At 69.0% G+C, this 114395-nt stretch carries 96 protein-coding genes and 6 pseudogenes (1 of these 102 running past the window's edge); 48 read left to right on the top strand and 54 right to left on the bottom strand.

Annotation, left to right across the window (positions count from 1 at the left end; genetic code table 11):
- Together ACIQPR_RS19305 and ACIQPR_RS19300 are read right to left on the bottom strand one after the other, a co-directional pair.
- Positions 1 to 279 carry the 5' portion of an MFS transporter gene (locus ACIQPR_RS19305; RefSeq protein ID WP_403649646.1) on the bottom strand. The gene continues 1353 nt to the left of window position 1, outside the view, so only the first 279 of its 1632 coding nucleotides appear in the window; its start codon is at positions 277 to 279; the stop codon falls past the left edge of the window.
- A 299-nt stretch (positions 280 to 578) separates the two neighbouring features.
- Entirely contained in the window at positions 579 to 1034 is a 456-nt protein-coding gene (locus ACIQPR_RS19300; RefSeq protein ID WP_403649643.1) for a MarR family winged helix-turn-helix transcriptional regulator, read from the bottom strand.
- A gap of 186 nt (positions 1035 to 1220) precedes the next feature.
- On the opposite strand from ACIQPR_RS19300, the gene ACIQPR_RS19295 reads away from it, so the two are divergent.
- Together ACIQPR_RS19295 and ACIQPR_RS19290 are read left to right on the top strand one after the other, a co-directional pair.
- Entirely contained in the window at positions 1221 to 2189 is a 969-nt protein-coding gene (locus tag ACIQPR_RS19295; protein ID WP_403649640.1) for an alpha/beta hydrolase, read from the top strand.
- Positions 2190 to 2246: 57 nt separating this feature from the next.
- A complete protein-coding gene (locus ACIQPR_RS19290) occupies positions 2247 to 2984 on the top strand; it encodes a maleylpyruvate isomerase family mycothiol-dependent enzyme (RefSeq protein ID WP_403649637.1) in 738 nt (245 codons plus the stop codon).
- A 7-nt stretch (positions 2985 to 2991) separates the two neighbouring features.
- On the opposite strand, the gene ACIQPR_RS19285 is transcribed toward ACIQPR_RS19290, so the two are convergent.
- Entirely contained in the window at positions 2992 to 3369 is a 378-nt protein-coding gene (locus ACIQPR_RS19285; RefSeq protein ID WP_403649634.1) for a MarR family winged helix-turn-helix transcriptional regulator, read from the bottom strand.
- An 87-nt stretch (positions 3370 to 3456) separates the two neighbouring features.
- Here ACIQPR_RS19285 and ACIQPR_RS19280 point away from each other — a divergent pair, with 87 nt between their 5' ends.
- Positions 3457 to 4947, top strand: coding sequence for an MFS transporter (locus ACIQPR_RS19280; RefSeq protein WP_403649631.1), 1491 nt, complete (start codon positions 3457 to 3459; stop codon positions 4945 to 4947).
- A gap of 71 nt (positions 4948 to 5018) precedes the next feature.
- Complete coding sequence (locus ACIQPR_RS19275; RefSeq protein WP_403649628.1) at positions 5019 to 5309, top strand: DUF6332 family protein; 291 nt, start codon at positions 5019 to 5021, stop codon at positions 5307 to 5309.
- On the opposite strand, the gene ACIQPR_RS19270 is transcribed toward ACIQPR_RS19275, so the two are convergent.
- From ACIQPR_RS19270 to ACIQPR_RS19260, 3 genes are all read right to left on the bottom strand, one after another.
- Positions 5270 to 5935, bottom strand: coding sequence for a response regulator (locus tag ACIQPR_RS19270; RefSeq protein ID WP_403649625.1), 666 nt, complete (start codon positions 5933 to 5935; stop codon positions 5270 to 5272). The two genes, ACIQPR_RS19275 and ACIQPR_RS19270, sit on opposite strands and share 40 nt — an antisense overlap.
- Positions 5932 to 7152, bottom strand: a complete 1221-nt coding sequence (locus ACIQPR_RS19265; protein ID WP_403649622.1) for a sensor histidine kinase — start codon at positions 7150 to 7152, stop codon at positions 5932 to 5934. The genes ACIQPR_RS19270 and ACIQPR_RS19265 overlap by 4 nt, the downstream gene beginning before the upstream one ends.
- An 86-nt stretch (positions 7153 to 7238) precedes the next feature.
- Positions 7239 to 7931 carry a TetR/AcrR family transcriptional regulator gene (locus ACIQPR_RS19260; protein ID WP_403649619.1) on the bottom strand — a complete coding sequence of 231 codons (693 nt, stop codon included), beginning with the start codon at positions 7929 to 7931 and terminating at the stop codon, positions 7239 to 7241.
- Positions 7932 to 8098: 167 nt separating this feature from the next.
- Here ACIQPR_RS19260 and ACIQPR_RS19255 point away from each other — a divergent pair, with 167 nt between their 5' ends.
- The gene (locus ACIQPR_RS19255; protein ID WP_403649616.1) at positions 8099 to 8548 is read left to right on the top strand and encodes a nitroreductase family deazaflavin-dependent oxidoreductase; all 450 of its coding nucleotides are present in this window, start codon (positions 8099 to 8101) and stop codon (positions 8546 to 8548) included.
- On the opposite strand, the gene ACIQPR_RS19250 is transcribed toward ACIQPR_RS19255, so the two are convergent.
- Positions 8538 to 9815 carry a geranylgeranyl reductase family protein gene (locus tag ACIQPR_RS19250; protein ID WP_403649613.1) on the bottom strand — a complete coding sequence of 426 codons (1278 nt, stop codon included), beginning with the start codon at positions 9813 to 9815 and terminating at the stop codon, positions 8538 to 8540. The genes ACIQPR_RS19255 and ACIQPR_RS19250 overlap by 11 nt on opposite strands.
- A 132-nt stretch (positions 9816 to 9947) precedes the next feature.
- Between ACIQPR_RS19250 and ACIQPR_RS19245 the strand changes: the two genes are divergently transcribed.
- Positions 9948 to 11303 (top strand): dipeptidase, encoded by a 1356-nt coding sequence (locus ACIQPR_RS19245; protein ID WP_403649610.1) that lies wholly within the window; start codon positions 9948 to 9950, stop codon positions 11301 to 11303.
- Positions 11304 to 11344: 41 nt separating this feature from the next.
- On the top strand, positions 11345 to 12397 hold the full coding sequence (locus ACIQPR_RS19240) for a protein kinase family protein (protein WP_403649607.1): 1053 nt from the start codon (positions 11345 to 11347) through the stop codon (positions 12395 to 12397).
- On the opposite strand, the gene ACIQPR_RS19235 is transcribed toward ACIQPR_RS19240, so the two are convergent.
- The 8 genes from ACIQPR_RS19235 to ACIQPR_RS19200 form a co-directional block, all read right to left on the bottom strand.
- Complete coding sequence (locus tag ACIQPR_RS19235; protein WP_403649604.1) at positions 12370 to 13440, bottom strand: ABC transporter ATP-binding protein; 1071 nt, start codon at positions 13438 to 13440, stop codon at positions 12370 to 12372. The two genes, ACIQPR_RS19240 and ACIQPR_RS19235, sit on opposite strands and share 28 nt — an antisense overlap.
- Entirely contained in the window at positions 13437 to 14534 is a 1098-nt protein-coding gene (locus ACIQPR_RS19230; RefSeq protein WP_403650605.1) for an ABC transporter ATP-binding protein, read from the bottom strand. Before ACIQPR_RS19230 ends, ACIQPR_RS19235 begins: the two co-directional genes overlap by 4 nt.
- Before the next feature lie 17 nt (positions 14535 to 14551).
- Positions 14552 to 15472: an ABC transporter permease gene (locus tag ACIQPR_RS19225; protein WP_403649601.1), complete on the bottom strand. Its 921-nt coding sequence runs from the start codon at positions 15470 to 15472 to the stop codon at positions 14552 to 14554.
- On the bottom strand, positions 15465 to 16451 hold the full coding sequence (locus ACIQPR_RS19220) for an ABC transporter permease (protein ID WP_403649598.1): 987 nt from the start codon (positions 16449 to 16451) through the stop codon (positions 15465 to 15467). Before ACIQPR_RS19220 ends, ACIQPR_RS19225 begins: the two co-directional genes overlap by 8 nt.
- Before the next feature lie 121 nt (positions 16452 to 16572).
- Positions 16573 to 18393 (bottom strand): ABC transporter family substrate-binding protein, encoded by a 1821-nt coding sequence (locus ACIQPR_RS19215; protein WP_403649595.1) that lies wholly within the window; start codon positions 18391 to 18393, stop codon positions 16573 to 16575.
- A 250-nt stretch (positions 18394 to 18643) separates the two neighbouring features.
- Positions 18644 to 19687: an NUDIX domain-containing protein gene (locus tag ACIQPR_RS19210; protein ID WP_403649592.1), complete on the bottom strand. Its 1044-nt coding sequence runs from the start codon at positions 19685 to 19687 to the stop codon at positions 18644 to 18646.
- 139 nt (positions 19688 to 19826) lie between these two features.
- Positions 19827 to 20021 (bottom strand): hypothetical protein, encoded by a 195-nt coding sequence (locus tag ACIQPR_RS19205; protein ID WP_403649589.1) that lies wholly within the window; start codon positions 20019 to 20021, stop codon positions 19827 to 19829.
- Positions 20022 to 20051: 30 nt separating this feature from the next.
- Positions 20052 to 21023: a TIGR01777 family oxidoreductase gene (locus ACIQPR_RS19200; RefSeq protein ID WP_403649586.1), complete on the bottom strand. Its 972-nt coding sequence runs from the start codon at positions 21021 to 21023 to the stop codon at positions 20052 to 20054.
- A gap of 188 nt (positions 21024 to 21211) precedes the next feature.
- On the opposite strand from ACIQPR_RS19200, the gene ACIQPR_RS19195 reads away from it, so the two are divergent.
- Entirely contained in the window at positions 21212 to 23233 is a 2022-nt protein-coding gene (locus ACIQPR_RS19195; RefSeq protein ID WP_403649583.1) for an NPCBM/NEW2 domain-containing protein, read from the top strand.
- Positions 23234 to 23301: 68 nt separating this feature from the next.
- Here the strand turns inward: ACIQPR_RS19195 and ACIQPR_RS19190 are convergent, their stop codons facing one another.
- Positions 23302 to 24258: an ROK family protein gene (locus tag ACIQPR_RS19190; RefSeq protein WP_403649580.1), complete on the bottom strand. Its 957-nt coding sequence runs from the start codon at positions 24256 to 24258 to the stop codon at positions 23302 to 23304.
- A gap of 205 nt (positions 24259 to 24463) precedes the next feature.
- On the opposite strand from ACIQPR_RS19190, the gene ACIQPR_RS19185 reads away from it, so the two are divergent.
- Entirely contained in the window at positions 24464 to 25501 is a 1038-nt protein-coding gene (locus ACIQPR_RS19185) for a LacI family DNA-binding transcriptional regulator (protein ID WP_403650603.1), read from the top strand.
- Between the two features lie 8 nt (positions 25502 to 25509).
- Positions 25510 to 26289, top strand: coding sequence for a hypothetical protein (locus ACIQPR_RS19180; protein ID WP_403649578.1), 780 nt, complete (start codon positions 25510 to 25512; stop codon positions 26287 to 26289).
- Here ACIQPR_RS19180 and ACIQPR_RS19175 read toward each other — a convergent pair.
- Together ACIQPR_RS19175 and ACIQPR_RS19170 are read right to left on the bottom strand one after the other, a co-directional pair.
- Positions 26235 to 28037, bottom strand: a complete 1803-nt coding sequence (locus tag ACIQPR_RS19175; RefSeq protein ID WP_403649575.1) for a protein kinase — start codon at positions 28035 to 28037, stop codon at positions 26235 to 26237. The genes ACIQPR_RS19180 and ACIQPR_RS19175 overlap by 55 nt on opposite strands.
- A gap of 95 nt (positions 28038 to 28132) precedes the next feature.
- Entirely contained in the window at positions 28133 to 29437 is a 1305-nt protein-coding gene (locus ACIQPR_RS19170; RefSeq protein WP_403649572.1) for a DUF6986 family protein, read from the bottom strand.
- A gap of 183 nt (positions 29438 to 29620) precedes the next feature.
- Between ACIQPR_RS19170 and ACIQPR_RS19165 the strand changes: the two genes are divergently transcribed.
- On the top strand, positions 29621 to 30514 hold the full coding sequence (locus tag ACIQPR_RS19165; protein ID WP_403649569.1) for an endonuclease/exonuclease/phosphatase family protein: 894 nt from the start codon (positions 29621 to 29623) through the stop codon (positions 30512 to 30514).
- Positions 30515 to 30568: 54 nt separating this feature from the next.
- Here ACIQPR_RS19165 and ACIQPR_RS19160 read toward each other — a convergent pair whose 3' ends face one another.
- The 4 genes from ACIQPR_RS19160 to ACIQPR_RS19145 all read right to left on the bottom strand — a co-directional run bounded on the left by ACIQPR_RS19160 (position 30569) and on the right by ACIQPR_RS19145 (position 33771).
- Entirely contained in the window at positions 30569 to 31531 is a 963-nt protein-coding gene (locus tag ACIQPR_RS19160; RefSeq protein WP_403649566.1) for an electron transfer flavoprotein subunit alpha/FixB family protein, read from the bottom strand.
- A 69-nt stretch (positions 31532 to 31600) separates the two neighbouring features.
- Positions 31601 to 32389 (bottom strand): electron transfer flavoprotein subunit beta/FixA family protein, encoded by a 789-nt coding sequence (locus tag ACIQPR_RS19155; RefSeq protein WP_403649562.1) that lies wholly within the window; start codon positions 32387 to 32389, stop codon positions 31601 to 31603.
- A 244-nt stretch (positions 32390 to 32633) separates the two neighbouring features.
- Positions 32634 to 33149 (bottom strand): flavin reductase family protein, encoded by a 516-nt coding sequence (locus tag ACIQPR_RS19150; RefSeq protein ID WP_403649560.1) that lies wholly within the window; start codon positions 33147 to 33149, stop codon positions 32634 to 32636.
- A gap of 208 nt (positions 33150 to 33357) precedes the next feature.
- Positions 33358 to 33771 (bottom strand): TlpA family protein disulfide reductase, encoded by a 414-nt coding sequence (locus tag ACIQPR_RS19145; RefSeq protein ID WP_403649557.1) that lies wholly within the window; start codon positions 33769 to 33771, stop codon positions 33358 to 33360.
- 75 nt (positions 33772 to 33846) lie between these two features.
- Between ACIQPR_RS19145 and ACIQPR_RS19140 the strand changes: the two genes are divergently transcribed.
- Together ACIQPR_RS19140 and ACIQPR_RS19135 are read left to right on the top strand one after the other, a co-directional pair.
- Positions 33847 to 34263: a DUF4395 domain-containing protein gene (locus ACIQPR_RS19140; protein ID WP_403649554.1), complete on the top strand. Its 417-nt coding sequence runs from the start codon at positions 33847 to 33849 to the stop codon at positions 34261 to 34263.
- 186 nt (positions 34264 to 34449) lie between these two features.
- Positions 34450 to 35178 carry a lysophospholipid acyltransferase family protein gene (locus tag ACIQPR_RS19135; RefSeq protein WP_403649551.1) on the top strand — a complete coding sequence of 243 codons (729 nt, stop codon included), beginning with the start codon at positions 34450 to 34452 and terminating at the stop codon, positions 35176 to 35178.
- 4 nt (positions 35179 to 35182) lie between these two features.
- On the opposite strand, the gene ACIQPR_RS19130 is transcribed toward ACIQPR_RS19135, so the two are convergent.
- The 5 genes from ACIQPR_RS19130 to ACIQPR_RS19110 all read right to left on the bottom strand — a co-directional run bounded on the left by ACIQPR_RS19130 (position 35183) and on the right by ACIQPR_RS19110 (position 39792).
- Positions 35183 to 35875, bottom strand: coding sequence for a B3/4 domain-containing protein (locus ACIQPR_RS19130; protein ID WP_403649548.1), 693 nt, complete (start codon positions 35873 to 35875; stop codon positions 35183 to 35185).
- A gap of 8 nt (positions 35876 to 35883) precedes the next feature.
- A complete protein-coding gene (locus ACIQPR_RS19125) occupies positions 35884 to 36456 on the bottom strand; it encodes a transglutaminase domain-containing protein (protein WP_403649545.1) in 573 nt (190 codons plus the stop codon).
- A gap of 86 nt (positions 36457 to 36542) precedes the next feature.
- Positions 36543 to 37613 (bottom strand): threonine aldolase family protein, encoded by a 1071-nt coding sequence (locus ACIQPR_RS19120; RefSeq protein ID WP_403649542.1) that lies wholly within the window; start codon positions 37611 to 37613, stop codon positions 36543 to 36545.
- Positions 37610 to 38356, bottom strand: coding sequence for an SDR family NAD(P)-dependent oxidoreductase (locus ACIQPR_RS19115; protein WP_403649539.1), 747 nt, complete (start codon positions 38354 to 38356; stop codon positions 37610 to 37612). Before ACIQPR_RS19115 ends, ACIQPR_RS19120 begins: the two co-directional genes overlap by 4 nt.
- A gap of 38 nt (positions 38357 to 38394) precedes the next feature.
- Positions 38395 to 39792: a DUF6421 family protein gene (locus ACIQPR_RS19110; RefSeq protein WP_403649536.1), complete on the bottom strand. Its 1398-nt coding sequence runs from the start codon at positions 39790 to 39792 to the stop codon at positions 38395 to 38397.
- Positions 39793 to 40144: 352 nt separating this feature from the next.
- On the opposite strand from ACIQPR_RS19110, the gene ACIQPR_RS19105 reads away from it, so the two are divergent.
- A complete protein-coding gene (locus tag ACIQPR_RS19105) occupies positions 40145 to 40828 on the top strand; it encodes a glycerophosphodiester phosphodiesterase (RefSeq protein WP_403649533.1) in 684 nt (227 codons plus the stop codon).
- A 3-nt stretch (positions 40829 to 40831) separates the two neighbouring features.
- Here the strand turns inward: ACIQPR_RS19105 and ACIQPR_RS19100 are convergent, their stop codons facing one another.
- Entirely contained in the window at positions 40832 to 41371 is a 540-nt protein-coding gene (locus ACIQPR_RS19100) for a GNAT family N-acetyltransferase (protein WP_403649530.1), read from the bottom strand.
- Between the two features lie 76 nt (positions 41372 to 41447).
- Here ACIQPR_RS19100 and ACIQPR_RS19095 point away from each other — a divergent pair, with 76 nt between their 5' ends.
- Both ACIQPR_RS19095 and ACIQPR_RS19090 read left to right on the top strand, forming a co-directional pair.
- Complete coding sequence (locus tag ACIQPR_RS19095; protein WP_403649527.1) at positions 41448 to 41840, top strand: VOC family protein; 393 nt, start codon at positions 41448 to 41450, stop codon at positions 41838 to 41840.
- 97 nt (positions 41841 to 41937) lie between these two features.
- Positions 41938 to 42702, top strand: a complete 765-nt coding sequence (locus ACIQPR_RS19090; protein ID WP_403649524.1) for a VOC family protein — start codon at positions 41938 to 41940, stop codon at positions 42700 to 42702.
- A gap of 26 nt (positions 42703 to 42728) precedes the next feature.
- Here ACIQPR_RS19090 and ACIQPR_RS19085 read toward each other — a convergent pair whose 3' ends face one another.
- The 3 genes from ACIQPR_RS19085 to ACIQPR_RS19075 all read right to left on the bottom strand — a co-directional run bounded on the left by ACIQPR_RS19085 (position 42729) and on the right by ACIQPR_RS19075 (position 47852).
- Positions 42729 to 45377, bottom strand: a complete 2649-nt coding sequence (locus tag ACIQPR_RS19085; RefSeq protein ID WP_403649521.1) for a cellulosome protein — start codon at positions 45375 to 45377, stop codon at positions 42729 to 42731.
- A 118-nt stretch (positions 45378 to 45495) separates the two neighbouring features.
- Positions 45496 to 46131, bottom strand: coding sequence for a MarR family winged helix-turn-helix transcriptional regulator (locus ACIQPR_RS19080; protein ID WP_403649518.1), 636 nt, complete (start codon positions 46129 to 46131; stop codon positions 45496 to 45498).
- Entirely contained in the window at positions 46128 to 47852 is a 1725-nt protein-coding gene (locus tag ACIQPR_RS19075; protein ID WP_403649516.1) for an FUSC family protein, read from the bottom strand. Before ACIQPR_RS19075 ends, ACIQPR_RS19080 begins: the two co-directional genes overlap by 4 nt.
- 159 nt (positions 47853 to 48011) lie before the next feature.
- On the opposite strand from ACIQPR_RS19075, the gene ACIQPR_RS19070 reads away from it, so the two are divergent.
- The 4 genes from ACIQPR_RS19070 to ACIQPR_RS19055 all read left to right on the top strand — a co-directional run bounded on the left by ACIQPR_RS19070 (position 48012) and on the right by ACIQPR_RS19055 (position 51112).
- Positions 48012 to 48563, top strand: coding sequence for a DUF5134 domain-containing protein (locus ACIQPR_RS19070; RefSeq protein WP_403649513.1), 552 nt, complete (start codon positions 48012 to 48014; stop codon positions 48561 to 48563).
- Between the two features lie 116 nt (positions 48564 to 48679).
- Positions 48680 to 49615, top strand: coding sequence for a M56 family metallopeptidase (locus tag ACIQPR_RS19065; RefSeq protein ID WP_403649511.1), 936 nt, complete (start codon positions 48680 to 48682; stop codon positions 49613 to 49615).
- A gap of 119 nt (positions 49616 to 49734) precedes the next feature.
- On the top strand, positions 49735 to 50403 hold the full coding sequence (locus ACIQPR_RS19060) for a phosphatase PAP2 family protein (protein WP_403649507.1): 669 nt from the start codon (positions 49735 to 49737) through the stop codon (positions 50401 to 50403).
- A gap of 13 nt (positions 50404 to 50416) precedes the next feature.
- The gene (locus tag ACIQPR_RS19055) at positions 50417 to 51112 is read left to right on the top strand and encodes an HAD family hydrolase (RefSeq protein WP_403649504.1); all 696 of its coding nucleotides are present in this window, start codon (positions 50417 to 50419) and stop codon (positions 51110 to 51112) included.
- A 46-nt stretch (positions 51113 to 51158) separates the two neighbouring features.
- Here ACIQPR_RS19055 and ACIQPR_RS19050 read toward each other — a convergent pair whose 3' ends face one another.
- Positions 51159 to 51407 (bottom strand): DUF2630 family protein, encoded by a 249-nt coding sequence (locus ACIQPR_RS19050; RefSeq protein WP_403649502.1) that lies wholly within the window; start codon positions 51405 to 51407, stop codon positions 51159 to 51161.
- A 262-nt stretch (positions 51408 to 51669) separates the two neighbouring features.
- On the opposite strand from ACIQPR_RS19050, the gene ACIQPR_RS19045 reads away from it, so the two are divergent.
- On the top strand, positions 51670 to 52365 hold the full coding sequence (locus tag ACIQPR_RS19045) for a TetR/AcrR family transcriptional regulator (protein WP_403649499.1): 696 nt from the start codon (positions 51670 to 51672) through the stop codon (positions 52363 to 52365).
- Positions 52366 to 52402: 37 nt separating this feature from the next.
- Here ACIQPR_RS19045 and ACIQPR_RS19040 read toward each other — a convergent pair whose 3' ends face one another.
- A complete protein-coding gene (locus ACIQPR_RS19040; protein WP_403649496.1) occupies positions 52403 to 52879 on the bottom strand; it encodes a DUF6214 family protein in 477 nt (158 codons plus the stop codon).
- A 227-nt stretch (positions 52880 to 53106) separates the two neighbouring features.
- On the opposite strand from ACIQPR_RS19040, the gene ACIQPR_RS19035 reads away from it, so the two are divergent.
- The 6 genes and pseudogenes from ACIQPR_RS19035 to ACIQPR_RS19010 all read left to right on the top strand — a co-directional run bounded on the left by ACIQPR_RS19035 (position 53107) and on the right by ACIQPR_RS19010 (position 59663).
- Positions 53107 to 54453, top strand: a complete 1347-nt coding sequence (locus ACIQPR_RS19035) for an FAD-dependent oxidoreductase (RefSeq protein WP_403649493.1) — start codon at positions 53107 to 53109, stop codon at positions 54451 to 54453.
- Positions 54454 to 54565: 112 nt separating this feature from the next.
- Positions 54566 to 55330 (top strand): annotated as a pseudogene (locus tag ACIQPR_RS19030) (solute carrier family 23 protein); the annotation flags it as partial.
- 106 nt (positions 55331 to 55436) lie between these two features.
- Positions 55437 to 55640: a hypothetical protein gene (locus ACIQPR_RS19025; protein WP_403649490.1), complete on the top strand. Its 204-nt coding sequence runs from the start codon at positions 55437 to 55439 to the stop codon at positions 55638 to 55640.
- Between the two features lie 1744 nt (positions 55641 to 57384).
- Complete coding sequence (locus ACIQPR_RS19020; RefSeq protein WP_403649487.1) at positions 57385 to 57939, top strand: hypothetical protein; 555 nt, start codon at positions 57385 to 57387, stop codon at positions 57937 to 57939.
- A 168-nt stretch (positions 57940 to 58107) separates the two neighbouring features.
- Positions 58108 to 58827 carry a hypothetical protein gene (locus ACIQPR_RS19015; protein WP_403649484.1) on the top strand — a complete coding sequence of 240 codons (720 nt, stop codon included), beginning with the start codon at positions 58108 to 58110 and terminating at the stop codon, positions 58825 to 58827.
- A 65-nt stretch (positions 58828 to 58892) separates the two neighbouring features.
- On the top strand, positions 58893 to 59663 hold the full coding sequence (locus tag ACIQPR_RS19010) for a transposase (protein ID WP_403649481.1): 771 nt from the start codon (positions 58893 to 58895) through the stop codon (positions 59661 to 59663).
- A 15-nt stretch (positions 59664 to 59678) separates the two neighbouring features.
- Here the strand turns inward: ACIQPR_RS19010 and ACIQPR_RS19005 are convergent, their stop codons facing one another.
- Entirely contained in the window at positions 59679 to 60335 is a 657-nt protein-coding gene (locus ACIQPR_RS19005; protein ID WP_403649478.1) for a hypothetical protein, read from the bottom strand.
- 114 nt (positions 60336 to 60449) lie between these two features.
- On the opposite strand from ACIQPR_RS19005, the gene ACIQPR_RS19000 reads away from it, so the two are divergent.
- Positions 60450 to 60791, top strand: a complete 342-nt coding sequence (locus ACIQPR_RS19000) for a hypothetical protein (protein WP_403649475.1) — start codon at positions 60450 to 60452, stop codon at positions 60789 to 60791.
- Positions 60792 to 60917: 126 nt separating this feature from the next.
- On the opposite strand, the gene ACIQPR_RS18995 is transcribed toward ACIQPR_RS19000, so the two are convergent.
- From ACIQPR_RS18995 to ACIQPR_RS18980, 4 genes are all read right to left on the bottom strand, one after another.
- Positions 60918 to 61751, bottom strand: coding sequence for a DUF4240 domain-containing protein (locus ACIQPR_RS18995; RefSeq protein WP_403649472.1), 834 nt, complete (start codon positions 61749 to 61751; stop codon positions 60918 to 60920).
- A 19-nt stretch (positions 61752 to 61770) separates the two neighbouring features.
- The gene (locus ACIQPR_RS18990; RefSeq protein ID WP_403649469.1) at positions 61771 to 67359 is read right to left on the bottom strand and encodes a DNRLRE domain-containing protein; all 5589 of its coding nucleotides are present in this window, start codon (positions 67357 to 67359) and stop codon (positions 61771 to 61773) included.
- A 108-nt stretch (positions 67360 to 67467) separates the two neighbouring features.
- The gene (locus ACIQPR_RS18985; protein WP_403649466.1) at positions 67468 to 68040 is read right to left on the bottom strand and encodes a hypothetical protein; all 573 of its coding nucleotides are present in this window, start codon (positions 68038 to 68040) and stop codon (positions 67468 to 67470) included.
- 943 nt (positions 68041 to 68983) lie between these two features.
- Positions 68984 to 72655 carry a CHAT domain-containing protein gene (locus tag ACIQPR_RS18980; protein ID WP_403649463.1) on the bottom strand — a complete coding sequence of 1224 codons (3672 nt, stop codon included), beginning with the start codon at positions 72653 to 72655 and terminating at the stop codon, positions 68984 to 68986.
- Between the two features lie 120 nt (positions 72656 to 72775).
- On the opposite strand from ACIQPR_RS18980, the gene ACIQPR_RS18975 reads away from it, so the two are divergent.
- Complete coding sequence (locus ACIQPR_RS18975) at positions 72776 to 73270, top strand: hypothetical protein (RefSeq protein ID WP_403649460.1); 495 nt, start codon at positions 72776 to 72778, stop codon at positions 73268 to 73270.
- A gap of 8 nt (positions 73271 to 73278) precedes the next feature.
- Here ACIQPR_RS18975 and ACIQPR_RS18970 read toward each other — a convergent pair whose 3' ends face one another.
- Positions 73279 to 75507 carry a PDZ domain-containing protein gene (locus tag ACIQPR_RS18970; protein ID WP_403649457.1) on the bottom strand — a complete coding sequence of 743 codons (2229 nt, stop codon included), beginning with the start codon at positions 75505 to 75507 and terminating at the stop codon, positions 73279 to 73281.
- 910 nt (positions 75508 to 76417) lie between these two features.
- Positions 76418 to 78520, bottom strand: coding sequence for a hypothetical protein (locus ACIQPR_RS18965; protein ID WP_403649454.1), 2103 nt, complete (start codon positions 78518 to 78520; stop codon positions 76418 to 76420).
- 1903 nt (positions 78521 to 80423) lie between these two features.
- On the opposite strand from ACIQPR_RS18965, the gene ACIQPR_RS18960 reads away from it, so the two are divergent.
- The 3 genes from ACIQPR_RS18960 to ACIQPR_RS18950 all read left to right on the top strand — a co-directional run bounded on the left by ACIQPR_RS18960 (position 80424) and on the right by ACIQPR_RS18950 (position 84847).
- Positions 80424 to 80636 (top strand): hypothetical protein, encoded by a 213-nt coding sequence (locus ACIQPR_RS18960; RefSeq protein ID WP_403649451.1) that lies wholly within the window; start codon positions 80424 to 80426, stop codon positions 80634 to 80636.
- A complete protein-coding gene (locus tag ACIQPR_RS18955) occupies positions 80611 to 81855 on the top strand; it encodes a helix-turn-helix domain-containing protein (protein ID WP_403649448.1) in 1245 nt (414 codons plus the stop codon). The genes ACIQPR_RS18960 and ACIQPR_RS18955 overlap by 26 nt, the downstream gene beginning before the upstream one ends.
- A gap of 1237 nt (positions 81856 to 83092) precedes the next feature.
- A complete protein-coding gene (locus ACIQPR_RS18950) occupies positions 83093 to 84847 on the top strand; it encodes an HAD hydrolase-like protein (protein ID WP_403649445.1) in 1755 nt (584 codons plus the stop codon).
- A gap of 253 nt (positions 84848 to 85100) precedes the next feature.
- On the opposite strand, the gene ACIQPR_RS18945 is transcribed toward ACIQPR_RS18950, so the two are convergent.
- Positions 85101 to 87263 (bottom strand): tetratricopeptide repeat protein, encoded by a 2163-nt coding sequence (locus ACIQPR_RS18945; RefSeq protein ID WP_403649443.1) that lies wholly within the window; start codon positions 87261 to 87263, stop codon positions 85101 to 85103.
- A 1143-nt stretch (positions 87264 to 88406) separates the two neighbouring features.
- Here ACIQPR_RS18945 and ACIQPR_RS18940 point away from each other — a divergent pair.
- From ACIQPR_RS18940 to ACIQPR_RS18920, 5 genes and pseudogenes are all read left to right on the top strand, one after another.
- Positions 88407 to 89111, top strand: coding sequence for a GNAT family N-acetyltransferase (locus ACIQPR_RS18940; RefSeq protein WP_403649441.1), 705 nt, complete (start codon positions 88407 to 88409; stop codon positions 89109 to 89111).
- A gap of 384 nt (positions 89112 to 89495) precedes the next feature.
- The gene (locus ACIQPR_RS18935; RefSeq protein WP_403649438.1) at positions 89496 to 90518 is read left to right on the top strand and encodes an NADPH:quinone oxidoreductase family protein; all 1023 of its coding nucleotides are present in this window, start codon (positions 89496 to 89498) and stop codon (positions 90516 to 90518) included.
- Positions 90519 to 90583: 65 nt separating this feature from the next.
- The gene (locus ACIQPR_RS18930) at positions 90584 to 90925 is read left to right on the top strand and encodes an EthD family reductase (protein WP_403649435.1); all 342 of its coding nucleotides are present in this window, start codon (positions 90584 to 90586) and stop codon (positions 90923 to 90925) included.
- Between the two features lie 137 nt (positions 90926 to 91062).
- On the top strand, positions 91063 to 92058 hold the full coding sequence (locus tag ACIQPR_RS18925; protein ID WP_403649432.1) for an RNA polymerase subunit sigma-70: 996 nt from the start codon (positions 91063 to 91065) through the stop codon (positions 92056 to 92058).
- A gap of 238 nt (positions 92059 to 92296) precedes the next feature.
- A pseudogene (locus ACIQPR_RS18920) lies at positions 92297 to 92698 on the top strand (DUF6283 family protein); the annotation flags it as partial.
- 10 nt (positions 92699 to 92708) lie between these two features.
- Here the strand turns inward: ACIQPR_RS18920 and ACIQPR_RS18915 are convergent.
- A pseudogene (locus tag ACIQPR_RS18915) lies at positions 92709 to 93644 on the bottom strand (IS5 family transposase).
- Positions 93634 to 93990, bottom strand: coding sequence for a hypothetical protein (locus ACIQPR_RS18910; protein WP_403649429.1), 357 nt, complete (start codon positions 93988 to 93990; stop codon positions 93634 to 93636). The pseudogene ACIQPR_RS18915 and the gene ACIQPR_RS18910 overlap by 11 nt, the downstream one beginning before the upstream one ends.
- Before the next feature lie 3 nt (positions 93991 to 93993).
- On the opposite strand from ACIQPR_RS18910, the gene ACIQPR_RS18905 reads away from it, so the two are divergent.
- Together ACIQPR_RS18905 and ACIQPR_RS18900 are read left to right on the top strand one after the other, a co-directional pair.
- Complete coding sequence (locus ACIQPR_RS18905) at positions 93994 to 94863, top strand: IS5 family transposase (protein ID WP_403649427.1); 870 nt, start codon at positions 93994 to 93996, stop codon at positions 94861 to 94863.
- Between the two features lie 72 nt (positions 94864 to 94935).
- Positions 94936 to 95232: a hypothetical protein gene (locus tag ACIQPR_RS18900; protein ID WP_403649424.1), complete on the top strand. Its 297-nt coding sequence runs from the start codon at positions 94936 to 94938 to the stop codon at positions 95230 to 95232.
- On the opposite strand, the gene ACIQPR_RS18895 is transcribed toward ACIQPR_RS18900, so the two are convergent.
- From ACIQPR_RS18895 to ACIQPR_RS18885, 3 genes are read right to left on the bottom strand one after another with little or no spacing between them, the layout of a single operon-like run.
- Positions 95212 to 95490, bottom strand: coding sequence for a hypothetical protein (locus ACIQPR_RS18895; RefSeq protein WP_403649421.1), 279 nt, complete (start codon positions 95488 to 95490; stop codon positions 95212 to 95214). The two genes, ACIQPR_RS18900 and ACIQPR_RS18895, sit on opposite strands and share 21 nt — an antisense overlap.
- A gap of 25 nt (positions 95491 to 95515) precedes the next feature.
- A complete protein-coding gene (locus ACIQPR_RS18890; protein ID WP_403649418.1) occupies positions 95516 to 96025 on the bottom strand; it encodes a hypothetical protein in 510 nt (169 codons plus the stop codon).
- Between the two features lie 49 nt (positions 96026 to 96074).
- Entirely contained in the window at positions 96075 to 96470 is a 396-nt protein-coding gene (locus ACIQPR_RS18885) for a hypothetical protein (protein ID WP_403649415.1), read from the bottom strand.
- Positions 96471 to 96693: 223 nt separating this feature from the next.
- Between ACIQPR_RS18885 and ACIQPR_RS18880 the strand changes: the two genes are divergently transcribed.
- On the top strand, positions 96694 to 99015 hold the full coding sequence (locus ACIQPR_RS18880; protein ID WP_403649412.1) for an ATP-binding protein: 2322 nt from the start codon (positions 96694 to 96696) through the stop codon (positions 99013 to 99015).
- A 15-nt stretch (positions 99016 to 99030) separates the two neighbouring features.
- Here ACIQPR_RS18880 and ACIQPR_RS18875 read toward each other — a convergent pair.
- Positions 99031 to 99675 (bottom strand): annotated as a pseudogene (locus ACIQPR_RS18875) (FAD-dependent oxidoreductase); the annotation flags it as partial.
- 270 nt (positions 99676 to 99945) lie between these two features.
- On the opposite strand from ACIQPR_RS18875, the gene ACIQPR_RS18870 reads away from it, so the two are divergent.
- The 3 genes from ACIQPR_RS18870 (at position 99946) to ACIQPR_RS18860 (ending at position 101386) form a co-directional block, all read left to right on the top strand.
- Positions 99946 to 100428: a hypothetical protein gene (locus ACIQPR_RS18870; RefSeq protein WP_403649409.1), complete on the top strand. Its 483-nt coding sequence runs from the start codon at positions 99946 to 99948 to the stop codon at positions 100426 to 100428.
- A gap of 146 nt (positions 100429 to 100574) precedes the next feature.
- Complete coding sequence (locus ACIQPR_RS18865) at positions 100575 to 100754, top strand: GNAT family N-acetyltransferase (RefSeq protein WP_403649406.1); 180 nt, start codon at positions 100575 to 100577, stop codon at positions 100752 to 100754.
- Between the two features lie 278 nt (positions 100755 to 101032).
- Entirely contained in the window at positions 101033 to 101386 is a 354-nt protein-coding gene (locus ACIQPR_RS18860; RefSeq protein WP_403649403.1) for a hypothetical protein, read from the top strand.
- A 469-nt stretch (positions 101387 to 101855) separates the two neighbouring features.
- Here ACIQPR_RS18860 and ACIQPR_RS18855 read toward each other — a convergent pair whose 3' ends face one another.
- Genes ACIQPR_RS18855 through ACIQPR_RS18840 form a run of 4 tightly spaced genes read right to left on the bottom strand, consistent with a single transcriptional unit; the run spans position 101856 to position 107243 of the window.
- A complete protein-coding gene (locus tag ACIQPR_RS18855) occupies positions 101856 to 103499 on the bottom strand; it encodes an ABC transporter substrate-binding protein (RefSeq protein WP_403649400.1) in 1644 nt (547 codons plus the stop codon).
- 44 nt (positions 103500 to 103543) lie between these two features.
- Positions 103544 to 105400, bottom strand: a complete 1857-nt coding sequence (locus ACIQPR_RS18850; protein WP_403649397.1) for a dipeptide ABC transporter ATP-binding protein — start codon at positions 105398 to 105400, stop codon at positions 103544 to 103546.
- Positions 105397 to 106221 carry an ABC transporter permease gene (locus ACIQPR_RS18845; protein WP_403649394.1) on the bottom strand — a complete coding sequence of 275 codons (825 nt, stop codon included), beginning with the start codon at positions 106219 to 106221 and terminating at the stop codon, positions 105397 to 105399. Before ACIQPR_RS18845 ends, ACIQPR_RS18850 begins: the two co-directional genes overlap by 4 nt.
- Positions 106222 to 106274: 53 nt before the next feature.
- Complete coding sequence (locus ACIQPR_RS18840; RefSeq protein WP_403649391.1) at positions 106275 to 107243, bottom strand: ABC transporter permease; 969 nt, start codon at positions 107241 to 107243, stop codon at positions 106275 to 106277.
- Between the two features lie 262 nt (positions 107244 to 107505).
- On the opposite strand from ACIQPR_RS18840, the gene ACIQPR_RS18835 reads away from it, so the two are divergent.
- The 3 genes from ACIQPR_RS18835 to ACIQPR_RS18825 all read left to right on the top strand — a co-directional run bounded on the left by ACIQPR_RS18835 (position 107506) and on the right by ACIQPR_RS18825 (position 109551).
- Positions 107506 to 108066 carry a GNAT family N-acetyltransferase gene (locus ACIQPR_RS18835; protein ID WP_403649388.1) on the top strand — a complete coding sequence of 187 codons (561 nt, stop codon included), beginning with the start codon at positions 107506 to 107508 and terminating at the stop codon, positions 108064 to 108066.
- 594 nt (positions 108067 to 108660) lie between these two features.
- Positions 108661 to 108882 carry a hypothetical protein gene (locus tag ACIQPR_RS18830; protein ID WP_403649385.1) on the top strand — a complete coding sequence of 74 codons (222 nt, stop codon included), beginning with the start codon at positions 108661 to 108663 and terminating at the stop codon, positions 108880 to 108882.
- Positions 108883 to 109128: 246 nt separating this feature from the next.
- Complete coding sequence (locus ACIQPR_RS18825; protein WP_403649382.1) at positions 109129 to 109551, top strand: pyridoxamine 5'-phosphate oxidase family protein; 423 nt, start codon at positions 109129 to 109131, stop codon at positions 109549 to 109551.
- A 675-nt stretch (positions 109552 to 110226) separates the two neighbouring features.
- Here ACIQPR_RS18825 and ACIQPR_RS18820 read toward each other — a convergent pair.
- The 3 genes and pseudogenes from ACIQPR_RS18820 to ACIQPR_RS18810 form a co-directional block, all read right to left on the bottom strand.
- A pseudogene (locus ACIQPR_RS18820) lies at positions 110227 to 111158 on the bottom strand (IS5 family transposase).
- A gap of 99 nt (positions 111159 to 111257) precedes the next feature.
- On the bottom strand, positions 111258 to 111671 hold the full coding sequence (locus ACIQPR_RS18815; RefSeq protein WP_403649379.1) for a RacP protein: 414 nt from the start codon (positions 111669 to 111671) through the stop codon (positions 111258 to 111260).
- 2 nt (positions 111672 to 111673) lie between these two features.
- Complete coding sequence (locus ACIQPR_RS18810; protein WP_403649376.1) at positions 111674 to 112729, bottom strand: DUF6192 family protein; 1056 nt, start codon at positions 112727 to 112729, stop codon at positions 111674 to 111676.
- A 781-nt stretch (positions 112730 to 113510) separates the two neighbouring features.
- Between ACIQPR_RS18810 and ACIQPR_RS18805 the strand changes: the two genes are divergently transcribed.
- Together ACIQPR_RS18805 and ACIQPR_RS18800 are read left to right on the top strand one after the other, a co-directional pair.
- Positions 113511 to 113657 carry a transposase gene (locus tag ACIQPR_RS18805; protein ID WP_403649373.1) on the top strand — a complete coding sequence of 49 codons (147 nt, stop codon included), beginning with the start codon at positions 113511 to 113513 and terminating at the stop codon, positions 113655 to 113657.
- A gap of 60 nt (positions 113658 to 113717) precedes the next feature.
- Positions 113718 to 114395, top strand: a pseudogene (locus ACIQPR_RS18800) (IS5 family transposase); the annotation flags it as partial.

Here is a 114395-nt window from a genome sequence, read left to right as displayed (position 1 = left end):
CAGGTACATCTTCTTGCGACCGAAGAGGTCGCCGATGACACCGCAGGTCAGGAGCAGGGCTGCGGTCGGGAGGATGAACGCGTCGGTGATCCACTGGAGTCCGGTGGTGGAGGCGTCCAGCGCCTGCTGGATCACCGGGAGCGCCACCGACACACCGACGACCGGCAGATAGGAGACGAAGACTCCCAGGCAGGCCAGCAGGACGGTGGCGGTGGCGGGGCCGGACGGGGAGTCCGGCCGGGGGGACGGAGGCGTGACTTCGGAGACCGGGGTCGGCATGGCACCTCTTCGACGTCGTCGGGGGCTGATTGACCGGGTGTGGGATTGCGCGTGGCGTGCTGTGCGCGGCTACGGCGGGGGTGACGGTGCCGACTCCGTCAGTCGTGTCCCGGGTTCCGGAAGCTGACGTGGTTGTTCGGCTTGAATCTCCATTGACGTAAGCCATTTCGTTGCGGGAAATCGCTTCGGACCGTATCCCGGGGACCCGGTCCTGGAGATGCCGTTGAACCTGCAAGCTAAGCTGAACAGCGGCGACGACACAGCGTGCCGTGGCGGGCGAAAGCGCAGGTGGGAGCCGGTCAGCCGGCGGAGACGTTGGCCGTGATCAGACGCAGGAGCTGCTTGGCGAGGGCGTCCTGAGCGGGGGTCAGGCCCATGGCGTCGCCGATCGCGAGGGGCACGGCGGCGGCCCGCTCGCGCAGCCCGGCGCCGGTGTCGGTGAGCCGGATGGCGACCGAGCGCTCGTCGTCGCGCCGGCGTTCACGGCGCAGCAGGCCGTTCGCCTCCAGCCGCTTCAGCAGCGGGGAGAGGGTGCTCGACTCCAGCTGGAGCGCGGTGCCGAGATCGCGTACGGAGATCGAGTCCTGCTCCCAGAGGACGAGCAGGACGAGGTACTGCGGGTAGGTCAGGCCCAGTTCGTCGAGCAGCGGCCGGTAGCGGGCGGTCACCGCGCGGGAGGCCGCGTACAGCGCGAAGCACAGCTGGTCGTCGAGGAGCAGTGATCCCTCGGCCGGTTCCGCGGCGGCTGAGCTCATGGTCGGACTCCTGGCTCCGGTGCTCTTCAGGGCGATCACCACCTTATCGTTCGAGTCCGGTCGATCATATCGAGCACGCTTAAGTTGTGCACGACTTAGTCGCGCGCTACTGTCGTTCCCGTGCCGCACCACCGGCCCGGACCCCACCGGGGCCCGTCCGCGGCACCCGTTCGTGAGGAGACCGTCATGACCGACAGCAGCGCACCCCGCCCCGTCCTCGAACCCGCCGCGCAGGCCTTCGTGGAGGCGACCGCGAACCCGCCCTACCTCTTCGACCTCGCCCCGGCGGAGGGCCGCAAGGCGGTCGACGAGGTCCAGTCCGGGGAGATCGCCAAGCCCGCCGTCGACGAGGAGTGGATCACCGTCACCGGCGGCCCGACCGGCAGCGTCCGGGCCCGGATCGTGAAGCCGGCGGGCGCCTCCGGCCCGCTGCCCGTGATCATCTACATCCACGGCGCGGGCTGGGTCTTCGGCAACACCCACACCCACGACCGCCTCGTGCGCGAACTCGCCGTCGGCGCGCGGGCCGCCGTGGTCTTCCCGGAGTACGACCTCTCCCCCGAGGCCCGCTACCCCGTCGCCATCGAGCAGAACTACACCGTCGCCAAGTGGGTCGTGGAGCAGGGCGCGAGCAAGGACCTGGACGCCACCCGCGTCGCCGCGGTCGGCGACTCCGTGGGCGGCAACATGACCGCCGCGCTCACCCTGATGGCGAAGGAACGCGGCGATGTGCCCCTGGTCCAGCAGGTGCTGTTCTACCCGGTGACCGACGCGAGCTTCGACACCGCCTCCTACCACCAGTTCGCCACCGGCTACTTCCTGCGCCGCGACGGCATGCAGTGGTTCTGGGACCAGTACACGACCGACGAGACCGAGCGCGCCCAGATCACCGCCTCCCCGCTGCGGGCGACGACCGAGCAGCTCACCGGGCTGCCCCCGGCCCTCGTCATCACCGGCGAGGCCGACGTCCTGCGCGACGAGGGCGAGGCCTACGCCAACAAGCTCCGCGAGGCCGAGGTCCCCGTCACCGCCGTCCGCTTCCAGGGCACCATCCACGACTTCGTGATGCTCAACGCCCTGCGCGAGACCCACGCGGCCGAGGCCGCCATCACCCTCGCCGTCACCGTGCTGCGCAAGGCGCTCGCCACCGGCTGACCCGACCCGCCGCCCTCCCCCGCCTTCGACCGCGCTTCATACGGCACACTCGACCGCATGGACACCGACGCGCTCGTGGGGACACTCGACCGGGAGGGCGGCCTGCTGGCCGAGGCCGCCGAGGCGGCCGGGATCGACGCCGAGGTCCCGACCTGTCCGCGGTGGCGGGTGCGGGACCTGCTGCGGCACACGGGGATGGTGCACCGCTGGGCGACCGCGTTCGTCGCCGAGGGGCACACCCGGTACCACCCCGACGCCGGGCTGCCGGACCTGGACGACGCCGAGCTGCCGGCCTGGTTCCGGGCGGGGCACCGCCGCCTCGTGGACACGCTCGCCGCCGCCCCGCCCGACGTGGCGTGCTGGCACTTCCTGCCGGCCCCCTCGCCGCTCGCGTTCTGGGCCCGCCGACAGGCGCACGAGACGACCGTGCACCGACTGGACGCCGAGGCGGCACGCGGCGGCTCCCCCACCGCCGTCGACCCGGACTTCGCGGCCGACGGCATCGACGAGTTGCTGCGCGGCTTCCACGCCCGCGACAGCAGCCGGGTGCGCACCCCCGAGCCCCGGGTACTGCGGGTACGGGCCACGGACACGGACGCCGTGTGGACCGTACGGCTCTCCCAGGAACCGCCCGCCGCCGAGCGGGGCGGCACCGAGGCCGCCGACTGTGAACTGGCCGGTTCCGTCGGGGAGTTGTACCCGGCGCTGTGGAACCGGGCGCCGTTCCCGAGTGTGCGCGGGGACGCCTCGCTCGCCGCGCTGTGGCGGGAGAAGTCGGCGATCACCTGGAGCTGACGGTCCGTCAGTCCGACAGCATCCTCGTCAACACCGCGCGCTGCAACGGGAGTACCTCGCCGTGCAGGTCGCGCCCCTTGTCCGTGAGGGTCACCCGCACGCCCCGGCGGTCCTCCGCGCACATGCCGCGCTCGACGAGACCGTCCTTCTCCAGCCGGGCGATCAGCCGGGACAGGGCACTCTGACTGAGGTGGACGCGCTCGGAGATCTCCTGGACGCGGTAGGCGCACGCGTCACCGGCCAGCACGTCCAGCACCTCGAAGTCACTGCCGCACAGGCCGTGTCGATGCAGGGTGCGGTCGAGTTCACACTGGGTGCGGGCGTGCAGCGCCAGCATCTCCCGCCACTGGTCCACGAGCGCCTGCTCGGCCTTCTTCGCCGCCATGACAGCGCACCGTAGCAGAGAGACAGGTTCATTGCACCGTAATTAAATGCGGTTGCATTCGATGCATGCGCATGTAGTCTCTGCGGCATGACCTCTCCGCTCTCCCCTCCCGCGTCCCCCTCCTCGGCGGTGCGCTGGACCCCGCGACTGTGGGGCACCCTGCTGGTGCTCTGCGCCGCGATGTTCCTGGACGCGCTGGACGTGTCGATGGTCGGCGTCGCCCTGCCCTCCATCGGCTCCGAACTGGACCTCTCCACCTCGACGCTCCAATGGATCGTCAGCGGCTACATCCTGGGATACGGCGGCCTGCTCCTCCTCGGCGGCCGGACCGCCGACCTGCTCGGCCGCCGCCAGGTCTTCCTGGTCGCCCTCGGAGTCTTCGCGGTGGCCTCGCTGCTCGGCGGGCTCGTCGACTCGGGTCCGCTGCTCATCGCCAGCCGCTTCGTCAAGGGCCTCAGCGCCGCCTTCACCGCACCGGCCGGGCTGTCGATCATCACGACGACCTTCGCCGAGGGCCCGCTGCGCAACCGCGCCCTGTCCATCTACACCACCTGCGCCGCCACCGGCTTCTCGATGGGCCTGGTGCTCTCCGGCCTGCTCACGGAGGCCAGTTGGCGGCTCACCATGCTGCTGCCCGCGCCCATCGCCCTGCTCGCCCTCCTCGCCGGCCTGAAGCTGCTCCCCCGCAGCGAACGCGAGAAGGACCACAACGGCTACGACGTCCCCGGCGCCGTCCTCGGCACCGCGTCGATGCTGCTGCTCGTCTTCACGGTCGTACAGGCCCCCGAGGCCGGCTGGGCATCGGCGCGAACTCTCCTTTCCTTCCTGGCCGTTGCCGTCCTGCTGACCGTCTTCGTGTACGTGGAGCGGCGCTCCGCCGGGCCGCTGATCCGGCTCGGGGTGCTGCGCTCCGGCAGCCAACTCCGCGCGCAGCTCGGCGCGATGGCGTTCTTCGGGTCGTACGTCGGGTTCCAGTTCCTCGTCACGCTGTACATGCAGTCGCTGCTCGGCTGGTCCGCGCTGCACACGGCGCTCGCGTTCCTGCCCGCGGGCGCGGTGGTGGCGGTGTCCTCGACGAAGGTGGGCTCGATCGTCGACCGGTTCGGCACCCAGAGACTGATCGCGACCGGCTTCGCGCTCATGGTCGTCGGGTACGCGCTGTTCCTGCGGGTCAGTCTCGACCCGGGGTACGCGGCGGTGATCCTGCCGTCGATGCTGCTGATCGGCGCGGCCTGCGCGCTGGTCTTCCCCTCGCTGAACATCCAGGCCACCAACGGGGTCGAGGACCACGAACAGGGCATGGTCTCGGGGCTGTTGAACACCTCGGTGCAGGTGGGCGGCGCGATCTTCCTGGCCGTCGTCACGGCCGTGGTGACCGCGCACACGCCCCCGCACGCCACCCCGCAGGCGGTGCTGGACAGTTACCGGCCCGGTCTCGTGGTGGTGACGTTCGTCGCCGCCGCCGGTCTGCTGATCACGCTGCCGGGGCTGCGCGCACGGCGGCCCCGACCGTCCCTCGTGGTCGCCAAGTCCACCGTGAAGGATGCGGAGGCGGAGCGCGTGGCGCTGCGCGACTAGGGGAACGCCTCCCAAGTGCGCGCCCGGCGGGGCCGATTGCCCGCCGGGCGCGTGCGTGTGAGACTTCCGGGATGAGCGTGACTGGGGGACGGCGTACACAGGCCGAGCGGGACGCGATGACCGTCGAGATCGGGTACGCGCTGGTCAGCGCGGTGTTCGCGGCGGTCGTCGTGTTCGGGGCGGTGGCCGGTCCGGTGTGGCTGTTCGAACTGCCGGGCACCGTCGAGACGGTGTTGACGCGCACGGGGCTCGTGCTGCTGCCCGTGGTGTTCCTCGTGCGGGTGGCGACCGTGCTGTACCAGTACCGGCGGAGTGCGGGTGGTCAGCCCAGCCAGCCGGGGCGGACCAACCCCGACTCGTAGGCCAGCACGACGAGTTGGGCCCGGTCCCGGGCGCCCAGCTTCACCATCGTGCGGCTGACATGGGTCTTCGCGGTGAGCGGGCTGACCACCAGGCGGCGGGCGATCTCGTCGTTGGACAGGCCGATGCCGACCAGGGCCATCACCTCCCGTTCCCGCTCGGTGAGCCGGCCGAGCACGTCGGCTGTCGCCGGTTCCTTGGAGCGGGCCGCGAACTCGGCGATCAGCCGGCGGGTCACCCCGGGCGACAGCAGCGCGTCGCCGTCGACCACCGCCCTTACGGCGCGCAGGAGTTCGTCCGGTTCGGTGTCCTTGACCAGGAAGCCGGAGGCGCCGGAGCGGATCGCCTCGAAGACGTACTCGTCGAGTTCGAACGTCGTCAGCATGACCACCTTGACCTCCTCCAGGCCGCCGTCTCCCGTGATGCGGCGGGTCGCGGCGAGCCCGTCGAGCAGCGGCATGCGGATGTCCATCAGGACGACGTCGGGGCGCAGTTCGGCCACCTTGCGTACCGCCTCCTCGCCGTCGGACGCCTCGCCCGCCACCTCGATGTCCGACTGCGCGCCCAGCAGCGCCTTGAACCCGGCACGGACCAGCGACTGGTCGTCGGCGAGCAGTACCCGGATCACCGGTCGTCCTCCTTCGGTGTGGCCTTCAACGGCAGTACGGCGAGCACCCGGAAGCCGCCGTCCGGGCGCGGGCCCGCCTCGATGCCGCCACCGAGCGCGGCGGCCCGCTCCCGCATCCCCGCCAGTCCGTTGCCGCTGCCTCCGGCGTCGGTGCCGGTCGCGGGCCCGTCGTCGTCGATCCGCAACCGCAACTCCCGGGGGCCATGGTCGACATGCACGCGCGCGTGCCGTGAACCCGAGTGCCGTACGACATTGGTCAGGGCCTCCTGGACGACTCGGAAGGCGGTGAGGTCGGCGCCCGGCGGGAGGCGGGGCCAGGTTCCCGCGACCTCGACGGTGAGGCCCGCGTCCGCCGCCTGCCGCACCAGTTCCGGCAGCCGGTCCAGACCGGGGGCCGGGGCGCGGGGCGCGTCGCCGGGGGCGCGCAGGGTGTCGAGGACCTGGCGGACCTCGCCGAGCGCCTCCTTGCTGGCGGCCTTGATCGTGGTGAGGGCGGTACGGGCCTGCTCGGGGTCGGAGTCGAGGAGGGCGAGGCCGACGCCCGCCTGGACGTTGATGACGGAGATGCTGTGCGCGAGGACGTCGTGCAGTTCGCGGGCCATCCGCAGCCGTTCCTCGTCGGCGCGGCGGCGGGCCGCCTGGGCGCGTTCGGCGCGGTCGCGGACCCACTGGTCGCGGCGGGCGCGGGCCAGTTCGGAGAGCGCGGCGACGGCCACCACCCAGGTGGCGACGGCCAGTTCACGGCTCCAGGGCGTCGCGTGGTCGTGCTGCGGGGGCAGCCACCGGTAGAGCCAGTGCGCGATCAGGAGGTGCGCCGCCCACAGCGTGCCGAGCGCGGCCCAGGCCGCCCGGCGGCGCCCGGCGACGACCGCGCCGAAGCAGCCGAGCGCGACGGGCAGGAACACGGGCCCGTAGGGGTATCCGGCGCCGAGGTAGAGCACGGCGGCGAGCACGGTCCCGAAGGCGACCCCTACGGGGTGGCGGTGGCGCCACAGGAGCACTGCCGAACCGAGGACGAGCAGCACGCGCGCGGAGAGGTCGATCGGGACGCGGCCGGGCTGGCTGTGCCCGGCGAAGCCGCTGCCCACCAGCACGACCGCGGTGACCAACAACGTGGAGCGCCACGGCCACCGGTCCGGTGCCGCCGCCCCGCCCCACGGCGGCCCGTGGCGCGACCACCGGGGTGGCCCGCCGCCGGATACGCGCTGCTCGTCCATGCACGTCACGCTAGCCGCCGGGCGGGGCCGGGGGCGTCGGCCGGGCGGGGTGCTCACGCGTACTCCCCGGGGAGTACGTCCCCCGGTCAGCCTTCCGCGAGGCCCACCCCGAGTGCGAGGCGTCGTACCGAGTGGTGGAAGAACGGCTCACGGTCCTCGACGACTCGGCGGAACTGGCCGAACAGTTCGAAGCTGACCAGTCCGTACGTCTCGGCCAGCGCGGCGACGACGGCGAGGGCCGACCCGGGCGGGAGGCCGGTCGCGAAGTCCGCGATCATGCGGTCCGCCTCTGGGCGCAGGCCGACCGGGAACGGGGGCTCGGTGAGGGTGCCGGCCCGTTGGGCGTCCTGGACGACGCCGATGAGGAGGAGGGCGACGCGGGCGGCGGACGGGACGGTCGTCTCGGGGGCGACGTACCCGGGGACCGGTGAGCCGTAGATGAGGGCGTACTCGTGCGGATGGCCGAGCGCCCAGACGCGGACCGCCTCGCACACGGTGGTCCAGCGCAGCAACGGGACCGCGTCCGCGACACCGGCGTGTGCCGTCTCCGCGGCCTCGCCGAGGGAGTCGTAGGCGTCGATGATGAGAGCGGTCAACAGGTCGTCGCGGCTGGGGAAGTACCGGTACAGGGCGGAGGAGACCATGCCCAGTTCACGGGCCACGGCGCGCAGCGAGAGTTTCGCGGCGCCCTCGGCGGCGAGCTGTCTGCGCGCCTCGTCCTTGATGGCCGCGGTGACCTCGATCCTGGCTCGGGCGCGGGCTCCTTGTGTGGTGCTCATACGAGCCAGTGTGGCACGGATTCAGAGCAGCGCACACAAACGAGAGCACCGCATAAAAAAGAGAGCACCGCTCTTGCATTGGCCCGCCGGGCCGGTGCAGACTGGTGCCCGAGAGCGAGAGCAGTGCTCACAAAAGGGAGCCGCGCTCTCCACACCAGGGAGTAGCCATGAGCACGCACGTCCAGAAGCCCGGCTGGTTCACCGTCAACGTCATGAACCGCGCCGTCGCCTGGTTCACCCGCCGCGGCCTCAGCGTCTGGGGTTCACGGGTGCTGGCGGTCCGCGGCCGCAAGAGCGGCGAGTGGCGGACCACCCCGGTGAACCTGCTGACGGTGGACGGACAGCAGTACCTCGTCGCGCCGCGCGGTCACGTCCAGTGGACGCACAACATGCGGGCGGCGGGCGGCGGTGAGCTGCGGCTCGGCAAGAAGGTGGACGCCTTCACCGCGACCGAGGTCACCGGCGACGACAAGGTGCCGCTGCTGCGCGCCTACCTCAAGCGCTGGAAGGCCGAGGTCGGCGTGTTCTTCGGAGGAGTCGGCCCGGACTCCTCCGACGACGAACTGCGGGGGATCGCGGACGACCACCCCGTCTTCCACGTCACGGTCAGGAACTGACCTCGTCCTGCGCGGACTCCGCAGGCGGCACGGGCGGTACCGGCGTCACGGGCTCCGCGGTCCTGCGGTCGAAGGCGGTCAGCGCGCGCTGCGCCATGGGGTGGCTGCGCACCAGCTCGCCCAGCGTGGTCGAACCCCGGGTGATGTCCATGAAGGCCTTCCAGGCCGGCCGGAAGCCGGTCAGGGCCGCGTGGAACAGTCCGGGGCGCCGCTCGAAGACCGCCAGCATGGTCTTGCCGACGCTCATCTCCACGCCGAGCCCCGCCTTGATCGCGAACGCGTAGTTCAGCGCCTGGCGGCGGGTGTCCACGGCGTCGTGCGCCTCGGCGATCCGGACCGCCCACTCCCCCGCGAGCCGCCCCGAGCGCAGCGCGAACGAGATGCCCTCCCGGGTCCACGGCTCCAGCAGGCCCGCCGCGTCCCCGCACACCAGCACCCGGCCCCGCGACAGCGGCGAGTCGTCGGCCCGGCAGCGGGTCAAGTGCCCTGAGGAGATGCTCGGTTCGAAGCCGGCGAGGCCGAGCCGGGCGATGAAGTCCTCCAAGTACCGCTTGGTGGCGGCACCTTCCCCGCGCGCGGAGATCACGCCGACCGTGAGCGTGTCCCCCTTCGGGAAGACCCAGCCGTAACTCCCGGGCATCGGGCCCCAGTCGATGAGCACCCGGCCCTTCCAGTCCTCGGCGACCGTGTCCGGCACCGGGATCTCCGCCTCCAGGCCCAGGTCCACCTGGTCGGTCTTGACCCCGACGTGCGCTCCTATGCGGCTGGCACTGCCGTCGGCGCCCACGACGCACCGCGCGAGGACCGTCTCGCCGCCCTGGAGGACGACGGCGACCGTACGCCGGTCCGGGACCGCGGAGCCGTGCTGCTCGACGCGGGTCACGGTGACGCCGGTGCGCAGCTCGGCGCCCGCCTTCTGCGCGTGCTCGACCAGCTGCTGGTCGAACTCGGGCCGGTTGATCAGCCCGAAGAGCATCTGCCGGGAGCGGCGGGTGCGCGTGAAACGTCCGTTGTTGGAGAACGTCATGGCGTGCACCCGGTCCTTCAACGGCAGGTCGAAGCCGGGCGGCAGCGAGTCGCGCGAGGGTCCGATGATGCCGCCGCCGCACGTCTTGTACCGGGGCAATTCGGCTTTCTCCAGCAACAGCACACGCCGTCCCGCGACGGCCGCCGCATAGGCGGCCGAGGCCCCCGCGGGTCCCGCGCCCACCACGACGACGTCCCACACCCGCTGTTCGTCGTCCGCCGAAGAGTTCTCGCTGCTCACGATGGTCTACTGCTCCCGATCAAGCCGCTGCCGCACCTGTCCCCCGCATCCTACGGCGGACATCGCCACAGGCCGTTGTGGGAGGATCGACGGCATCATTCGTACAACGTCGCACCCACAAGGAGCGTGCCCATGTCGTCGAATCCGGTCGCCGAGACCGTCGCCTCGCTGATGCCCAGGGCAAGAACTGAGCTCGGCGAGCTGGTGGCCTTCAAGTCGGTGGCGGACTTCGACCAGTTCCCGAAGAGCGAGAGCGAGGGCGCCGCGAACTGGGTCGCCGACGCGCTGCGCGCCGACGGTTTCCAGGACGTGGCCGTGCTCGACACCCCGGACGGCACCCAGTCGGTCTACGGCTGCCTGCCGGGCCCCGAGGGCGCGAAGACCGTGCTCCTGTACGCCCACTACGACGTGCAGCCGCCGCTCGACGAGACCGCCTGGACGACCCCGCCGTTCGAACTGACCGAGCGCGACGGCCGCTGGTACGGGCGCGGTGCCGCCGACTGCAAGGGCGGCCTGATCATGCACCTGCTCGCGCTGCGCGCCCTCAAGGCCGACGGCGGCATCCCGGTGCACATCAAGGTGATCGTCGAGGGCTCGGAGGAGCAGGGCACCGGCGGCCTGGAGCGGTACGCCGAGGCACACCCCGAACTCCTCGCGGCCGACACCATCGTGATCGGCGACACCGGGAACTTCCGCCTCGGCCTGCCCACCGTGACCTCGACGCTGCGCGGTATGACTCTGGTGCGCGTCCAGATCGACACCCTCGAAGGCAACCTGCACTCCGGCCAGTTCGGCGGCGCCGCGCCCGACGCGCTGGCCGCGCTGATCCGCGTACTGGACTCGCTGCGCGCCGACGACGGCTCGACGACCGTCGACGGGCTCGCCGCCGACGCGACCTGGGACGGGCTGGCGTATGACGAGGGGCAGTTCCGGCAGGACGCCAAGGTGCTGGACGGCGTCGGGCTGATCGGTTCCGACACGGTCGCCGACCGCATCTGGGCGCGCCCGGCCGTCACGGTCCTCGGCATCGACTGCCCGCCGGTGGTCGGCGCCACCCCGTCCGTGCAGGCCGGCGCCCGCGCGCTGGTCAGCCTGCGCGTCCCGCCGGGCACCGACGCGGCCGAGGCGACCAAGCTGCTCGCGGCCCACCTGGAGGCCCACACCCCGTGGGGCGCCCGGGTGCGCACCGAACAGATCGGCCAGGGCCAGCCGTTCAGCGCCGACACCACCAGCCCCGCGTACACGGCGATGGCCGAAGCGATGGCGGTCGCCTACCCGGGCGAGGAGATGCAGTACGCCGGCCAGGGCGGCTCCATCCCGCTCTGCAACACCCTCGCGGCCCTCTACCCGCGGGCGGAGATCCTCCTCATCGGCCTCAGCGAGCCGGAGGCGCAGATCCACGCGGTCAACGAGAGCGTGTCTCCTGCGGAGTTGGAGCGGCTGTCGGTGGCGGAGGCGCTGTTCCTGCGGAACTACGCGGCCAACTGAGCACGTCCCGGGCCGCCTTGACGAAGCGCGAGGATGGGGACATGTCCCGTGCCTCGCGCGTCACCGCCCACACCGACACCGCCACCGCCCTCGCCCTGCTCTCCGACCACGAACTCGCCGAACTCCTCGACGCGGCCACACCGTTGGGGTCCGGCGTCGGCGGGCGCTCGATGCTGGTCGAGGTGGACGGCAGAAAGCTGTTCGTGAAGCGGATGCCGCTGACGGACCTGGAGCGGCGGCCGGAGAACGTGCGGTCCACGGCCAACGTGTTCGGGGCTCCCGCCTACTGCCACTTCGGCATCGGCGCGCTGCCCAGCCCCGGCTTCGGCGTCTGGCGCGAGCTGGCCGTCCACGAGATGACCACCAACTGGGCGCTGTCCGGCCGGTTCTCGGGCTTCCCGCTGCTGCACCACTGGCGGGTGCTGCCCGGCCCGGAGCAGCCGCTCCCCGACGAACTCGCCGACGTGGAGCGGACCGTGGCCTACTGGGGCGCCGGACGCGAGCACATCGAGGCCCTGCGCACGGCCACCGCGAGCCTGACCCTGTTCATGGAGCACCTGCCGCTCACCCTCCACGACTGGCTCCCCGGACAGTTGCGCGGCGACGACCCCGCCACCGCCTGCGCCCTCGTGGAGCAGGGCCTCGAAGCCGTCACCGGTTTCCTCCGCGAGCAGCGGCTCGTGCACTTCGACGTCCACTTCAGGAACATCCTCACGGACGGGCACCGGCTCCACCTCGCCGACTACGGCCTCGCCCTCTCCCCGCGCTTCCGGCTCACCGCGGACGAACGCGCCTTCCACGACCGCCACCTCCACTACGACCGCGCCTACGCGTTCTCGTACCTGGTGCACTGGCTCGTCGTGGACCTGTACGGCTACGGCCCGGACGAACGAAGGGAGTTCATCCGCGCGTGCGCCGACGACGGCAGGCGGCCCGAGGGCATCCCGGAGGCCGCCGCCGAACTCATCTCCCGCCACGCCCGACTCGCCCTGACGGTGGGCGACTTCAACCGGCGCTTCACGCACGGGAGCAGGCTGACCCCGTACCCGTCCGCCGGGGAACTCGGCTACAGCAGCTCCACGCTCTCCGCGTAGTGGCAGGCGACCGGGTTGCCGCCGCCCCGGTCGACGAGTTCCGGTACCTCCTCGACGCAGGACCCGCGTTCGCTCTCGGTGAGCTGGTTCGCGAACTTCGGGCACCGCGTGCGGAAGCGGCACCCGCTGGGCGGGCGCACCGGGCTCGGGACGTCGCCCTGGATGGTGATCCGTTTCCGGGCGCGTTCCTTGCGCGGGTCGGGCAGCGGAATCGCCGAGACCAGTGCCTGGGTGTACGGGTGCGCGGGGCGGGCGAAGAGCTGCCGGGCGGGGGCGATCTCGACCAGGCGGCCCAGGTACATGACGGCCACCCGGCCGGCGACGTGCCGCATGACCGACAGGTCGTGGGCGACGAACAGGAAGGACAGCCCGAGTTCGTTCTGCAGATCCATGAGCAGGTTGAGGACGCCGGCCTGGATCGACACGTCGAGCGCCGACACCGGTTCGTCGAGGATGACGACCTTCGGGCGCAGCGCCAACGCCCGCGCGATGCCGATGCGTTGGCGCTGCCCGCCGGAGAACTCGTGGGCGAAGCGGTTGCCGTGCTCGGGGTTGAGCCCGACCAGGCGCAGGAGTTCGCTCACCTCGGCGCCCGCCCCGGACCCGTACCGGCCGTGGATGCGCAGTGGTTCGGCGACGATCTCGTGGACGGTCATCCGCGGGTCGAGCGAGGCGTACGGGTCCTGGAAGACGATCTGCAACTCCCTTCGCAGGGGCCGCATCTGACGTCTGCTCAGTTCGGTCAGCTCGTGCGCGCCGTAGCGGACCTGTCCGGCGGTGGCCCGTTCCAGGCCGAGGACGGTGCGGGAGATCGTCGTCTTGCCGGAGCCCGACTCCCCCACCAGGCCCAGGGTCTCGTTCTCGTGGAGGTCGAAGGAGACTCCGCACACGGCGTGCACATCGCCCACGCGGCGGCGGACGACGCCCTTGGACATGACCGGGAAGTGCTTGACGAGGTCGCGGACCTGGAGGACCGGGGCGCCGGTGCCGCCGTGGCCGGGCAGCGGCGGCAGCGGAGCGGCGGCCCGCGCGGGCGCGGTCATACGGGGTCCTCCTCGGGGTTCGTGGCGGGGGCCGCGTCGGCGAAGCGGGCCAGGGCCTCGGTGTCCGCGCCGACCGCGTCGAAGACCTGGCCGGCGCCGGTGTCGACGAGTTCGTCGGCGAAGTGGCAGGCGCTGAGGTGGAGGTCGCCGCCGGCCCTGCGCAGGACGGGTTCGTCGGTGTCGCACACGTCCCGGCGCATCGGGCAGCGGGGCGCGAAGGGGCAGCCGGGAGGCAGGTTGAGCAGGCTCGGCGGTGAGCCGGTGATGGGGGTGAGCCGTGCCTCCTCCCGGTCGAGGCGGGGCAGGGAGCCGAGCAGGCCGAGCGTGTAGGGCATGCGCGGGGTGTAGAAGATGTCCTCGACCGACCCCGTCTCCACGATCCGGCCCGCGTACATGACCGCGACCCGGTCGGTGTGTCCGGCCACCACGCCGAGGTCGTGGGTGATGAGGACCAGGGCCGCGCCGGTCTCGGCACGGGCGGTCTCCAGGGCTTCGAGGATCTGCGCCTGCACGGTGACGTCGAGGGCGGTGGTCGGCTCGTCGGCGATGATCACGTCCGGGTCGTTGGCCATGGCGATGGCGATGACGACGCGCTGGCGCATCCCGCCGGACATCTCGTGCGGGTAGCTGTCGACGCGCCGCTCGGGGCTCGGGATGCCGACCGTGCCGAGCAGTTCGACGGCGCGTGCGCGCGCGTCCTTGTGGGTCATGCCGGGGTTGTGGCGGAGCAGGGTCTCGGCGATCTGGTAGCCCACGTTGTAAACGGGGTTGAGGGAGGTCATCGGGTCCTGGAAGATCATCGCGATGCCGCTGCCGCGCAGGTCGGAGAGGCGGGCGTCGGACAGGCCGAGGAGTTCGGTGCCTTCGAAGCGGACCGAGCCGCGCACCTTGGCACCGGCCGGCAGCAGCCCCATCACGGCGAGGGCGGTGACCGACTTCCCGGACCCGGACTCGCCGACGATACCGAGCGATTCGCCGCGGTCGAGCCGGTAGCCGACCCCGCGCACGGCCCGTACGGTGCCGTCCTCGGTGCCGAACTCCACACTGAGGTCCTCGACTTCGAGCACGGCGGACGTCACGGGGACCTCGTGCACTCCATGACTCGTGGTCGTCACTGTCGCACCCTTTGCTGCCGGGGGTCGAAGGCGTCGCGCAGGCCGTCGCCGATGAAGTTGATGGTCAGCGCGATGGCGATGATGAACGCGCCGGGGATGTAGAAGAGCCAGGGCCGGGTGTCGACCGCCGTCTGCGCCTGGGAGACCAGCAACCCCAGGGAGGTGTCGGGCGGTTGGACGCCGAACCCGAGGAAGGAGAGCGCGGTCTCGGTGAGGATGCCGGTCGCCACCAGGATCGTCGCGTTGACGATGATCGGACCCAGCGCGTTGGGCAGCAGATGCCGGAAGATGATCCGCACGTCGGAGGCGCCGAGCGCCCTGGCCGCCTCGATGAACTCCTTCTCGCGCAGCGACAGCACCGAGGAGCGCACCACGCGGGCCACGTACGCCCAGGTGAGTCCGGCGATGACGATGGCGATCCAGTACCAGGAGCCGCCGGTGCGGGAGGAGATGACCAGGGCGATGGCGAACAGGGGCAGCGTCAGCACGAGATCGGCGACGCGCATCATGACCGAGTCGACGAAGCCCCGGTAGAAGCCCGCGATGGCGCCCCAGACCGCGCCGAGCAGGGTGGAGCCGAGCGCGATCATGATGGCGATCTTGAGCGAGGTCTGGGTGCCGCGCATGACCTGCGCGTAGCCGTCGTAGCCCGAGGAGTCGGTGCCGAACGGGTGCTTCCAGGAAGGGGGTTGGGAATTGTCCTCGGTGTACTTCGCGTACGAGTAGTGCCACAGGTGCGGGCCGATGAACGCCCACAGCAGGATCAGCACGAACACGACCAGGCTGGCCATCGCGGCCCGGTGCCGGACGAAGCGGCGCAGCACCAGTTGGGTCTGGGTGCGCTGCCGTACGGTGAACTCGTGGTCCCCTCGCGGCAGTTGGGCGCCCGCGGACCCTGGTGCCTCGATGTCAGTCATAGCGGATCCTCGGGTCGAGTACGGCGTAGAGGAGATCGGCGACGAGGTTGAACCCGATGACGACGACGGCGGAGAGCAGCAGCCAGGCCATGGTGCGGTAGACGTCGAGCGTGGTCGCCGCCTGGACCAGCATCTCGCCCATGCCGTGCCACTGGAAGATCGTCTCCGTGATCACCGCGCCGCCCAGGATGATCGCGATGTCGAGCGCGGTGACGGTGGCCAGCGGGATGAGGGCGGTGCGCAGCGCGTGCCGGGTCATCACCTTGCCGCGCCGCAGGCCCTTGGCGCGGGCGAGCCGTACGTAGTCGCTGTTGAGGACCTCCAGCATGGAGGCGCGGGTGTAGCGGGTCCAGGAGGCGAAGGAGACCAGGGCGAGGGTGATGGTGGGCAGGATGAGATGGCCGACGTGATCGGTGAACTGGTTCCAGGTGGTGTCGACTTCGAGGTACGGGGACTTCTCGCCGATGGTGCCGAGGAACTGGCTGCCGGTCTTCTGGTTGAACCAGATCCCGGCCTGCTTGAGGAGGACCGCGAACCAGAACACCGGCATGGCGAGGAAGAGGAAGCCGAAGAAGGTGATGGTGTAGTCGGCGGCGGAGTACTGGCGGACGGCGCTGAACACACCGAAGACGACGGCCATGATCAGCGCGAGGACCATCGCGGCGGCAACCAGGGTGATGGTCACCTTGAAGCGGGTGAACAGGTCGTGCCCGATGTTCAGGTTGGCCTGCACGGAGGGGCCGAAGTCGCCGTGCAGGACGCCGGTGATCCAGTTCCAATAGCGTTCCATCACCGGCTGGTTGGCGTGGATGTGCCGGGCGAAGGCGAGCACCGCCGCCTTGCTGGGCGCGGGTTGGCGTGAGGTGGCGAAATTCGCCACCGGGTCACCGGAGTTGATGACCACCAGGAACACGATGAACGTCGAGACGATCAGGACGGGGATGGAGACGAGGATGCGACGCACGGTGTAGGCGAGCATGCGGTCTTCTCTCGGAGGCCGGCGGGTCGGTGGTGCCGTCCGGGCCGGGCCCGGCCCCGGTGTCGCGGGGCCGGGCCCGGCAGGCGAGCCGGTGGAGCTGGTGCCTGCCCGGGAAGGCGGGCTATTTCTTCAGGCCCCACGTACCGGTGTTGTAGGCCGGTCCCACGTTCGTGGAGTTGTTCCGCATGTTCACGAACCGCGTCTGCGAGGCGAAGAACGTCGGCTTCTGGTAGAGCGGCAGCACATAGGCGTCGTTCACCATGAGCTGGTCGGCCTGGTTGAGGAGCGCGGCGGCCTTGGTCGCGTCCGTCTCGCCCACGGCCTGGGCGATCAGGGAGTCGACCGTCTTGTTGCTGTAGCCGCCGTAGTTGCCGCCGCCGCCGGTGAACCAGTTCTGCTGGGCGCCGCTGCTCGGGAACGGTGCCGCGACCCAGGCGAAGACGATGATGTCGTACTGGTGCCCGGCGAGGACCGTGCCGAGGTCGGCGGCGCCGATCGGCTTGATGGTGATCTTGATGCCGAGGCTCGCCAGGTTGCTCTGGAGGATCTGGCACTCGCTCTGCCGGATCTGGTTGCCGGTGGTGTAGCGGCAGTTGAAGGGTCCGACCGCCTTGCCGTCCGGTGTCTTGAGCGCGGTGCCCACCCCGGTGAACTTGGCGTCGGTGAGGTACTTCTTCGCCTTCGTCAGATCACCCGAGCCCTGGCCCGTCGCGCTGACCACGTCCTTGTAACCGGCCTGCCCGGGAACGAAGTTGTGGTTGCCCAGCGGCTTCACGGCCGGGTCGAACTGGCCGACCGTCTTGGCGATGATGTCCTTGGTGTTGATCGCCGTGAACATCGCCTGCCGCAGTGCCAGGTACTTGCCGATCACCGGGTCGTGCAGGTTGAGGTCGAAGTGCTCCCAGGTCAGCCCGTTGCCGATGCTGTAGGTGATGCCGGGGATGTCCTTGACCTGGTTGACCAGGTCCACCTCGGGCTGCGGGTAGATGCCCTGGACCTCGTTGTTCTTCAGGGCGGTGGGCTCCTGGGTGGCGTCGGAGATCACCTTGAAGATCAGCCGTTGCAGGGTCGCCTTCTTCGCGCCGTACCACTTGGGGTCGGGCACGAAGGTGGCGTGGTCGTTGTCGACCCACTGCTGCATCTTGTAGGCACCCGCGGTGGGGTACTTGGTGGGCGGTGTCTTCAGGAAGTACTGCCAGGCCTGCGCCATCTGAGTGGCCGTCATGGCGGCGGCGTCACCGACCTTGGCGCCGGATATCTTCTCCGCGGTGTGCGCCGGATAGAGCGGATAGCCCGCGCCGAACAGCGACTTCCAGTCCGAGTACGGCTTCGACATCACCATGGTGAAGGTCTTGCCGTTGTCGGACGGGGTGAGGGACTTGATCCGGTCGTAGCCCGCGGTGCTCTGCGGCAGACAGCCGTGCGTCTGGCTGGAGTCGCTGGCGGGCGGCGGCGGACAGTCCTTGCCGTTGTTGGTGCGCCAGTAATAGGTGAAGTCGTCGGCGGTGATGGGCGTCCCGTCGTTCCACGCCGCCTTGGGGTTGATCTTGTAGACGATGGTCTGCGGGCTGACGCTGGTCTGCGTCGCCGAGGTCACCAGGTCGGTGTTGAGGGCGACGGTGAAGTCCGGCTGGGGTATGAACACCTGCGGCAGGACGACCTCCAGGGCCTCCCCGTTCTCGAAGGTGTTGCCGTTGATGTCCTGGACGTTCCACTGCTGGATGTTCTTCTCCAGCACATAGGTGTACGTTCCGCCGGACTTGGTGGCGGCCGAGTTGCAGGTGTTGGCCTGGCCCACGGTGTTGCAGGACGTGAGTCCGGCCGACGTGCCCTTGCTGGAGCTGCCGCCGCCCCCACCGCCGCTGCTGCAAGCGGTGAGCACCAGGGTGAGCCCGGCGGCGAGGGTGAGGGCCCGGGTGAGGGCCGAGGATGGCGCGCGCATGTTCCTCTCCTTCGACCGGCCAGAGGTCCGGTCCCGTAGAGGCGGCCGGCGGCCGCGAGAGAACTGAGCTGCGCAAAGACGTTAGAGCTCCGATGTACCTTCTTCACGTTCCTGTTCATACCGGGAAGGCGACAATTCACCCTCGCTTTGTTATCGGAATGACCCATGCCCCGCAAAATCGCCAGGCGGTGTCCCCGAAAGGGCAAAGTCCCGTTCAACATCGTTGATCGGACCGCAAATTCACGGGCCGTCAGCCGACCGGCACGCCCGCCTCCAGATAGAGCGCGGCCCCGCGCTCCCGGGCTCTGAGCGCCCACCGCAGCCGCTCGTAGCGGACCGGCGGCAACAGGTCCGCGGCCTCCTGCTCGCTGGCGAAGCGCCAGCCGCGCAACTCCGGTCCCGGCAGCAGCAGTCGGTCCGCCTCGGCGGCGCCCAGCAGGCCGCCGTCGAAGAGCAGGCGCAGCCCGCCGTAGCCGGGCGGGGCGGGCGGTTCCCAGTCGACGACGAGCAGCCGGGGTACGTCGTCGAGGACGATGCCGGTCTCCTCGGTGACCTCGCGCATACCGCCCCGCGCGGGTGCCTCGCCGGGCTCGACGACACCGCCGGGGAACTCCCAGCCGGCTTTGTAGGTGGGGTCGACGAGCAGCACCCGGTCCTGTTCGTCGAAGAGGAGCACACCGGCCGCGACGGTCTCGGCGGTGGGCTCGGGGGTCTGCACGATGTCGCAGACGGGGACGGTGCCGCTGCCGACCGCGTCGGCGATCCGGCAGGCCGTCTCGTACGGGGTGAGGACACTGGTGTCGACGAGATGCGCGTCGGCGGTGAGCCAGGAGGCGAGTGCGGCGCGGTACGGCTCGATGTGGTCGTACGCCCACTGCTGTGTCCGCAGCTCCCCGTCGGGGAGGTCCGGGGGGATCTCCCGGCCGGCTATTCGCTCGCGCAGGATCGTTTCCGCCGGTGCCAGGAGAACATGCCGGACCGCGACCCGGCGGGCCGCGAGGCCGCCGAAGATCTCGTCGCGGTACTCCTGGCGCAGCAGGGTCATCGGGACGACGAGGGTCCCGCCGAGCTCGGCGAGCATGGCGGCGGCCGTGTCGATCACGAGCCGTCGCCAGATCTGCAGGTCCTGGAAGTCGCCGACCTCCGCGAGGTGCTTGGGCGGGAGCAGGTTCGGAAGTGCTCCGCCGATGATCTCGGGGTCGAAGAACGTGCTGTTCGGGATCAGGTCGATCAGTTCCCGTGCGGTGCTGGTCTTGCCCGCACCGAACGCGCCGTTGATCCAGACGACGGTCACAGGTCCCCCTCTTCTGTTGGCCCCCTGAGGCTTGCCCGTTCCACCCTGCCACGGAAACCAGCCCCAGTTGAGAGCGCGCATACGACGGCGCCGGTGCTCCCTCCGACGGGGCACCGGCGCCGCACACTCGTGACGGGTATCAGCTGTTCTGTCCCAGGGTGTTCTCGTCGACGGCGAGGCTGCCGTCGCTGACCAGGTGGTCCATGGAGCCCACGGTGTCCTTGACGTTGAGATCGCCGAGCACGTCGTGGTCGTGCGAGTGCGACGGAGTGATCGCGGCGACGACGAAACCGGTGGCGAGGGAGGCGATGGCCAGCATGCTGCGCTTCTTCATGCCCCGTTCAACTGACGAAGCGCGCCCGGGTCACGCCCGGACCGGCCGCCGGGTGGAAACGGCTCCGCCGCGCGAGCGCCGTACGAGATCCACGGCCGCCTCGGGCCACTGCGGGTGGTCGAAGGTGAAACCCTCCGCCAGCAGGCGCCCCGGCACCACCCGCCGGCTCTTCAGGAGGAGTTCGGTGTCCGAGCGCAGCGCGAAGGCGCCCAGCTCGGCCATCAGCCTGGTGGCGGGCAGGCCCACGGGGATGCCCCGGGCGGCGCGCAGGACACGCATGAAGGCACGTTGCGGGAGCGGCCCCGGGGCGGCGAGGTTGACCGGCCCGGTGATGTCGTCGCGGGCGAGGAGGAACTCGACGGCACGGACGAAGTCCTGGTCGTGGATCCAGGACACGTACTGGGCGCCGCCCGCGACCGGACCGCCGAGCCCGAGCCGGGCCAGCGCGAGCAGCACGTCGAAGACACCTCCCCGGTCGGGGCTCATCACCATGGCGGCCCGCAGGGCCACCTTGCGGGTGTGCGGGGTGTCGGCGCGCTCCTGCTCGCGCTCCCAGTTCCTGGCGATCTCGACGCTGTAGGACCAGTAGCCGGGGACGCCCGGTTCGGCGCCGCCGATCAGGCCGGTGGCCTCGTCGTTGGGGGCGTCGTGGCGATGGGTGTAGATGGTGGCGGTGCTCATCTGGAGCCAGACGCGCGGCGGGTGCGCGGCGGCGGAAATCGCCTCGCCGACGACCCGGGTGGAGTTCACCCGCGAGTCCATCATGGCCTTCAGGTTGGCGGATGTGTAGCGGCAACTGACGCTGCGGCCCGCCAGGTTCACCACGACGTCGCTGCCGTCGATCTCCCGGACCCAGGAGCCCGGGTGCTCGCCGTCCCACCACACCTCGCGGTCGCGCCCGGGCCGCCTGGTCAGGACGACGACCTCATGACCGGCCCCGGTCAGAGCGCGGTCGAGGATCGCGCCCACCTGTCCCGTACCACCGGGAATGACGATCTTCACAAGGCTCCCCCTTCTGTTCGGGAGTGAGCCTAGCGCAGAAAGTTGAACGTGTTCAAAACTTACGCGACGGAATTTCGGTCCCCCAATACGCAACTCTTCCAACAGAGTTCGACACGTCCTACCGTAATCGCGCACATGACACGCACAGGAAGTGATCCCATCTCTCGCGAGTCCGGAGGAACGTCACCATGCGTCACCCCCACACCCGCACGACCCGCCGAAGAGTGATCGGAGCGCTGGCAGCAGGCCTGTTGTGCGCGGCGGGCCTCGCCGCACCCGCGGTCGCCGCCCCCGCGCAGGACCCCGTCTCCCCCACCCTGGCCGACGGCCAGGCACTCACACCTCCGATGGGTTTCAACAACTGGAACTCCACCCACTGCCGTGCCGAGTTCAACGAGTCCATGGTCGAGGGCATCGCCGACCTGTTCGTCGCCAAGGGCCTCAAGGCCGCCGGCTACCAGTACGTCAACCTCGACGACTGCTGGGCCCTGCCGTCCCGCGACGCCGACGGCAAGCTCGTCCCCGACCCGGTCCGCTTCCCGCACGGCATCAAGGCCGTCGCCGACTATGTACACGCCAAGGGCCTCAAACTCGGCATCTACACCAGCGCGGGCACCAAGACGTGCAACACCGCCGGGTTCCCGGGCGGACTGGGCCACGAGTACAGCGACGCGCAGCAGTTCGCCGACTGGGGCGTGGACTATCTCAAGTACGACAACTGCAACAACCAGGGCGTGGACGCCAAGCTGCGCTACACCACCATGCGCGACGCCCTGAAGGCGACCGGCCGCCCGATCGTCTTCAGCATCTGCGAATGGGGCCAGTACAAACCCTGGGAGTGGGCCTCGGACGTCGGCCACCTGTGGCGCACCACCGGTGACATCAGCGACAACTGGGGCTCGATGCTGTCGATCCTCAAGCAGAACCTCCCGCTCGCGCCGTACGCCGGACCCGGGCACTGGAACGACCCCGACATGCTGGAGGTCGGCAACGGCGGGATGACGGACACCGAGTACCGCTCGCACTTCTCGATGTGGTCGATCATGGCCGCCCCGCTCCTCATCGGCTCGGACCTGCGCAAGGCGACCGACGCGACCTTCGACATCCTCGACAACAAGGAGGTCATCGCGGTCGACCAGGACCCGCTGGGCAGGCAGGGCACGGTCGTCTCGTCCGAGGGCGGACGCTGGGTCGTCGCCAAGGAGATGGAGGACGGCAGCCGTACGGTGGCCCTGTTCAACGAGTCCGGCAGCGCCCAGCGCATCGCCACGACCGCGACCGCCGTAGGCCTGCCCGCGGCCCGCGCCTACGCCCTGCGCGACCTGTGGCGGCACCGGAGTTACAACACGGCGGGCACGATCTCCGCGACGGTCCCGGCACATGGCACGGTCCTCGTCCGGGTCGCCGCCGACCGGCGCGCGCTCAAGAACCCGCCCGCCGTCGAACTCGGCCTGGACGGCGCCCTGTTGGTCGAGGCGGCCAAGCGGACCCCGCTCACCACGACGGTCACCGACCTCGGCCGGACGAGCGCGGACCACGTCTCCGTGACCCTGACCGGGCCCGCCGGCTGGACGGTGCGGGCCGTGTCGCCGACGACCGCGCGGGCGGTACCGACCGGCAGATCGCTCCGCACCAAGTGGGCGGTCACCGCGCCCGCGGGGACGCCGACGGGGTCGTACGACCTGACGCTCAGGGCGAGTTACCGCTCGCCGACGGGCGCGCGTGCCGACAGCACCCTGCCGTTCACCGCGTCCGTGGTGGTGGCCCCCGCCTCGGGGACCTCGTACCTCGGCGACCTGCCGTGGCTCTCAACTACCAATGGCTACGGTCCCGTTGAACGCAACACCAGCAACGGGGAGAGCGCGGCCGGGGACGGTCATCCGATCACCCTGGGCGGAGTGGTGTACGCGAAGGGGCTCGGTGTGCACGCGGCGAGCGATGTGGAGTACTACACCGGGAAGGCGTGCGAGAAGGTCACCGCGGACGTCGGTGTGGACGACGAGAAGGGCGCCAAGGGGACCGTCGCCTTCGAGATCTGGGCGGACGGCACGAAGGTCGCCTCGACCGGCGTCCTCACCAACGCGATGCCCGCCCAGCCGGTCACGGCAGACGTGACCGGCGCCCAGGTGGTCCGACTCGTCGTCACCGACGGCGGCGACGGAATCGACTCGGACCACGCGGACTGGGCGGACGCACAGCTCACTTGCTGAGCGCCGGGCACCTCAGGGACCCGACAGGGACGTAGGGCACTGAACGAACGTTTCGTCCGGTCCGGGCCTCACACCCCGGCCGCGGTCGTGCTGCTCGTCTGGCCGGCGAGCGCGGCCGCGGCCGCTCCCACGAGCCCCGCGTCCGTGCCCATCTGGGCCGGGGTCACCGTGAGGCGTCGCACGAAGGACAGCGTCGCGTAGTCGCTCAGCGCCTTGCGCAGCGGGGTGAAGAGCACGTCGCCCGCCTTGCCGACGCCCCCGCCGATCACGGCGATGTCGATCTCGACGAGGGTCGCGGTGGCCGCGATGCCGGCCGCCAGGGCCTGCGCGGCCCGCTCGAAGGAGGCGACCGCCACCGGGTCCCCGGCACGGGCGGCGGCGGCCACCGCGGCGGCCGAGGTGTCGCCGTCCGGGCCCGGCCGCCAGCCGCCCTCGACCGCCCGCCGGGCGATGTTGGGACCGCTGGCGATCCGCTCGACGCAGCCGCGCGAACCGCACGGACAGGGGTCGCCGTCCAGGTCCACGCTGATGTGGCCGATGTGGCCCGCGTTGCCGGTCGGCCCGGGATGCAGCTGCCCGTTGAGGACGAGACCGCCGCCGACTCCGGTGGAGACCACCATGCACAGCGCGTTGGCGTGCCCGCGCGCCGCGCCCTGCCAGTGCTCGGCGGCCGTGATCGCCACGCCGTCGCCGATCAGTTCCACGGGCAGGTCCCCGGTCGCCGCGCGGACCCGCTCCACGAGCGGATAGTCGCGCCAGCCGGGCACGTTGACCGGGCTCACGGTGCCCGCGGAGGCGTCCACGGGACCCGCGCTGCCGATGCCGAGGGCGCTCGCGCGGGACCACGAGGGCGATGCGGTGAGTTCGGCGAGCACCTCCTCCACGGCCCGCATCACGGTGTCGCCGTCGTCCTGCGAGGGCGTCGGGCGCTGCGCGCGCACCAGGATCTTGCCGTGGCCGTCCACCAGCGCCCCGGCGATCTTGGTGCCGCCGATGTCGAGCGCGGCCACGAGGTCGGTGTGCATCAGTGTCAGATCTCCCCGTCAAACATGAGAACCACCAGAAGGTGAGTTGGACCGGTCTCGCGGTGGGGGCGCAGGCCGGAGATATCGGTGGACAGTCTCTCTCGCACATGACAACGTTGTCCAGGCTCTATGCTCGACGCCACATCCTCATACAAACCCATGGACCTATGCATCCCCCGTGGACGACAGGACAGGACAGCGCATCGTGCCAGAGACCGCCCGCCGCCCCGAGAACCGCTACGGCAACCGTCCGACCATGAAGGACGTGGCCGCGCGCGCCGGTGTCGGCCTGAAAACGGTGTCGCGGGTGGTCAACGGCGAGCCGGGCGTCACCCCCGACACCGAGCGCCGCGTCCAGGAGGCCATCGACGCCCTCGGCTTCCGGCGCAACGACAGCGCCCGCGTCCTGCGCAAGGGCCGCACGGCCAGCATCGGCCTCGTCCTGGAGGACCTCGCCGACCCGTTCTACGGCCCGCTCAGCCGCGCGGTCGAAGAGGTCGCCCGCGCCCACGGCGCCCTGCTGATCAACGGCTCCAGCGCCGAGGACCCGGACCGCGAGCAGGAGTTGGTGCTCGCGCTGTGCGCCCGCCGGGTGGACGGACTGGTGGTGATCCCGGCCGGGGACGACCACCGCTATCTGGAACCGGAGGTCAAGGCGGGCGTCGCGACCGTGTTCGTGGACCGTCCGGCCGGGCGGATCGACGCCGACGTCGTCCTGTCCGACAGCTACGGCGGCGCGCACGACGGGGTCAGCCACCTCATCGCCCACGGCCACCGGCGCATCGGCTTCATCGGGGACATGCCCCGCATCCACACGGCCGCCGAGCGCCTGCGCGGCTACCGGGCCGCCATGGAGGACGCCGGCATAGCGGTCGAGGACGCCTGGATGTCCCTCGGCGTGACCGACCCGGTCCGGGTGCGCCGGGCGGCCGAGGAGATGCTGTCCGGCCCCTCCCCCGTCACCGCCGTCTTCGCCGGCAACAACCGCGTGACGGTCACCGTGGTGCGGGTGCTCGCCGAACAGTCCCGCCGGGTCGCCCTCGTGGGCTTCGACGACTTCGAACTCGCCGACCTGCTCCAGCCGGGTGTGACCGTCGTCGCCCAGGACGCGGCGGCCCTGGGCCGTACCGCCGCCGAGCGCCTCTTCCGCCAGCTGGACGGCACGCTCATCGCCCCGGAACGCATCGAGTTGCCGACCCGGCTGATCACCCGGGGCTCGGGCGAACTCCCGCCCACGGACTGAGCCGAGCGGTGCCCGACCGTACGCTGGCGGCTCTGGGACTGGCCCGGGCGCCCCGCGACTTCCCGCTCGAATACCCGGGCGTGTGGCCCACCGCCTCCGGACTCCTCGTCGGGGACCGGCTGTTGCCGCTCGACAACCACGTCACCTACGAGGACCGCACTCCCGTCCTCGCCATCGGCTCCAACGCCTGCCCCGGTCAACTGCGGCACAAGATGGCGGAGTTCGGCATCTCCTCGCCCGTCCCGATGGTGCGGACACGGGTCACCGGGATCGACGTCGGCGTCTCGGCGCATGTGAGCGGTGTGGGCTATGTGTCCGCGTCACCGGTCAACTCACCCGATGTCGTAAGGGAGTTGTTCGTCACGTGGTTCGACGCGCGGCAGCTCGCGGTGGTGGACGCGAGTGAAGGGGCGTACGACCGGGCGTGGTTGAGCGGGTCCGGGTTCCGGTTCGCGTCGGAGTGCGGGGAGTCACCGCGGGGCGTGTACGTGTACGTCAACCGGCACGGGGTGTTGCACGACGGCACCGGTGTGCCGCGTCGGCATCCGGGCGAGCGCGCGCTGCTCACCGAACTGCTCGCTGCCTCAGCGGAGTTGAGGAGGCTGTTCGGGCGGACACCGGAGGAGTTCTGCGCGCGGGCGCGCGGGGACCGGGAGGTGTGCGAGCGCGGTACGCGGCTGTTCCGGGCGGAGGGGTTGGTGACGGTGTCCGGGCTGGAGCGCTTCGTGGGTCCTCAGCAGACCGGCAGGCCCGGGACCGGCTCGTCGTTGCCCCCGCCCTTGATGTAGACGACGCTGACATAGACGTTCGTGTTGCCGCTGTCGTCGTCCGTCTTCGCCCACCAGACGTTGGTCCACTGGCCGTAGGTCTCGCGGCGGCCCAGGTTCTGCTGGCAGTAGAAGTAGTTGGTGCCCGAGCCCAGGACGCCGGCCTCGGTGCCGGACGCGGTGTAGGACTTGGCCTTGCGCCACACCTGGCAGTTGTACTTGCCGCCCCCGATGGACTGGCAGGCCGCGGCGGGACTGGCGCTGGGACTGGTTCCAGTGGTGGGAGTGCTGTCGCCGCCCGTGCCTCCGCCGCCGGAGGACGTGGACTTCGTCGGCGAGGCGGTGGGCGAGGGTCCGGCCGTCGTGTCCCCGCCCTTGCCGGTCTGCCTCTGCGTCGGCGCCTTGGTGCCGTCGGCGCCCTGTCCGGTGGGTGCGGCGGACTCCGAGCGCTTGGCGTCCGCGCGTGCGGTGGGCGTGGCGGCGCCGACGTCCTGGACCGGGGGCGAGCCGCCCTGTGAAGTGACCTTCGCGTCACCGGAGTTGACGAAGTGGGCGACGGCCACTCCGGCACCGGCCAGGACGACCACCGCGGCAGCGGCGGCGATCAGGACGCGGGTCCGGCGGCGGGGACGGGCGGGTTGGGTGATGGGGCCGGTCGGTGGGGTCGGATGGGGTATCGAGAGTGCCGGGGGCGGGCCGAAGCCTTGGGGCGCAGACCCTGGCGCAGGCACGGGCACGGAGGCGGAGGCTGGGGGGAGGGTGTCCGATCCGCCTGGCGGCACCGGTGCGTCCGGGCCCGGCGGTACTCGCGCGTCGGGGCCTTGGGGCGCCGGGCCGCCCGGTGTCCCCTGCTCCGCACCGGCGAGCCCGCTCCCGGCCCCCCGCAGCACCGTCGTCGGCGAGTCCGCCGCCGATGTCCGCGCCACCGCCTCCAGCAGGGTGCGTGCCAGTTCGGCGTCGGGGCGTGACTCGGGGCGTTTGTCGAGGAGTTGGCGCAGGACGGGGGTGAGCGGGCCGGCGCGGTGGGGTTCCGGCAGGGGCTCGTCGACGATCGCCGTGAGAGTCGAGTACGTCGAGGTGCGGCGGAACGGCGAGGCTCCCTCCACGGCCGCGTACAGCGTGGCGCCCAGGGCCCAGACGTCGGAGGCGGGGCCGGGGTGCGCGCCCTGCGCCCGCTCGGGGGCCAGGTAGTCCAGGGAGCCGATGAGTTCGCCGCTGCGCGTGAGGTGGGTGGCCGAACCGTCGCCCGGGTCGTCCATGGTCGCTATGCCGAAGTCGGTGAGGACGACCCGGCCCGAGCGCTCCAGGAGGATGTTCCCGGGCTTCACGTCGCGGTGCAGCACGCCCACGGAGTGGGCGGCGGCCAGCGCGTCCATCACCTTCGCGCCGATCTCCGCCGCCTCGCGCGGGTCGAGAGGGCCGCGCTCCTCCAGCACGTGGTCCAGGGAGGGGCCGTCGATCAGCTCCATGACGATCAGCGGGCGTCCGTCGACCTCCGCGATGTCGTGCACGGCGACGACACCGGGATGGCGGACCCGCGCCGCCGCCCGTGCCTCGCGCTGCATCCGCAGCCGTAGATCGGCGAGTTGGGGTCCGTGGTCGTCGGTGAAGGTGCGCAGTACCTTGACCGCGACCTCACGGCCGAGGACCTCGTCGACGGCGCGCCAGACCACGCCCATGCCGCCGTGCCCGAGCCGGGCCGTCACGCGATAGCGTCCGGCCAGCAGCTTGCCGACTCCGTCCACGCGTCCGCTCTCCCCCGAAGACACCGCTGCTCCGTTCCTGTGGCACATCGATGAACGCCGTACAGCCTACGGGGCGCCAGTGACAACAGAAGGGGGCGGCGGCAGCTGTGACAGGTCCGCTACTTGGCGGACGCCGTCAGGTCGCCGCGGCGGGGCGCGGCGAAGCCCTCCAGGTCGGCCCGGGTCAGCCCGGTCGCGCGGGCCACCTCCGCGATGTCGAGCGCGCCGCAGTCGAGACCGCGCAGCAGGTAGCCGCTGAGGGCCTTGGCGGTCGCGGGCTCGTCCATGACGTCGCCGCCGGTCCGGTCGGCGTAGCGGGCGAGGCGGACCGCGGCCTGTTCGAAGCCCTCGCGGTAGAAGGCGAAGACGGCCGCGTAGCGGGTGGGGATGTGGGCGGGGTGCATGTCCCAGCCCTGGTAGTAGGCGCGGGCCAGGGCCCGTCGGGTGAGGCCGTAGTGCAGCCGCCAGGCGTCGTGGACCTGGGCCGTGGGGCCGACCGGGAGCACGTTGGTGGAGCCGTCCGAGACGCGGACGCCGGTCCCCGCCGCGGCGACCTGCATGACGGCCTTGGCGTGGTCGGCGGCGGGGTGGTCGCTCGCCTGGTGGGCGGCGGAGACGCCGAGGCAGGCGCTGTAGTCGAAGGTGCCGTAGTGCAGGCCGGTGGCGCGGCCCTCGGCGGCCTGGATCATGCGGGCGACGGTGGCGGTCCCGTCCGTGGCCAGGATGGACTGGCTGGTCTCGATCTGGATCTCGAAGCCGATCCGGCCGGCGTCGAGCCCGTGCGCCTTCTCGAAGGCCTCAAGGAGTCGCACCATCGCGGTGACCTGCTCGGCGTAGGTGACCTTGGGCAGGGTCAGGACCAGGCCCTCGGGCAGTCCGCCGGCCGCCATCAGTCCGGTGAGGAAGATGTCGAGGGTGCGGATGCCCCGCTCGCGCACGGGCGCTTCCATGCACTTCATCCGGATGCCCATGCAGGGCGCCGCCGTGCCCTTCCGGTACGCCTCGGCGATCAGCCGGGCCGCGCGGGCGGCGGTCTCGTCCTCCTCGGCGTCGGGGCGGGCACCGTAGCCGTCCTCGAAGTCGACCCGCAGGTCCTCGATCGGCTCGCGTTCCAACTTGGCCCGCACGCGCGCGTGGACGGGTTCGGCGAGTTCGGCGGAGAGGCCGAGGACGGCGGCGAAGGAGGCGGCGTCGGGGGCGTGTTCGTCGAGGACGGCGAGGGCGCGGTCGCCCCAGGTGCGGATCGTGTCGGCGGCGAAGACGTCTCCGGGGACGTAGACCGTGTGGACCGGCTGGCGGGTGCCGGGGTCTCCCGGGTAGCGGCGCTCCAGTTCGGCGTCGACCGGTGCCAGGGAGGCGCTGATCTGCTCGCTCACCGCGCCCGCGAGGCTCGTCGCGACCTTCTCCTGCTCGCCCTGACCCATCCCACAGCCTCCAGTTTTCCGCTCTGCGGAATCCACAATCCGTAGAATGAAGTTATCCATGGAGCTTCCCGCCGGTCAACACCCTGTCCACGGCGTGAACCCACGGTGTTCACTCCCGCCCCGAGGCCCTCTTCCGCCCGACGCCCCGCCCCCTCATCCTGACTCGCAAGGGGAGGGATGCACATGTCGACTGCCTGGACGGTGACGCGTCGCGCGGGGCTGACCACGCTGGTGGCGGCGGCCATCGCCGTGCCCCTGATCGGAACCGTACGCGCCGACGCCGTACGGCACGAGACGCGTCTGCTGGACGTCATGACCTTCAACCTGCGCTACGCGAGCAGCTCGCAGCCCAACAGCTGGCAGGTCCGCCGCCCGGTGATGCGCGACCTGCTGCTGCGCGCGGCCCCCGACATCATCGGCACCCAGGAGGGCCTCTACCAGCAGCTCCAGGACATCAGGCAGGACCTGGCGCCGCACTACGACTGGATCGGCAGCGGCCGCAAGGGCGGCAGCCACGACGAGGAGACGGCGATCTTCTACGACACGCGCCGGCTCGCCCCCGTGGAGTACGACCAGTTCTGGCTCTCGGACACGCCGTCCGTGATCGGCTCGAACACCTGGGGCGGCGCCCATCCGCGCATCGCCACCTGGATCCGTTTCCGCGACCTCGGGGACGACGGGCGGCAGTTCTACGTCCTCAACACCCACCTGGACAACGCGAGCCAGTACGCGCGCGAACAGGCCGCCACGCTCATCGCGGCCCGCCTGGCCCGCCTCGACCGCTCCCTGCCGATCGTGGTGACCGGCGACTTCAACACCGCCGCGCACACCACCTCGGTCTACGACACGATGCTGGGCGCCGGCCTCAGGGACACCTGGGACGCGGCGGCCGGGCGCGGGCAGCTGTACGGCACCTTCCACGGCTATCGCGCGCTCGTGCCGGACGGGAACCGCATCGACTGGATCCTGGTCACCCCGGGGGTCACCGTGCGCCGTACGGTCATCGACACGTTCTCGGAGAACAGCCAGTTCCCGAGCGACCATCTGCCGGTGCAGTCCACGATCACCCTGGGATGAACGAAGGCTCCCGCGACCACACGGGTCGCGGGAGCCTCCTCCGGCCTGCGGACATCAGCCCTTGCGGGTGTTGATCTCCTCGGTGAGCTGCGGGACGACGTCGAAGAGGTCGCCGACCACGCCGTAGTCGACGAGGTCGAAGATCGGGGCCTCGGCGTCCTTGTTGACTGCCACGATCGTCTTCGAGGTCTGCATGCCCGCGCGGTGCTGGATCGCGCCGGAGATGCCGTTGGCGATGTAGAGCTGCGGGGAGACGCTCTTGCCGGTCTGGCCGACCTGGTTGGTGTGCGGGTACCAGCCGGCGTCCACGGCGGCGCGCGAGGCGCCGACGGCCGCGCCGAGGGAGTCGGCGAGGGCCTCGATGATCGCGAAGTTCTCCGAGCCGTTGACGCCACGGCCGCCGGAGACGACGATCGCGGCCTCGGTCAGCTCCGGACGGCCGGTCGACTCGCGCGGGGTGCGCGCGGTGACCTTGGTGCCGGTGGCCTTGTCGGAGAAGGTGACCGCGAGGGCCTCGACGGTGCCGGCGGCCGGGGCGGCCTCCACGGCGGCCGAGTTGGGCTTCACGGTGATGACCGGGGTGCCCTTGGAGACCCGGGTCTTGGTGGTGAAGGAGGCGGCGAACACCGACTGCGTGGCGACCGGGCCCTCGTCACCGGCCTCCAGGTCGGTGGCGTCGGTGATGATGCCGGAGCCGATGCGCACCGCGAGGCGGGCGGCGATCTCCTTGCCCTCGGCGGAGGACGGCACCAGGACGGCGGCCGGGGAGACGGTGTCGTAGGCGGCCTGGAGGGCGTCCACCTTCGGTACGACGAGGTAGTCGGCGTACTCGGCGGCGTCGTGCGTGAGCACCTTCACCGCGCCGTGCTCGGCGAGCGCGGCGGCGGTGTTCTCGGCACCGGAGCCGAGGGCGACGGCGACGGGCTCGCCGATGCGGCGGGCCAGCGTCAGCAGCTCCAGGGTGGGCTTGCGGACGGCACCGTCCACGTGGTCGACGTAGACGAGAACTTCAGCCATGGGAATGGTCTCCTGCGTGCGTGCGAAGTCTGAGGGGGCGGTGAGGGAGCCTGCGGCGGGTCGGGGCCCTTAGATGAACTTCTGGCCCGCGAGGAACTCGGCGAGCTGCTTGCCGCCCTCGCCCTCGTCCTTGACGATCGTGCCGGCGGTGCGCGCGGGGCGCTGGGCCGCGGAGTCGACGGTGCTCCAGGCGCCTTCGAGGCCGACCTCGTCGCTGTCGATCTCCAGGTCGGAGAGGTCCCAGGCCTGAACCGGCTTCTTCTTGGCGGCCATGATGCCCTTGAAGGACGGGTAACGCGCCTCGCCCGACTGGTCGGTGACGGACACGACGGCCGGCAGCGAGGCCTCCAGCTGCTCGGAGGCGGAGTCGCCGTCCCGGCGGCCCTTGACGACGCCGTCCGCCACGGAGACCTCGGAGAGCAGCGTGACCTGGGGGACGCCCAGGCGCTCGGCCAGCAGGGCGGGGATCACACCGGCGGTGCCGTCGGTGGAGGCCATGCCCGAGACGACCAGGTCGAAGCCGGCCTTCTCGATCGCCTTGGCCAGCACCAGGGAGGTGCCGATGACGTCGGTGCCGTGCAGGTCGTCGTCCTCGACGTGGATCGCCTTGTCGGCGCCCATGGACAGCGCCTTGCGCAGGGCGTCCTTGGCGTCCTCCGGGCCCACGGTCAGGACGGTGATCTCCACGTCGTCGTCCGAGTTCTCGGAGATCTGCAGCGCCTGCTCGACCGCGTACTCGTCGAGCTCGGAGAGCAGACCGTCCACGTCGTCCCGGTCGACGGTCAGGTCATCGGCGAAGTGCCGGTCGCCAGTGGCGTCGGGCACGTACTTCACAGTGACAACGATCCTCAAGCTCACGCCGGCTCTCCTACTGCATCGTCATTTTTCGGCTGCCTACTTCCAGGCAGCATAGGCGCCCTGAACGGCCGTTCCCGGTGCGGGCGGCCGGTGCCCCGAGCGAAATATTACTCGCCAGTACGCAGCACTACGCTCCCTCAGCAGGTGCCCGCTAAGCAAGCGCTTTGAACTGTGACCTGTGCAACGCAGCGTAATCGGAACCAGACGCTTCCGCAGGGTGGCCCGTCACCCACCGGGAGTGGTCTCAGTCACGCAGCCCGTTGAAGCGCCCCTGGTGGTAGAGGAGCGGGCGGCCGGAGCCCGCGTGCTGCCCGAGGACGACCTCGGCGAGGACGATGCGATGGTCCCCGGCGGGCACCCGCGCAACGACCCGGCACACCAGCCAGGCGAGCACGCCGTCGAGGACCGGCACACCCTCGGGCCCCTCGCGCCAGACGGTGGGCGCCCCGAACCGGTCGGCGCCGCTGCGCGCGAAGGTGGCGGCCAGCTGCTCCTGGTGCTCGCCGAGTATGTGCACGCCGACGTGCTCGGACCCGGATATCGCGGGCCAGCTGGACGCGCCGGTGCTGATCCCGAAGGAGAGCATCGGGGGCTGGGCGGAGACGGAGCTGAGGGAGGTGGCGGTGAAACCGACCGGGCCGCCCGCACCGCGTGCGGTGATCACCGCCACACCGGCCGCGTGCTGCCGGAAGACGGAACGCAGCAGATCGGGAGAGGCGTGCTGGGGGGTACGGGTGCCGAGACCGGGCGTGGCCGTCATGGGGCTGTCCTTCTTGGGGAGGCGATGAGCGGGACCGTCGCTGCTCAACAGCCCGGACAGCACGCGCTCGCGGTGCGTGCGAGGTCGACGTGCGCCCGCCCGAAAAGAAGGAGTTCCGAAGGCATACGGTCAGGCTGACGATAGGTGGTGTGCGCAGTCAAGTACGTTCCGGCATATGGGAGATGACTCACCGCTTCCGCCCGAATCGTCAAACCGCCTCCCCCAGGGCCGCGATGACGTCCGCCTTGCGGGGGAGGCCGGTGGCCCGCCGTACGACCCGGCCGTCGGCGTCGAGCACCAGCACGGTGGGGGTCTTCAGGATGTCGAGTTCCCGTACGAGCTCCAGATGGTCCTCGGCGTCGATCTCGATGTGACGCACTCCGGGGACCATGCCCGCCACCTCGCCCAGGACCCGGCGCGTGGCCCGGCAGGGGGCGCAGAAGGCGCTGGAGAACTGCACCAGGGTCGCCTTCTCACCGAGGTCGCCGCCCAACTCGGCCGCGCCGAGCCGTTTTCCGCCGTCGCGCCCGCGCACCCGCACTCTCCCGCTCCGCCGCCGATGCAGCACTCCGTAGGCGCTCGCCGCCACGAGCACCGCCACGCACACCACGAGTCCGGTCATCCCCTGCTCCAGCGTTCACGAGACTGCAAAGATTCCCAGCACCAAGAATCGTTTCTGCTGCGGAATCCTAGATTCATGGACATCGACGTGAGAGGGCCGCGCTTCGGCGCGGCCCTGACGACCGCGGTACTGGCGGTCGTGCTGGTCACCGGCAGCTTCTGGCTGCTGGCCTGGCAGACCCTGGCGTTCGCGCTGGGCGCGGCGGGCGGGGTGGGCCGCTCGCCGTACGGCCGGCTGTTCCGTACGGCGGTACGGCCCCGGATCGGCCCGCCGACCGAGTTCGAGTCACCGGAGCCGCCGCGGTTCGCGCAGGCGGTCGGGCTGGTCTTCGCCGGGGTGGGTCTGGTCGGTTTCGGCGTGGGACCGACCTGGCTGGGGCTGGCGGCGACGGGTGCCGCGCTCGCCGCCGCGTTCCTCAATGCCGCGTTCGGGTACTGCCTGGGGTGCGAGATGTACCTGCTCGTACGCCGGGTGACGGTTCGCGCGGAGTAAAGGCCACTTAAAAGTCCGAGGTGGATCAAGCAATGGACGTGACGAGGATCTCGCCGTTCTGGGGCACGGGGACTGGCCAGTCGTCCGTTCTTCGGGCACGATCTGCGCAATGCCGTAAACCTACGGCTGCGTAACTTTCCCGCCCGGAGAACCCCTTCCAGGCAGAGAGAAGGGTCCACCCCGTCCATGGCTGAGCTTGTCTACCGTCCCGTCGTCGGTCTCGCCCAAACGTTGTTCAAGGTCTGGGACCTCAAGATCGACTGCAAGGGGTCGGAGAACATTCCGCGCTCGGGCGGCGCCGTGCTGGTCAGCAATCACATCAGCTACCTGGACTTCATCTTCGACGGCCTGGCCGCCCTGCCGCAGAAGCGCCTGGTGCGCTTCATGGCGAAGGAGTCGGTGTTCCGGCACAGGATCTCCGGCCCGCTGATGCGCGGCATGAAGCACATCCCGGTGGACCGCAAGCAGGGCGAGACCGCCTACCAGCACGCGCTGGAGTCGCTGCGGTCCGGTGAGATCGTCGGCGTCTTCCCCGAGGCGACGATCTCGCAGTCCTTCACCCTGAAGAGCTTCAAGTCCGGTGCCGCACGCATGGCCCAGGAGGCGGGCGTCCCGCTGATCCCGATGGCCCTGTGGGGCACCCAGCGGCTGTGGACCAAGGGCCACCCGAAGAACTTCAAGCGCAGCCACACCCCGATCACCATCCGGGTGGGCGAGCCGGTGGAGGCCCCCCAGGACCAGTACGCGGGCGCGATCACCCGTCGGCTGCGCGAGCGCGTCCAGGAACTCCTGGAGGCCGCCCAGCGCGCCTATCCGGTCCGCCCCAAGGGCCCGGACGACACCTGGTGGATGCCGGCCCATCTCGGCGGCACCGCACCCACCGCCGAAGAGGTCAAGGCGACCGAGGCCCACTGAATCGTCACGCCGGGGCGTGGACGGCGATCCGCGCCCCGGGGCTGAACTTCTCCAGCAGCTCGGCGAGTTCGGCACCCGCGCGCTCGACCTCGGCGACCGGCATCGGCGCCAGACTCTCCAACAGGAAGACGGCGGACACCGATTCCTCCGTGAGCCTGGTGCGCGGGCCCTGTCGCCAGTTCCAGCGGCGGCAGGTGACACCGGCCGCGTCGGCCCACACCACCTCGCCGGCGTCGGGGTGCTCGACCACCTCCTCGCCGCCCGCGACCGTCACGAACTCCTCGTCCCCAGTGGCCCGTCGCAGGGTCATGCCGCCCTGGATACGGTCGGCGTCCTCGCCGCCCACGGGGATCAGGTGCGCGACGCTGATGGCGTTGTAGAGGTCGACCAGCACATTGATCCGGGGCAGCCCGGCGTCCGTGAGCGCCCTCTTGGCCAGCGCCTCCGCCGAGTTGCGGGTGCGCGAGGGCTTCGACCCGAACGCGGTGTACACCTCGCGCCAGGCCGCCATGTGCGGGTCCTCGTGCGGGGCGCGGCCGTCCAGCCGTACGGCCAGTCGGCGGGCCGCGTCGTCGAGGAGTGCCGAACTCGCCTCGGTGCTCGGCCCGTTGACCAGTCCGTGCGCCTCGATGGCGAGATGGGTGAAACCGGGTGCGAGGGCGCGGACCGCGTCGGACACGGTCAGGGTGAGCGTCATGAGGTGCCTCAGAGTGCGGTCGGGAGCGTCTGCCACAGGTGGGACCGGTCGGGCGCGGCCTGGAGGGCGCGGAGCACGACCGGGTGTGGTTCAGCGTACAGGACCGGATAGTCCAGCTCATTGAACTCCGGATCGGGCACGAAGGCCAGCCGCTCGCCGTCGAGCGAGAACCGCGCGTCCACGCCCGGCTTGTTTCCGCGCGGATCCTGCCGGTGCCAGGCGCCGTTGAACCGCACGGCGACCAGCCCGTGCACCACGTCGAACTTCTGATAGCACAGGGCCGTCGGAATGTCCTCGGCGCGCAGCAGGGCGGCCAGCGCGTGCGCCTTGGCGTAGCAGATGCCGGTGCCCTGCTCCAGGACGTCGGAGGCCCGCCAGGTGACGCGCGGGTCACCGCTGTCGTGCGAGTGGGGAATCCCGTCGCGCACGAACTCGAAGGCCAGTCGCGCATAGACATACGAGTCCGCCGCGTCCCTCGCCAGTCGCGCGGCCGTCTCCCGCACCAGGGGATGGTCATGGTCGATGACCTCGTCGGCGGCCAAGTACGCGGACAGATCGGGGGTGTTCTGGATCAGCTCCATGGACGGAGAGCATAGGAAAGCGATCACCCGAGAGTCAATTACTTTCCGGGTGACCGCATATCTATGCAAGCGGAAGGCGAGCTGGGCTACCGCGCCATCTCCTCCTTGAGCGCCGCCACGAACGCGTCCACGTCGTCCTCGGTCGTGTCGAAGCCGCACATCCAGCGGACGTCGCCGGCCGCCTCGTCCCAGAAGTAGAACCGGAAGCGCTCCTGGAGGCGCACGCTCACCTCGTGCGGAAGGCGGGCGAAGACGCCGTTGGCCTGCACCGGGTGGAGGATCTCCACTCCGTGCACCGCGCGGACGCCCTCGGCGAGGCGCTGGGCCATCTCGTTGGCGTGGCGGGCGTTGCGCAGCCACAGGTCCTTGGCGAGCAGCGCCTCCAACTGCACGGAGACGAAGCGCATCTTGGAGGCGAGCTGCATGGACAGCTTGCGCAGGTGCTTCATGTGGCTGACGGCGTCCTGGTTGATCACCACGACCGCCTCGCCGAAGATCGCGCCGTTCTTCGTCCCGCCCAGGGAGAGGATGTCGACGCCCACCGCGTTGGTGAACGTCCGCATGGGGACGTCGAGCGAGGCCGCCGCGTTGGCTATCCGGGAGCCGTCGAGGTGGACCCTCATCCCGCGCGCGTGGGCGTGGTCGCAGATCGCGCGGATCTCGTCGGGCGTGTACAGCGTGCCGAGTTCGGTGCTCTGGGTGATCGAGACGACCTGCGGCATCGCACGGTGCTCGTCCTCCCAGCCGTAGGCCTGCCGGTCGATCAGTTCGGGCGTGAGCTTGCCGTCCGGAGTGGGCACCGTGAGCAGCTTCAGCCCGCCCATGCGCTCGGGGGCGCCGCCCTCGTCGACGTTGATGTGGGCGCTCTCGGCGCAGATCACCGCGCCCCAGCGGTCGGTGACCGCCTGGAGGGCGACGACGTTGGCACCGGTGCCGTTGAAGACCGGGAAGGCCTCGGCCGTGGCACCGAAGTGGCTGCGGATGACGCCCTGGAGGTGGTCGGTGTAGTCGTCCTCCCCGTAGGCGACCTGGTGGCCGCCGTTGGCGAGGGCGAGGGCGGCGAGCACCTCGGGGTGAGCGCCGGAGTAGTTGTCGCTGGCGAAGCCGCGGATCTCCGGGTCGTGGTGGCGCCGTGCGTCGGTCTTCGGAGGGTTCACGGCTTCTCGGTCAGCCACAGACGGTTTCCGTTCACTTCGGTGGCGGGCTTGTCCCAGACGCCGGCGATGGCCTCGGCGAGGTCCTTGACGTCGGTGAAGCCGGCGAACTTCGCGTTCGGGCGTTCGGCGCGCATCGCGTCGTGCACCAGTGCCTTGACGACCATGACGGCGGCGGCGGAGGTGGGCCCGTCCGGGCCGCCCGCCTTGCGGTAGCCGTCGGCCATCGCGAGGGTCCAGGCCTCGGCGGCGGCCTTCGACGCGGAGTAGGCCGCGTTGCCCGCCGTGGGCCTGCTGGCGCCGGCCGCGCTGATCAGCAGGTAACGGCCGCGGTCGCTGCGCTCCAGGCCGTCGTAGAAGGCCAGGGAGGTGTGCTGGACGGTGCGGATGAGGAGCTTCTCCAGCAGGTCCCAGTCGGCGAGGTCGGTGTCGGTGAAGGTGGCGCTGCCGCGCCAGCCGCCGACGAGGTGGACGAGGCCGTCGACACGGCCGAAGTCCTTCTCGATGTGCGCGGCCCAGTCGCGGGTGGCCTGCGGGTCGAGCAGGTCGACGGTGTCGCCGACGACGGTGGCGCCGCCGTGCGCGTAGCGGGCCGCGTCCACGGCCTCCGCCAGACGTTCGGGATGCGCGTCCGAGCCGATGACGGTCGCGCCCGCCTCCGCCAGCCGCAGCAGCACGGCGTGGCCCGCCGGCCCGCCCGCTCCGGCCACCGCGATCACCGCGCCGTCGAGCGCCCCGTTCCCCATGGTCCTCGCCTCCTGAGCCGCTTCGGTCCTGCGGTCGCTCACGCGGCGATCCGCTCGGCGCTCTCGGCCGTGATGCCCCGGGTCGACGCGATCACGTTCTTGAGCTTCTTGGAGAGTGCCTCATAGAACATGCTCAGCGGAAACTCGTCCGGAAGCACGTCATCCACGAGTTTCCGCGGCGGCTGGCTCAGGTCCAGGGCGTCCGGACCCTTGGCCCACTTGGAGCCGGGGTGCGGGGCGAGATAGGTGGCGACCAGGTCGTAGGCCTTGAACCAGTGGACGAGCTTGGGGCGGTCGATGCCCGCGCGGTAGAGGTCCTCGATCTCGGCGCACAGCTGGTTGGTGACCTCGGGGGCGCGCTGCCAGTCGATGTGCAGCTTGTTGTCGGTCCAGCGGACGACGTCGTGCTTGTGCAGGTAGGCGAAGAGGAGCTGGCCGCCGAGTCCGTCGTAGTTGCGGACGCGCTCGCCGGTGACCGGGAAGCGGAACATGCGGTCGCAGATGACCGCGTACTGCACGTCACGGGCCTGCGGGACGCCCTCGGCCTCCAGCTTCACGGCCTCCTTGAAGGCGGTGAGGTCGCAGCGCAGCTCTTCGAGGCCGTACATCCAGAACGGCTGGCGCTGCTTGATCATGAACGGGTCGAAGGGCAGGTCGCCGTGGCTGTGGGTGCGGTCGTGGACCATGTCCCACAGGACGAAGGCCTCCTCGCAGCGCTTCTGGTCGTCGACCATCGTGGCGATGTCCTCGGGCAGGCGCATGCCGAGGATGTCGACGGCGGCCTCGGTGACCCGGCGGAAGCGGGCGGCCTCGCGGTCGCAGAAGATGCCACCCCAGGAGAATCGTTCCGGCGCCTGGCGTACGGCGATGGTCTCCGGGAAGAGCACGGCCGAGTTGGTGTCGTAGCCGGACGTGAAGGCCTCGAAGGTGATGCCGCAGAACAGCGGGTTGTCGTAGCGGGTCGCCTCCAGCTCGGCCAGCCAGTCCGGCCAGACCATGCGCAGGACGACCGCTTCGAGGTTGCGGTCCGGGTTGCCGTTCTGCGTGTACATCGGGAAGACGACCAGATGCTGGAGGCCGTCCCGGCGGTTCGCGGCGGGCTGGAAGGCCAGCAGCGAGTCGAGGAAGTCGGGCACCTGGAAGCCGTCGTCGGCCCATCGCGCGAGATCCCCGACCAGGGCCGCGTGATACGGCGCGTCGTGCGGGAGCAGCGGGGAGAGCTCCTCGACGGCGGCCGTCACCCGGCGCAAGGCCCGCTCGGCCTCCGCGCGGTCCGGGGCGCCCTCGGCGGCGAAGTCGATCGATCCGTCCTTGGCCTGCCATGGCCGGATCCGCTCCACCGCATCCTTGAGCACGGGCCATGCCGGATGCTCCACCACCCTGGTCACGGGAGGAACCCGCTCCTCCGAACCCACCTGCACAAGAATTTCCGTCATGTCCCATCCTCCACGGGAGAACCCTGCGTATGGAAACCGTATACATATGTGGTTTCTCCCAGCAAGGGGATCCTCGGGAAATTATCCTGCGCACCCCGGGACGTGACCGAACTTTTTCCTGCCGGATACCGCGAAGGCCGCCGAAGAGACACCGCGCGGCTACCCAGGTACCGAGCCGCCGAAACCGGCCACCGGCCGATCGCCTCCGCAGCCCGGCTCCCCGCTCCTCCGTGTACGCGCGGGTCCAACGCCGGGCCGGGCCGTTAGGCTGCGGCTCTGCCGCGTGGACGCCGCTGTCCGGCCGCGCCCACGCGCGCGTGCCGAGCCGCCGTCGACGGAAGCGAGTTGAACCTTGAACTTCCTTACCATCGGTCACCGCGGAGTCATGGGTCTCGAACCCGAGAACACTCTCCGTTCCTTCGTCGCCGCCGAGCAGGCGGGCCTCGACGTCATCGAACTCGACCTGCATCTGAGCAGGGACGGCGCCCTCGTCGTCATGCACGACGCCGACGTGGACCGTACGACCGACGGGACCGGTCCGATCGCCGCGCGGACCCTGGACGAACTGCGCACCCTGGACGCGGGCCGCGGCGAGCGCGTACCCACCTTCGAGGAGGTCCTGGACGCCGTCCGCTCGCCGCTCCAGGCCGAGATCAAGGACCTGGCGGCGGCACGGGCGCTGGCCGAGGTCATGCACCGGCGGGACCTGGTCGGACGGGTCGAGGTGTCCTCGTTCCACGACGAGGCGATCACCGAGATCGCCCGCCTGGTGCCCGGTGTCCGCACCGCGCTGATCGCCGGCCGCTTCGGCCCGGACGTGGTGGAGCGGGCCACGGAGGCCGGTGCCGAAACGGTCTGCCTCAACATCCGCAGGCTGACCCTGGAGGTCGTGGAGGCGGCCCGCAAGGCGGACCTGAGGATCATCGGCTGGGTGGTCAACACTCAGGACCACCTGCGGCTCGTCCGCGCCCTGGAGCTGGACGGCGCGACCACCGACTACCCGGAGATCAAGCGCACGGGCCGCTTCACCGCGTGAGGGCTACGCGAGTTCCTTGACCAGCAGCTCGAACTGAAGGTCGTCGCGCTGCGGAATCCCGAACCGCTCGTCGCCGTACGGGAACGGGGTCATCCGGCCCGTACGGCGGTAGCCGCGGCGCTCGTACCAGGCGATGAGGTCGTTCCGTACGGAGATCACGGTCATGTGCATCTCCTTGACCCCCCAGGTCTCCCCGGCCGCGCGCTCCGCCTCCGCTATGACGACCTTGCCGAGGCCGCCGCCCTGGAGCAGCGGGCTGACCGCGAACATCCCGAAGTAGGCGTAATCGCCCCGGTGTTCGAGCTGGCAGCAGGCGACGACCCGGCCCTCGCGCTCGACGACCAGGAGCCGGCTGTCGGGCGCCTTGATGACCGCGAGCACACCGTCCGGGTCGGTCCGCTGCCCTTCGAGGATGTCCGCCTCGGTGGTCCACCCGGCCCGGCTGTCGTCCCCCCGGTAGGCCGATTCGATCAGCCCGACCAGGGCGTCCACATCGGCGTCGGTGGCGTCGCGGAAGGTGAGTCCGGTGGCGGCGGTGTCCATGGTGCACAACTCCGATCAGGGGCGCGGCTCGGGCAGGGACGAGAGTAACGCGGTGGGAAGGCTAGGCTCCGGCCGCATGGTGCATGTACTCAGCAGCCGTATCTTGCTGCGCCCGACCGACCCCGACCGTTCCCGCGCCTTCTACGGCGATCAGCTCGGACTGCCCGTCTACCGGGAGTTCGGCACCGGCGTGGAGCGCGGGACCGTCTACTTCCTCGGCGGCGGCTTCCTGGAGGTCTCCGGCCGCTCCGACACCCCGCCCTCGACCGCCGTGCAGCTGTGGCTCCAGGTCCCGGACGCGGGGGCCGCGCACGAGGAACTGCGGGCGAAGGGGGTCGAGATCGTACGGCCGCCGGTGAAGGAACCCTGGGGGCTCGTGGAGATGTGGGTGGCGGACCCGGACGGGACCCGGATCGTGCTGGTGGAGGTACCGGCCGATCATCCGCTGCGGTACCGGCCGGGCATCTAGGCCTACGGCGGCGGGGCGCGCCCCGCCGTACCGGCTGGCCGGGGTCGCGGTCCGGGCTTAGCGTGCTGGGAGGGGTACTTCCCGCGGAAGGAACGCCATGAAGCTCGATGGGCCGGTGACCGGTGGGCCCTGCTGGGTCGAGCTCGGGACCAGTGACCTCGAGGCGGCCGAGCGGTTCTACGCGGACGTCCTCGGCTGGCGTCCGGAGACGGATCCCCGGCAGGAGGCGGGCGGCTACACGGTCGCGCACGTCGGGGACACGGCGGTCGCCGGGCTGACCCCCTTGTTCGAGGAGTCGCAGCCGGTGGCGTGGAACGTGTCGTTCGCGGTGGCGGACGCCGACGCGACCGCCGAGCGGGTGCGTACGGCGGGCGGGACGCTGCTGATGGAGCCGGCCGACGTGTTCGACATCGGGCGCTTCGCGGTCGCCCTGGACCCGGGCGGGGCCGTGTTCCAGATGTGGCAGGCGCGGTCCTTCCCCGGCGCCGGGCTGTTCAACTCGCCCGGCGCGCTGGGCTGGGTGGAGCTGCTGACACGGGCGCCCGAGCGGGCCGCGACCTTCTACCCGACCGTGTTCGGCTGGACCCTGCGGCCCTCGGCGCACTACCCGCAGTGGGGCATCGACGGCGCCGACTTCGGCGGCATGATGACGATGGACGAGAAGTTCCCGCCGCAGGTCGCGCCGCACTGGCTGCCGTACTTCGCGGTCACCGACGTCCACGCGACCGCCGCCGCGACGACGGAGGCGGGCGGTGCGGTCCTCATGGAGCCCCATGCCCTCGCCGACGTACGGCGGATCGCGGTGCTGCGGGATCCGCAGGGCGCGGTGTTCGGGGTGCACGCGGCGGGCGCGGCGGCCTGAGCCCGTCCGCCGCGCGCACCCCGCCGTCAGGCGAGCCGGGTCACCGTCAGCCGGTCGATCACCGGGGCGTACGCGGAGCGTTGGCCGTACTGGTTCGTGGAGTGGCCGTCGTGGTCCGGGAGTTCGTCGGCGGTGAAGGTGAGCGTGTTGGCGCCCTCGTCGAGGGTGACGGGGACGGTCAGGTCGTGGAAGTTGTTGAAGTGGAAGGTGGTGGGGAACAGGACGCGCTGCGGGGCGGCCCCGTTGACCGCGATGTCCGCGTGGCGGCAGACCGGGTCCGGGTTGTAGTGGGTGGCGGGCGCCTGTTCGCCGTTCGAGTAGCGGATCGTGAGCGCGTGCCGGCCTGCTCGCTCCGCCGTGACGGTCAGGGTGAGGGCGTTCCCGGGTCCGGCTCCGATGCCGTCGACCGCCTTGCCGCCGGTGGCGAAGGTGTGGGCGCCGGTGACCCGGGCCCCGCCGGTCGTGGTGCCCTCCTGCGCCGGGTACGTCGAGGTGGCCAGGAGGCCGCGTGACGGCTCTGTGCGCAGGCGGTCCACGACGAGCCGGTCGGACGTGGCGGTGACGGTGACCTTGTTGATGCCCGCCATGAGGAAGAGAGGGACGAAGGATCGTTCAACAATCCCCTCGTCCCCTCCGGTTGCAATCCTTCCATCCTCTCCAACCGCGATCCCCTCGTCCGCTCCGCCCACCGTCCCCACGTTCTCGCCGTTGACCGTCAACTCGCCCTCCCCCGGGCCGATCCGGTCGATCGCCACCGCCGCCTCCCCGGCGTCCGCCGCGTGCACCCAGAAGGTGGCGCTGCCGCCCCGGGGCAGTACGGCGACACCGGGACCGGAGGCCCCCCGGATCGTGTGGTCGACGCGAGCGCCACCCGCCAGCGCGGCGAACTCGGCGTCGTACAGCGCGGACCCGGCCCGTCGCTCGTCGCGCAGGGCGAGGTCGAGTTTGTCGACGACCGCGTCGCCCCGCGTGACGCCCAGGTCGGGGTCGATGGCGGCGAGGGTGATCGTGTGCGCCCCGGCGGTCAGTTCGACCTGGGTGTCGGTGTGGCCCCACACCGCCCACTTGTAGCCGAGCGGGAGCCTGAGTTCGCGCGGGTCGCGGCCGTCGACGCGCAGGAAGACGTTGGTGGGTCCCTGCTCGCGGACCGCGTCGGCCAGGTTGTAGGAGTTGGCGAAGACGCTCACGTCGTACGTCCCGTCCTGCGGGACCTCGACCGAGAAGGCGAGCACGCCGTCGGAGCCGGTGCGCAGTCCGCCCACGTGGTAGCCGGTCGACGTGGCGAACCTGTCGACGTCGGACGGGGAGCCCTCGGGCCCGTTCAGGGAGCGCCCGCCGCCGATGTAGGCCGCGTCCTCGGCCTGGTACGTCCGCCGCCAGCCGACCGAGGGCGGCGACGCCACGGCACCCTCGCCTCCCGGGGACAGGATCACCTGGTAGGCCGACATCTCCTCCAGGTCGGTCAGACGCAGCGTCACTTTCCCGTCCAAGACGGGGAGTTCATGGTCGGCGAGCCGCAACGGCTGGGCGGAGGCGCCGACTTGACCCGTCCAGGGGATCTCCAGGAGTCGCGCGTGCACGGCCATACCGAAGACTTCGGGGTCGACGTGCTCGAAGACGACGTCGGCCGCGCCGGCCGAGCCGCCGAACAGCACCCGTGCCTGTCGCTTGTCCCGGTCGAGCGCGGCGACGCCCTGGAGGGTGTACTGCGCGTTCGGGTGGGGCGCGGCGACATGGACGGTGTGGCCCGTGAACTGGCCGTAGGCGTTGAACAGCCACCACTGTCCGTTGCCCTTGTTGGCCTCGACAGCCGAGTCGTTGAGGTTGCCGTCGATGTTCCAGTACGCCATGTCGGCGTCGACCTTGGACTCCTCGATCGCCGCGATCCACTGGATCATCTGGCCCGGGACGGACAAGTGGTAGTTGTGGGCGTACTCGTTGATGTTGACGGGGAGCGGGCCGATGCCCAACTCGCGTTCCAGGGCACGGTACTTGGCGACGTTCGTGCGGATCTCGTCCGGTGAGGACAGCTCGTGCCAGGTGACGACGTCGGGCAGTACGTCCTCGGCCGCGGCGAACTCCAGGAAGCCCCTGACCTCGTCGTAGAGCTCGCACGTGTTGGGGCCGGCGATGCGGGCGCCGGGGTCGAGTTCCTTGATCAGGCGGTAGATGTCCCGCCAGGCGGTGAAGTAGGCGTGCGGGTCGGTGCGCCAGGAGGTTCCGTCGTGGCTCCACTCCCCCGTGCCGAACATGTTGCCCTCGGGCTCGTTGAACGGGACGTACACCACGTGGGACCGGTACTCGCCGAGTTCCAGCACCTGTTCGACGTGCCTGCGGACGCGCGCGGTGAAGTCGGCGAGGCGCTCGGGGCCGGTGGCGCCGGGCCATTCGTAGGGGAAGCCGCGGTAGATGTCGGTGAGGTAGACGTAGACGTCCCGGCCGCCCGCCTCGACGAAGGGGCGCAGTATCTCCAGTGCGTCGGCGCCCGGGTGCTGGGTGCCGTCCTGGGCCTTGGTGGAGACCGTGCGGACGTACATGCCCTCGACGACGTTCCGGCTGGGCACGCCGTCGCCGTAGAGGCCGTAGAGCGTGCCGCTCGCACCGCCGTGGAAGGGGCCGGTGTCGGTGCCGAGGTCGATGGTGAGGGTCTCGGGGGTGGAGGCTTCGGCTGCCACGGCATCAATCCCTTGTTCGACATGTCGTACGACAGTCGGTGTCCCGAACCGACCTGGTCGAACGTAGGGAGATCACGCGCCCCACGTCAACGGTCGGGCACCGTCCGCCTGCGGCGGCTCAGACGCGCAGCACGCCCAGCCGCCCTTCCAGCTGGACCAGCAACTCGCCGAGCAGGGTGGCGAGTTCACCCTGCCCGGGGGTGTCGAGACCGGCGAGCACGGTGGTCTCGTAGGCGAGTTGTTCGGGCAGGATCTCGTCGACGAGGTCGCGGCCGGCGTCCGTGAGGCGGACGTGGGCGACGCGGCGGTCTCGGGTGTCGCCGCGGCGCTCGACGAGTCCGCGTTCGGTCAGGTGCTTGAGGCGCTTGGTGACGGCGGCGCCCGAGGAGAAGGTCTCCCGGGTCAGCTCGCTCGGGGTCAGTTCGCGCCCGGTGCGGCGGAGCGCGCCGAGCAGGTCGAACTCGGGGCGGCTGAGCCCGGCCCGGCGCAGCGGCGCGTCCTCGGCCTGCTGGAGCAGGGCGGCACAGCGGTTGATGCGGCCGATGATCTCCATCGGCCCGGTGTCGAGGTCGGGGTGCACGCTCTGCCACTGCCCGACGACGGCGGCGACGGTGTCGTGGCGGGGCACGCCCGGAGAGGTCGGGCGGGTCGCGGCGGTCCCGTCCGCCGACCGCCCGTTCGCCTCCGCCGTTAGTTCGTTCGTCTCCGCGGGCCGGCCGTTCGTCTCCGCCGGTCGTCCGCTCGTTGACGTCATCCCCGTGCGCCCTCCGTCTTTCTGCCCGTGAGCCGTTCCCCAGCCGGCCGGGGAAGCGGTCCCCGGCGTCGTACCGTCGCGGCGAGCGTACGGTGTCCGGACCGTTCGGCGAGCACGACCCGCTCCTGGGGCAGGGCGCGCTGCCACCACTCGCCGGAGGCGGCGTCGACGGTGGCGCGCAGTTCGACCAGCGCGGCGGCCAGCGCGAGGTGCGCGGACGCCGGCGCGCCGGGGGTGGGGGCGGGTTCGGCGAGGAGGCGCGCGGCCCGCGCACGGGCGACTTCCACCGCGGTGAGCGCTTCTTGTACGCGGTCGGTCGCGCGGCGGTTGGTGACGGCGACCGCGGCCACGAGGCCGACCAGGGCGCCGACGAGGGTGTCCACCACCCGTTGGGTGATCAGCTCCCCGGGCTGCTGGGTGCGGGCGAACTCGGTGATGAGCAGGGCCATCGGGGTCACGCAGACGCTGCCGAGCCAGTAGTTGCGGCCGATCAGCGCCTCGGCGCCGAAGTTGAAGGCGAGGCAGCACAGCACGAGGACCACCGGACGGGCATGGGCGAGTGGCGCCACGGCGGCGAACACGAGCACGCCCGCGAGGTTGCCGACGACGCGCTGCACTCCCCGGCCCCAGGTGAGGCTGATGTTGGCCTGGTAGAGGGAGGCGGCGGTGACGAGGGCCCAGTAGGGGCGGCCGACCCCGAGGGCGAGCGAGGCGTATCCGGCGAGCGCGCACCCGATCGCCGTGCGCAGCACGAGGGGGGTGAGCGGGCCGAGCCTGGTCCACAACGGGCGGGCGGGGGCGGCGAGTTCGGCGTCCACGCCGAGGAGTTCGGCCACGGCGCCGGCCGGGTCACCGGTCTCCGGGACGGGTCCCCTGCCGCGCAGCGCACGGGCCCAGGCGCGGAGCGGCTCCGGGTCGGCGTCGGCGGGCGCGGCGAGCGCGACCTCGGCGCGGACGACGAGGCGTTCGAGGGCGCGCCGGGGTCCGGTGGCCGGGGTGCCGGTGGCGAGGAGGGACTGCCAGGCGGCGTGGACGGCGGCTGCCGCTCCGGCACGCGCGCGTGCCCGCGCCCGTGCGGGGCCGTGGTCCTCGACGGCGTGCGCCTGGGCGGCTCCGGCGCCCCGCAGGGCGGCGTACGCGGCGACGGAGTCCAGTGCCTGGGCCGTGGCGCGGCGCTCGGGGCCGTAGGGCCGGACGAGGGCGGGGGCCATGCCGACGAGCCACGCCCAGCCGCCCGCCACGGCGGCGAGGGCGAGGTGACCGGGGACCTGCGCGAGGGTCTGGGGCGCGAAGAGCGAGGCGGAGCTGATGAAGGTGAGGACGACGTTCCCGGGCGGGCCGATGCGGGTGGCGTCGCACAGGCCCTTCTGTACGGCGGCCAGGGCGGCGCCCACCGTGACCAGCACAACGGCGTTCGCGGTGAGGGAGGCGGTGACCAGGGCGACGGCGAGGCCGCCGACCATCCCGAGCACCACCCACGCCAGGGCGCGGGCCCGGGCGGCGTAGGGCTTGTTGTGGGCGTAGAGCGCGCACAAGGAGCCGGCCATCGTGTACATCGCGAGGTCGAGGCGGCCCAGGGCCAGGAGGGTCAGGTTGGGCGGGGCGACCGAGGCGACCACGCTGAGCGCGGGCTTGAACCAGATGTCGGAGGGCCGGCCGAGGCGCAGCACACCGGCGAGGGGAAGGCGCCGGACTCGTGGGGTGGGGGTCGCACTGCTCATGGGAGAGAAGTTTAGCAGGTGTTTTACTCGTGAAACATATCCGCGCTCCTCACGTGCTCCCCGTTTGCACCGTTGCGCTCGCTTGCGCCCCATGCGGCAGGGGCATCCTGTGACCGATCGTCCACGAAGAGTGATCACAGGGGTGGAACGGGGACACGCATGCACGGATCGGCTTCGCCCGGCTGGCTGCTGGTCGCGCTCTGCGCCGCGACCGGGGCCTACTGCCTGTTGCGGATGCGCAGCCCCGTCGCGGAGCAGCGACGGGCCGCCGGCGGCGAGGCCCTGATGGGCTTCGGGATGGCCGCGATGGCCGTGCCCGCCGCGGTGTTCGCACCGCCGTCGTGGGCCTGGCCCTGCTACGCGGCGGTGTTCGGCGCGGCGGCGCTGCGCGCCCTGTGGACCGCGCGCAGGAGCCCGCACCACGTGCACCATCTCCTGGGCACCGCCGCGATGGTCTACATGGCGCTCGTGATGGGCGCCTCCCCCGCCCACCACCACGAGCACGACGGCTCCGGAGTCCCGCTCGTGACAGGCGTGCTGCTCCTCTACTTCGTGGGGTACGTGCTGCTGTCGGGCATACGGCTCGTCCCTGTCACCGGCGCCGCCGCAGGTACCGGCGTCCGTGTCGGGTGGGGCGACCGGCCGGAGCTGGCCCGCGCGTGCCGGTTGTCGATGGGGATCGCCATGGTCGCGATGCTGCTGACGCTCTGAGGGACAGAAGGAGCGGTCGATGCGGCGATCGGGGGCACTGTACGGAATCGTGGTCTGCGTCACTTTGCCGTCACAAGCCGTACCCCTGATCACCGCGGCGCTCATAGGGTGCTCCCATGATGGTCCCCGCGGCACTGTTGCTGCTCGGCGCCCTGGCCGCCGTCGTCGCCCCACGGCTGCTCGCCCGGGCCGACTGGCCGGACCATGAACCGGTGCTCGCGCTGTGGGTGTGGCAGTGCGTCGTGGCGGCCGTCCTCCTGTGCTGCGCCCTGTCGATGACACTCAGCGCCGCCGCCGCGTGGCAGGCGGTGCGCGGGCACGTCTTCGCCAATGCCCCGCACGCCGTGCTGGACGCCTATCCCCTTGTGACGACCGGCCCTTGGGCCGCGGCGACCGCGGTCGCCCTCGCGTGCGGCGGCGCCTGGACGGTCGCCATGCTCGTCCGTGAAGTCCTACGGGCCCGGTCGCGGCGTCGGCGGCGCAGGGCCGAACTCCTGGTGCGCGCACCGCTGTTGCCCGGCGAGGAGCCGGGCGCCGAGCCGCTGGTCGTGCTGGAGGGCGAGCGGCCGGACGCGTGGTGGATGTCCGGTCCCGCGCCCCAACTGGTCATCACCACGGCCGCGTTGCGACGGCTCAAGGGGCGGCAGCTGGACTCGCTGCTCGCCCACGAGCAGGGGCACGCGCAGGCCCGGCACGACTGGCTGCTGCACTGCTCGGCGGCGCTCGCGACCGGGTTCCCGCAGGTCCCGGTGTTCGCCGCGTTCCGGGACGAGATGCACCGCCTGGTCGAACTCGCCGCCGACGACATGGCCTCCCGCCGCTTCGGCCGCCTCACGACCGCGCTCGCACTCGTCGAACTCAACGAGGACCGCGGGGTGTTCGGGCCGTGCCCGACCCCGCACGCCCATGTTCCGCAGCGCGTGCACCGGTTGCTCACACCTCAGGACCGGCTCACGCCGACCCGCCGCCTCGGGCTGACGGCGACGGCGGCACTGGTACCGGTCATCCCGGTGCTGGTGGCGTTCGTACCGGGGCTGCGGGCACTCGGCTGAGGCCGACGCGGACCGGCGCGGACCGGAGCGGACCGGAGCGGACGGGCATGGACCGGAGTGGACGGGCGTCGACCGACACGGATCGGCATGGAACGGCACGGATCGGCGAGGATCGTCGTATGCGCCGCCCCTCCCGTCCCACCCGCCGCCCCACCACCGTCGTCCTGGTCCTCGCCTTGGCCCTGTGCTCCGCGCTGCTGCTCACCCTGGTCGCGGTCGAGTGGCGTCCGCTGATCGGTCTCGACGACCGGATCGCCGCGACGACGCACCGCTGGGCGGTCGAGGAGCACGGGGTGACGCGGGTGTGCCGCGTGCTGACGGACTGGGTGTGGGACCCCCTCACCCTGCGTCTGCTCTGCGCGGCCATCGCGGTGTGGCTGGTGTGGCGGCGATCCGCGTGGTGGACGGCCCTGTGGCTGGCGGCCACCTGCGCGCTCGGCACACTGCTCCAGCAGTCCCTGAAGGCACTGGTCGGCCGTGCCCGCCCGGTGTGGCCCGACCCCGTCGACTCCGCCCACTACGCGGCCTTCCCCTCGGGCCACGCCATGACCGCCACCGTGGTCTGCGGCCTCCTCCTGTGGCTCCTGCGCCGCCACGACGCCGGAGCCGCCGTATGGCGTACGGCCATGACCGCGGCCGTGGTCTCCGTGGAGGGGGTGGGACTGACCCGGGTGTGGCTGGGGGTGCACTGGCCCTCGGACGTGGTGGGCGGCTGGCTGCTCGGCGCGTTGCTGGTGGCGGCGGCTGTCGGGGTGTACGAGCGACGGTGGGCGTCGGTGAGCCGCTGAGTAGGATCACGGTATGAGCGCCGTCCTGTTCGACTTCTCCGGAACCCTCTTCCGTATCGAGTCCACCGAGTCGTGGTTGCGGGCAGTGCTGCGGGAGACCGGGATCGCGCTGCCCGAGCCGGAGTTGGCCGACGCGGCGCGGGCGCTGGAGGCGGCGGGGGCGATGCCGGGCGGGGCGCAGCCGGAGCGACTGCCCGCGGAGTGGGCCCGGATGTGGGCGGTCCGGGACGAAAGCGCGGAACTGCACCGTGCCGCGTACACCGGCGTCTCTCGCCAAGTCCCGCTCCCCGACCCGGCGTTGCACGACGCGTTGTACGACCGGCACATGACCCCGGCCGCCTGGACGCCGTACCCGGACGCGGAAGTCGTGCTGCGGACACTGCGCGAGCGTGGCATCGGTGTGGGCGTGGTGAGCAACATCGGCTGGGATCTGCGGCCGGTGTTCCGGGAGCACGGTCTCGACGCCTACGTGGACGCGTATGTGCTGTCGTACGAGCACGGCATCCAGAAGCCGGATCCGCGGCTGTTCGCGGTCGCCTGCGAGGCGCTCGGGGTGGAGCCGGAGGACGTGCTGATGGTCGGCGACGACCGGCGCGCGGACGGCGGGGCGGCGGCCCTGGGCTGCGGAGTGCACTTCGTGGACCACCGCCCGGTGACCGAACGGCCGGACGCCCTGCGCCCCGTGCTCGACCTGGTCGGTCAGGGCTGAGCCGGGGCCGGCTCCGGAAGTCCGCGAGCCGGCGCCACCCGCCGGATCACCCCTGATATCCCTCCACCTCGGACTCGGGGCGCACCCGCGCCTCGTCCGGATCACCGCCGAACTCCACCTTGGCGCGGCGCTGCCTCAACAGGTCCCAGCACTGGTCGAGTTCGCGTTCCAGCTGACCCAGACGCTGGTGTTCCGTGGTGCTGTCGATCGCGCCGGACGCGAGTGCCTCCCGGAGCTTGCGCTCGTCGTCGACCATCTCGTTGATCCGCGCGAAAATCTGCTGGTCCCGGTCCATGTCCGTGCGCCTCCTCGGCTCGTCACCCGTGCCCACTCTAGGGACGGTTCACGAGCCGTGCGACAGGTGTGCGAGAAGGCGGTGGCGGACACCCGGCGAAAAGTCGCCCCGGGAAACCATCGGGGCGAAAAGGAAGCCGCCCGCCTGAGACGATCCCCCGCGTCGCCCCAGACGGACGGCAGCATTCGACGGGCCCTCGCGACGGGGACCCGGACACCCTGAGTATAGTTGGCTGATAGCCAGTCAACGCAGGAGTTACAGCATGTCCCCGCGAAGCGCATCGGTCAATGAAGAGTTGCGACGGCGTTCCCGGGAGCGGCTCCTCCAGGCGGCGGTGGAGCTGGTCGGCGAGCGCGGCTTCGAGGCCACGACCTTGGGCGACATCGCGGACCGGGCCGGTTCGGCGCGCGGACTGGTGTCGTACTACTTCCCCGGGAAACGCCAACTGGTGCAGTCCGCCGTGCACCGGCTGATGCACCGCACGCTGGAGGAGGCGCTGGAGCGCGAGCCGCGCACCGCGGACGGGCGGGAGCGCATGGCACGCGCCATCGACGCGATCCTGGGTCTCGCACAGGACCGGCCCGTGCTGATGCGCCAGCACATGGCGGGGCTGCTCCAGGGCGAGGGCTTCGTGCAGTGCCCCGAGCAGCGGCGCCTGGCCGAACTGCTCGGGGAGACGATCGCACGGTACGGGTCGGGCAGCACCCCGTCCGACTACCCGATGCTGCGGGCCCTCCTCATGGGCGCGGTCTACGCCGCGCTCGTGCCCGGGGTGCCGATGCCGATCCCGGTGCTGCGCACCGAGCTGTTCGAACGGTACGGACTCGACTGGGAGTTGGGGATCCCGCCCGAGGCCGCCGGCACACCGCGCGCGGCGGCCGAGACGGACCTGTCGCGGTTCTTCGCGACGGACGGCCCCACTACGGACGACCAACCCACCGAGCCCTCCGCCACCTAGACCGTGTCCGCACAGTCCCCCCGCCCGACTCACCTGCTCAGCGCCGTGCGTGACGAGGCGTCAGATATCCAGCGTCCCGCGCCTGGGAGATGAGCCGAAGCGAGCGTCGCCGGCTGTGCCCGGTCGCGCACATCACCGCGAGCACCGGATCGACGCCTTCCTCCTGCGCGGCCCGGTACTCCTGGGCGACCAGCCACCGCCCCTCGATGCCACGCGGCCAGGGCGGCCGGGCCCGGCGCGCTCCGCCCGGCCCGACACCCTCCTCCCCTTCGTCCGGCGGACCCGCCTCCATGCCGCACGCCTCGAAGATCGGCCCCTCGATCCAGTCCGCCAGTACCGTCAAGTCGTCGAGGGACAGGGCCGGTTGGGCCCGTACGTCCTCGACGGAGACGCACTGGTCGCAGATCACGGCGAGGGCGTCGACCCGGGCGCCGTCGGTGAAGGACAGCCGGACGTGGAACCACGAGGTGGCGCCGTCGCGCTCCTGCACTTCCCAGGCGGGCCACACGGACACCGCGCCGTCCTCCGGGCAGCGATCGGAAAGATTAACAAAGGATGCTTCTAGCACATACGCAACGTAACCGCATGATCACATTCCATACGAACGGACACGCACGCCTCCACCGCGTACGGGTCCGCACGGCACCCTGTCAGCGGAGCCCCGTAGGTGGGACCCTGGAGTCGCCAGCGGTCTGGCGATTCAGCGACCTCCTGTGTGCCTGACGGGTGAGGAGTTCCGCCGTGCTGCGTGTCGCCGTCGTCGGTTCCGGGCCGAGCGGGGTCTACACCGCCCAGAGCCTGGTCCAGCGTGAGCCCGGGGTGCTCGTCGACGTCCTGGACCGGCTCCCCTGCCCGTACGGTCTGGTGCGCTACGGCGTGGCACCGGACCACGAGAAGATCAAGTCGTTGCAGAACAATCTGCGCACAGTGCTGGAGCACGAGCGGGTGCGGTTCCTCGGCGGGGTCCCGGTGGGGCCCGGCGGGCTGAGCACCGTACGACTGCGGGAGCTGTACGACGCGGTCGTGTACTGCGTGGGCGCGGCCACCGACCGTCACCTGGGGATTCCCGGCGAGGAGCTGCCGGGCAGCTGGTCGGCGACCGAGTTCGTGTCCTGGTACAGCGCCCATCCGGACGCGACCGCCGACGGTTTCGCGCTCGGCGCGCGCTCGGCCGTCGTCATCGGTGTGGGCAATGTCGCGGTGGACGTCACGCGGATACTGGCGCGCGGCACGGCCGAGCTGAGCCGTACCGACATACCACAGGCCGCGCTCACCGCGCTGGCCGCGAGCGGCGTGACGGACATCCACATGGTGGGGCGGCGCGGTCCCTCGCAGGCCCGCTTCACCACCAAGGAGCTGCGCGAACTGGGCGGTCTGCCGGACACCGAAGTGATCGTGGATCCGGCCGAGTTGGCGCTCGACCCGGCCTGTCAGGACCTCGCGGCCCTGCCCGCCGCGCAGCGCCGCAACGTGGAGACGCTGCGCAGCTGGGCGGCGCTGCCTTCCTCGGGCGCCGCCCGCCGTATCCACCTCCGCTTCTTCCTCCGCCCGGTCGAACTCCTCGCCGCGGCCGGGCAGGTGGGCGCGGTGCGTTTCGAACGGACCGCTCCGGACGGGCGGGGCGGGGTCCTGGGCACTGGTCGACTGATGGACATCGAGGCGCAGTTGGTGCTGCGTTCGGTGGGCTATCGCGGGGTGCCGCTGGACGGGCTGCCGTTCGACGCCGAACTCGGCGTGGTGCCGCACCGGTTGGGCCGAGTCCTGCGTGAGGGGCGGCCCGCGCCCGGCGAGTACGTGGCCGGCTGGATCAAGCGGGGCCCGACCGGCGTCATCGGCACCAACCGCCCGGACGCCAAGGAGACGGTGACATCCCTGCTGGAGGACGCCTCCGCGCTCGCACCCGGGGAAGCGTCCACGGATCCGCTCGCCGCGCTGCGGGCCGAGGGGATCGAGCCGGTCGAATGGTCCGGCTGGGAGGCCATCGAGCGGGCCGAGGCCGAGCTGGGCGCCTCGCTCGGGCGCGGCGGTGTGGTCAAACTGCCGGACTGGGAGGCCCTGTTGGCGGCGGTGCGTGGGTCGCACACCTAGCCGAGGGGCATGACACACAGCGGCAACAGCACAGAAATCAACAAACTGTTCAAGGCGCCTACGGTCTCGTGCTGTCCCCGCTTTCCCCTCCCTCCGCCGCTCAGGAGTGCCCATGGCAACGACCACACCCGTGCATCCCGTCGACGAGGTGCCACCCGTACGGCAGTTGGCCGCCTTCGGGCTCCAGCACGTGCTCGCGATGTACGCGGGCGCGGTGGCGGTGCCGCTGATCGTCGGCGGGGCGATGAAGCTGTCCGCCGCCGACCTGGCGTATCTGATCACCGCCGACCTGCTGGTGTGCGGGATCGCGACGCTCATCCAGTGCGTCGGCTTCTGGCGCTTCGGGGTGCGGCTGCCGATCATGCAGGGCTGCACGTTCGCGGCCGTCTCGCCGATGGTCCTGATCGGCACGACGGGCGGCGGACTGCCCGCGATCTACGGCTCCGTGATCGTCGCCGGGCTCGCCATCGCCCTGCTGGCACCGGTGTTCGGCCGGCTGCTGCGCTTCTTCCCGCCGCTCGTCACCGGCACCGTGATCCTGATCATCGGGCTCTCGCTGCTGCCCGTCGCGGGCAACTGGGCGGCGGGCGGCCAGGGTTCGCAGGACTTCGGCGCGCCGAAGAACCTCGCGCTCGCGGCCTTCGTGCTCGTGGTCGTCCTGGGCGTGCAGCGGTTCGCGCCCGCGTTCCTGAGCCGGATCGCGGTGCTGATCGGCATGGCCGTGGGACTGGTCGCCGCAGTGGTGTTCGGGTTCACGGACTTCGGCGGGGTCGGGGACGCCGACTGGGTCGGCATCAGCACGCCGTTCCACTTCGGCACGCCCACCTTCCACGCCTCGGCGATCGTGTCGATGCTGGTGGTGGCCCTGGTCACCGTGTGTGTTCGGTTACACCATGATCCCTAAAAATTATCCGCTTGCCGCCTGACCAGCGCGAACTTCAAGGCCCCTGCCCCCAGCGGAGGGCTTCATCATGGGAGAAACCATGTCCGAGCGCGCCTGGACGGCCAATCTGCGCGGAACCTTGGAGGCCGTCACCGAGCGAGCCGCGGTCAGCGGCGCCAGCCTCACCGAGGCCGGGATGGATCTCGTCCTGGTCCACATTGAGGCCGCCTACCAGCGCGGCCTCATGGCCGGGCGCAGCCAGTCCGGCTACGCCGCCCGCCGCACGACGACGGAGGAGGGCTGATGGTCTGCCCGTTCTGCCAGAGGGCCTATCCCTGCATCCGTCCTCCCCGGAGGAGGCCGTGGGCCTGCTGATCGCACACAAGGTGATCATCCTGGCCGCCCTCGTGGCGGCCTTCGTCATGAACGGGGTGCCGCATTGGCGGATCCGATCAAGTACCTCAAGAAGGCGCTCCCGAGCCGTGGTCGGCTTCCGGCCCCAGGAACCGACCCATACGGTCACCCTGGGGTTTTTCCACGCCCCACTGAAGTCAGCACCGAAGATCGCTTCAGAGCCGCTCTGGCGCAGCCGTTCACGCAAGCCCGAGAGGCCGTCCAGCACCTCGCCGGGGACACCAAGAGCAGCACTGGCCGGGGCCGGTTCATACTCCAGCTCGCTGGCCCTAGCTTACGGGGCGTCCATCTGGTCGACCGTGGTCCGTGATGACATCAAATGTCCAGGTCAGGGGCTCCCCCGTGCCCCCGTGCGCTCTGGTCTGTGAGAGATGTGTGAGACGAGGTGAGACGAAGAGCTATCCGGTCGCACTGAATCCCGGCAGGTCTCCGACACGCCGGAATGCCCCGCTCCGACCGGTCCCGCGCAGAATTCCGGCGGAGCGGGGGCTTGCCCGTGGACGCATCGGAGGCCGGGCGGATCTCCGCCCGGCCTCCATAGCGGCAAACCGTGGTGGGCCGCACGCGCGGCATGGTGATCTCGGTCGTGCGACTCTCCCGTCGTCTCCGAGGTAGATCCGGATGATCGTCACAGCGCCGGCGACCTCGGGGTGTCTGCGCAGGCGGCCTTGGTGCGGCGCCGGGAGGACACGCGGGCGTGGGGAAGACCACCCGCCCGAGTGCTACGGACAACATGGTCTTGCCGCCCCCGGGCGGATAGCGCAAATGACCGATGGTACCTCGCATGGAACGTGCAGCGGGTGCGGGCGAAGCAGATGCAGGAGGCCGCTGCGAGGAATGCGCGGAAGGCCCAGCGGCGTGAGGAGAACGAGCGGAACCGGCTGGCCAGGAAAGCGCGCCGAGGTGACTCATCGGGACACGAGCGAGACTCGCCGGGGACACCGATAAGACGCCAACTGATGCCGGTGTACCGCTTGGGGTTCTGCGCGCGTCCTCACGGTGTCTCGCGCGCGCACCGACAATGCCACACTGGCGTCGCGTACAGAGTCTTCAGAGGACTCACCTGTGAAGGGATGCCGGGTGACGTCTCCCAGGAGACACGACCGGGGCACCACAGGGACGCCGTTCGAACTTCACTACGGCTCTTCTGGAGAGGCCCGGCTGGTGCTTCCGCCAGCGGAACGGCTGGTGGCGCGGGCCGCGAGTATCGAGGCGAAGTGGGTCATGCAGGCCGGCGCCCGTTCGCTGAGTGATCATCCGGGCGAAGTCCCGGACGAGGTCGTGGGTTTGCCGCAGTTCCGGGCAGCCGCCGAAATCGGCCCTGCGGCGCTGAGTCTCGTCCTCGGTGAGGGCGTCGGGGTGTCGGGTGATCCAGCCGACGGCGCTGCGCACCGAGGGCGGTGTGGGGACCGGGGCGGGTACTTCTGGTCAGGTCAGGCGGCTGCGGGCACCGGGCACCGGGTTCGACCACGAACTGATGGGACGTCACCCGATCGGTTGCGAGACCAGGCGCACGCAGCCCCACGTCAAGTCGCCAGGAGCACCGACGAGGTGCTGAGTTTTACACTGCCGATCCTGATCGGGAGAAGATACGTGTCGCCCGCACTCACGAGCCGCCGGAGGTCTGACTCAGAATGACGAACAGTCCTCCCCAAGCCGCAGCCCTCCTCGCCGCCGAAGAGGGCCTCATCGAGCACATCCGGCAGCACGCCAAGCTTTCTCACGGCGCCTACCACACACCAGACGACTGGACCTACCCAAGCCCGTTCCACCTCCTGATGGCCCTGGGCCGTCGCTTCACCCCCGTGCCCCACCCCGGTGATGTGCCTGCCATGCCGGACCGGCTCTGCTACAGCAATGCCGCGCGCTTCGCCCTGGCTCATCAAGGTGACGACTTCATCTATGCCGAGGGGTTCGCCCTCACTCATGTCGGGACAGGCATCTACTTGCCTCATGCCTGGGTTGTTCGTCCTGACGGCACGGTGCTGGACCCGACCTGGGATGACGAGCCCGGCCGGGCTTACTTCGGGGTTGCGGTCGCCGACTCCCGGCTATGGCCCGTTGACGGTGGAGGGCTGCTCCACGACTTCGAACGGATCTTGCCGCTCCTGCGTGACGGCTTCCCACTCGATGCACTCGCTGATCGCGGGCGCCCCCTGACCGAGGGAACGCGCGAGTCAATTCTGTGACGAGGGCGTCTGCGTCGTTGCTGCGGCGAATCGCGGTTCCCTCCCCGAGGCCGCCCCAGGACGGGTCCGCGTCGAGGGTGGAGGCCGCCTTGGCAAAGCTAAAGGGTTGTCCCGCTATGCGCATGAGGTGGCAGGGGCAGGCGTAGGAGCAACAGCCATACTCAACGTGTGACGATCACGGATGTTGATGATCTGCTCCCAGACCCGTGGGATCTGTTGGCGGGGACCGACTGGGCTTCACTCGAGCATGCCTGTGGGTCGGCCGCAGGAACCCCTGCTCTGCTGGCCGGACTGTTGGCGGACGACGCCGGCACACAGGCCAGGGCTCTGCGGCACCTCAACGACCCGGTGCATCACCAGAACACTATCTACTCCGCGACCGTGCCTGCGGCACTGTATGTGGCGGCGATCCTCAGCGACCCGCGCACGGGCACCTTTGTGGTCGACCGTGACGGCCGAGTCCTTCCGCTGCGCGCTGCTTTGCTGGACTGGGTGACGTCGGTGGCCATCGAGGTCGACAGCCAGGCAGAGGCGCACATGGCGGGCGTAGGGCTTTGTCTGGAGGAGCATTCAGAGTCCGTCCAGGTCCGGGCACTGCGTCCCGGGCTCTTCCAGGCTGTCTCTGCTTTCCTCCACGCTCCGGACCTTGCTGTTCAGGAAGCGGCCGTTGCTGCGGCTGTTTCGCTCCTGGACGCCCCGGAGCTCGTTCAGCAGCGTGCCCCTCTTACGCCGCTGGTCCGTGATGTGTTGGTCTCCAGCGACAACCGCTCGTATCGCTTTATTGCTGGCCGTGGTCTCAAGTCCTGGGGAGAAGACACAGGTGCGCTGCCTGACGAGCAAGACACAGATCTGTGGGCAGGTGGCTGCAGCAGCGAACCGCCCTTTTGACCGCGATCTCCACGGAGGAGAGGGTAATTACTTCTCCCCAGCCGGTGTGATGCCATGATCACGCTGTGACTGGTGTGATCACGGCATCGAAGCCTTCCTGGATAGCCCCGTTCAGCGGACTGAGCCCGCGTGGCTTCCACAAGCTGTTCACCGCGTTACGCCGGGAAGGCGCGGATCCGATACGTAAGGGCCGCCCCTGGAGTCTGTCTTTGGAGGACCGTGTGCTGCTGGTGACAACCTACTGGCGCACGAACTTGACCCTGCGGCAGCTAGCACCGCTGTTCGGCGTCTCGAAGTCCGCGGCCGACCGCATCATCGATCATCTCGGGCCGTTGCTCGCACTCCGGCCCCGCCTGCGGTTCCGTATGGACGCGGTACTCATCGTGGACGGGACTCTGGTGCCCACGCGCGACCACACGATCGCCGAGCAGTCGAAGAACTACAGGTACTCGACCAACCATCAAGTCGTCATCGATGCCGACACCCGGCTCGTGGTCGCGGTCGGCCGGCCGGTGCCCGGCAACCGCAACGACTGCAAGGCGTGGGCGCTGTCGGGCACGAAGGACGCCGTCGGCAGGACCATGGTCATCGCGGACGGCGGCTACCGGGGCACCGGGCTGGTCATCCCGCACCGCCGCGAACGCGGCCGGACTGAACTCCCGGCCTGGAAGGAGGAACACAACGCCTCCCACCGTAAAGTCCGCGCCCGCGTCGAGCACGCCTTCGCCCGTATGAAGAGCTGGAAGATCCTCCGTGACTGCCGCCTGAAAGGCACCGGCGTCCACCACGCCATGCTCGGCATCGCGCGCCTGCACAACCTTGCCCTCGCCGGATAGAGACGACGACCACGCTCAGGCAGGTCCGCCAGCCATGCCGACCAGTGGAGGTGGCGTGTGGCGCGGCCATCGCACGCCCACGTGTTCTGACGCGGCGGCTCGGAACGCCTCCATCAGTTTGCATCCCGGATACGTCCCGAAGACCGTGTATTTCCAGCGGTAATAACATGACCAGTAGCTCACCACGCGTCGCTCCGTGCGCGCGAAGAAGGCTGGATTCCGGGCGATGAAGTCCCCATAGAGCCTGCGCTGGGCCGAGTTCGGGACAGCGAGGCCGGCAAGCCCCCGTCCGATCACGTCAAGGATCTCCAGCACGTACTCGCCAGCCAACTGCAGCACGAACGGGGCCACCCATGGTTCCCCCGACGCCACGATCTGTTCGAGGTGGCGCTGGCGGACCCGTCCATCACTGTGCCGGGAGTACAGGCAATGCAAGATCACCTGCTGGATTCCGGTCAGGGAGCACTCGAAGTCGGCGCCCGGATCCTCGTTGTAGATGCGCAAGGGAATGGCGACGGTCTCGCCCTGCACGTCAACCTCGAAGGACTCCATCGGCGCGACCCTGGCGTCCGGCATGACCGCCAGGACGCTCTGCACGTCAACGACAAGCCGGGGCGGAAACGCTGCCGCCAGAACATGGTCGACGTTCGATGGATCCCGCGGCAGGTGCACAACAGGAGGATAGGCCGCGAGTCCCTCGATCCCTCGACCGCCCACCTCAGCGTTGCGGGACAAGCCTTAGGAGAGAACACGACCTGCCTCAAAGGGGTTTCGAGTTTCGCCGGCATGGCTGACCCTCGTAGCGTCGCGCTTCAGGAGTTGAGGGAGGAGGCCGGGCTTGCGATCGGTCCAGAGCGTCTACAGAAGCATCATGTCCGGCAGGTTGCCGCCACGCTCTGCACGCACCGGGCGCATCTGTACTCCGTCGAACTCACCGGTCCCGAAACTGAGAAGTTGCGAGCTGCCGCCGCCGCTCATGGCGAGGCAGCCGATTCCGAACGCACCTACGTGGAGATGGCCCGTCTCGGCGACATCATGGCGTTGAACAGCGTGGACTGGAGCACGCTCGGCGCCATTCTTGAGGTGCTGCTGGAGGCTTCCCGTGTCGTTACGGGCGGGACACTCTGAAGATCGGGCCCCGGTGGCGTTCCACGGGACTGGCTGAGGCTTGCGTCATCCACAGGCTTCGTGGCCTGGAACGGACTGCGGTGCCGCCCAGATCATGCTGGGCGGCACCGCGGGTTGTCACCTATGTCAGCGAGATCCTCTCGCTTCGAGGGCGTCACGCGTTGCCTGGAGCAGCTCTCGGATCTCGGCTTCTGCGTTTTCCGAGTCGGTCAGACTGGAGCGCCGCAGTTCACTCGTCGAGCGCGTGAACTCCGCAACAACCCTGCGGCGTCCTTTCCGAATCTTGGGAGGTGCGCTCTGTCCCGTTGTGTACAGCGGGAAGATTTCGACCTCTTCGACCCCGAGAGAGTCGTACCATGTCCGCCATTCCGGATCAGCCTGGACTCGTTCTGCCGCTTCGTCGAGGAGTTCCTCAAGTGAGAGGCTGACGCCTTCGTCCAGCCCGAGTGAGAAGGCGAGCCATGGCGGCCCGTCGTCATCGGTCGGGACGTGGCTCTGGTGCTGGGCTGTCGGCCAGCCGGTGGGGTTGCTTCCCGTCTCCGGTGAGAGTGCGGTTTCGTGATCCCAGGCAAGCCCGGTCACTGCCTCATACGCCTGGGGCGCAGCTTCCAGCAGCAATTCGGCCTCGCTGAAGTCCCACTCTCCAGCCAGTGCCGAGGGGTCGGCCAGCACCTGGTCGTAACGCTGACGGCCGGCAGCGACCACCGCGCATCTGAGGTAGAGGAACGTGTCGCTCGACAGCGGCAGCAGTTCGTCTTCCGGGTCATCGATGTCGCGGACTGGCTGATTGAAGTGCCGCTCGGTGTCCAACTGCCACAGGGCTTCAGCGAGGGCCTCACTGAAGGCCAGGATGTCTGCTTCCCCCTGCTTGCCGAGCTCGGCCACCAGGCGGTCGACGGAATCCTCGTCGGCTTTCCCGTCCAGCACTCGTAGCTGGTGCCAGATTGTTGTTTCTACCATTCCTGTTCTCCTGTGGAAGTTACCGGCAGCTTTTCAGCTGTCCCGGAGGGCAGTGGCCGTGATTCCAGGCGTACATCGTGATGTACCCCGCCTCCGCGATCCTGGCGTAATAGAAGCCCTTGACCGTCTTCTTGATCTTGTAGTGACAGGTGCGGCCGGAGTAAGCTTTACAGCTGCCGAGCTGCGACCGGGGTCGACTGCCTCCCACTCTGGAGATCCCGTATTTGTACGTGTGGTGATGACCTTTGAATTTCCAGTAGATCTCATAGACGATGTACTTTTTGTTCTTTGTTTTCTTTTGCGTCTTGCTGTGGTACTTCGGGAGCGGAATCGGCCTCGCGACGGGGATGGTGACCGTGCAGCCGACCGCCTTGCAGTACTGGTAGTACAGCCAGATGAACGCTATGACCGCGGCGACGCCGAAGATGATGACGAGTTCGGGGATCGCAATGACACAGACCGGGCACTTTCCGGACAGGTCGTTCTGGTTGAGCGGATCTTGGTTGGCGTAATCGTAGGCGTTGGCGCTGCCGCCGGGGACGGAGTCCGTGGAGAGGAAACGCCCGCTTGTCGGGTCGTAGAGGCGAATGCCCATGAGGATGGCGCCTGTCACGGTGTCGCTGGCGCGTTGTGCGGCACCGAGCCATCCGTAGCGGGTAGCGGCGGTGTCGCCCTCGAGGTTGCCGAATTCGTCGAACGCCAGCGCCACGGAGCTCTTGCTGGTGTCAAGCGGGAGCTGGACGGTGACGTCGCCGTGGATGTCGGTCAGCTGCAGGACGGTGTCTCCGGTGCCGCTGGTGATGGCACCGAGGTCGTCGTCCAGGTCCAGAACACTTCGGGTGATGGTGCCGTTGGTGTCCTCGGCGGTCCAGTCAGGGGTGTCGTCGTCCCCGCTGAAGTGGTTGGTCTTGGCTGCCGTCTGTGTCCATGTGCTGTCGGTGCCCTGTGTCTCGGTGGTCCAGGAGGCCAGACGGCCGGCGGCATCGAGATTCCAGGTCTGCCGCTTGCCGCTCGCGGTCTGCTGGCGGACCAGGTCGTTGGCGTAGTAGCCGACCGTGGCGCCGGTGGCCTGGGTCGTGGTGCGGCCAAAGGCGTCGTAGACCGTACCCGTTGTTTCGAGACGGTCGGCGCTGTCGTAGGTGTATGACGTCGTCGTGGCGCCGGTGCTGCTGCAGTCGGTGCCCACGTCGCTGGTGGCGGTGGTCAGCGTCTTGCGGTTGCTGTTCTTGTCGAACGCGTAGTCCCTGCGGGTGCAGGAGCCGTCAGAGTTGGTCTCGTCTGCTCGGGCCAGTCGGCCCGCCATGTCGTAGCCGTACGCGCGGCTGCGGGTCGTCCCGCTGGTGTCGCTGTCCGCGACCTCTTCGTCCTGGATGGAGCGGTCGACGGTGTCGGAGGCGACAACGGCGCTGTCACTGTCACGGGTGTAGACCCGTGAGGTCACTGCACCGGTTTCGTCCTCTCCGGCGGTGAGCGTGTAGCCGCCGGGAAGGGATTCGGTGGCCAGGTCGCCGTCCGCGTCGTAGGTGGCCGCGAAGGTGCCGGCCACTGAGTCGGTGCGGGAGGTTTCGACTCCGCGTGCGTCCTTGGACGTGTCGTAGGCGTAGGTGGTCGTGGACGGAGCAGAGTCGGTGGTCTTCACCACGCGGTTCAGGGTGTCGTAGGCGGCGCTGGCTGTGTTGCCCGCACCGTCGTTGTAGGAGATCTCTCTTCCGAGGTCGTCGTAGGTGTGGGTGATGGTTTGCCCGTTGGACGTCATCGTCGCGATCTGACCGGTCGCGTCGTCGTACGTGCTGGTCGTGTCCGGCACCGCAGTGCCCACACCGCCGCTGACGGTGGTGCGAAGGAGCCGTCCGCCGCCGTCGTAGGTCATTTCGGCCGTACGGCTGACACCGTTGGCTGTCTCGGTGGACTTTTTGGGATTGCCCCAGCTGTCGTATTCGATGGTCTTGGTGGGCAGTTGGCTCGGGTTCGAGCCGCCTCCTGTGATCGTGCTTGCCGGGCCGGTGGTGCACACCAGGTCGGCCCACTCGGGGCGGCCGTTACAGGTGCCGGTTCCGGTCGCGGAGTAGTACGTGGTGACCGTCGTGCCGGCGTCGGAGCCGCTGGACTCGGGCTGGATCGTTTTGGTCACGCGCCCTTGCGAGTCATAGCTGACGGACTCGGTGATGGCCAGGCCGTCTGGGTCGATGACTGACTTGGTCGGCAGGCCCTCGGTCCAGTCGTAGGCCGTGGTGGTGGTCCGGACATCGGCGTCGGACGGGTAGCCGTCCACGTAGGCGCCGACCTTGACAGTGGTCGGCTCGTCGGCCACCTCTGCGGAACCGTCACTCGGTCGACCCTCGTCGTAGCTCGTGGCTGTGTGCTGCCTGGCCGGCCATCGGGTGCCCGCGGCCAGGTCTGTGCCGCCGGAGCCCGCTTTGAGTGCCGAGGTGAGGGTGATCTGGTGCAGCGGACCGTATTCGTCGGTCTCACGCAGTCCGTCGCTGGAGTATACGGAGAGTGTCGACAGTTGGGCGGCCCGGTCGGCTGTGGAGTTCTGCGCGATGCCGAGCAGGTTCAGCTCGTCCAGCGCGTCACCACTCGTGGCCAGGGCGAGTTCCCGGTTTGCGGGGCTGAGTTCGCGCGTTGTGTTGCCGAACTCGTCGTATTCGGTGGTCGAGATGTCCCCGCCGGGAGTGGCGGTGTTGACTTCCTGTCCTGAGGCGTCGGCGTAGGAGATGGTGGCTCGTTTGTAGTCCGATGAGGTCAGGTCGGATCCGGTGTGGGAGGCGGGTACCGAGTCGGGCGGGAAGACGGCGGTGGCGTCCGTGGGGGCATCGCTCTGTCCCCAGGCGGCTACGTCGGAGGTGGCCATGCTGTAAGGCGCCTTGGAGCCGGACAGGGGCACGTCGTAGACCACGCTGCTGGTGGCGTTGGTCCCGTCAAGGGTGCTCTTGGTTCCCTGGGTGAGGTTCGGTCGGGAGAGGGAAAGGAGCATGCCGTCACCGGCCGTTGCGGTGCCCCCGGCCTTGCCGTAGGTGAGTGTCCAGGGCAGTAGCCCCGGCGGCGTGAGTGTGGTGACGCGGCCGGCGCTGTCGTACGCATACGTGGTCTTCAGGTTCGGGGTGACCCGCGGATCCCATTTCTCCCGCAGTCGCCCGGACGCGTCATAGGCGTACTGCGCGACGGGGACGGCAGTGGCTGTGGAGGCGCCGGGTGCCGTGGACCACTCCCGGATCTCCTCGACCTGACCGCTGTAGTTGCCTAGCGAGGAGCCGGCAGCAGTTGTTGACGTTGCGTAGACGAGTTCCAGCAGGCGGCAGCCTTTTGTCGAGGGTGTGGACTTGCAGGTCTCTGCTGAGACGGCCGAGGTCGGAGCGATCTCGTACTTGGGCCGCACAAGACTGCCGGAGGGGTCCTTCTCCGACACCACGGTGATGGCGGAGTTGTCCGACGGGGTGTATATCGTCGATACCTGCCACGTGGAGGTCGACGAGTCGGTCTTCTTGAATGTGGTAGTGGTTCCCTCGTCGTCCTTCAAGGTGAAGACCGAAACCTTGGTCAGGTCGTTTGTCGTTTTGTCAGAGCTGTCCTTGCTGGTCAGGGTCAGGTCTTCGGAGCCGGGCTCGGGCTTCCACCCGCCGTCAGCGGTGGCGGTGAAACCGGTCTCGTCGCCGTCGGCATCGCCCACGGCGACCGATGTGCCGGAGGTCTTGCGCAGATAGGTCCAGTCCGTGTCGGTCGCATCATCGGTCAGACCGGAACTCCACTGCGGTCCGAAGATCGCCGCCTGACCGTCAACATCCGATCCTGCGGTGGGTGTGCGCGACGATGCGCTTCGATCGACAGTCAGGCCGAAACCTGAGGCGTCGGTGGCCGACACGGTGAAGTCGCCCGTCAGAGCGTTGAGCTCGCCCGGGCCGACCTCGGACGCGGGCGCGGTGCCGGCGTCGCGGTCGACCGAGATGGTGTGGGGCTGGGAGTAGGCGGTGTTGGTGCCGTCGGTGAAGGCCGCCCGGATGTCTATCGCACCGTCTTGCGACAGAGACGTCGTCACGTTCCAGGTGAGCGCCGCGGGAGCGCCGTTGGTGACGCTGACCGGCCACGAAGGGACAGCCGAGGCGTCGGAGGATCGGGTCACGTCCGTGACCGGGACACTCTGCCAGGAGTCCGTCTCGCCGCGGCGGTATTGGTAGGTGACCCCGGTGTAGCTCGTCTTGCCTTTGGACGTCAGGCTGACTCTGCGGGCGCTGGTGTCACCGTCGCTCGGCGTGAGCAACCCGGCGCCATCACCGACACCGAACTGGTATCCCGTGGCCGTCGAGGAAAGGTTTCCGCCGGAGTCGACGGTCTTGGCGTACAGCGTGTGCCAGTCCTCGCCCGGCGCGATCGTGATGGTCAGCGGGTCGCCGCCGTTGCCGTCGGTGGTGTCGTAGATCCTCTTGGGTACCGAGGAGTCGTCCAGGCCCCAGTAGAAGCCCATGCCGTCCGTCGAGGACGTGTCCAGCGTGCAGGTCGCCCCGTCGTCATCCTTGGGCATCCAGGTGCTCTCGCTGTACGGGTCACAGGAGATCGTCGGGGCGGCGGGCTTGGCGACGTTCGGCACGAAGTAGATGTACGAGGACCAGGCCCCGTAGTCGGTGCCGTCGTAGCCGCGTACCCGCATGCGCAGGTGTGCTCCGGCCAGTTGGCTCGCGCTGGGGATGGTCAGTTTCGCTGTGCTGCCTGAGGCCACCGAGGCGGAGGTGGCGGTGTAGGAGTAGGAGGTCTCGCCGCTGTATGACGGGTCGTTGGTGATCTCGAACTGGCCCTTGACGGTGGAGCCGTCCGAGTCCGTCACCTTCGCCGACAGCGTCGGGGTGTACGTGGTCACGTACCGCTTGCCGTTGTAGGCGTTCACCGTGCTCGGCGAGATCGCCAAGGAGGCGGTCGTCGCGTACGAGTTGTAGGTCACGACCAGCTTCGGCGCATAGCCGGAGGTCGTGTAGTTCGCCGACCGGAAGCGCCGCCAGGTGGTGGAGTCGCTCTCACTGTCGGCGCGCACCTGAAGACCGTAGTTGGTCGAGCCGTCCGCCCACGCCTGCGTGATCGTCTGCAGGTTCCAGTTCGACCAGTTCGCCGCGCAGCCGGTGTAGCCCCAGTGGCCGGTGTTGGAAGCCATGCCGGTGGTGGTGGTCGACGGCTGCGCGCCCCAGGTGACCGACGACGAGGACCACGAGGAGGTGATCCGCTTCGCATCGGTGGCGGCCCCGGAAGTGGAGCAGGTAGCCGAGTAGTAGTTGTACAACGACATCGTTGCCGACGTGATGTGCTTGCCGGCGAACTTCGACACGTCGAACTTCAGATACGACCGCGCCGTGTCCGTACCGCCGTCGTAGGTACCCGACTTCAGCTCCTGCGAGGAGACCTGCGAGTCCGGGTAGTCCGGACTCTGCACCCAGGTGTCCGTGGTCACCGCGAGCGTGGTGGTGGGATCCACCGTCACCGGATATGTGGCCGTCGCCAGGAAGTCGGCGTCCGGTGTGAGTACCAGGGTCTGCGAACCGTCGTCAGCGGTCTCGATCTTCGTCGCGACCTGCTCCTGATGGACCGACTCACCGGAGGCGGAGTCCTTTGAGGCGTCCCACATCGCGGGCGCCGGTGCCTCGGCGACCAGGTCACCGGCGCTGTTCTTCAGCAGCAGATGACCGGAGTCGGCCTGGGACAGCTTCAGCCCGTCCAGGTCGAGCGGGATCCGCTACGACAGGGCATCGCCGTCCGGCTGCTGGGTCAGTTCAATGTTCTCGGAGAAGCCTTGCGCGAGAGCCGTGACGGACAGGGTCTGGCCGCTGCCGAGATCGTAGGAGGCGGTGCTGTTCTTCACCTCGGGGGTGGGCAGCTTGTCCGCCCAGCCCAGCCCGAAGGAGTCGTTGCCCTTGGTCACCGACGCCAGTTGGGTGTCCCCGCCGTCGGAGACCGCGATATCCGCCACTGCGGCGGCCGGTGTCAAGTCCGCACCGGTGTCAGACAGCGAGGTGTCGATGTCCTTCCACTTGCCGTTCTGCTTCACCCGCACCGGGCCGGCGTACGCCTCCGTCTGCAGTTCCCCAGTGGGCAGCGCGTACGTCGTCGAATCCGCTGCCCGCTCGGACAGTACTTCGATCTTCCGGTCCTGCAGACGAGCCATCAGTGCGGCCGACGCCTCGTCCTCTGCCTCCGCAGGCCCCAACGCGGTTCTGGCATCGGACTCGGTGGAGGCAGCCACAGTGCTGGTGTCGGCAGCGAATGCCACCCCTGTGTCTTGTGACGCCAACGCCACTTCCACAGCCATCGCCATCACCAGGCCGACGGCTATCTGCCGCAGCCGGCACGGCTGTCGAGCGCGCCCTGATCTCGATCTTCGATCGAACACACGCCTGTGACGCATGGTCAAGCCCCTCTCAAGGTCTGTCCTCTGATCGGTCAACCGATCGAGTTGATCATGCAGGTCGAACAGGAAAGGGCAGTCAAGAACCTGTCGATTCGACCAAGGGCGAGTCAACAGACGGGGGCCCGCGGTCTCTTTATGAACAGCGAACAACGCCACCGAATGCGCAGAACGCACCAATTCGTGCGCCCCGCAGGCTTGATGTGCGGTTACAGGCAGGTGTCGTCACGAGCCCGCGTCGAGGTCCATGATTTTTCAAAGAAATGAAGGAACATGTGGATATAAGTGACAGAACTGCGCAGATAGTGCGGGCGGCGAGTGGAGCTCCCAGGCCGATGCTCTGCTGGCGTGCGACTTCTTCGGAACCGTCACCCTGTCCGGGGCGCGGCTGTACGCGTTCGCGGTGATCGGGCACGCCTACTGGCGCATCCGCGTCCTGGGCTCGACGGCGCACCCGACAGCGTCCTGGGCGGCGCAGGCAGCCAGGAACCTCGTCATAGACCTCGAGGATATCGGCTGCCGGGCCCGGTTCCTGATCCGCGACCGCGACGCGGGAAGTCCCCCGAGTTGTTCGACACTGTCCTGGAGGACGCGGGCATCCGTGCTCAGCGGGATCCGCATGCCGCGCATGAACTCGATCATGGATCATTTTCAGCATGGCCACTGATCGGGTGACCACGACGGTGGTGGGCAGGCCACAACGCACACGGCTCCCGTGCCGTTGAGGGAGGAGTGCGAAGACGAGTCTTCCGGCAAGGGCAAGCCGACGCGGAAGTACCCGACCTTATCCGACGACGTAGAACCTGACCGTGCGGCGAGGAGTAGGGGTACGCGCGCAAACACTATGTCAGCAGAACGCCTTGCCACCACTGGGCGCTGAACGGTACGACGTTTCGAATCTGCTTCGGGCTGCGAGGCGGGGCGAGTACTGGGAGAGTGAGAAGCTGCGGTTGATGACTACGTCCTTTCTCGCCCCCGGGTGACCGCGGCGCAGCAGGTCGCAGAAGCGGCGCGGTGAGTACGCGCGGGTGCCGCCGACGCTGAAGACGGCGTCCCCTGGTCGCAGGCCAACTGCGGCCGCCGGGCTGCGCGGGGCCACCCAGGAGATCGCCGGGACAGTCCTGCCGTCTAGGGTGCCGGTGACGGTCAACGCGACGCCGATGGCGCCAGGGGGCTGAGCAGTAACGCCTGAGTCACGCATGGTGTTGAGGCTGACCATGAGGAAGACGACCAGGGCCATGATCCCTGTGATCGTTGCGACGTAGGCGGTGTTGACGGCAGTGTCCGGCGATAACCGGTCCCGGAAGGTCCCTGCGATCACCGGCACTTGGCGAAGACGATGCCAAGGGGACAGGAACCGGTCCCGGATGGTACGGCGGTAGGCGGGAGTCAGGTTGGCGGACAGCCAGTACTCATTCAGGTCGTCAGCGGGTGGGACGGCGGAGGGTGAGCGAGTTGTCCACAGGGTTGTCGTGGCCCAGCGGCTGGCCTCACTGCGGGTCTTGTAGAGCTGGCTGGGCAGCCTCACAGCCGCGAGGTGTCGGCGTTCGTCGGCGAGAGACGCCCTCATGTGTTCACCGAGGCTGCGCAGCAGGGGAGTTCCACTCGCATGGTCACGCAGCGCAACGCCGAACAGGTGTAGTCCCGGCCCGGAGCTGATCGGGCCGACGGCGCCCAGTACGGATCTGGCGCCGCCGAGCATGCAGGCGACAGGAAATCCGACGGCGCTGTGCCCGTCACGGGTGTGCAGAAGTCCCAGCCAGCAGTTGGCGAGTGCGACGGTCTCGGGCCAGACGTAGCGCAAGGCCGAGGCATCAGAGAAGGCAGTGCCGTCGGCGAGCCGTAGCGTTCCGCGCGAGTAGGGGTCGGCGAACCATGCGGGCGTATGCTCGGGTCCCGGGCCATGCTGAGCGTCGAGGTCTGGTGTTGCACCCGTCGGCAGTCGGTAGCCGTGGCCGACGACCTGTGCGATGTCCCAGTCTTGCTTGGTCAGTTCGGTGATTAGATCTTCTGCTCGATGTGTGGCGACGGCGGTCATATGGTCCCGACCGTGGAGGGTCGCCCACTTCGCCGAGCCTGTGTGCTCCTGGGGGCTGTAGTGGAGAAGCACACGGCAGGAACGACGGGGGGATCTTGAGTCGCCGTCTGCCGGACGAAGCTGACCGATCCCGGGTGCCAGGGCTAAGTCGGCGTGCTCTATCAGCGCTGTGCCGTCCCCGAGAGGGAGACCCGCCCACGGGATTCCGCTGAGGGGCCCGTCCGGGACGATCAGCAGTACGGGCGGCTCGCCGCCGCCCTGGTGGGTGCTCGCGGTTTTCAACGCGGGACCGTCGTACGTTCGTCGGCTTCGGGCAAGGGTCTCGATCAACTCGGGGGGCAGGAGCGCCCTGCTCAGGGTCCTCCAATCCGGCCGGTACATGGGCTTGTTGTAGAACTGCGCGAGATAGGTCACGGTTTCCCAGTCGGGTTGCCGCTCGAGTCTGTCCAGGGTGAGTACCAATGGTTGTGGTGAGGTGATGACGGTTCGGATGTGCCGTGCGCCGGTGTGGCGGGCAAGGGTGACGATGTCGAACTGCCATCCCTCAGGCAGACGCGTCGCCCGGTACACCAGCGCGGTCTCATGTCCCAGCCGGTCGAGCAGCCCGGAGACGTCCGTGATCGAACCGGCTGGATAGCGGCCCCGGTGCGCGCGCACCACCGCCCACACCGAGGCCCGTCGGCCAGCGCTCTTCTCCAGGGCTGTCCGCTGGTCGGGGCTGAGCAGCGCGGGGTCGCGCGCGCTTCCGAGCCGCACGGACGACTCTGCGGCTCGCAAGGCGGCGAATCGTGCCTGTGCCTGCGGAGTACGGGTGCCGGCGTCGCCGAGTGCGGCGACGAGTGCCCCGGTCAGTGATGCCCGTTTCCGCGCCTCCAGCAGCCACAGCGCGGTCTCGGCTCCCTTGCTACGCCTTGGGGCGACCGCGATCTCGTCCAGGAGTGCGGCATGCAGCCGTTCGGCGGCCCGCATGGCGGCCGACCAGTGAGCTGGCTCGCGCAACTCCCCGGTCACCTCCTCCATCAGGTAGATGCCCACCCGGCTCAAGTCCAGCGCGTCGTCGACTGCTTGGCTCTTCACCTCCGCGATGGGGTCGAAACGCCTCTGCCCCACGTCGGCGTCCGGACCGGGATTCGGCCAGACGGTGCGCAGAACGCACACCGCAGACGAGGCCAGGGACCGCCCCGTGCCCGCCCGATGCGCGATTCGTCCGTACGCGCGGTACGCCTCCAGGTTCACGCGGATCGCATCCTGTTCGTGCCCAGCCCCGGCCAGGACGGCTGCCGCCAGTTCGGCTGCCTCCCCGGACAACAGGGCAGTACGCGCCCGGGCATCATTGTCCATGAGGTCGCGGCCGTCCTGGAGGATGTCGTTCGCGCAGCGCTGGACACGCCGGGCGAGCGTGAAGGCGTCCGTGGGCCGGGGTGCGAGGACGGGATCATATGCCCCCGCCAAGCGCCCTGGTGGCAGCCCGGCCAGGGCACGGGCCTCGTCGAGACTGATCTGCAAGAGGGTGTCGTCCGCCCGGCACCAGGACGCGAGGAGGAACCGGCGGACCCCTGCCGTCCTGTCGTCGGCGGAGCAGCCGAGCAGGCGGAGCCGTAGCGGTATGGAGGCGGCTTCCTCAGTCGCCTTCCGTAGACGCGCACCCAGCTGTGCCGCCTGCACTTCGTCACCGATCTGCTCTGCGAACCAGACCCGGGCCGCGAGCATCGGTAGCGGGTCCTCGTCCTCTGACCACCGGGCGCGCACGGACAGCATGGCCTTCTCCACCTGGCCCCAGCGCGAGCGGACCGTGCACGTCTCGATGTACCGCGCGACGCAATAGGCTGCTGTCATCTGGTTGTCTCGAGCGTCGAACTCCTCGAAGGCCGTGACCGCAGCCGACAACGCCTCGTCGTCACTGACGGCCCGGTGGAGATCCAGGAGCAGCCGGCGTGACGTGCGATGCAACAGCAGCGCCAGCGGCGGGCGGTGACCGGACCGGGAGGGCGTCCGTGACTGCCACAAGGGCCGGTGAACCAGCCACGACAACGTCTGGACGAGCAGCAGCCCAGTGACCAGCGGAAGGTACCGCGTGAGTGCTCCGCCGAACTGGCTGAGTAACATGATCGCGGCAGAGAGCGTGAACAGCCACCCCCGCAGCGCCACTTCCCACAAATAGTCAGACTGCCGTCCGCCCTCCCGACGGAACACCGCCAAACGGTGTCGGCGCAGGCCCAGCACGACGATGAGGGCGATCAGTACGGGTACCCATGCTGTGGCGCGCACGCTCACCAGGAACCGTGAGAGTCCTTCATCGGGTTCGTAGAAGTAGGCAGCCGCAAGAGCTGTGTCGGCGCGGCCCGACTCCCACCACAGCGCGGCGGCGACAGGCACGGCCAGCAGAAGTAGGTCGGTCGTATGGTTGCGCAGCCGGTGAATCTGCCGGAGCACGTCCCCGCGCAGCAGCCGCAGGAACCCTGGGGACAGTCGCATCGTCATCGCTTTCCTTCGCGTACTTCGCCCGAACCGTCATCTGCCGTCCGCCTTGGGCAGTAGCATCCCTCGACGTTTCTCGCGAGACCGGCTCGCGGGCTGAAGACAGAACAGGTGACTGTGGCAATGACGGATGCTCTCGACGAGCAGGCGCCCCTGATCGTTCTGCTGGGCGACGGGGACATGGCGGTCGACTTCCTGCCGGATCAGAACGGCAGCCTTCCTGACCGCGAGGCGCTCGAAGAACTCGACGAACTGGGATACGAGTTGCGTCCGCCGACAACCCTCGGTGGCGATCTGAATGTCTTGGCGGACCTCGTCTTCGGGGGCGTGATCAAGGCAGCGCTCGATCTCGGGCTCGATCATGCCGTGCGGGCGCTGAAGCGGACTCGTGCCCAGCGGGAGCAGTCTCCTGAGCAGGTGCGGCAGCGGGTGTCGCAGGCCGTGGCAAGGGCCAGGACGGACGCGCAGGACGTGGTCGTCCATGAACCGGTGCGAGCCGGGAACGGTTGGGAGGTCCGTTTCACGATGGACGGTGTGGCGGGCAAAGCGCTGGTCGAGGGCAACGGGGTGGTGGTCGTACTCGACTTCTCGCCCGGCGCAGAGACCGAGCCCTCCTGAACGGCCGGTCATTCAGCATCACGACCGCCCGTTTCCGAAGCCACGACGTAGCCCAGCCGGACGATCACGCGCAGAGTCCGGCTCCCTCGGCGTAGTTCGACGGTGGCCGACTCTCCCGGCGCCGAACGGCCGACAGCACGGTGCACCTGGTCCGGCTCCGTGACCTTCTCACCGTCCCAGCGGGTGACACGGTCACCGGGCAGCACTCCGGCGAGATCTGCGGCTCGCCCTACGGCGACCTTAGTGACGTCCACGCCGGGCCGGCCGCTGTCGGCAGGCCGGTCCGGAGCCATGACCAAACCGGCGTCCGCCCGGCCGGTCGGTGCCGTCACATGCGTGTCGGCCAGGCCGCTCAGATAGGTGTACAGCTCGGCGGCGGGTGCCACCGGGAGAGGACCGATATCGGTGCCCGTGGCGGTCCCAGGGGCCTTGCCCGCAGTAACACCGAGCAACCGGAGCGCCAGCCCCTCGGCCGGGACAACGACAGGACTAGCTGACAGGGGAGACGCTCCGCCGGTGGCGCGCACCGTGAGACCGGGCAGACCGGTGCTGGTCACACCCGTGAGCGAAGCCGATGCCTTGCCCACCGCAGTGCCGCGAGGGCCTGAGGTCAGGACAAGTGCTGGACCACTGGTCGGTTGCCCGGCGCCGGATGTGAGCGACCAAGGAACCCAGCCGAACGTGTCGGGCATGTCCACCTTGGGCAGCACCGCCTCCGCCAGGCAGAGCCGGTACTGACCGAGCGCCCCTGGACAGTGAAAAACAGCGGGATACGACTTTCCTCGGTAAGTCAGGATCACCGTTGATCGGTTGGCGGCCCGGTCCGGGCTCTGTGTGGCGAAAACGAACCGGTGCCCCAAGTCGGGAGCGAAGGCCCGCGAGTCGGCGGGAAGCCGGACAAAGCCCGAGAGACGCCCGACGAAGGTGGCTGGTCTCGCACCGTCCTCGCCCCTCACCTCGGCCCGGATCACGGGCAGATCCGCGGTGAGCGCCTCGGCCGTGGGCGGCGGGTTGACCACAGATTCGAGCCGGTCGTACCCCACCCAGGCCCCCGCCACGATCGCGGCCAGGACCAGCAGCCGCCACAGCGCCGCGAGGACGGAACCGACGGTGCTGAGGACGGCCATGGCGGGCACGACCACGTGGGCCACTGCGTCGTGCCGTCTCCGAGCGGCCGGGGACGCCTTCACCAGACCGCGTGGTGGCAGCGCGGCACGGAACACCTGATCAGCGAGGATCTGCCGGGGGCCAGCGGCGCTGGCCGGCCGAGCAAGCCAGCGGAAGCCATCGTTCTCCGGCTCGTCGAGGACTCCGTACAGCACGTGTGCGGCAGTGACTGATGCGTCGCCGCGGAAATACGCGAGGTCCCGGCCGAGCAGGAGCGCGCTATACATCGCTGATGTGACGAGTAAGGTCTCTCGTCGCCGCTCCGGTCGGAACACCCTGGTGCCCCAGGCCTCTTCACGTTCCGCATGCCCGTCGGGGGGCGCAAGACGGTAGCCAGCTGAGGCCAGAGCTGACCACAGCTCAGGCCGGGCCCGTACTATCGCGCTCACGAATCGCAGAGTGGAAACGGCCCCACCCGTCGGCACAGCAGAGGCCAGGCACTCCACCACGGACACGTCCCAGGGTGGTCCGTACTCGCTCTCGCCGCGGGTGGGCCAGCCATCGACCGGGGGCGGCCGGTCAGAGAGTTCTGGTAGTGCGCCGTCGAAGGCTAGATCGCTGAGCACCCCGCGCAGGCTCGCGGGTGACATTCCCGATATACCGCCCAGGTGGTTGAGCGCGTCGCAGTCGTCGACACCGAGCAGGCCGTACAGCAAGTCGTACGGAGAAACCCGGAGTTCGGAGTCAGCGGACTCGGCGCCACTCTCGTGAAGCGCGGCCCACTCTCCGTAGCGGAATGCTTTGCCCACAGCTTCGGTCACCCTGAACGGGACGTCCAGATCGACCCACAGTTCCCTCGGAGCCACCGCCGATTCCTTCGACGCGAGGAAGGTTGCTGCATCGGGCGGGGGCGCGGCTTGTACGAAGAACTGCTGCCAGTCCCCGTCTTCGACGGCGTTCAACGCGATCAGCAGATCGAGGGTGGTGAGGGTCGCCTGCCTACTGACATCTCGGGCATACCAGAACACCCGCGCGGTGACAACCGATGCTGGCACGACGGAGAACTGCGCCGCCACCGGCTCCGGACGCCCGAGGCGCGCCTCGTCCTCTCGCCTGGCATCGTCCACCACGTCTCTGGTCCTCCCCCACCCGAACCGGCTTCGGTGCACGCCTCAACCAGCTGTTCAAATGCTAGCGTCGGCCCACGAAAGGGACGTGGGGATCGAAGAAATGCACGGTCAGTCGAGGAGAAGGCGTTGCATCAGGCATTACGGGAACGGGGCGAATATGCCTTCAACTCCGCGACGCAGCCGCCGTGATCGTCTGCACTGCCACCAAGCCGGACCGCTGGGCCGTGCCGCGGCCCTGCGGCGGCGCCGAACAGAGCATCGCCCTGGTCTGGGCAGAGAAGGCCGCCGCGTCGGGGTTTCGTAATATCCGCTAGGGAGAGGCATCGGCATGGCGACGGCGCATGAGGGTGCGGTGCCACCGCAGGATCGTGTCCGGCGAGACGATCCTGTGGCGCTGCCGAGGCCTGGGCCTCGGGAGCCGGTGAAGGAGCGCGGCCAGGAAAGCACGGTCCGTTGACAGTGCCGCTGTGACGCGCGGCCTGTCGATCGACTGTTGCAGGACGGCCAACTGGTGCCGCAGCGTCAATATTTCGAAGTCCTTGGCCACATCTCACATCGGCAGTAGCCGGATGAAGACGAACACGCTCGACACAGCGAGATAAAGCAGTCGCAACAGCACGGTTGACCAGCCTGGCACGCCCGCCCGCTGCGCATCGGCCGCCCACAAGAACCTGCACGCCACAGACCATGGACGGAATTTTCGGTACCCACAGCCAATGGACTCTTTCGAAGCCAACCCTCGAACATCCGAAAGTCCCGGTGCCCGGTCGAACATCGAGGTGGCCAGTTCAGGAACCGCACCTCCCGACGCTGGGTGATCAGCAGAATCCACCGCCACCGGTGCGGCGAGAGACACTCGGGGACGGGCGGTGTCACCGGCTTCTCCCCTCGAGTTCAGGTCGAGAAGCCGTCACCCGGAACGGGCGTGTGCGGCAAGGTGTTCTTGCAGCTCACGATGTCGGAACTGCCAGCCCGCTCCAGCGATGCGGAGCAGGCCGAGGTGGTAGCAGTCGTCGAGGAAAGTCCCCAGCCGCCAGGGGAGTCTGAAGCGGGTGGACAGCAGGAGCGCCAGGTACAGCAGGCAGGCCCCCAATGCCATCCCCCGCTCTCGGCGGTCCTCGTAACCGTTCACGATGCTACGCATCCGCTGGGCCCAGTTGCTGTGAGCGGAGGACGCAGTGACAAGGGTCATGCTTGCCGCCGCTGCCAAAGGGGTGGCGAATGCGGATGAAGTGGCCAGCGTGCTCACTAGAACAGCCAGTCCCAGCCACTGGCAGGCGATGAGGGTCTTGTCGACGGGATTGTCCTCGTGGCCGAGCAGGATCGGCACGATACCCAGGGCGACCAGCGGTACGGTCAGGACGCACCAGCTTCTGAGGTCTTCACGCAATGGGGATCGCGGATCGCTGCCGGGACTGTGGTCACCTCCCAGCAGGCGGTAGTAGATCAAGTACACGTAGAGAATCATGACGATCCAGAATCCCGGTTGCCACATGCCCAGCAGTGCCAGCAGCGCACCGCCGAGCAGGGTACGCGTCGGACGCAGCGCATGAAGCCGGGACCGATTGATGCGATGAGGCGCAGGCCACTGAGCTGACCACCGGTATGCCATTCCCAGGCACAGCATCAGCGCCAGAAGCGGGAGGATGACTGTTATCGGGGCAATGGGATCGGCACCCGAGAGCGCCTGTACTACGTAAGCGACGGGCGCGGGCGCGATGAGAAATATGGCCATCACCATGGCAACGGCGCGAGGCAGTCGTGTGCCGGCCAGTGGCCACAGCTCATGCAGGACCAGGTCCGTGCTGGACAGTGTGCGGCCGCCGAGGTGGCGGCCGTCGTCCACGTCGGCGTTGGACTGGAGGTAGGACGCCAGTTCAGCCAGATAGCGCCGGATCTTGTCGGGCCCCGCCGATCTCAGCCGCGTACGCCGATTGGCCGCCTGCTTCGCCGCCCAGTTGGCACCAGCTGCTTTGGCATCTTCGACATGGCATGCGGTACTCACGGCCGCAGCGACGAAGTTGTCGAGAAGGTAGCTGCTGAGCGTTCCGGCCTCGGCCCTGGTGATGAGGTCGTCGGGGTGACGCTCGTAGTCCGTGCCGTCAGAGGTGGGTTCCTGGAACACCACGGTTGCCAGAGTGAGCCGCCAGGGGCTGTCCAGCGCCGACTGCAAGGCAGGGGAAGCAAGAGAATTGGGGCTGTCGGGGTGTACAGCGTTGAGGACACTCTCCCATCGCTCGTTGGCGTCGCGCTGTCCGACTCGCAGCTCGAGGTAGTTTCTGGCCTCCACCGGATTGACTCGACTCAGCCGCACGACCGCCGCATTGCGCAGTTGCTTGTCGGCGGCAGTCAGTGCCTTGTAGTGACTGGCTCGACAGGTCAATACCACAGGCAACGACATCGCGGTGAGCTGTCTGTTGTTCAGCTGGTCCAGCAACGCCGCTGCCCTGGATCCACGCCCGGGTGCGTCGGTGCCGTCCATTTCGTCGAGCCCATCGATTACCGGAATGACCAAATTCCTTCGGACGAGATCCTTTGCTTCGCTGGGCCGGAGGCCCAGCACACGGTGCAGATGCGTCACAAGCCAGTCGTCGACATCGCCACCGGGCCACTCTCCTGCGCTCAGTCGCACCAACACGGGCTGCCCGGGTTCTCCATCGACAGCCCAGTCCTGCAGCAACTTGATCACCGCGACGGTCTTGCCGGTACCCGCGTCCACTCCCTGTGCGGCTCCTGGACGCCCCATGACCACCATGCGACGTGGCTTGAGCTGGCGGTAGAAGGCCGCAAGTCGCTCCAGGCTCCAAGGCGCATCGCCCTGCGGCGGCAGCGGCATGCCGCGGGTGGGCCGCACCGTGAAACCGAGATTGATGAGTTCGGAGTCCCTGCCCAGCAATTGCTGCCACGCTCGCGCTTCACGCTCGAGGACAGCCTGCTTCATCCGAGTCTCCGCAATCCCGGCAGCCGGGACTACCTTGGTCTGGTTCACGGTGATATCGCGGCCCTGGATCACTGGGGCGTGGAACGTGCCCCCGCTGAGTTGGTTCGACGTCCCCTCCTGCCCGCAGTCATCAGCCTCGCTCACCGAGCTCCCCCCTGCTTCGGAGGCCTGCCGTTGTCCCCCGAAGCCGACGGGGGCGGAGGAGCGGTACTGAAGGACAGTCCAGAGAAGTCGTGGCCCTGCAGAACTGGCCCGTACTGGGTTCCCCCACTGATCGTGCTGAGCATGTCGCCCTGACCGGTGCGCACTGATCGCGCCTGTTCCTGCCATTGCTCCAGACGGGCCCGGAATTCGGCACCGACCGCTGCCCGCGCAGTCAGTGCCTTACTCAACGCATGCGCCCGCGCTGCATCGGCCGGAGCCTGCCTCAGCGCGACCAGCTCTGCGTTACCGGAACTCGCCACCGGCCCGTCGCCTGCTTCCGCACCACGCTGGAACGGCCGCTGGACGAGTGTGCTCAATCCCGACCACATCTGCCGTCCCAGCTCTCCACCGGCTCCGCCCGCCAGTGCGACCAGCAGTCCCACCGATACCGGATCCACCAAGATCACCCACCGTATGTACATGGTCACCGAAGGGGACACGCTATGAGAACCTAGGCGCTCTCTGCAGGCAAACCGCCAACCCGGCCGCGCTCCAGGATTGACCGGTCCGTCAGCGTCTGTGCGTGCCGAGAATCACGTCCATGCAGGTCAAGTGGTGTGTTGGTACTCGTGGATCATTTAGCCGAGGCGGTCGTGTCGGCATATGTCAAGACGAGTGCTCCTGGGAACGCCACCCGCTGCTGCGACCGCCTCGGCCGCGGGGGTGAACTCCAGGCCGACGGCCTTCAGCGGTGCCAGCCGAGATGTCGACCGACCCGATCATGACGATGGCGGTGACCACCGCGAGTGACGGAGACGGGGACGGACGAACATCTCGTGGTGCGCCGGGCAGGGGTCTCACGATCCGCGTGGAGGCCGAAGCTTGCCGACGTCGCTCCATGCACGCGGCTTGCAAGTCAAGGCGGCTCGCCTGGCTTTCTGTACCGAACCGGGAATATTCGGAGCTCAGAACCACCTTCACATCGAAGGTGATTTATGTCACTCGATGAAGTCGAGCGCATGAATTCGCCTTCGCGCAAAGTGTCCGCAAAGGCGATCTTCGCCGTGCCGGCGCAGCTCATCGAGGGTGGCGGGACCTGGCTGTGGGTGGCGGATCGTTGCTGTGAATAGGTGCAAATCTAGAGCGGGGCGGCCGTGAAGGGATGAGCGGCTTCCGGTGCTCTCCGCTCTTTGATGAGGCAGCACGCGGGTGGGCGGCGATCGGGTTATCTGTTCCCCAGAGCAATCAGGCTTGAGACGGCCGTACGCGTGGGGAACGAGCGGACGTGTCTTCTTCCGGAGAGGAGAACGATCGGCGTGCGCTGTGAGGCTGCAGGTTTCGGCCTGGCCGTCATCGCCGTGGCGCGAGGCTCGTCGTCTGTGTGTGGCCTGGCCGGCGCCCGCAGCATGCCCTCGCGGGCCGTCGACGTCCTAGTGGCGGTGCGGCCGTGGGCTTCGGTGTCTACGGGCGGCCGAGGCGGCCCGTTCTGCGTGCGTAGCAGGGTGCGGCGGCGCCAGGCGCGCTGCTCCAGATGCGCCGGACCTCGACATCTGCATCCGCAAGCGCGCCCCAGTCTGGAAGCGCGCAAGGTGGGACACCCCTGCAGAAAAAAATGGCCGCCGCGCCGTCGGCCTGCAGGAAGACGGTGCGCAGACACGCACGATTCACAGAAGTCCCAAAGGACAGTGCTGCGGGAAAGCTCTTTCACGGGTTCGCTCGGCGGTACGGGGATGCTGCACCATCGCTTATCACACAGGACGGCTCAAGCGGCAACAGCCCTGCATCACCGCCCTGTTGACCGCGGTGCTTCGCCGTCTCCGGAAGGGACCCCATGAACCTGTTGACTCGCATGACGTCACCTGCCCAGCTGCTTCTCGCGAAGAGACCGCAAGCGCCGTCTTTGGTAATGATCACCGGAATCGTCGATGGCCTGGACGTCCGGGACCTGGCGACGGGCCTCTCGACCGCGCGGACGCTCGCCGGCGACTGGATACTCGAGCCGGTGCGCAGTTGCCGGCATGAGCCGCATTCCGCGGAGGTCTGACAGCACTATGGGTCGCCGTGAGCAGCCGATCAGACCATGCAGCAAATCCCTCCACGAACTGGCAGCTTGGCTTCGGTCGGGCCGCGAGCGAGCACAGCTCACGTATGAGCAGCTCGCCGCCCGCGCACCGTTCAGTCCGGACACTTTGGCGCGTGCTGCGTCCGGAAGCAGTGTGCCCAAGAACGTCAAGGTGGTCGTGGCTTACGCCGCGGCGTGCGGGCTGTCAGAGACTGAGGCGGAGCGGCTGTGGAAGGTCGTCCGCCGGGATGAGGCGCGTGCCGCGGGGGTGTTGAACGGTCGTCGCAGCGGCCTGCACATCAGCGTGGTCAAGGACTTCGCCGACCTCCATTCGGCGATCGTCGAGCAGTACCACAACGCCGGCAGCCCGCCTCAACGGGCTCTGGACGCTCGGATCGGCGGGCTCGGGCGGCTGCCGCACAGCACGGTGAACCGGGTCCTCAACGGTCAGTCCATGCCCAGCAGGCCGTTCGTCCTGGATTTCGCCGAAGCTGTCAACGTCCGGCGATCGGAGATCGCTGAGTGGGGGAAGGCCTGGGACCGCGCGGACCGGGAGCGACGCAGCACACGCGGCCGCGGGGCATCCCGTATGCACAGTGGTGTCCAGGGCCGGTTGACCAAGCACGACCGTGTCACACCCCGCGATCTCCAGCTCCTCATGAGCGACTTGGAAGGCCTCGCCAGCCGGACACCGGGCATCAAGCTCCTGGTCATCCCGGAAGCCGAGTACTCCCAGACCGACGGACCCGCATCACGCATGACCCGAGAGCTCCTGGTCGACCAGGCGCAGCGGCAGGGCGACTTGTCCTGTCCCCGGTGCCACAAGCCTTCCTTCGGCTACGACGACTCCCAGGGGTGGCGTGCCGAACTCTGCACCGACTGTGCATCACCACCGGCTCTCTCCATTCCGGCTGCGCTTGAGCGGGAGCACCAGGAGGTCCAGGGCTCGCCACAAGGACGGCCTCAGCTGCCGCACCGGGTGCCTGGCCACTCGTGGCCTCCCCCTCGGGTCTTGGTCTCCTTTGGAGCTGCGGGTGCGGACGCGGCCGCAGCCGTGGGCCCTCCGCCACGGGTGCACTGCCGTATCTGCTCGAACCTCCATACCGGGCTGGACGGCTGCCCGTCGGCGGAACGGCCCAGGGAAGCGGTGGACACCGACAACGGTCCTGCCGCTGCCAACGGCCCTCTGACCGGCCGTTAGCAGCGGGAAGAGGAGACCTCGTACGGGGCGGGAGGGGAACTACGGGCTCTCGTTCAATCGGCACCGCTCTCGTCGACACCGTCCGGCCGGGCGCCCAGATCCCGTCAGCCGTGCTCCGGCGGGCGATCGCCGTGGAGGGTGCCGGTAGCCGGCCGGTGGCATCGGCTGGTCAAGGGCAGTCCGCGATCACCTCTATCCGGAGAAAGCAGACTCTCGATGAGCACTTGGATTGAGCAGCAACCCCAGAAATTCCAGCAGTTTCGAACCGATCCGAACAGATCTCGCCCCCCGAAGGACAGGAAACGTGTCAGGTGCCAACGGCACCAAATCCTACGTACCGTGCCCGCAGCCTTGCGAGGCCAAGATCCCCAACCAGGGTTCGTCAATCACCATGCGATCAGCCCTCGACAATTCAGAACCCCGGAACGCCCAGGAAGGGGTCAATGGCCAATGGGTGACCACGAGTTACAGCGAACCCTGGTCTTCCATTCTTGAACTAACAGTGCTCATTTTCCAGTTCCGCCAACCGGAAGTGTCCGCCCAGTATCCGGACCCACCGGGAACAAGTGGGCGAGATCACAGAGCGTTTCCTCCGGGTCAGCATCTCCAGAATCCGCCCCGGGTCCCTAGCAGAGCGCGGCAAACACCCGCATGCCCTTGCCGTGAGCGGCAGTTGAGGCTTCAGTCGCTTTCGGAGGACAGTGAGATCAGAGTGAGAAGGGACCGGTAATGTAAGAGCTCCTTCTCGGCCGACCGAGAGCTCTCGTGGCGCGCAGCCGATCTCGAGAGCCGTCAGCCGACCGAGAAGGAAGGAGGATCCATGCCAGACCCCTCTATGGGCCCTGGGGATCCCGAGGACGAGGACACGTAGATCTTGCACGGCAGCACGCCGGACCCTGCAAGCTGACTGCAGATCAGCGAGCAGAAGCTCCCCCCGTGTTCATCGGGGAGAGCGCAAGATACACGTCGCCAACCTCAACCAGTCCCGCACCCCGATACGAGACAGGCAAGCCGGGGTGCGGGACCCACCGCAGTCGTACGACAGCGTCGAGTCCTCGCTCTCACGGCACCCACACTGGCACCCGATGCCGCAAGGCCGCAGGGGTACCGCCTGCCGGTGCACCCTTAAATGACATGACAGCAGCTCAGCACAACCGACGCAAATACAAGTTCGCGCCAACGGGGGAACCTCACGAATCTCTAGGATGGGTGACCGGGCTCGGGAGGGGAGCGGACGATGGCGCGGGGACTCGCAACCGTTTTCGACGGTCGGCAGCTACGGCAGGCGCGTGAGACCGCCAACGGGACAGGACTGAGTGTTGCGGCCCTGGCCACAGCGGTCGGCGCCTCCAAGGAAGAGATCGTCCTGTACGAGACACGCCAGCGCCGTCCTGAAGCACCGCGCATCCGCCAACTTGCGGAAGCCTTGAATGTTGCGCCCATATCCCTTGCCGACACCGGCACGAGAAACCGGTGGACCTTGGCAGACCTGCGACGTGTCAACGGCTATCGCCTGCAGGACTTCAGGCACAGACTCCGCTTGTCCGTACGCGCGTACAGCCGCCTCGAACGCGAAGGGCTCTTCCCCGCCGGCCGGTTCAGCCTGCTGGCCGACCTTAGCGAGGAACTCGGGGTCGACGTGGCGGAGATCGAGCAGATCATCTCCCGATCCCCCAGAACCCAGGAGCGGTTACACGATGCCGCCGGCCCACTACACGCCCTGGTCCTCAGCCACACCGACGCGAGACGACTCGACTACCCGCACTCCAAGGACCCTCATGTCGTCGCTCTCGCCTCCACGTTCGGGCGATCGCCGGTGACCCTGGCCAGCCTTGTCGGCGAGGAAATATCCGCCTTGCGGATCCTGCTGCGCAGGAAGGCAGCCCTGCAGGCGGCAGCCGATTTTGCAGCCACCACGGATGAACAGGCGAAAGCCCTCCAGGGCCTTGAGGCACAAGCGGCCGCTATACGCAAGGCGACCTCAACTCTCCCCCGGCGCCTGGACGCCTTTTTCCGGTGCACTCTGCCGTCCGAGCATCATGTGGCACTTGCGCATCTGGCGGCAGTCGCCGGGACTCTCGGGGTCCCACTGACCGCTGCTCAGCTCACCACGCCGTCCGAAACGCTCAGAACGATCCCTGCTCACCTTATTGAAATATTTTCCGGCGAATCCGCGGACGGGGAAGAGAAGTACGCAATATCCGAGGACGGCATCAGACACCACGAGCAGTACCACAGCTGGTATGACGCCCTCTATCCAAACGCTCGCTCACACCTCCGCATCCGAGGTGTACCGGCGAACGGTCATCTCCCGCTTGCTGAGGTTCAGCGACGCTTCTCGGAAGTAGACACCATTCTCCTCAGCTTCGACGGACTGCTGTGCAGATTATGGCCAACCAATCGCCACGTCGTCGCGCACGAACTCAAGAACGCAGCGCACGATCTGGACGTACCGCTCGACTCTCAGGCGCAGAGCGATCCTGTAGCCATGCTGCGGTCTGTAGTCCGAAACGGATCGTCTGCGAAACTCAGACGGTTCGATTCACTTCTGACAGCCATGGAAGTGACAGCAGCAATGCAAGCCGATCCCCTGCCTGGAGTTTCCCAGTTCTTGCACATCGTGAACGAAAAACGATGGAACGCGGCTGTCGTGACCGACCATGCCACGGACGCCGTCGAGACATTCCTGAGCGGTCTCGGGCCGAGCCTGGCACCAGGCCAACTCCGCGTATTCGGCCGATCGCAGGATCCCCGGGTGCTCAAGCCGCACCCGCACATCGTCACGCTCGCGACGTCACAACTGAACGCCGTCCGCTCCAGGACCGTCCTGCTGGGTGAGTCGGTTGCGGACTTCGTGGCAGCCCGCTCAGCCGGAGTGTCGTTCATCGGAGTCGCGTCGTCACCCCAGCAGTTGAGGATGCTGCGGCAGGCCGGCGTCACAGCAACGGTCGGCAGCGTTCAAAGCCTGACCCGAGCATTGGGCAGGCTCTGAGGCGCCGAGCAATTCTCCAGCCCTGTGATGTCGTCCATCAGGGATCCGGTCTCCGTGGTTCCGTCGTTGTTGACCACGCTGAGCAGGGGCGTGCCTTCCCCACCCGCGGTGCAATGCGGGTCTGCTCGGTGTTCATCAATCGATCACTCGGGAGGGTACGCTCTTCGCGTCGAGGCGATCCTTCCGAGGCCGATCCACAAGTCCTGGACATTGCTCCTGAACACCAGCACCGCGGCGGGACCACCGCAGGTGCTCATCCAGGCGGCGGCCTTTCGAGTTCGCGGGCCGCTTCCCGGGCTCGGCGCGTGTGCGGATGGGCCTCCCCGAGAGTACGCTCGGCGATCTCTTGCACCAGCCGGAACTGGGCTCGGGCTCTGCTGCTCTCGCCCTGGGAGCGCAGTACGCATGCGACTCTGTACTGCGTGCCCAGCACTGCAGGGTGCTCCTCCCCCAGCAGTTGGCGGCGGGCCGCCAGCACGGCCTCAAGCTCCCCCAGGGACTCCTCAAGCCGGCCGAGATCATGGAGTACGCACGCGAGGTTGTGCCGGGTTCTCAGTGTGCGGGGATGGTCGTTGCCGAGCAGGCGCTGCCGGGCAGCCAGCACTGACGTGTACTCGCTGTGGGCCCCCTGCAGTTGCCCTTCGGAGTGCAGAATCCGCGCCAGTTCATGGCGCGCAGTGAGGGTGTAGGCATGATCCGCGCCGCGGACCCGCAGGTGTATGTCGAGTACGGAAGACAAGTGCTGCCGCGCAGCCACCAGGTCACCAGTGTCGTGCAGGAATCTGCCCAATTCATGGCGCGCGATGAGCGTGTGTTCATGCTGGTCGCCCAGCAGCTCGCAGGTGCCGTGCCACACCTTCTGGTAGATGTGGCGGGCCGTGTCGAGGTCTCCGAGATCGTGCATCACACGGGCCAGATGCTGCTGGCTTGCCAGCGTCTCCGGGTCGTGCGGTCCCCAGAACGCCAGCCGGATGGCGACGATCTCCTTGAACTGCGCTGCGGCCTCGTGCAACATGCCTCGCGCCCGCAGATAGCGCGCCGCCAACTCGGCCCCGCTGGCGAAGACGGTCCGCGAGGAGGCGTCGCCAGCGGTATCTCGTGCGTGTCCCAGCAGACCAAGGGCGTGCGGAACCACTGCCTCCCATGCATCCCAGAATTGTGGTTCCTCCGGTTTGCCCAGCTCTTCCAACTGCTGGGCATGCCCCATCAGTCCAGCAACATCGGCAACCCTCTTCCGGGCCCTGCTCGCGTCACGGATCAGCGGATGGAGAGAAACGGCGGGAAGACCGTCGTGCGGATTGCGAAGCTCCAGCAGACCAAGAGTCGACAGCTCGACCAGCGTCGCCCACAGCTCGGCGCCGCCAATTCGCGATAAGTCGCCTACGACGTCGTTGAGAGCCGCAGGTCGCAGCAGGAGCGTGTGGGGGATCGGCGCATCGGCGAAGGTGGCCAGCAGGTCCAGCAGAGTGCCTGCGCAGGGGTATCCGTGCTTGTGCAGATACTCGACCGACAGACGCCACGTCTCGTCGACGACCTGCGAGGGCTGGAGCCGTGCGCTCTGGGAGCTGTCGAGGGCCTCGCGGTAGGACGTGAAGTCGGTAGGGGTTTGCGGTTCCCTGAAGGCTCCGGGCATCTCGTTCACCTCAGCTAGATAGGCCCCGGCAAGCCGTAACGCCAGCGGCAGCCCCCCAAGACGTCGGGCCAGGGCTTGAGCTGCACGCGTGGACCCTGCCGCAGGACCAGCATGGTCGATCAGTACCTGCGTGGCCGCATTTTCGCAGAGCGGGAGCACGGGGTGAAGCATTGCGGAAGGCCCCCACAGCCTGGGGGTCCCATCACGTGTCGTGATCAGGATTAGCCCGGATGGCGCGGCATGCGGCCGCAGCCATCCCGTGCCCGCCGCCAACCGGCCCGGACCGTCCAGCACCCGTGGGTCGTCCGCGTTATCCACGACCAGAAGCCACTCCTGCCCTGCATGCGACAGGCGTTCCCAGAGTGCATCCGCCACCCAGGCAGCCCCTGCCTGCTCACGGCCGAGACCCGTTTGCCAGGCAAGTGCCCGCAGCGCGCTGTCCAGCAGGACACCATGGCGCGCGTCGATCCACCAGACAGTTCTCGCAGGAATGCCCGCCGGACGTTGCAGAAGACGATGGACCAGTTCCAGCGCGATCGCGGTCTTTCCGCATCCACCGAGCCCATGGAGTACCTGTAAGCGCCCCTCTCCCCCGGTTCGGCACAGCGCAAGAAGGGTCTCCACGAGGTCATCACGTCCCCTCAGCGGATACGTTCCGTCCCGATCACCCACGGGCGCCGAGAGCGTCACGGGTGCATCCGGGACCTGGTCCAGCTCGCCCCCGAGGACGACCTTTCCGATCTTGATGCTTCCCGCAGCCAGCGAGCCGTCCTGGGCGACCACCCCTTTCGCCGGTACGGACCCAGTCACGGGCGAGGCTCTCAAGGGCTCCCTTCCCCCATGGGCGGAGGGAAAGGGCGCTCAACCCGAAGATCGCCCTCCACACTCACGATGCCTCCAGCCACCGACCCGTGGTCGGACCTGACCGAAAGATCCCGCCCCGCAGTGATGCTCTGGGGCTCAGAGCCAGCCGACCGAACTTGTGCCAGTGCGATCACGTGCTGCAGTTGATCGATGTATGACCCCAGCTCTCCCGCCGGGACTCCGGCGATCAGCATCTCCAGCCGAGTCTGCCAAATACCCTGCCAGCGTCCACCCTCGTGACTGGCGAGCTGATCACCGCCGGCCCCAGCCAGTTCGCTGTGTGTCCGATCCAGCAACTGCAGCTCGGCGGCTTCCTGTTGCGGATCGCCTCGTCCCAGTAATCGCGCCACCACCGTACGTACGCCTCCCCACGCATCGGTACCGGCAGCCTGCACCACCGCTGCTCCCCCCGCAGCGGCTAACGCCGCAATGCCTTCACCCATCACTGGAGTCCCCCTGACGCCAAACCCGCATCCGATTCGCGGCCGGTCTTCAAATGCCCGCTCCCAATGCATGCCTCCTGCATCGCCAGATCATCCATCGTGAACGACCTCTGGGAGGTCACTTTCATCTAAAATGCGGCGATAACTCCGCTATTGCATCCGTCAATGAATTGGTGCGGGTGGGGCCGTCCGGGTTGTCTTGCTTTCTGGGGCCCATGGTGTGACGTTTGGGGCACGCGTCGGCATACGCCTGTCTCATTCCAGGACGCCCATATCTGTTCCGCGCTTCCGCTCGGCAGGATGCACGCCTGGGCACACGCCCCTGGCCGGCGGTACGTCCAGGACATGGCCGACCGTCGCGCCTATCCGAGCGACCTGTCCGGTACCGGTGGATTGCCCGCCGCGGCAACGACGTTCTGTCCTCTGGCGGACCGTCGGCATCGTACGTAGTCGGTGTGAGCCCGTACTACGCTCGGCTTGTCAGCGGTCTGGACGGCCCGCTGCCGGCGACGGGATCGTCCGTGTCCGCAGGCTGTCTCTTGGTGCCTGGTGCAGCACCGTGTTGGTTCGTTGCGGGCTGGGTGACGGTGTTGCCCGTGCGGGGTGCCAGGCTGGTGGTGTGGTGACGGTTGCCGATTGTGAGCGAGTCCAGGCGAGTTGGTTTCGTGCTCGGGCTGAGGTGCTGGGCGGAGAGGTGTGGTCCGACGGCCCTTTGGAGTGGGTCGACGGTCCTGACGGGCAGACCCTGATGTTCCCTCGGTCACTGCCGGCCGATGCCGTGGCCCGCGGTGTGGAGCGGGCGAAGCGCAGGGGGGCCGGCAGCGTCGGGGTGTGGCTTTCCGCCGAGGTCGATGCCGGGCCGCTGGCCGAGGCCGGGTTCGAACGGGGGTGGTCCCCGTGGTGGATGACCGCACCGATCGCCGAGCTGGAGGGCGGTGTCGATCCGCGGATCGAGTTGCAGCTGGATTCCGATGACTACGGCGGGCAGTTCGCGGACTATCGGGCACAGTTGGCGCTGGCTCGCCTGCCGGTGCCACGGGCGTGGTACGCCGCCGCGTACGACGGGGGTTCGCGGCGTTTCGCCGGGCGAGCGTGGTCGTTCCTGGACGGGCAGTCGGCCGGGGTGTTCGACATGGCGGTCTGGGAGCCGTTCCGTCGTCGTGGTCTGGGAAGCGGGTTGCTACGGGCGGTATGCGCCGCCGCAGGCCGGGCCGGGGCCCGGCACGCGGTGTTGAACGCGACGCCTGAGGGGAAGCTGCTGTATTCCAAGTGCGGCTTCACCCAGATCGGCACGGGCATCACATGGTGGCTGCACCTGCCCTGAGAGGTGCCGATCCGGTTCGCCGGGGTCACGCGGCATTGAGCGGGGTGGCGTCGTAGGTCCAGCGATACGGGCTGGCGGTCTCGTTCTTCTCGATCACATACGTCCGGACCTTGTTGATGAGGTCGTCGCGGCCGACGAAAGTCTTTCACCCGGATGTAGTTGGCCTCGACTGGTGCTCTCGCATGTTCAGGTGGCGTCTATTCGCAGCCGAGTCCAGATGGGGCTCGCGTCGAATGATCAGCGCGACGGTGGACGTCGAAAGCCAGGGACTAACGCTGCGGGTCGACGTCGTGCGGTTCGGGATCGGGCGATTCCTTTCTGTGGTGGCCGGGATCTACATGATGGGAGGCACGGCCCGGCATGACCGGCCGGTCGGTCTCTCTCATGTACGCCGCGAAAGAAAGGCTGATCGCCATGAGTATTCCCGCGACTATGCGCGCGCTCCAGCAAGTTTCCCTCAACGGCCCGCAGGACATGCGTCTGATCACCGACGCGCCGGTACCGAGCCCGGACAGGGGCGAGGTCCTCATCCGCGTCGCCGCCGCCGGGGTCAACTTCGCCGACCTCTCGAAGGCTCACGGAACGTTCGGGGACGGCCCGCAGCCGCCCTACCTGGCGGGTTTCGAAGCCGCAGGCGAGGTCGTCGCGGTGGGTGAGGCGGTGACCGGCCCGCAGCCGGGGGCACGCGTCGTCGGCGTCGGAACCGGCGCTTTCGCCCAGTACATGGTCCTGCCCGCGGCTGCGGCGCTGCCGGTACCGTCGGGCTGGACGGAGCAACAGGCGCTGGGGCTGGTCGTGAACTGGCCCACCGCGCTGGCCGCGCTCAAGCCTCTGGGCGGCATTGCTGCCGGGCAGGCTGTACTGATCCACGCCGCGGCGGGCGGGACAGGACAGGCTGCGGTGAGGATGGCCAAGCACTACGGTGCGACGGTCATCGCCACTGCATCGCCGGGCAAGCACGAGACGGTGCGGGCACTCGGAGCCGACCACGTCCTGAACTCTCTCGGCGGCGACCTCGTCGCCGAGGTGAGGGAACTGACCGGCGGCTGCGGCGTCGATGTGGTTCTGGAGTCGGCCGGCGCCTCCACCTTCGCCGCCAGCCTGGCCGCGGCCAAGCAGGTCACTGGCCGTGTAGTCGTCTACGGCATGGCAGGCGGCGAAGCCCCGATCACCAACTGGGAGCTGGTGTACAAGCACCAGGTACACATCATCGGCCTCAATATCGGCGTGCTGATCCAGGCCGCGCCGCAGATCTTCGGAGAGCTGATGGGTGAGCTGTCCGCGCTGATCGCGGTCGGCGTGCTCGCCCCAAGCCTGCCCACCGTGTACGACCTGGCCGACGGCTCGAAAGCGCTGACGCAACTGGAAGCCCGGGCAACCGTCGGCAAGCTGGCCCTGCTGCCCTGAGGAAATCCCCAGCACCGATCCGGTGGCTCGCACACTGGACGCTTCCATGACAGGAGCTGAAACAGATGACTGCAACCGTGGGCCCAGCCACTCAGCAGGTGGTGCGACTCGTCGTGATGTACGACGCCCTCTCCGACATCGACGCGTTCGAACGTCACTACAGCGACGTCCCCATTCCGTTGGCGAAACAGTGTCCGGGCCTGCACCGTTACACGCGCAGTCATGAGCCAGCAGTCGTGATCGGCGAGCCGTGCCACATGGTGGTGATGCTGGACTGGGACGACATGGCTGCGCTCGAATCCACGCTCAAATCTGAGATCGGCCGACGCACAGCCGACGATGCCGCGGCGAACCTGGCCCGATACGCGACCTTCCGCGGCATGCTCCCGCAACTTGAAGAGGTCTGATCGCGGATGCCACCGAAGCGACAGGACGCCCGCGTCGTCGACAGTGGCTGCGGCGGGGCGGAACCTGGCATTCTCGGCGTCCACAGTCGGCACGTCGACAACACCCAGACGTGTGGCGACGGTACTAGGCTCGCGACGTGACATCGGATCGGCGGGCGGCGCCGAATCAAGACCGGTTCACCGCCGAGACGGAGCGGTTCCGGCGGGAGCTGTTGGCGCACTGTTACCGCATGGTGGGCTCGGCGCACGATGCCGAGGACTTGGTGCAGGAGACCTATCTGCGTGCGTGGCGGTTCTACACCGGGTTCGAAGGGCGTGCGTCGATGCGGTCTTGGCTCTACAAGATCGCCACCAACGTCTGCCTGAAGGCGTTGAAGCCGCGCGCGATCCGGCTACTGCCCTCGGGTCTGACAGGCCCGTACGACAGACCCGATAGCGCGCCGAGTCCCGTTGCGCCGGGTGAGGTCTCGTGGCTGGAACCGCTGCCGGACGCATGGATCTCCCCGCCCGCAGACGATCCGGCTGCGGTGGTGGTCGAACGTGAGTCTCTGCGGCTGGCGCTCATCGCCAGCCTCCAGCACCTGCCCGCCCGCCAACGCGCGATCCTCATCCTTCGCGAGGTGCTGGCGTTCTCGACAGCCGAGACAGCGGAGATCCTCGACACCACAACGGCGGCGGTCAAGAGCGGCCTGCAGCGCGCCCGTTCCAGGCTGGACGAACTGGAGCCGGAGCCCGGCGCACTGCTCGAACCGACCGACCAACGGGCACGCGCGCTTCTCGACGCCTACATCGCAGCGTTCGAACGCTCCGACGCCGGCCTGCTGGAACAGGTGCTGCGCACGGACGCCACGCTGGAGGCGACGCCATTCCGTGACTGGCAGGCGGGCCGGGCGATGTGCATCCACATGCTCGACACCTACGTGCTGGGCACACCGGGAGACTGGCGAATGATCTCCACCACGGCCAACAGTCAACCCGCCGCCGTCGTGTACCACCGGGATCGCGGCGGCGTGCTCCAGGCCGATGGCGTCGTGGTGCTGGCCCCCACCACCACCGGCGTCTCCCGCGTGATCAAGTTCCACGATCCCGCGCTGGTCGCGACTTTCGGCTTCCCCTACGTGCTCGCGCACTGACTCGCTAGCCGAGACGGCTTGACCGGCACAACGAAACAGACCCAGAATCTGCGAACCCGCGTGCTTCTCGAAGTAGTCGCCGGCCCACGAATGCGGGTCACCGTAGACACCGTGGTACTGCGGGCGGGGATGTGGGAGTCCTGCCCCGCGGGGTGGACAGCTAGAGAGTGACTCCCCGATCATGCCTCTCGGTCATACTGGCTGTATGTCCTCGTAACTTCGGCCTCCTGCGCAGCGTCCCTGCGAGAGCTGTCCTTATCGGCGTGATGTGCCTGCGGGGATCTGGGCTAGTGAGGAGTACGCGAAGCTCCGGCGTTACGACGCCGACACTCCTGATCAGCCCACGGGCCTGTTCCAATGTCATCAGGCCGATGCGGACAGTGCTGTCCGGCGCGTTTGTGGCGGGTGGGCTGGGTGCCACGAAGGCGAGGAACTGCTCGCCCTGCGCCTGGCGTTGATCGACGGCCGCATCGATACCGCCACGTACAAGGCCGTGGTCGAGTACGTGTCGCCGGTGCCGCTGTTCCTGTCGGGCAGCGAGGCAGGAGCTCATGGTGAATCGGGCATCGAAACGCCGGATGAGGGGGCCCGCCACCTGATTAGCAAGATCACTCGGACGCGCAACGACCTCGTTCTATAGAGATTCTTTCTCAGGAACGGAGCCAGATGAGGAGTGCTGCCGCGGTAACGGTGCCGAGGTAGATGTATCGGCATTTGTCATAGCGGGTGGCGACGGCTCGAAACTGCTTGATCTTGTTGATCGCTGGCTCGACGGTGTTCCTCGCTTTGTACCGGGTCTTGTCGAAGCCCGGCGGTCGGCCGCCGTCTGAACCTCGGCGACAACGGGCGGTTCTGGAATCGCTCTTCTCCGGGAACACGTGCCAGATGCCGCGTCGGCGCAAGTAGTTATGTATCACGCTGTTGCTGTACGCCTTGTCAGCACCGACGCTGTCGGGCAGTCGCCGTGGTCGGCCCGCGCCGAGTCGCGGAACGCGGATCTTGTCCATGACCACCTCGAACTGCGTGCAGTCTGCCCGTTGTCCGGGTGTGAGGACCAGGGACAGCGGACGGCATCTGCCGTCCGCTGCCGGATGAATCTTCGTAGTCAGTCCGCCGCGGGAGCGGCCGAGGGCCTCACCCGCCGCTCCGCCTCCTCCAAGAACAGGCGCCAGCGCATGTGCGCGCAAGCGAGCCGATCTTCGCAGGCCCCCTTTTGAGGCATGCGGGGGTGCTGGTGGCGGACCGGTCAGGGCGCCGGCAGCGTGCTGGTGTGCCCGGATCGAGGTGGAGTCGACGTTGATGTTCCAGTCGATGTCACCCGCTGCGTCGGCGACGGCCTGGACGTGCTGGAGCAGTCATTCCCAGGTGCCGTCGGCCGACCACTGGGCAGGGTGCTTGTGGATGGTCTGCCATGGGCCGAAATGCTTGGGCAGCTTGCGCCACTGGCAGCCGGTGCTGAGCCGATGAATGATCCCGTTGATCACCTGTCGGTGATCCCGACACCGGCCGTACCGGTTGTCACTCCTGGGGAGCAGCGGTTCAAGCACTGCCCACTCGCCATCCGTGAGATCTCGCCTACTGAGCATGATCAGAACAACGATTTACTGATCGAGGAGACACCCTCCAGGTGATGCCGCTTTGCCGGACGAGGAGCAGCGCGATGGGGACGGCGGTCAGGCCAACGAGCCCGCAGACCCCCAGCGCCTGGTGGAATCCTCCGGAGAGGGTGTCTGCGGTAGCGTGGCCGTGGCCGGGCAGGCTACGGGACTGCGAGGCCGCCAGGGTTGACGCGACGCCGATCCCGAGCGTGGCGCCGAGCTGCTGGGAGAAGTCGATAAGTCCGAAGGCGACGCTGGCGTCGTGCTTGGTGACGCCGACTAGGCCGTGTTTTAGGTCCGGGTTCCGTTCCATGCCTCGCGCCGTGATGATCACCGTGTGGGGCGTGGAGATCTTTCAGATGAGAAGTGGTCAGTGCTGGAGTCGTTGCTGCCTGCGGCGGGTGTGAGTCGCAGGTGGCCGGGGCGGCGACGCCTGGTGGACGGTGTGTGTTGGAGGGTGCGTACGGGTGTTCCGTGGCGTGACCTGCCGCCTGAGTACGGGCCCTGGCAGACCGTGTACGGGTTGTTCCGCCGATGGCAGCGGCAGGGGGTGTGGGCGCGGCTGCTGACACTGTTACAGGCGCGGGCCGATGAGGCCGGGCTGATCACGTGGGAGGTCAACGTCGATTCCACGATCTGCCGGGCTCACCAGCACGCGGCCGGTGCCCGCCGGGACGGTGCGGGACAGAAGGAGGCGCCTGGTGGTGTCGCCATCGAGCCCGACGACCACGGGCTGGGCCGGTCAAGGGGCGGGTTCACCACGAAGATTCACCTGGCCTGCGAGCAGGGGCAGAGGCCGTTGTCGCTGCTCGTCACCGCCGGGCACCGGCACGACAGCCCGCAGCTTCAGCCGGTCCTGGAGGCCATCCGCGTGCCTCGGACCGGTCCTGGCCGGCCGCGGTCCCGGCCGGACAAGATCCGGGCGGACAAGGCTTACGGCTCCCGCGCGAACCGCGCCTACTTACGCAGACGCGGCATCGGATGCACGATCCCGGAGAAGGCTGATCAAGTCCGCAACCGCAAGAAGCGTGGTTCACGAGGCGGCCGACCGCCGAAGTTCGACAAGATCGACTATCGCGAGCGCCATGCGGTCGAGTGCGGGATCAGCCGTCTCAAGCAGCACCGGGCAGTGGCCACCCGATTCGACAAGCTCGCGGTTCGGTACGAGGCGACGGTTCACGTCGCGGCGATCCACCAATGGTTGTGAGCCGTCGGGCGGCCCGGCGGCCGTGCCATGCTGGCCCCGGCACTTCGAGCAGCACACGCATGGGGAGGTCCGGTGGCCGCTGATTACTACTGCGCGGACAGCGAGAACGGCGACCACGTCGACGACCCGTCCGAAGACGCTCTGTTCGAGCTGGTCAGCGACCTAAACGGCACTGCCAACACCTTCGTCGTGATCCAGCCCGATGAGGACGATCCCGCCTGGTTCGCGTCAGTCGCCGTCCTGGAGACGGGCGGCTACGAGATCGTCCGGCGTGACACCAGCCGCCGCGAGCACGACGTCACCGTAGAGACAAGCATCGACCAGATCGCGGGCGACCTCACCAAATGGCTAGCCACCCGCGTTACCTAAAACACGGCCTAGGGCTCCGATCGATACCAGGATGAACATCCAAGTGACGGCCCGGGTCAGGAAGGACGGGCCGGCTAAATTCGCGAGGAAGGTCCCCTGCACGGGCGCCCGGGTTGCCCACAGGACCCCGTCCCCGGTCAGGGCCATCTCGACCGCCATCACGAGCCTGGCCGACGTGCGGGTGACCAGGAGCTGTGCCGGGGTGGCGAGCGCCACCCCGGTCAGGCCGGCCGTCAGCCAGGACAGGCCGCCCGTCATTCCGGTAGGCGGCCGAGCCGGCCGCCTACGGAAGCGGCTGGTCGACGTAGATGCGGGGGCTCTGGGCGTTGCCGTAGTAGGCGTAATCGCCGTTGACTGTGGCCCAGTACCCGACCTGGAGGACGTACACGCCGGGGCCGGGGAAAGTCGAATTACCCTTGTCGGTCCAGAGGTTGAAGGTGGTGCCGGGGGCCGTGTAGCTGACGACGCGGGTGGAGTTCCACTTCGTCTGGCAGCCGAAGTCCTCCTCCCACTTCGTGGTGCCGTCCCCGAGTACCCGCAGCAGCTGTGCGCAGTAGTCGACGTCCAGCCCGTTCAGGTTCTCGGCCTGCAACTGCCCGGTGACGAAGCTCTGTTGGTCGACGTTCAGGCAGGGGTTGAGCAGGACGCCGCCGGTCGTGCTCGCCCAGCCGGCGTTGGCGGAGCGGCAGCCGCCGCCGTAGTCAGCGGCCGAGGCGTCGGGGGCGCTGGCCGCGACGAGGGTGCCGGCCAGCAGCAGCGGGGCCGTGAGGGCCAGAGCGATACGACGGAACATGGGGTTGCCTTCTTTCGAGGAGGGTCGGTGCTGTCAGCGACGCCTGCGCCTAGCCGACGCCCACCCACCCGGTGCTGTAGGACCAGTTGCTGCCTGAGCGGGCCGAGAACTGCACTGCAGTGGTGGGGTACTGCCGGTAGGACTTCCAGTTCGGGGAGAGACAGTGCCCGGACGGGATGAGCGGCGTGGTGTACGTGTCGAACACCTGGCCGTCCTGGTTGTCCCGCATCGACATCACGAAGTCGTTGGCCGCCGACTGGTAGTTGCAGATCGTCATCTCGACCGGGTCGAGTTCACCGAGCAGATTCCACCCGGTGATGCAGGTGCTGTGGCCGCAGGCAGTGTCGGCGGCGGCGCTGGCACTGCCCGAGGCGACGGTGACACCGCCGAACGCGAGGGCCACGGCGACGGTGCCTTGGAGCACCTTCTTGGTGAACGCGCGCATGACGGACTTCCTTTCAGACGGGGAACTGGTCGCCGCGGTGGCCGGTCCGGTGAAAGTAGGAGTACGGCATGAGTGTGCTTCTCCCTGTACGGTCGTGAAGCGGCACGGCCCAGACTGGCCGGGAGGGGAGGGTGAAGTCCCGTATTCCGTACGAATCCGTACGCCTCTCCCTACTTCCGCACCCGGCGCGGCGGGGCACCGGGCGGCACAGGACGGGGGCGTCATGGGTGAGCTGCGGGACGGGGTGCCCGATCCTCAACGGGTCGCGGACATGGCCGAGTTCGTGGAGGCATTGAGGGAGCTGCGGGCGTGGGCGGGGATGCCACCGTACCGCTCACTGGCCAAGTCGGCGGGGGCGCGACTGCGACCGGCACGGGATGTGTCGGCGACCACGGTCGTGGATGTGTTCAGGACCGGGCGGCGGCGTCTCGATCTGGACCTGGTGGTGGCGGTCGTACGGGCCCTGGGGGTGGACGAGCCCGGGGTTGAGCGGTGGCGGGCGGCCTGTGTCCGGGTGCACGGGCTGGCCAAGGCGGGCGGTCCGGCCGGGGTGTTCGGGCAGCTGCCCGCCGATCTGGGGACGTTCACTGGCCGCACGGAGGAGCTGGCGCGGCTGGTCGAGGCGGCGACGCGGTCGCGTGAGGACGGGGCCGCGAACACCGTGGTGATCTCGGCGATCGAGGGTATGGCGGGGGTCGGCAAGACCCGGCTCGCCGTGCACGCCGCGCATCAGCTGGTGCGCGCGGGCCGCTTCGGCGACGTCCAGCTGCACGCGAACCTCCGCGGCTTCGACGCCGAGCTGCCGCCCACCGACCCGTCGGCCGTGCTGGAGGCGTTTCTGCGTCAACTCGGCGTCCCCGCCCAGCAGATACCCGCCGGCCGGGACGAGCGGGCCGCGATGTTCCGGGACCGGTTGCAAGGGCGGCACGCGCTGATCCTGCTGGACAACGCGGCGGACGAGGACCAGGTCCGCGATCTGGTCCCGGCCGCGCCGACCTGTCTCGTCCTCGTCACCAGCCGGCGCAGCCTCGCCGCACTCGACAACGTTTCCCCGCACCAGCTCGGTGTCTTCACCGAGGCCGAGTCCCTGGAACTGCTGGCCCGGATCGCGGGCGCCGAACGGATCGCGGCCGAGCCGGAGGCCGCCGCCCGGATAGCGGAGTACTGCGGCCAGCTGCCGCTGGCAGTCTCGCTCGCCGCCGCCCGGCTGCGCTCCCGCCCGGCCTGGCCGCTGCGCCATCTCGCCAACCGGCTGCACGACGGCCGCCTCACCGCCATCAGCTTCGGCAACCGCGCGCTACGCCCCGTTTTCCAGCTCTCCTACCAGGAACTCGACGAGCCGCTGCGCCGCATCTTCCGTCTCCTCGGCCATCACCCCGGCCCCGACACCACCCCCGATCTGACCGCGGCCCTCGCCGAGACCTCCGCCGACGAGGCGGAGGACGCCCTGGAACGGCTCCAGGACGAACACCTCCTCACCCAACCGAGCCCGGGCCGCTACGAACTCCACGACCTGCTGCGCCTGCTGGCCGCGGAACTGGCGGTAGCCGAACCCGAGCCCGATCCGGCGGCGCCCCTGGCCCGGCTGACGGGGTGGTGCGTGGACACAGGGTACGCAGCGGCGGCGGCAATCCGCACCCCGAACCTGACGGGCATGCCCCCCGAACCGACAGCGGACACACCGCACTTCGTGGACTACGACGACGCCCTCACCTGGTTCGACCGCGAGCAGCACAACCTCGCCGCGGTCCAACAGGCCGCCGCCACCGCCGGATTCCACCGCCAGGTATGGCAACTCGCCGAGACCCAGAAGCACTTCTTCATCATCCGCCGCCACTTGGACGACTTCCTCACTGCCCAGCGACTCGCCCTCAAGGCCGCCCGTGCCGACGACGACCCCAAGACCGAGGCAGTACTGCTCAACGGGCTCGGCGGCGTGCACTGGATGGCGGGCTGCCTAGACGCGTCCGAGGAGTGCTGTCTCCAAGCCCAGCGCCTCTACCGGGCCTTGGGCGACAAAGAGGGCGAGGCATCCGCGCTCATCTCCCAGGGCGTCGTACAGAACGATCGCGGCAACCTTCAGTCCGCCGTCAACCTCCAGACCTCGGCACTCGCCCTCCTCACCAGTCCCGACACGGTGCGCCTGCGCGCGACGGCCCTGCTCAACCGCGCGGTGGTCCACAAGTCCCAGCCCGGCCGCCGCTCCGAGGCCATCGCCGACGTCCACGAGGCCCTGGAGATCTTCCGCCAGGTAGGCGATCGCCACAACGAGGCGTACGCCCTGGGCAACCTGGCCGACTTCCACCAGCTGAACGTGGACCTGGACACCGCGCTGTCCTTCTACGAGGCCCAACGCACCCTGGCCAACGACCTGGCGGACGCCTACATAGAGGCAGAGGCACTCCGGGGCACCGGCGACATCCACGCCGCGGCCCACCGCCCGTCCGAGGCCCGCGCGGCGTGGACGGCGGCCTTGGTCCTGTACGAAAAGATCGACCATCCGAAGGCGGCCGAGGCCCGGGACCGTCTGGAAGCAGCCCCATGAACAGCTCAAGGCCGGTCAGTACGGCTGGATCTCGTCGAACATCGCCAGTGCGTGCCGCAGGTCCGCGCTCACCAGACGTTCCAGCCCCGCCGTCGTGATCCTCGACGGCTTCCCAGCACGCTCACATATCCGTTCCTCGAAGGCACGGAGTGTCCCGTCCAGGTCTCCGGGGCGGCTCGCAACGGCCTCCGCCAGCTCCGCGCCCTCCAGCATCACGAGGTTGGCGCTCGCGCCCAAAGGAGGCCTCAGGTGGGCGGCGTCGCCGAGAAGGGTCACTCCGGGGACGTGGGGCCAGACGTGGGACACCGGCAGAGCGTGGAGGGTGCGGTGGGGGAACGCCGTGCCCTGCAGCAGAAGGTCTTGGACCAGCACGGCCCAACCGCAGAACAGGGACAGCAGCTTAGCCTGTACGGCCTTCAGCTCGGCCGCGTCCGGGCACCAGTCCGCCGACGCGCGGAACTTGGCGTACACCTTGACGTGTCCTCCGCTGCCACGCTGGGCGGCAATGAGCGGGTTCACGCCATACACCGCCTGCGAACCCGCCCCCATCAGCCGGGCCAGCGCGGGGTGCCGCATGTCGACTTCGTCCGGGGAAGTCTCCACCGACGTCTCGCCGGTGTAGCCGCTGCTCGCGGCCTGGGCCACGCGGCCGACGCTGCCTCGGCATAGCTGCTCCGGCATGGCGGCCACGTCCTCGAACGCCGCGCGAAGCTCGGCGATGTCGGGGTGCGGGCGCCCGGCCTGCTGTTCGTCGTCGGCCAGCCAGTACCTGCTCCACCGCTTGGTGAAGGCGCGCGACTTGGGGGTTGGCGAGAGACTCAGCGGACACGTCGACATATCCGGCGAGCGTCGGGGGCCGGCCACCGTGCGCCAGCGGTAGCCGGTGCGTGAGGCCGTCCACCGGCCGGACCCAGGTCCTGGACCGCCTCGGTGAGCGGGTCGACCGGGCACTCCTTCTCGCGGTCGTACCAGGTCCTCGACGGTCTCGATCCAGTTCCGGAGACGGGCCTGGAGGGCTTCTGGAGGCGGCTGCACGCACTGGACGTGCCGCGGGGCGAGAGTCGCTACGAGGTGGATGTGGAGCTGGCACCCAATCTTGAGGCGCTTTGGCTGCTTCCCTCCCCGGAGATATGCCTGGAACCATGGCGGGACGCATGGTCGCCACTGATATTCCGCAGCTTGGAGGAGACCTGCAGGGAGGCCGACATCGACGCCCTGGTCGCGGACGTCGGCCCGCTGTCCTTCGACGTGGGCTCGGATGCCGCCCTGCGCGGACTGCCCTCCAGCAAGCTGTGCGGTGTCCAGTTGTGCCTCAACAGCGTCTGGACCTCCCAGATCGCTGAACCGGCGCAGGGTACGCACGGCGTCTACCTTTCCATCGGGACCCGGAACCGCGACGTGCAGGAGGAGTGACTCGCCGCGACCAGCCTGACTCTGGGCGAGTCACTCCCGGGCTGGTAGCCGTCAGCTCATTGCCGCTCGTGCAGGCCCGGGCTTCTGCCCTGGCTTCCCAGCGCGGCGGCCATCTCTGGAGGTAGAGGTGCAGGGAGGTTTTGAGGATGCCGGTCCTGGTTGCGATCTCGCCGAGGCAAGCCGCCGACATGGGCGTCGGCTCGGCGCTACTCGAAACGGTGCGGGAAGTGGGGCGCAAGGCAGGTTACCGACGCCTGGTGACAGACGTCTGGGAGTTCAACGAAGACGCTCGTGCGTCTACGACGCGGCTGGCCTTCGACGCATGAGTATGCGGCTCGATCAGCTGCTTTGACTCGGAGCACGATTCGGGCAGCCCGCTCTGCGAGGTGAACGTCAGGACTTACGGTGGCGGGGCGAGGGAGAGCCCCGTGCTGGCGCGAGGAAGCCGTCGAGAGGGCCAGAGCGGTACTGGAGCCGTTTGAGTCTGTTGCGTATGAGGGTTTCGAGGCCGCCGAATGCGACGTTGGCGAGATTCACGAGGGTGTGCTTCACGTGCGCCCACAGGTACTCGACCGCGTTCAACTCCGGCGCGTACGCGGGCAGAGTGAACACGATCAGCCAGCTGCGGGCCTCGATCAAGCCGCGCATGGGGACACATGGCTGTCCAGTCGGCCCCACAACAGAGTTCTCCGGGTCGCTGAGCTCGTGGGAGTGTTCTGGCATATTCATCTCCAATGACGGCCGGATTGAGGACCCGCGGGCCGAGGCCGATCTGAGCAGCGGCAGCAAGGGTCATTCCGGGCGATTGGAACGCACCGGCCTCGGCAGCTATCAGGAAGTCGGCAGCATGGCCACCGCCAAGGCCTTCGCCCTCATACTCTTCGACCCGATGCCGATCGTCGTCATCGGAGGGTTTGAGCTACGGAAACGGCGCCGCTCTGCGCGGCATCAGTCCTGAAGCCCTCGGAAGGGCACCTGATGAAGGGATGCCGTGTCGGCCGCATCCCAACGGGGTGCCCGGAATGTCAGTAAGAGCGGTAGGTGCGGTTGTCGTCGGCCTTCGCGGCTGAGGCCGGGGCTGCCGCCGCCGTGACGGCCGCGAGGGCACCAAGGGCAGCGATGATTCTCCTCACACGGATCACGTGTGACTCCTTCTCTGCTGTGGGGCCAGAGTTACTGGCGGTAACATGTTTCACGTTCAAGCAGTGTCTGGCAATACCCTGTTCTCAGCCAACTCCCCTTCGAACAAAGGTGGTTGAGCAACAAGAGGGCGATTTGCGCCAGTGGCCTCCTGGACTGCTGGACAGGCAGGCAATACCGATCGCCGCGTCCCCGCCTGCCGGGTATGTGTCAGGCCGTCCTGGTGAGACCCCGCGCCCCGGCCCAGAGCCCGGGTCGTCGCTCGATCCGGGCCCGGAACAGCAGGTTCAGGCCGTCGACTTCAGGGAGAAGATCCAGCTGCCATTGGACAGGTCGAAGGAGGTGATGCCCGGCTTGGCGAAGGCGAGGCCCTTGCCGAGGGCGTAGACCTCGTCCTCGGTGAACAGGGGCACGTAGGGGACTTGGTCGGCCACCTGCGTGAGGATCGTCTTGGTGGCGGTCCATCGAGCGGCACGAGGACCTGCGGTGGTGACGACCCGCTGGGCCTTGTCGACCTCGGGGGTGGTCCAGTTGGCGATGTTGATCTTCTGCGGTCCCATGTTGGTGCTGCCGACGAGCTTGCCGAGCAACGTCCCCGGGTCCGGATAGCTGGCGCCGAAGCCGAACGGGAGGGTGATGCCCGTCAGCTCATGCTTGTAGAACTGGGCGTACCACTCGTTTGCCGTGACAGGCTTGGGGGTGACCTTCACGCCGAGCGGCTGCAGGTTCCGCTGTAGGTTCAAGACGGCGAGTTCCTGCCAGGGGTAGTCCTTGACATACTCGATGGTCGTCGAGAAGCCCTTCGGATGTGCAGACTTCGCCAGCTCGGCCTTGGCCTCCGCCTCACTGAGCTCATACCTGGGCCGACCGGCGAGGAAGGCCTCGGCTGCCTGCTGCGAGCCGGCCACGTCGGCCAGCTCCCCTGCGGGGACCAGCCCCTTCATCGGCTGAGCGTAAGTGTCGAAGCCGGCCTTCATGATGCCCCCGACGTCGATGGAGTGGGCGACGGCCCTGCGCACGTGCACATCGTCGAAAGGGGCGTGTGTGACGTCCATGGCGAGGAAGTTCTGCGACAGGGAGGGGGCTGCATAGACCGTCGCACCCGGTATTGCCTTCCACTGGGCCACGCCTTTGGGGTTGGTGACCGGGCCACCGTCGATCGAGCTGGATCGCAGGGCCAGTTGGCGCGCCGTGTCGTCGGGGATGATCGAGAAGACGACCTTGTCCGCAGCGGGCTCTGGCGTCCGGGTGTACCGCGGGTTCCTTACCAGCGTGATCTTCTCGGCCGTCTCGGAGGCCACCTTGTAGGGGCCCGTGCCAACCGGGGCAGTCCCTGCGTTTCCAAGGGTCCGGGTGTGTGCCTTGGCGAAGTCGGCGCTCTCAACGAGCGTCGCGAGGGCGATACCGGCACGTGCCGTAGGTACCGGGGCCTTGAGCTTCACCGTCACTTCGAGCGGGCCTGTCACACTGACGGCTTCTACCTTCTGGCCGAGGGTGGCGGTCTGGGCGGTGTCCGCCGTGAAGTGTTCGATGCTCCACGCGACGTCCTGTGCCGTCAGCTCCTCGCCACTGGAGAACTTCACTCTGGGCCGGAGCTTGTAGACCAGGGTGGTGGCGTTCGGTTGGGTCACCGACGTTGCGAGATCCGGGGTGAAGGCACCGGTACTGGAGACCCGCTCCAGGGGCTCCGTGACGAGTGACATGACGGCGCCGGTCGAGTTGTTGTCATAGCTCTTGGCGTAGTCGAGCGACGCGGGCGCGTTGGGCAGCGCCCAATTGACCACGCGGATGGTGTGATCAGTCGTTCTGGTCTTTCCGCCAGCGGCGGAGCCTTCCTCACCGCTGGTGCAGGCGGTGGCGACCAGGGTGGTGAGGATCGCAGCGGACAGCATCGCTCGTCGCGAGAGCGATGTGACGGACCAGCTCGGCATGGTGGGAGACATTCCTTCTTCGGTTTCCGTTCTTTGTGGGGGGTTCAGTTCTCGCCCGGGATCGAGGCGAGAAGGCGCCGGGTGTAGGGGTGGCCGGGGGAATCGAGAAGGGCAGCGGTGGCACCGCTCTCGACGAGCTCGCCATGGCGCAGCACGATGGCGCGGTCGGTCATCTGACGGACGACCGACAGATCGTGGGTGATGAGGATCAGGCTCGTGCCGTAGGCATTGCGTACGTCGCGGAGCAGTTCCAGGATCTGGGCCTGGACCGACACATCGAGCGCCGCGACCGGCTCGTCGCAGATCAGCAGCCTCGGCCGGACCGCCAGGGCTCGGGCGATGGCGACCCGTTGTCGCTCACCGCCGGACAGTGCGCCCGGAAGCCTGCGCTCATACGCGACGGACAGACCTACGCGCTCCAAGAGGTCCGCCGGCCGCCGACCACGGTCGGGTCCCGCGTCGATCGCCTCGCGCAGGGCCGAGCCGATGCTGAGCCGCGGGTTCAGGGAGGAGTAGGGATCCTGGAAGACCACCTGGACCAGTCTCCGCACCCGGCGCAGGTCGCCGGGTCTCAGCCTGCGGTAGTCGCTGACGTCGAGCCCGTCGAGCCGGATCGTGCCCTTGTTGGGCGAGGTAAGGCCCAGGACACAGCGGGCCAGGGTGGACTTGCCGGAGCCGCTCTCACCGACGACACCGAGGGATTCGCCCTCGCGCACGTCGAAGGAGACGTCGCGCAGGGCCATCGACTTCTGTGACCGGGTTCCGCGGTACGCCTTGGTGAGGCCACTGACCAGAAGGAGGGGAGCACCGCGGGGGGCCGGGGGCGGTGTGCCCGGAACGGCCGTCCGGTGTCGGCGTGCTCCCAGTTCGTCGCCGATCTCGGGGAGCCGTACGCAGGCGGAAGCTCGGTTCCCCGTCAGGGGAAGCAGCTCGGGGCGGGTCCCCACACAGGCGTCCTGCCGCCACTCGCACCTGTCCGCGAACGCGCACGTGTCGGCGACGCGGTCGGCGGCGGACGCTTGGCCGGGCAGGGAAAAAAGCCGGTCCACGTAGTGGGAGACCGGGGGGTCGGCCAGTGCCAGGCCGAGACTGTAAGGGTGTCGGGGCGCTTGAGCGAGCGCGGCGGCCGGGGCGTCCTCCATCACGGACCCGGCGTACATGACCAGCACCCGGTCGCAGACGGAGAACGCGACACGCAGGTCGTGGGTGATGATCACGAGGGCCATACCCCGGTCGGCCTGCAACCGGCGCAGCAGGGCGAGGATGTCGGCCTGGGTGGTGACATCCAGGGCAGTCGTCGGCTCGTCCGCGATCAGCAGTTCCGGATCCCGCGCCAGTGCCGCCGCGATCGCGACGCGCTGCCGCATCCCGCCGGAGAGCTGGAAGGGATAGCGCCCCGCGACCGTGTCGGGGTCCAGACCCACCTCGCGCAGCCGACGCGAGACCTCCGAGGCAGCCGTGCCCCGGTCGCGGCGCACCTGTGGAGCCAGCGACTCCCTGAGGTGGGCGCCGACGGTGTGCAGCGGATTCAGCGAGGTGAAGGGGTCCTGGAGCACCATGGCCAGTCGGCTGCCGCGCAGGGGGCGCAGCTCCCGCTCCGGCCTGCCCAGCATCGGGATCCCGTCGAACGAGACATCCCCCTCGGCCAGGAGTCCGTCGGCGAGTACACCGGTCACGGCGCGGGCGGTCAGGGTCTTGCCACTGCCGGACTCGCCGACGACGCCGAGGCTCTGCCCGGCCGCGATGTCGAAGCCCACGTCACGAAGCAAGGTCCGGGCCCCGTCCGGGCTGCGTGACCGGCCTCGGGAGCGGTCCTGGCACGCGTACACGTGCAGGTGGCGGACGGAAAGGAGCGGCACACGGTCCTGATCCGCTCGGTGAGGCTGTCCCGGGGCCGTCATCGCCGGTCCGTCCCGGCGGTGAAGAGGTCGTACATCCTGTCTCCCAAGAGGGTGACGCTGGCGGCGGTGGCGATGATCATGAGGCTGGGTGCCAGTGACAGGTATGGGTTGACGGCAAGCAGGCTTTGGCCCTCTCGCAACAGTTCCCCCCAGTCGGGCGTTCCCGGCGGGGCTCCGAGTCCCAGATAGGACAGGCCGGAGAGGCTGATCAGCGCCCCCACGAAGTCGAGTAGAAAGGTCGTGACGACCGTGGGCAGGATGTTCGGCAAGATATGGCGGAACATGATCCTCGGGGTGCGGAGACCCAGAGTGCGGGCGGCTTCGACGTAGGGCAGCCGGGCCTGTACGAGAGTCGTGCCGCGGCAGAGACGGATCTGGGCTGGCAGGGAGAGCAGGATCAGGACCGCCACGGCGAACCAGTAGCCGGAGCCGATCACCCCGGCCACCACGATGGCCAGCAGTAGGGCGGGCAAAGCGTAGATCAGGTCGGCGAAACGGTTCGTCACGGCATCCAGGAACCCGCCTCGGTACCCGGCCGCCACACCGAGCGGAACACCGATGAGCAGTGTCCCCAGCGCCACACACAGGGGACCGAGAACGGCGGTGTGCGTGCCGGCGACGAGCTGGGACAGGACGTCACGGCCCAGGGCATCCGTGCCGAGCCAGTGTCCGCCGCTCGGACCGGCCGCGCCGCGCATCAGGTCCTGCTGCCCGGGGTCGTACGGGGCCAGTCGGCTGCCCGTCACGGCAAACAGGGCGATGACCGCGACGCCTGCCGCAGCGGACGTCACCAGTACGGGGGGACGGAAGCCCTTGGTCATCCTCCCTGTGCCGGCACCGCGCGAAATGGGTCCTGGTACGAGCGAACCCGCCATCAGTTCTCCCCTGCCACGTGCGCCCGGACACGCGGATCAAGGAGGAACCCGAGCAGATCGACAAGCAGGTTGACCAGGACCACCATGGCACCCAGCAGCAGCACGATGCCCTGGACCACCGGGATGTCCTCAGAGGTCACCGCCGACAGCAGGAGCGAGCCGGCACCGGGCAGAGAAAACACCTGCTCGATGAAAACCCCGGCGCTGAGCGGCGCGATGAGGAGCATGCCGGCACTGGTGATCACCGGGAGTGCGCAGTTGCGCAGCACGTAGCGGATCAGCACGCGCGCGGGGCTGAGGCCGCGGAGCCTGGCGAATGTGACGTAGTCCTGCCGCATCACCGTCAAGGTGGCCGCTCGGGTCTGCCGGATGACAACGGCCGACAGCACGGTCGCCAGTGCGACGGCGGGCAGCGTCAGATGTGCGACCCGGTCGGCGAATCCGTTCTCGCCCGCTCCGTACACCGGGAACCAGCCGAGGGCGACGCCGAAGAGATAGAGCAAGACGATCGACAGGGCGTACACGGGCGCGCCGAAACCAACCGTGGCCAGCAGTGAGATGCTCCGGTCGGTCGTCCGGCCGTGCCGGATCCCCGCGGCCACCCCCAGTGGGACGCCCAGAGACAGGACGAGCAGCAGGCAGTAGACCGCCAGTTCCGCGGTCAGCGCTGTCCGGCCGTAGATCATGTCCGCGACCGGTGCTCCCGACTGGACGGAGATGGACCGGCCGAAGTCGAGGTGGACGGCGTCGGCGAGCCAGTGCAGGTACTGCAAGGCGAAGGGGTCGTCGAGGCGGTACTGGGCACGCAGTTGCCTCATCAGAGCCGGGCTCGCCGGCCAGGTGCCGAGAAGGGTCTGGATCGGTGATCCCGGGCTCGCAGTGAGCAGGGCGAAGACCAGGAAACTGAGTGGCAGCAGGAGGAACAATCCGCCGCACAGGCGTCTGAGGACGAAGGTAACGATGGCCATTTCACATCTGTCGAGCAGTGCCGGATTTAGGGGGAAGGCGATCGGCGCCTGACATCTCGGACGACCGGAACTCTACGGACCGCAACCGGGCGAGACAAGATCTTGAAATTTCTAGGAATGGATACGCACAGGTTCCCCACGGGGTCGCAACTCGGCGTGCACTCAAGAGACTTGCGCGATTCACCGAGTGGTCCGGACTGTGTCCCGGCCATGGGTAGCCTGAGCCGCTGCGCCATCCCTCCCGCAGTCGATCGGAAACCTCATGCTCGCTCACCACCTCGCCGAAAGAGCTGAACTCCGCGCCCTTGAACCATGGCGGGCACAGGAGTTCTACGAATTCGTCAAACGCTCCGGCCGCCACCTCGCCCCCTGGATGCCCTGGGCGACGGACATCGACGAGCCGGCCAAGGCCGAAAGCTGGCTGCGTGGTTACGCCGATGACCAAGCCCGGGACGGCAGACGTCTCTACGGCATCTGGCTCGACGAGCTGCTCGTGGGCGGAGCGGGGTTCTCCGTGTTCGACGCCCAGGGCGGCGTCTGCGCACTAGGGGCCTGGCTGGCGCCTGAGGCACGAGGCCGAGGGCTGGTGACCGGCGCCGCCCGACACATGACCGATTGGGCCTTCCGCACGCGGGGCATGGCGCGCGTGGAGTGGTCGGCGGCCACGGCGAACGTCCGCAGCATCGCGGTGGCGAAACGACTCGGCATGCAGCGTGAAGGCGTACTGCGCTCGGCGATCACGCTGAGCGGCGTCCGACACGATGTCGAGGTCTGGTCGCTCCTCGCCGAGGAGGACGACGGCGTCCAACGCGAGCGGACGTAGCAACCGGGCCGCACGCGACCGACGCGTCCGGGGCCTAACCGAAGGGGCACTCAAGACAACAGGAGTGGACTGACGGATCCTGCTCCGTTCACTCGTCTACGGCGCGTCATTGACGCTGACGCTGCCGGTTTCCATGAGTATCGCCTCTGGGCTGAACGCGCTCGCCCACTACGTGGACTCCAGGTGAGCTCCCCAGACCGACCCGATCGACCAAGCGCTGGCAGTCGAGAGCATCCACGTTCTGGCGGCCGGGCTACCGGCCATCGACCATCCTGCGCAACGGACGCCGAGACACGCGAACTTCAGTATCCGGCGGCAGCTCCCTCTCGGCGGATGTCCTGGCCAGCGCCTGCTGCTGGTCATCCACGCCTACGGCAGGATCACCGGTATCAAGGCCGTCACCTCCGGCCACCGCGGCGACACCGAGGACGAACTACGTTAGAGGCAAAGCCGAGATTCTGTTGGCCATCTTTTCGGGAGTGCTGACAGGTCGTCTGTTCGGCGGCTTGCTGGGGGTGACGCCGGATGGTTCCGGGGAGAGGGCCGGAGATGTACTTGGGGGCCAGGAGGTACCAACGGATCCCGGCGCGAACGGTGCTGACGGCGTGGGCAGCCTGCACAAACGGCTCGCTGGCGATGCTGATGCGGGACCGGCTGGATGTGGTGTTCAAGGATGAGGAGTTCGCGGACCTGTCCCCCAAGAACGGGCGGCCGGGCTTGTCGCCGGGGCAGTTGGCGCGAGTGTCGGTGCTGCAGCTCACGGAGCATCTGTCCAACTGTGCGACCGCGAACGTGGTCCGCACCAGGATCGACTAGAAGTACGCTCTGAGTGCCCGTTTTTCAACTCGCTCTGTGGTGGGGCCGTCCGGGGTGATTTAGGGCCGATGCGCCCATGGCTGTTCGGGGCGTGAGGGCTGATGCTGTCGGACCAGGGCAGGAATGTGGGATGCCGGCGGCTGCAAGACGGCGCTGACGGGCTGGCCTGCCGTGGTGGCTCTGTGTCCTCCTCGTGGGCAGTGGACGAGGTATGTGGGGAGCTGTGCCTGGTCGGGAGTGGTGGAGATGAGCAGTGGGTTTTCCCGCGTCGGTGCGGGCCGGATGACCGAGTTGCCGCCCGGGGAGGCGGTGGAGCTGCTGGCGAGCGTGCCGCTGGGCCGGATCGGCCTCTCCCACCGGGCGTTGCCGGTGATCCGTCCGGTCAACCATCTCGTGGACGGCGCGCACATCGTCATCCGCGCCCATGCCGGCTCGGCGCTGCTGCGCGATCCGCTGGTGCCTGAGGTGGTGGTCTTTGAGGCCGACCACATCGACCTCCAGTTGCGTACCGGGTGGAGTGTCATGGTCACCGGACGGGCCAGCCAGGTCACGGACCCGCTGGAGGTGGCCCGCTACCAGCGGCTGCTGGTGCCCTGGAGCGACATGGACATGGACCAGGTCGTCAGGATCTCGATGGAGATCGTCACCGGCTACCGCATCGGGCCCTGAAGGGACCGGGCCATACGCCCGGCTGCCGTTGCGGGGCGGGATGTCAAGGTGCCGTCCGGTCCGCGGGTGTGCCCCGGCGGCCCGGTACGCAGAGCTCGGGCGGTAGTACACGGTGAAGTGCCGAGCGTTGCTGCGTAATCACACAGCGGCGGGAGCACCGTGCGGCGGCGTGCCACAGCCGGGCGGTGCTGCTGCCGGGAGGGCCATGTCGGGGTCGGTGCCGACGTGGCCGTGGCCGGAAGCGGGCGGGAGCGCCCCCGGCCGGGTGTCCGCGCGGGGAAGAACACTGCCCGCGCGGACACTGTCCCGTTCCCCGTCATGGTGGCGGCCGCCGCGGCCGGTCGGCGGCGGCGCGCGACGGCCGCCTGCGCGATGTCCCGTGCTCTGCTGCGCAGACCCCGGGACGCCGCGCGGGACGGTCCCTTGCGGCCCCCGGGGTCTGCGGGAGACACCCCGGCTCGATGCGGCCGAAAGGACCAGGACCACCGGCCACGCAGGCTGCCGTGCCGTGGAGGGGCACCTGGAGCGGTGGCCGGCATGGCTGGCGCTGCGCGCCGGGAAGCACGGCAGAGCCGGTCGAAGCTGTCTCCCTCGGTGCCGGTGAACTGTCCTGTGGACAGGCTAGAAGGCGTCACGGACACGGCGCCAGAAGTCAACGGGGTGGCAGAGCGTAGCTCACAGTCGCCCAGGGCCCCTTCGTGTACCCGTTCGCCCGGCCCGTGCCGGACGCCCGGACTGGGAACCGGTCAGGCGGCCTGTGCCAGGTAGTACGGACTGGCAGGCCGCCGTTCGGCAGTACGGGCCGTGCGGCGGGTCAGACGCCTGGCCATCAAGGTGACGGCCGCCCACGTGATCAGTGACTCGCTCATCTCGGGGAGCCGTTCGTGGTCGCGGCAGTGCCGCCGGGCCCTCATGATCCACGACCAGGACCGTTCGACGACCCAGCGGCGGGGAAGAACGACGAAGCCCTTGGCGGCCGACGGCCGGCGCACCGTCTTGATGGTGATGTCGAGATAGGTCTTGGCCCAGGTCACGAGCTTCCCGGCGTAGGCGGAGTCGGCCCAGACGATGGAGATCTCGGGGTGCGTGAGCGCGAGACGGAACAGCAGTTCCCTGGCCGCGTCCCGGTCGCTCACGTCGGCCGCGGTGACCATCACCAACAGGACCAACCCTCTGTTGTCGCAGATCAGATGCCTCTTCCGGCCGTTGATCTTCTTGGCTTCGTCCCATCCCCGTGTGTTCTTGCCGACCGTCTCGGAGCCCTTGATGCTCTGCGAGTCGATGATCGCCGACCCAGCGCGGGGCGTCTTCCCATCGGCGAGGCGGACCTGACGGCGCAGCTGGTCCCGGATGACCCCGATGACCCCGGCAGCGGCCCACCTCCTTGCGAACCCGTAGACCGTCCGCCAGGGAGGGTAGTCGGCGGGCATGGAGCGCCACTTGATGCCGTTGTCGACGAGGTAGCGGATGCCGTCGACGATCTCCCGGCGCGGCCACTTCTCAGGGTGTCCTCCTGCCGGCTTCCGGCAGGCCGGGACAGGCAGCAGCGGTTCGATCAGGGCCCACTCGGCATCCGTCATGTCGGAGGGATAGCGGGGCTCGCGCATCAGCAGGTGGGGCCCGGCCCGGATCGGGGAGGGGAACAGACGCCCGGGCCGGACCCCGGTCTCCTGGATCTGCGGTCGACGTCCTGACGGTGGGAAAGGTCAGCGCGGTGGCCGGGCGGCCAGCGCGAGGTTCGACTCGATCGCCTTCATCTGGTCGCTGAGGTAGACGGCCCACACACTCTTGGGGAACAGGGCCAAGTGCAGGCCGATCGCGCCCGTGATCATCCGGCGGAACTGGGTGAGCTTCTCACTCAGCCAGGCCCGTTCCCACTCCTCCAGTTCCGCCTCGCTCGCGCAGAAGTGATAGCCCAGGTCACGGGTCCAGATCACCGGCGGCCAGCCGCGTTCGGCACACAGGTCACGCAGCGTGCCCAGCCCCCGTCTGGTCTGCCAGCGGCTGAGTTCACACGCTCCCATCAGCCGGGTCAGCACCATGCCGGCGGGCGCGACCTCGAACAGCGCGGTGCGGATCAGATCGGCGTGGCGCTCCGCGGCCGGCGAGCGCCTGGACACCGCTACTCTCCCCGCAGCAGGCGGGCGAGTTCGTCGTCCATGTCGACCTCGCCGGTCTCGGCAGCGGTCTCGATCCAGTCCAGCGTGGCCCGGCAGCGGGCGACGTTCTGCGCCAGGACGGCCTGTTCGTCGTCCGACAGCGTCCGGCCGCGCAGCTGCGGAACAGCCTTGCCGCACGCGGCCACGAAGTGGTGGCAGGCGCCGACCAGGTCGAGGAACTCCTGGGTCCGCTCGATCTTCCGGACACTCCGTCCCGCCGGGCTCTCCCGTCGGAAGGCGTCGGCCTGCTGGCGGGAACGGTCGCTCTGGGCCCGGTTGACCGCGTGGCGGGCGGTGTCGTCGGCGACCACCCGGGCCGCGACATCGGGACGGCGCAGCACGTCGGAGGCTACCTGGGCGGCGACCTGGTCGTCGGCGATGAGGTCGTGGACGATCTCCGTCTTGTGCTGAGTCGTCTGGGCCTTGTTGACCATGTGCCGGGCAGTGTCGTCCGTGACCATCCGGGCGGCCACCGCCGGGCGGCGCAGCACGTCCGTCGCCACCCGGGCCGCGACCTCGTCGTCATCGGCCAGCCGGTGAATGGCCGCGACCTTCTGCGCGGGCGTCTCGGGACGGTCCGGACGCTGGCCGACATGCTTCTTGGCCAGATCCGTAGTCCAGCGCCGCTCCTTCACGCGCTCGTCCAGCGGCGGGGTGTCGATCACAGCGAACCGCTCGGTGTCCTCCGCGATCCCGGCGAGGATGTAGTGGACCTTGTGGGAGACGCCGTGACGACGCTGGACCTCGGGCCAGCGGTGCGCGGCGAACCGGTAGCTGCGGACCGTACTGAGCGACAGCCCCAGGTCATCCGCATAGACCTGCAAGGAGAAGTTCACACCGAACGGCTCCTCGCTGGGCGCCGGATGGGCGCCGCCGCTCGGCTGCATCGGCTCGATCTCCAGCGCGTGGTCCCCGATCGTGAACTGGATGCGCTGCATCTGCCCGACCAGCACCCGGTCTGAGGCGATGATCTGCTCGTAGCGCTCCCGGGTGACATGGCCGATCGTCGCACTCGACATGGCGGTCACCATCCCTCACGGGTCAGGGCCCGGCAGACCGGACCACCGGCGACAACACCCCGGCCCAACTCCCGCCAGAGTCAACCCACTTCGAGATCCACCACCAGCAACGACCACAACTGACCGTTCGGCACCGAATCGGACACATGAACCGTTCGTCGAAGCGTTCATCCGGACGCTTGGACGAACGCTTCCTTCCGCGCTGTCCAGGCCCTGCGGCGGCACCGCGGCGAGCAGTACACCGCGTCACGGCGGTGATCCACCCCGGCCACCCAGACCGCCCCGCACACCGGGCACACCCGTCGGCCGTCGTCCCGCTCGAACGCGGCGGTACGAAGGCGCACCCGCCGCAGCCGGCGCCACTGCCTGGACCGGCAGACGCCCGAGCAGAACACCGCCCGGGGCGACGCACCCGGCCTCAGCCAGCCACCACACCCCGGACAACGCCGGTCCTGTACAGGCCCACCGAACCCGGCCATCAACCCAGGCCAGACCCCCGAACAGATCCAGATCAGCAGTTCAGAAACGGGCACTGAGCGTGGAGCTGGACGATCCCGGCTTGGACCATTCGCTACTGTGCGAGTTCCCGGCCCGGCTGGCCGAGGCTAACGCCGCGGACCGGCTGCGGGGGTGATGCTGCACCGGCTGACCGAGGCCGGACTACTCACATCCCTCGGACGGCAACGCACCGACACGCCCCACCTGCTCGCGGCCGTGCGCACTCTTCTGGCACTAGGCCGTGTATCGAAAGTGGATCTTGAGCTGTGAATGATCACGGTTCATGGGGCGGGGTGATCTCACGGATGACCAGTGGACGATGTTGGAGCCGTTGCTGCCGAAGGGGATGAAGGCGGGGCGGCCGCCTGTCTGGTCCCGGCGGCAGTTGATCGACGGCATACGTTTTCGAGTCCGGACAGGTGTTCCGTGACGGGACGTCCCCGTCGAGTACGGGCCTTGGGGGCGGGTCTACGACCTCTTCCGGCGGTGGCAGCGGAACGGAACCTGGCACCGGATCCTCGCCCGTCTTCAGTCCCTGGCCGACGCGAACGGTGCGATCACGTGGGACTTGAGCGTCGACTCCACGGTGTGCCGCGCCCATCAGCATGCGGCCGGGGCACGCAGGCAGGGCGACCTGCAGAAGGAACCGCCGGGCGGTGTCTTCGCTGAGCCCGAAGACCACGGACTGGGGCGCTCGCGCGGCGGTTTCACTACCAAGCTGCACCTGGCCGTCGAGCAAGGCCAAAAGCCCATGTCGATCGTGATCACGGCCGGGCAGCGAGGGGACTCGCCCCAGTTTGAACCGGTACTGGAGAAAGTCCGCGTCCCCCGCATCGGGCCGGGCCGGCCACGTGTTCGTCCCCATCGGGTGCGTGCCGACAAGGCGTACGCCTCCCGAAGAAACCGTGCTTACCTGCGCCGCCGCGGTATCCGCTGCACGATCCCGGACAAGGCTGACCAGGCTCGCAACCGCCAGAAGCTCGGCTCCAACGGCGGCCGACCGCCACATTTCGACCCGGCCGACTACCGCAAGCGTCACGCGGTCGAGTGCGGGATTAATCGCCTCAAGAGGCACCGCGCCGTCGGTGAGGTCGACTCGGGGCGCCCTGCTGGTGTTTCCGCCAGTGGGTTTCCCCGAGCCGCCTCCCGAACCCGGCGTGCCCGTCTC

It is taken from the genome of Streptomyces sp. NPDC091280 (assembly GCF_044768565.1).
Classification (GTDB): Bacteria; Actinomycetota; Actinomycetes; order Streptomycetales; family Streptomycetaceae; genus Streptomyces.
This window is presented reverse-complemented; position numbering and strand designations above follow the sequence as displayed.

Bases quoted from the DNA above. Each gene is read 5' to 3' on its own strand.
- ACIQPR_RS19300 (WP_403649643.1), bottom strand. From the start codon at position 1,034: ATGAGCTCAGCCGCCGCGGAACCGGCCGAGGGATCACTGCTCCTCGAC.
- ACIQPR_RS19295 (WP_403649640.1), top strand. From the start codon at position 1,221: ATGACCGACAGCAGCGCACCCCGCCCCGTCCTCGAACCCGCCGCGCAG.
- ACIQPR_RS19290 (WP_403649637.1), top strand. From the start codon at position 2,247: ATGGACACCGACGCGCTCGTGGGGACACTCGACCGGGAGGGCGGCCTG.
- ACIQPR_RS19285 (WP_403649634.1), bottom strand. From the start codon at position 3,369: ATGGCGGCGAAGAAGGCCGAGCAGGCGCTCGTGGACCAGTGGCGGGAG.
- ACIQPR_RS19280 (WP_403649631.1), top strand. From the start codon at position 3,457: ATGACCTCTCCGCTCTCCCCTCCCGCGTCCCCCTCCTCGGCGGTGCGC.
- ACIQPR_RS19275 (WP_403649628.1), top strand. From the start codon at position 5,019: ATGAGCGTGACTGGGGGACGGCGTACACAGGCCGAGCGGGACGCGATG.
- ACIQPR_RS19265 (WP_403649622.1), bottom strand. From the start codon at position 7,152: ATGGACGAGCAGCGCGTATCCGGCGGCGGGCCACCCCGGTGGTCGCGC.
- ACIQPR_RS19260 (WP_403649619.1), bottom strand. From the start codon at position 7,931: ATGAGCACCACACAAGGAGCCCGCGCCCGAGCCAGGATCGAGGTCACC.
- ACIQPR_RS19255 (WP_403649616.1), top strand. From the start codon at position 8,099: ATGAGCACGCACGTCCAGAAGCCCGGCTGGTTCACCGTCAACGTCATG.
- ACIQPR_RS19245 (WP_403649610.1), top strand. From the start codon at position 9,948: ATGTCGTCGAATCCGGTCGCCGAGACCGTCGCCTCGCTGATGCCCAGG.
- ACIQPR_RS19240 (WP_403649607.1), top strand. From the start codon at position 11,345: ATGTCCCGTGCCTCGCGCGTCACCGCCCACACCGACACCGCCACCGCC.
- ACIQPR_RS19235 (WP_403649604.1), bottom strand. From the start codon at position 13,440: ATGACCGCGCCCGCGCGGGCCGCCGCTCCGCTGCCGCCGCTGCCCGGC.
- ACIQPR_RS19225 (WP_403649601.1), bottom strand. From the start codon at position 15,472: ATGACTGACATCGAGGCACCAGGGTCCGCGGGCGCCCAACTGCCGCGA.
- ACIQPR_RS19220 (WP_403649598.1), bottom strand. From the start codon at position 16,451: ATGCTCGCCTACACCGTGCGTCGCATCCTCGTCTCCATCCCCGTCCTG.
- ACIQPR_RS19215 (WP_403649595.1), bottom strand. From the start codon at position 18,393: ATGCGCGCGCCATCCTCGGCCCTCACCCGGGCCCTCACCCTCGCCGCC.
- ACIQPR_RS19205 (WP_403649589.1), bottom strand. From the start codon at position 20,021: ATGAAGAAGCGCAGCATGCTGGCCATCGCCTCCCTCGCCACCGGTTTC.
- ACIQPR_RS19195 (WP_403649583.1), top strand. From the start codon at position 21,212: ATGCGTCACCCCCACACCCGCACGACCCGCCGAAGAGTGATCGGAGCG.
- ACIQPR_RS19190 (WP_403649580.1), bottom strand. From the start codon at position 24,258: ATGCACACCGACCTCGTGGCCGCGCTCGACATCGGCGGCACCAAGATC.
- ACIQPR_RS19170 (WP_403649572.1), bottom strand. From the start codon at position 29,437: ATGGGTCAGGGCGAGCAGGAGAAGGTCGCGACGAGCCTCGCGGGCGCG.
- ACIQPR_RS19165 (WP_403649569.1), top strand. From the start codon at position 29,621: ATGTCGACTGCCTGGACGGTGACGCGTCGCGCGGGGCTGACCACGCTG.
- ACIQPR_RS19160 (WP_403649566.1), bottom strand. From the start codon at position 31,531: ATGGCTGAAGTTCTCGTCTACGTCGACCACGTGGACGGTGCCGTCCGC.
- ACIQPR_RS19150 (WP_403649560.1), bottom strand. From the start codon at position 33,149: ATGACGGCCACGCCCGGTCTCGGCACCCGTACCCCCCAGCACGCCTCT.
- ACIQPR_RS19145 (WP_403649557.1), bottom strand. From the start codon at position 33,771: ATGACCGGACTCGTGGTGTGCGTGGCGGTGCTCGTGGCGGCGAGCGCC.
- ACIQPR_RS19140 (WP_403649554.1), top strand. From the start codon at position 33,847: ATGGACATCGACGTGAGAGGGCCGCGCTTCGGCGCGGCCCTGACGACC.
- ACIQPR_RS19135 (WP_403649551.1), top strand. From the start codon at position 34,450: ATGGCTGAGCTTGTCTACCGTCCCGTCGTCGGTCTCGCCCAAACGTTG.
- ACIQPR_RS19130 (WP_403649548.1), bottom strand. From the start codon at position 35,875: ATGACGCTCACCCTGACCGTGTCCGACGCGGTCCGCGCCCTCGCACCC.
- ACIQPR_RS19125 (WP_403649545.1), bottom strand. From the start codon at position 36,456: ATGGAGCTGATCCAGAACACCCCCGATCTGTCCGCGTACTTGGCCGCC.
- ACIQPR_RS19115 (WP_403649539.1), bottom strand. From the start codon at position 38,356: ATGGGGAACGGGGCGCTCGACGGCGCGGTGATCGCGGTGGCCGGAGCG.
- ACIQPR_RS19110 (WP_403649536.1), bottom strand. From the start codon at position 39,792: ATGACGGAAATTCTTGTGCAGGTGGGTTCGGAGGAGCGGGTTCCTCCC.
- ACIQPR_RS19100 (WP_403649530.1), bottom strand. From the start codon at position 41,371: ATGGACACCGCCGCCACCGGACTCACCTTCCGCGACGCCACCGACGCC.
- ACIQPR_RS19095 (WP_403649527.1), top strand. From the start codon at position 41,448: ATGGTGCATGTACTCAGCAGCCGTATCTTGCTGCGCCCGACCGACCCC.
- ACIQPR_RS19090 (WP_403649524.1), top strand. From the start codon at position 41,938: ATGAAGCTCGATGGGCCGGTGACCGGTGGGCCCTGCTGGGTCGAGCTC.
- ACIQPR_RS19080 (WP_403649518.1), bottom strand. From the start codon at position 46,131: ATGACGTCAACGAGCGGACGACCGGCGGAGACGAACGGCCGGCCCGCG.
- ACIQPR_RS19075 (WP_403649516.1), bottom strand. From the start codon at position 47,852: ATGAGCAGTGCGACCCCCACCCCACGAGTCCGGCGCCTTCCCCTCGCC.
- ACIQPR_RS19070 (WP_403649513.1), top strand. From the start codon at position 48,012: ATGCACGGATCGGCTTCGCCCGGCTGGCTGCTGGTCGCGCTCTGCGCC.
- ACIQPR_RS19065 (WP_403649511.1), top strand. From the start codon at position 48,680: ATGATGGTCCCCGCGGCACTGTTGCTGCTCGGCGCCCTGGCCGCCGTC.
- ACIQPR_RS19060 (WP_403649507.1), top strand. From the start codon at position 49,735: ATGCGCCGCCCCTCCCGTCCCACCCGCCGCCCCACCACCGTCGTCCTG.
- ACIQPR_RS19055 (WP_403649504.1), top strand. From the start codon at position 50,417: ATGAGCGCCGTCCTGTTCGACTTCTCCGGAACCCTCTTCCGTATCGAG.
- ACIQPR_RS19050 (WP_403649502.1), bottom strand. From the start codon at position 51,407: ATGGACCGGGACCAGCAGATTTTCGCGCGGATCAACGAGATGGTCGAC.
- ACIQPR_RS19045 (WP_403649499.1), top strand. From the start codon at position 51,670: ATGTCCCCGCGAAGCGCATCGGTCAATGAAGAGTTGCGACGGCGTTCC.
- ACIQPR_RS19025 (WP_403649490.1), top strand. From the start codon at position 55,437: ATGTCCGAGCGCGCCTGGACGGCCAATCTGCGCGGAACCTTGGAGGCC.
- ACIQPR_RS19020 (WP_403649487.1), top strand. From the start codon at position 57,385: ATGACGAACAGTCCTCCCCAAGCCGCAGCCCTCCTCGCCGCCGAAGAG.
- ACIQPR_RS19000 (WP_403649475.1), top strand. From the start codon at position 60,450: ATGGCTGACCCTCGTAGCGTCGCGCTTCAGGAGTTGAGGGAGGAGGCC.
- ACIQPR_RS18995 (WP_403649472.1), bottom strand. From the start codon at position 61,751: ATGGTAGAAACAACAATCTGGCACCAGCTACGAGTGCTGGACGGGAAA.
- ACIQPR_RS18990 (WP_403649469.1), bottom strand. From the start codon at position 67,359: ATGTGGGACGCCTCAAAGGACTCCGCCTCCGGTGAGTCGGTCCATCAG.
- ACIQPR_RS18985 (WP_403649466.1), bottom strand. From the start codon at position 68,040: ATGGCTGTGGAAGTGGCGTTGGCGTCACAAGACACAGGGGTGGCATTC.
- ACIQPR_RS18980 (WP_403649463.1), bottom strand. From the start codon at position 72,655: ATGACGATGCGACTGTCCCCAGGGTTCCTGCGGCTGCTGCGCGGGGAC.
- ACIQPR_RS18975 (WP_403649460.1), top strand. From the start codon at position 72,776: ATGACGGATGCTCTCGACGAGCAGGCGCCCCTGATCGTTCTGCTGGGC.
- ACIQPR_RS18960 (WP_403649451.1), top strand. From the start codon at position 80,424: ATGAACCTGTTGACTCGCATGACGTCACCTGCCCAGCTGCTTCTCGCG.
- ACIQPR_RS18955 (WP_403649448.1), top strand. From the start codon at position 80,611: ATGAGCCGCATTCCGCGGAGGTCTGACAGCACTATGGGTCGCCGTGAG.
- ACIQPR_RS18950 (WP_403649445.1), top strand. From the start codon at position 83,093: ATGGCGCGGGGACTCGCAACCGTTTTCGACGGTCGGCAGCTACGGCAG.
- ACIQPR_RS18935 (WP_403649438.1), top strand. From the start codon at position 89,496: ATGTACGCCGCGAAAGAAAGGCTGATCGCCATGAGTATTCCCGCGACT.
- ACIQPR_RS18930 (WP_403649435.1), top strand. From the start codon at position 90,584: ATGACTGCAACCGTGGGCCCAGCCACTCAGCAGGTGGTGCGACTCGTC.
- ACIQPR_RS18895 (WP_403649421.1), bottom strand. From the start codon at position 95,490: ATGACGGGCGGCCTGTCCTGGCTGACGGCCGGCCTGACCGGGGTGGCG.
- ACIQPR_RS18890 (WP_403649418.1), bottom strand. From the start codon at position 96,025: ATGTTCCGTCGTATCGCTCTGGCCCTCACGGCCCCGCTGCTGCTGGCC.
- ACIQPR_RS18885 (WP_403649415.1), bottom strand. From the start codon at position 96,470: ATGCGCGCGTTCACCAAGAAGGTGCTCCAAGGCACCGTCGCCGTGGCC.
- ACIQPR_RS18880 (WP_403649412.1), top strand. From the start codon at position 96,694: ATGGGTGAGCTGCGGGACGGGGTGCCCGATCCTCAACGGGTCGCGGAC.
- ACIQPR_RS18865 (WP_403649406.1), top strand. From the start codon at position 100,575: ATGCCGGTCCTGGTTGCGATCTCGCCGAGGCAAGCCGCCGACATGGGC.
- ACIQPR_RS18855 (WP_403649400.1), bottom strand. From the start codon at position 103,499: ATGCCGAGCTGGTCCGTCACATCGCTCTCGCGACGAGCGATGCTGTCC.
- ACIQPR_RS18850 (WP_403649397.1), bottom strand. From the start codon at position 105,400: ATGACGGCCCCGGGACAGCCTCACCGAGCGGATCAGGACCGTGTGCCG.
- ACIQPR_RS18845 (WP_403649394.1), bottom strand. From the start codon at position 106,221: ATGACCAAGGGCTTCCGTCCCCCCGTACTGGTGACGTCCGCTGCGGCA.
- ACIQPR_RS18840 (WP_403649391.1), bottom strand. From the start codon at position 107,243: ATGGCCATCGTTACCTTCGTCCTCAGACGCCTGTGCGGCGGATTGTTC.
- ACIQPR_RS18835 (WP_403649388.1), top strand. From the start codon at position 107,506: ATGCTCGCTCACCACCTCGCCGAAAGAGCTGAACTCCGCGCCCTTGAA.
- ACIQPR_RS18825 (WP_403649382.1), top strand. From the start codon at position 109,129: ATGAGCAGTGGGTTTTCCCGCGTCGGTGCGGGCCGGATGACCGAGTTG.
- ACIQPR_RS18810 (WP_403649376.1), bottom strand. From the start codon at position 112,729: ATGTCGAGTGCGACGATCGGCCATGTCACCCGGGAGCGCTACGAGCAG.
- ACIQPR_RS18805 (WP_403649373.1), top strand. From the start codon at position 113,511: ATGGGGCGGGGTGATCTCACGGATGACCAGTGGACGATGTTGGAGCCG.